This is a genomic window from Niallia taxi (assembly GCF_004005475.1).
Lineage (GTDB): Bacteria > Bacillota > Bacilli > Bacillales > Cytobacillaceae > Niallia > Niallia taxi.
Genome location: NZ_RZTZ01000004.1, coordinates 115,343 through 230,685, shown reverse-complemented (window position 1 = coordinate 230,685; position 115,343 = coordinate 115,343). Strand labels below are relative to the sequence as shown.

The following is a 115,343-nucleotide window of genomic DNA, read 5'->3' as shown; positions in this document are numbered from 1 at the left end:
ATTAAAAAGTTACCTAGTGAGTAGTATTTAATCATTAGTAAATATGAATCAACCCTATCCTTCTATCTTAAAAAGGAAGTTGAAACTCTTATACATTTTTCTTTTCGTTATAAAAATAACATCCAAGTCTTAACTGCAGTTGCTAATATTAATATCACCATTGTACTCTGTAATACTTTTGTGTTAACTCTTTTACCTATATGGACTCCTAAAGGTGAAGCAACCAAGCTTGCAACAACCATAATAAATGCAGGGAGAATTGGTATATGTCCTGTTACAAGTTTCCCTGATACTGACCCAATAGACGAAATAAGGGTAATGGCCAATGAAGATGCTATTGTCATTCTTGTTGGTATCTTTAATACAACAAGCATGATAGGAACCAACAGGAATGCCCCTCCTGCTCCTACAATACCAGCTCCAACACCGATCATAAAAGCTAATAATGAAGCAATCCATTTATTAAAATGGACTTTTTCAAAAGACATATCATCAATCTCTTTTTTAGGTACAAACATCACAATTACTGCAATAAGAGCTAATACTCCATAAATGATATTTATTCCATTTTCTTGCATGTGAGTAGAAAAAAATCCCCCAATAAAACTGCCAGTCAAAATGCTAATTCCCATATAAATTATTAACGTTTTATTTAAAAAACCGCCTTTACGGTAAGCTAAAACACCACCAAGTGTCGCAAATAACACTTGAATGGCTGTAATACCTGACACTTCATGTGCTGTAAAGTGCCCTGCCCCTAACATTCCTGGTAAATATAGCAACATTGGATAGTTGATTATAGCACCACCTATTCCTAACATTCCAGAAATAAATGAACCAATAAATCCAATGGTAAAAATAATAACTATAAAAGTAATATCCATACTGTTTCTCCTCTTTAGAAAAAGGAACCTATTAGGTTCCTTTTATTTTCAACCTTTTTTTATCCGAAATTTTATAACTTCATTTTCGTCTTCATGCTTTAATAATTTATGACCTCTTGGTTTAGCCCAGGCTGTTAAATCATTTTTTGCACCTTTATCAGTTGTATGGACTTCTAAGACTTGACCTGTTTCAATCTCTTCCATTGCTTTTTTTGTTTTTACAATCGGCATTGGACATGCCAATCCTTTAGCATCCAATACTTTAATTGACTTCATTTTTTCTTCCTCCATTTTATAATTAACGAACGGCACAGCGATTCGGCCCAATTTCCATTTCACGTTGTTTCTCTATATTCGGATTAATTTTCCCCATATTTGTTTCACGAATTTCTTGATATGCATTTGGTTGTGGCGGTAAATTCTCTGTTACTAATTTGCTAAACTCATTTTCATCATGGATATTTAGACCATGGTTTTTTGCAAACAATTCTCCTAGTTTTTTGGCAACACTACCATCCTCATTTAACTCGTCTATAATCATAAAATGTGCTGGCAGGACAATCAGATCTTCTGACAATTCCCTATAGCGTTTATACAAAGTAGTCCTTAAATCACCAACCCAGTCTTCAGACTTACCTGCAAGGTCTGGTCTCCCGATAGAATCGATGAATAAAATATCTCCTGAGAGCAAGTATTTATTGTCTACAATAAATGAAGTAGAACCAATTGTATGACCAGGTGAGTACAATGCTGCAATTTTTATACTCGTGTTACCGATTGTTACATCATTACCTTGTTCCAATGGTCGGTAATCAAAATTCACTTCCGTTGCATCCTTTGGTGGCAACCAGTAAGCAGCTCTATTTTTCTCAGCAATTATGCGTCCTCCTGAAATATGGTCTGCATGAAGATGTGTATCAAATACGTGCTTAATTTTTGTACCCATGCTCTCAGCAAAATCGAGATAGATATCCGTCATACGTGTTGAATCAATTACTGCTGCTTCTCCTTCAGATACCACCATGTATGAAAGACAGCCTTTCCCAATACGAACAAATTGATAAATTTCACCACCATCATTTAAATGACCTATTTTAATTGGTTCTAAATGTTCACTCCATGCTTTCATTCCACCCTTAAGATAGGACACATTTATCCCGGCCTCAGAAAGCATTTCTGCCACCATCACGGATGAGCCTTCCTTAGCACAAACAACTAATACTTCTTTGGTAGTGGGGATTTTCCTCACAATCTCTTTTACACCATCTAGTAATTCAAAATAAGGAACATTTAAATATTCAAAGTTTTCTCCTTCAATCTTCCAAATATTAAAGTCATTTTCATTACGAACGTCAAGAATAAATAACTCATCTTTATTAAAAACCTTTTTTGTTACATCACTAGAAGTTAATACACTAACATTCACCGGTATACCCCCTATAGTATTTATTTAATTAAAAAAATATATAAATTTAAAAGTTAATGGCACATTTCCATCCTTTCCAGTATCTAGAAATGTTACTGCACCCACTACTTCTATTCTATCAACTAAACTTCTATATCTCATTTCATCCATAGTCATTTAAGAACCTTACAAATTGGATGATCATTGGCTTAAATCCTCTGTAAAATACTTTACATTGAAAACTGTTTTTAGCTTCTTTGTGTATGATGTTTAACCCTACCGGCAGAAAAAATCGACTAAAATTGTCTATTTTCTTCACCTTTGAACCATTAATTGTGCAATAATTGCTACTTTCTTTAATTGCTTTCCCACACATTTTAATCACTTATGCTACTTGTCTTTCCAATCCATTGATTCATGCCTGGTTCAACATTAATTACGTTATTAAAACCATTTTGAGTTAATTTCTGTGCAGCAAGATCACTACGATTACTTGTTCGACAAACCACGTAAATTTCATCATCTTTGTTTAATGCATTCAATTTGTTATCCAATTCACCCAATGGGATGGAGATAGCGTTAGGAATATGGTTAAAAGCAAATTCTGCTGTTTCTCTAACATCAATAACTACTATGTTCTTATTTCCTTCTATCTTCTTCTCTAGCTCTTCATTGCTAATAACATTTGGGTGTTTTTTTTCATTTGCATCTTCATTAGAAGATTTACGCAAGTAATGCTTCAGTACTTCCCCTTCTTCAATCGTTCCTAAATATTGATGACCTAAGCTTTCCGCCCATGCTTTCATATCTGCTTTAGAGCCCTTATCTGTCGCTTGAACCTCAATTACTTGCCCTGCCTCAAGGACATTCATTACCTTTTTTGTTTTAACAATTGGCATTGGACATGCTAGTCCTTTTGCATCTAAAATCATGTTTGCTTTTAAATCCTCCATTTTACACCCTCCACTTTATACCCACCAGGGTATTTATATTTATAAAAAAATTTAATCTACAATACCTTCCCAAACAAGCATTCCACCAGTTAGGTTTATCACGTTAAATCCATTACCTTTAAGCAATTGTGTAGCACGACTACTTCTAGCACCAGAACGGCAAACTATGATATATTCTTTTGCTTTATCTAATTCATGCATGCGAAATTCAACTAATCTTAATGGAATATTAATGGTACTTGGTATTTTTCCTGCTGCAACCTCTTTCGCTTCTCGAACATCAATAATATTCAAGTTCTTTCCTTCATTTAATAAAGTCTCTACTTCTTTTGCAGTTATTCGTTTCATTAATTAATCCTCCTTCGATTAAAACCAAGCACGCATGCCGCCTTTTACGTTTTTTACATTTCTAAATCCTAATTCTGTTAGCATTTTACATGCTCGTTTACTTCTCATTCCACTTTGACAAATTACAATTACTTCTTTTTCCTTTGTAAGTTCTCTCTCTGCTTTTTGTGCCAGTTGATCAAGAGGTATATTTTTAAAACCTCTAATATGATTTCCTTTAAACTCTCCGGTTGTCCGTACATCAATAAACTGCTTATTCATTTTGGTTAAATCTCTTTTTAATTCAGTTGTGGTAATATTTTTTACATCTTTTATCGGTAAGAGCCTCTTTACAACGAAAAATAGTAAAAAAGCAAGAAGAAGATAATTTATATACGTCATTCTGGTACCTCCTATTTTATTAGGGGACTAAATTTATCCGTTTATATAAATAGATTAATATTCCCTTTCTCAGCATCAGCTAAATAAGCTGCAACTCCTGCATATTCAATGTTATCTAATAGCTCTTGCTCTTTTAGTCCTAACAAATCCATTGTCATCGTACAAGCCACAAGCTTAATGTCTTGTTCGAGTGCCATTTCGATTAATTGCGGTAGTGGTATAGCGTTATGTTTTTTCATAATATCCTTAATCATCTTAGGACCAAGTCCAGCAAAATTCATTTTAGAAAGCCCCATTTTATCAGCACCCCTAGGCATCATCTTGCCAAACACTCTTTCCATTATCCCTTTCTTGACCGTAATATTCTCATCCTTACGCAGGGCATTTAAACCCCAAAATGTGTGAAAAATGGTTACTTCATGATCATAAGCAGCTGCTCCATTTGCAATAATATAAGCAGCCATCGCTTTATCATAATCTCCACTAAATAAGACAATTGTTGTTTTTTTCTGTTCTTCCATGTTGTACCTCCCTATTTTTATTTTATCCGCATACCCCTACAGGTATATATATACTCAAAAAATTTTTAAACAAACTTAGTAATTCACTATCTTATATACCCCGTAGGGTATTATATTAGTCAAAATAAGAGAAGGTGTCAACCCTTTTCTTATCGACTTTTTACAAGTAGGTTTACAGCTTCTTTTACTATTTCTTCTGTGTTTTCCCCATTTTTATCAGCTTCCCGAACACATTCTATTAAGTTTGCACTAACAATCAAACCAATTGTTCGATCAAGGGCAGTTCTAGATGCAGATAGCTGAGTAATAACTTCTTTGCAGTCCTTATCTTCTTCCATCATTTTTAAGATTCCTCTTAGCTGCCCTTCAATCCGTTTAATTCTATTTTTCATTTGATCATTGTAATCCACCAATTTCTTTCCTCCTTTTGTATATGCTAACCAGTTAATTATTAATTACTGATATATTCTATCTTTCACGTACATGATTCATATTATACCCCTATAGGTATATAGTCAACGATAAATGTTTAATAACAATAAGACTGCAATTAGCATTGCAGTCTAAAATTTCAATAAGTAGAACAATTAGTGTTGCCCTCATATCAGCAAAAACATTTATATGCCTCTATCCCTTTATCCTTCATTCTTAATTAGGTTATTTACAACTAAGTGATCTAAAATCAAATCATATAGCCTCCTTCATATTTAAAAATTGGGCTATATATATCACCCCAACTTTTCAGTGTATCTTAAAGCTGTGGCTGTTTCTGTAAGATTATTTGTATTATTACTATCATGTCTACGGTGATTCATCAATCCAAGTAAATCGATAATATGGAATTATTTTCAGCAACATTCTCATATCCTCCACATATCTACCTTCATAGATATCATCCACAGGCCAACCACCCAATTCTTTTATAGTAGAAGTACGATAGCATCTTGGCCAAACAGAAGAATTTGCTAATAAAAAGTCATAAGGGTTGAAGTAATTTCTTCCCTTTCTTATAAGTGACCTAAGAACTTGTCCACTTTCATTTTCAAAGCATACATTAATATTACCACTTAATAAAGCAAAATCTTCTCCACTAACGCCCGCTGCTTCCATCAATTTTTCCAAAGTATTTGGATAAAACCAATCATCTGGGTCCAACTGAACGAAATAAGGTGTATCAATTATTTGGAGACCTGTTTTTTGACTTTTAGACATCCCTGATTATACGAATGTCTTAATAAAGTTATTCTAGGATCATCTAGATATGGCTGAAATTCTATACTGTTATCCGTAGAAGCATCATCTACTAATACCATTTTCCAATTAAAATAAGATTGAGAATAAATACTCCTACTTGCATCCAGAATATATTTCCCGGGGTTATAGAAAGGAATTAAAACTGTTACCGAATAGTTCAAAATTTCTTCCTCCTTTTTTCACATTACTGATTAAAATATGATATGCACCGTTAAATAACCTGATTGTTTTACTGTATAATTTACAAACCAAAATTAAAGCATGAGCAAACTAGCATAACATTGATAAACCAAACACTTTTATGTAAAAGGGTCAACCTAAAAAGGTTGACAAAAATCGTATTATGGAGAAAAAACAAAAGATCTTAATTACTGTAGAACACTATATATTATGCCTTTTACTCTATAAAGCGAGGGCATTTTTTCTAATGGAAAAAGATGTACCGTTGTACTGTCGGTTCATCTTTTTTTCTCAGGTGTATATACAAAGAATGGTGGGATAAATGCCTGATACATTTTATTCCCCTTGTTCACCTATGCTGGCCCTTTTGTTTCATAAGCTATTTTTTCATTTATTACAGAAATGCTATCTGTATTTATTATTTTGTTCACAAATCGCTTCATAACAGAAGCCCTTAAAGAAATTGTGAATTTATGTAAAATGAGACAGAGGAATGAACCTTCGCGTTTTGTTTTTATTACAGCATCCTTCAACTTTTTTCCTGCTTTAAATGTAGGTGCTTTGTTTACTGCTAGTTTAATTTTCTCACCAATTTAAGGATTACGTCCTTTTCTTGCAGCACGTTCATTAACAGAAAAAGATTCAATTCCTCTACTTTGCGAATAGAACTGAAATCCTTTAACGAATACTTATTAAAATGATTTCATTTAAGAAGAATTATGCGCAATTTTATCTGGGTATATTAGTTCACCTTATCCACATCTTTAGTTTTTCCTTCATTAGAGGTAAACTGATCTGATATTTAAAATTAAACTAGATTATTAAATTCGGATTTAAACACAGTACCTTCCTTTTTCCTTTTATTTAGATTCTTTTTATTTGAGAGGTAAAGTCTATGAGTTAATTATAGATTTCTGTTTTGTTTTGTAATGAAAAGAAGCAGTGGAACAATTCCATTGCTTCTTTTGTATTTTCAGATTTAAATAGAAGTAAAGCCACCATCTATAGATACTACTGTTCCGTTAATATAATTAGCTGTATCACCCAATAAGAAAGTAACTAGTTCTGCCACCTCTTCAGGATTCCCAAGACGTTTTTGCGGAATGGCTTCCACAACAGCTTGAACATTTCCAGGATTCTTTTCTCTGTATTCTTTTACCATAGGCGTTTCAATCGTACCAGGTGCAATAGCGTTACAGCGAATTCCTTGTTCCGCATATTCCGCAGCAATTGTTTTAGTAATACCCACAATACCGTGCTTTGTCGCAGAATAAGTTCCAACAGTAGCTTGCCCTACAATGCCCGCAGTAGACGAAGTATTAACAATCGAACCACCACCGTTTTCTAGCATCACTTCTGTTACATATTTAATACCGTATAATGCACCTAATAGGTTTATACCAACCACTTGTTGAATTTGTTCTATTGTATTATTCACGAATTTCACCCCTGGACCGGAAATACCTGCATTATTATAGAACATATCAATTGTGCCAAATTCTTCTACTGTTTTATCTACGTAATTTTTAACGTCCTCTGCCTTGCTGACATCCGCTTGAACAAAGATTGCTCTTGTTCCTTTTTCTTCTATTAATCTGACTGTTTCAGTCCCTGCCTTTTCAGAAATGTCTACAACCGTAATAGACACGCCTGAATCTGCTAATTTTAATGCTACCGCTTGACCTAACCCGCTACCTCCACCAGTTACAATAGCTGCTTTATTTTGACCCATAGAAGTTCCTCCTTAAAAAACGAGCTCTAAAATCCTGTTATTATTTACAGCACTTGACCATTCGAGTTGATTACTTCTTTATACCATTCAAAACTTTTCTTTTTTGTTCTTTTGAAGCTTCCATTACCGTGATCATCTATATCGACATAAATAAAACCATAACGTTTACTAACCTCAGAAGTTGAAACACTAATAATATCAATTGGTCCCCAACTAGTATAACCCATTAGTTCCACACCATCTGAGATAGCTTCTCTCATTTGCACAATATGCTCTCTTAGGTAGTTAATGCGATAATCATCCTGAATCATACCATTATCATCTGGTGTATCAATTGCACCTAGTCCATTCTCTACAACAAATAGTGGAACCTGGTATCTATCATACAGTTTATTTAAAGTAACACGAAGTCCTACAGCATCAATTTGCCATCCCCAGTCAGATGATTCAAGATATGGATTTTTTAAACCAGAAAATAAATTACCTGGAGCTCTTTCTCCATGTGGTCCGGCACTTTCCACTAAAGACATATAGTAACTGAAAGAAATATAATCTACTCTATTTTGTAATAAAGTGTCTTCATCTGTTTCTTCCATAATAATATTAATATTGTTTTCTCTAAAATATTCTTTAATAAAGTTAGGGTAATAACCACGAACTTGAACATCCGTATAAAAGAAATTCATCTGCTCCTGTTTTAGCGTTTTTAACACATCTAGTGGATTACATGTTTCTGGGTATGTTTCCAGTCTTGCAAGCATGCAGCCGACTTTCGCATTGGGGATAATCTCCCTACATAGCTTTACAGCCGTTGCACTAGCAATAAATTGGTGGTGTAGGGCTTGATAGATTGCTTGCTCTATATTTTCAAAACGGTCTGTTATTAATCCTCCACCATTATATGGAGCTAAAGCAATAGCGTTGATTTCATTGAATGTTAACCAATATTTCACTTTGTTACGATATCTCTTAAATACTGTTTCTGCGTATTTAGTAAACATATTAATTACTTTTCGATCTATCCATCCATTATATTTTTTAACAAGAGCAGCGGGCATTTCATAGTGTGATAGCGTTACTAGTGGCTCAATATTATATTTTGCTAATTCCTCAAAGATATTATCATAAAATTGTAGTCCCTCTTCATTCGGATGTAAGTCATCTCCGTTTGGAAAAATACGTGCCCAAGAGATAGATAAACGAAATGTTTTAAAACCCATCTCGCCAAACAAAGCAATATCTTCTTTATAATGGTGGTAGAAATCTACTCCCCATCTTTTTGGGTATAGCTTTTTAGAGTCTTCCTTAAATGCTTCCTCAAATTGCTCGGATGTAATATGTACTGCATTGTCTCCATCACGCTCATCTTTTGGAATAAATGGTATCATATCAGCTGTTGACAAGCCTTTTCCACCTAAGTTATAACCACCTTCTAGTTGATTGGCAGCTGTTGCTCCACCCCATAAAAATCCTTCTGGAAATCTTTTAGCCATTATAAACACTCCTTCTTATTTTTGGACATTGAATATTTGTTCTTCTGTCTTAATTACTTGATAATCTAAATCTAATTTCTCAACGGTACTAAATTGATCACTATTTGTCATTATTACTAAAGTAACCATATTGTATCCTTCGCTAATGATTGCTTCTCGGTCAAAGCTAATAAGATCTTGTCCCTTTTGAACTCGTTGACCTTGTTCTACTTTTACATCAAAAAACCTGCCTTCTAAATTTACCGTTTCAAGTCCGATGTGAATGAGTACTTCTAATCCATTTTCAGAACGCAAACCAATCGCATGCTTTGTCGGATAAATCATAGCAACTGTACCATCAAAGGGAGAAACTAATATATTCGCTGAAGGCTCAATAGCAATACTTTCCCCCAGAATTTCACCTGAAAAAGTCTTATCAGGCACATCCTGAAGAGGCAAAACTTTACCTGTTAACGGACTGCCTATTTCTTCCCCCTCATGAGATAAACTAGTTGTTTTATTTTCTTTTGTACTTTCTTCTTCATCTGCTGGAACATCTTCAAACCCTAAAATAAGTGTCATTACAAAAGCAATAATGAAGGCAACAATCATAGAGATGATGGTATATACTAAATTCATAGGACTAGCAGGATCAATATATACCGGAAAAGCCTCTAAACCTTGTAAGATAAAACCGAAACATTTTACTCCAAAATAAACAACCATTCCTCCGCTTATTGCACCGGCTATCATGGTTGCATATAACGGTCGTTTCAGTTTCAAATTTACTCCAAAGACAGCAGGTTCTGTAACACCTAATAATGCAGAAACACCAGTAGATACTGCTAAAGATTTTAACTTTTTATTTTTGGTTCTAAATGAAACTGCGAATGCAGCACCTGCTTGTGCTAAACTATTAACAATATTTAATGGTAAAATAGCATTATCATACCCATATTTACCCATATTTTGAAGAATAATAGGAGCAAAGCCATAATGCATGCCGGTAACAACAAACACAGGCATTAATCCACCAATTAGAATCCCAGCAAATACTCCTCCATGCTCATAAATCCATGCAACTGCAATCCCTACATAATCGCCAACAACAAATCCGATTGGACCAGCAACAATTAACGTGAAAGGAATCATTATAAGGAAAACAAGTGTTGGTGTTAATACCACTCTCACTGTACTAGGAACAATGCGATTTATTAATTTATAAACGTAGCTTAGAATCCATACAGCAATAATAATCGGAATGACAGTTGCGCTATAGCCAATAAAAGGCACAGACATACCTAAGAACTTCAATCCAGATTCTCCACTAGCAACGCCTGCTGTAATCGTTGGATACAGTAACGCACCGGCTAATGCTACCGCTAAATATTCACTTACTTTAAACCTTTTAGCAGCTGATATTGCTAATAAGAAAGGAAGGAAATAAAATGCTGCATCAGAAATAATGGTAAGAACTTGATACGCATCGCTTTCAACAGATATCCATCCTAATACTTGCAATAAGGCAAGTATCCCTTTCATCATCCCAGCTCCAGCAATTGCTGGAATGACAGGAGAGAAAACACCAGAAATCATGTCAAAGAACCTACTTAAAAGCTTTTTCTTGCTCGCACTTGATTCATCAACATCGCTTTTATTATTACTTCCAACTATTGATTCTACCTCTTTAAATACTTCCATCACTTTATTACCAATAATCACCTGGAACTGACCGTTTTGAAATTGCGCCCCCATTGCTCCAGTTAACTTTCTAATCCCATCGACATCAACTTTACTTTCATCTTTAACATGGAATCGAAGCCTTGTTACACAATGCCAAGCTCTGGTTATGTTTTCCTTGCCACCAATTTTATTTACAATATCTCTTGCTAATTTTTCCTGACTCATTCGTTTACTCCTATTCTTTTTTCTAGACAAAATAAAAAACCTAAATATAGTTCAAAACACCATTTTGTTCTGAAGTATATTTAGGTTATGCCTGATTTAACAGTAACACCCTAATTTTGTTTTTCATTTCTTGAAGTCATTCGATGTATATGAATGGCTAAATAAGCAAGTTCATCGTTGGAGAGAAGCCAGTTGTACTCTATGTTTAAATACTTTTCAATCTTCTTCACACAAGTATAAGCGTTTTGATATCTTTCTTTTATGATGTTATACAATGACGTTACTTCTTCCATTGTTTTTTCATCATGATTTAATTGTCTTAAAATAAAGTAACGTAAATGTGTCAGTAACCTTGAATAATTGATAGTGTCTTCTTGTATTTTCATTTGATAATGATAGCTAATAATTTCAAGAATTTTATTCGTGATTTCTGTTATTTGCAGAGTTACTTTCATTTCTTCACTCTTATGCTGTGCATTAACAAAATGCAAGGCTATAGAGGTCGCTTCATACTCCGGTAGAGAAATATTGGTGAATCTCTTTATAAGATTAAGGGCTTTCATTCCTATTTCATACTCGTCTTTATAAAGGTTCTTTACTTCCCAATGAAGCGGATTCTTTATTAATAGGTTATCTTGATGTCTTTCTAAGGCAAAGTTTAAATGATCTGCCAATGTTATAATAAATGCATCACTTAACTTCTTTTGCAGTATATCTTCTCCCAAACGAATAATTTGGTTTGTTAGAAAGATATAATCAGCTGGAATACTATTTAGAATACTTGTTAACTGATTGGATTCAGGGGAATCTAACGAATAAACTTTATCAACTAATTTAGGATCAATCTCTTCATAACTTTTCTTATTAAATCCAACCCCCTTTCCCATTACAATGATTTCGTTTCCACTATTATCTAAAGCTAGAGCAACATTGTTATTAAATGCCTGTTTTAATTTCATAATAATCCCTCTTACTTTTTGAATAAAATAAAAAAACCAATTATAATCGCATGAAAAACATAGGTCACCCTATTTCCATTACAATTATAATTGGTTATGCCTGATCGAATCAGTAACAATCCTAAATTTTGATATAAGCTTAACACAAATAAGAAAACGTTGTCAATAATCATAATTTTTTTTATCATATAATAAATTTTTGATAGTTAATAAACCCTCTTTAACTCCTTCATAGAACCTCTTCTAATATATTCATAATTAGAATAACCTGTAGGTACGTAGGTACTATCAATTTATATTGTGGAAAATCTGGATAGCAGTATTGAGCTAATTCAAGAACATCCATAATCCTCTCATGTTGATCCCTAATAGCCTACAACAGGAAATATTAATAGTTATAAGTTATATTACCGTTAATAGATAAGAGCTTATTATCATAAGAAACGTCGGCTAGACATAACAGATGTTTTCTATGCCGTTCTACTTGCAAAACAATCTTTAAATTGATTTCCTCTAATGATTCATAATACATATACATATTCATCTAGATAAATTGCACCTATTAACGTTAATTAAAGGGAGAATAGAAATGAAGATTAAAGCAGCAGTAACACCTGGACAAGGTAAAGATTTTATTATCGAAGAAATTGACTTGGCAGCCCCAAAGACAAATGAAGTACTTGTGAAGATCGTTGCTACGGGTGTTTGTCATACAGATGCAGTAGCAAGAGATGCAGACATTGCACCACTTCCTGCAGTATTAGGACATGAAGGGTCAGGAATTATAGAAGAAGTCGGAGAAGGTGTTACACGCCTGAAAAAAGGGGACCATGTTGTCTTATCATTCGCACATTGCGGGCATTGTGAAAACTATTTAACAGGTCACCCAACAGTATGTGAAACATTTAATGACCTGAATTTTTGGGGAATGAATGACGATTATTCACATCGATTATTAAAAGATGGTAAACCACTTTCTACATTTATTGGTCAATCTTCATTTGGTACATTTGCTGTTGCACATGAGCGTAATGTTGTTAAAGTGGATAAAGATGTAGATTTAGCATTGCTGGGGCCCTTTGGATGCGGAATACAAACGGGAGCTGGTACCGTTTTAAATAGTATCAAGCCAGAATTTGGTTCAACAATTGCTATTTATGGTGCAGGAGCAGTTGGCAGTTGGTTTAAGTACGATAATGGCAGCAAAAATAGTAGGCCGTAAAACAATGATTGCCGTCGATGTACATGATTCACGTTTGGAGCTAGCCAAAAGCCTCGGAGCCACCCATATACTTAATGGAACAAAAAAGATGTAGTTAAACAAATTAAGGAATTTACAAACGGAGTTACAAAGTACGCTGTTGATAATACTGGTGTCCCTCCCGTTGTACGTCAATGCTTACTTACGCCCACTCGGTAAAGCTGCAATAGTCGGTGTTACACCAGAAATGAATATCGATGTGCATAATGATATAATTGCTGAAAGTAAAAAATGATGGGTGTAATTGAAGGCGACTCAGTCCCAAATGTATTTATTCCACAATTAGTTGCTTACTATAAAAATGGCCAATTTCCATTTGATAAATTAGTCAAATTTTATGAGTTCAATCAAATTAATGAAGCATTTGAAGCATCAAAAATGGTGAGGCAATTAAACCTATTTTGAGACTTCAATAATTATTTTTTAGTAATTAAAGCCTTCTAATAAACATAGAAGGCTTTTCCTCTAAATGGGATGAAATCTAGTCATTGATTATTCATTCTTATATGGTGTCTAATTTATGATCCTATAAGTCTTGTGAGTCCAAATCTACTTATTCTCTTGTAGAATAACATGAAAAATGTAAAAATTTAACTTCTATCCTCTTTTAGGCATTTTTACTTTCTCCAATTGTTACTATAATCATTTCCTGCTGCCCAGATACATCATATAGTGAATTTTGAGATAGGGATGATAACTTTACATTTTCATGTAGCACTTGGATTATATGATAATAAAAACTCAATGGGTATTGTCGATTCTTTTTGGCTATATGGCATGGTCCTCTTATTCCAATCAAGCCCCCGTTAGTTCAATAACAAAAAGAGTTACCTATTTACCCCAAGATTTTTATAGTTCTACCTCTTTACCACTAAAAGCCCAAATAACATCATTTACTTGGGTTTCCATTCATATTGAATATCTGGTAAATTTTCTTCATTTTCATGTCCTCTATTTATGATTTCAAACCCTTGTTTTTCATAAAACCTTTGTGCTTTTTCATTTACTTCGAATGTGTACAATGTTAGTTTCCCACTTGATTGTGCTTTCGCTTTATCAAGTAATGTCCGACCTATACCGATACCCTGATACTCTAAATGTATATATAGTTGGCTTATTTCCCTATCGTTATAGGCAATCATTCCAACAACATCTTCATCAATTAATGCTAAATCTATTTGAAATTGTTCAGGTAATATGTGATTTAAAAAATAGACGTGATTTTCAAAGTCATGGATTTCTTTCTGACCAATAGCCTTTTCCTTACTAACTCGCCACATTTTCACTGTTTGTTCTGCGTATTTGGTGTTATAAGGAATAATACAGATATTATGTTGCTTCATGTTATACCACCTCAGAATTTTTTAGAATGCACTGATAAGCTAAAGCCCCCTAAAGGTTACGTAACTTCTTCACAAACTTCTTCCCTTTTGTTCAAATTATTACAGAAATGCTGCTCCTTAATGCATAAGTATCCAATTTAAGGATTAACACACCTCTAAGTGCAATTTTCACAACTTTATCGCTCTCCAGTCCAGCATCAAAATAATAAATAAGTGATATAGATAAATAATTATTACTAGTTTTAGGTTTACAGCGTTGTTTTAGTTGCAAATTTAAAGGTCATCTAAATGGATGGCTTTTCTAGCGTATATACTACAAACATTAAAATGATTACTCCGATCACGAGATGATGGTGTTCATGAAATGGTTTGTAGTATACGAATGATTTCTTTTTCAATACCGGAATCGTCAACAGTATCTAAATAATCCGGTCTAATGACTTGATATTGTTTCATTTTATAATATTCCATCACAGCTTGTTTCAAGGTAAGATCATACCACTGAATACTAAATGTCGGTTCCATAATGCGCCGTAGCGAAGCATCGTCTTGCACTAAAGACAGCGCAATGTGTATTCTGTTGAAAATATTTTCATCCATACCTGATTGAAAAAAAGATTGTAGATTTTTAATCCTATTTTGTTGGGCAACAAAAATATTCTCAAAAAGCTGTGGGTAATATTCCTTGAGATCTTGCAGGAACAAATCCGATAAATAAATAACACTTATTAACGATTCTGAAAAGATTTTTTGAAATCGCTCAATATAAGAAATTGAATCATCATTTGCAACGGTATCAGCATGATGCAAATACTGAATATAATACTCTACAACCTGTTCGATGATTTCATCTTTGGATGAGAAGTGCTTGTAAAGTGTCACTTTACTAATATCCATATTTTTTGCGATATCATCAATTTTCATTTGGCTAAACCTAGTTTTTCTAATTACAGGTTTTATTTTGTTAAGATATTGATCTACGCTCACAGGTTTTCTCACAGTTGAAGCCTCCTTTAAGCTCTTAAAATAATATTATAACAAATAACTGTATAGATGAACTGCATTAACAAAATTAAATAACTTTACTATTTTAACAAATTTAGTTTACTTATTTAATTAACCATTGTATAATCTCACTTGTAATGAATATACAATCGAATAAGGTATAGCTTTCTCAAGCGATACCCTTTTCTCGAAATCAACCAAAAAAGGAGAAAAAAACAATGAAAATTGCAGTTCTCGGCTCACTCGGCAATATCAATCGCAACTATCTCCCAAGACTAATCTCAGACGGCCACGATGTCACCGTCATCACAAGCTCAAAGGATCGTATCGATGACATCGAAGCACTAGGTGCTAAAGCAGCCGTTGGCTCAAATCGCGACGTAGAATTCCTCACTCAGACTTTCAAAGGTAGCGACGTAGTTTACCTTATGATTTCGGGTATCAATTACACTTCTGGCATCGATATGTGGCAGACCTCCATTGAACTTTCTGAAATTTATAGAATCGCTATACAGAATTCTAAAGTAATAAATGTTGTCAACCTCAGTTCAATAGGAGCAGACAATCCTAATGCCGGTATTCTCTACAGCTATCATTTTGCCGAAGACGCGTTAAATTCGCTTGAGGGGGTTAACATTGCCCATATACGCCCTGTTGGATTTTACAGCAACCTTTTTGCCGACATGCAAAGTCTCAAAACCCAGGAGACCATCTTCAGCCCAATTTCAGTTGACATTCCACAAGGCTGGGTTAGCCCTGTTGATATTGCTGAAGTAGTTTATGCTCTGATTTCCCGTACTCCAGCGGGTAAAAGCACAAAATTTGTAGTTAGCGATTGGGCAACAGGTAGTGATTGGCTTAAAGCTCTTGAAGATAATGGTATTGAAGCCAAATACCAACAAATCCCCATAGAAGCACTCACTGACCAGATGAAAAAGATTGGGTTTCATGAAAATACCGCTAACGGTTTTGCCCAAATGAACCGGGCTACTGAGAAATACGACGAATTATATGCCAGTCTCCATGCTAGTGATTACTACCTCGGTAAAGTCAAGATTAGAGACTTCGCAAAAGTTTTTGCAGATGTGTATAAAAAATCCGTTTAATTTGTCCAGGGTAGCTTATGTTCCTAATTCAGTGTTCAAACAGAATTATTTCTGACCTGGTTTTGATCAATAAAATACACCCATACTGAATATGAGTTATATTGAGGTTCCTTAAAGTATTATCATAAAAATAAAAGAAGCCCTGAAATTCCCCATCATAAAGGAATCTTAGGGCTTCACCTTTGTGAAGCAATGGAACTGTTTATACAAAAGTAGTGGAAGTATAATAGAATATCTTCAATCCTTTTTAAATTATGCGGTTAGTTTTAACTAGTTGGCAGGCAGAAGAAAGAGTATAAATCTTTCGCTACCTTTTGGAAAAACATCACAAGAGAAATACTGATGAAATACATGCAGAGGATAACAACATTTAGTTGAGACAGATGGTGACCTTTTTTGCACTTAATTTAACTTATACATTTAAATCTTCATTACCACCATAATGTTTAATTATATAAATTTATTTTATGCTTCAATAACATTAACACCCTGACGTACATAAACTGCACCGATTGTTATATAAGTAGAGCTACATAATGATTAATACCAATACAATAGAAAAAAACAGTTACAACTTAACAACTGTATCTATCAAATAACACTCATTTTATGGCATACCTTTTTGATTAATAGTTTTCTTGGATGTCTCCTTTAACCATTTTACTAGTTTCAGTATGATTACTTAGGCTTTCAATAAGTATATCCATGGACTTAGAAACTAAAAACAGAAAAGCCTCCAAATTATAGTTCATTAATATATCCAATATACACCAAAATACAAGTATTATATAAATTTTTCCTATAGTATAATTTAATTTGACCTAAACAGAAATAAAGTAGATTGATACGAATCTCTAGAATACTCACCTATTTGCATACTGCTTATTCCTTAGGACAAGAATCGGTAACTAGAATTGTATGAGAATCATATTGAGTACTACAGAAAAAGGCATGATTATCTCTAGTAATGAATCAATGCCTTCCCTTTTTTTGATTAATTTCACTCTTACTTTTAGTTAACATATAGCTTTGCTTTATCATTTCATAAATATCTTCCTGAGGAACAGTCCCGTCAAGAATTATAGAATTCCAATGGTCTTTATTAAGATGAAATGCCGGAACTACCGAATGGTAAATCTGACGATAATATTCCAAAAAACCGGGTTGACATTTCACATTAATCCAAATATTATCATCCTTTTCAAAGATCCACGCAAACACTCTTTTATTATCTATATGTCGCATTAATGTCCAATTCTTATCGCGAAATGGATAATCCTCGTATGTATCACCCATACACAAGCAGTACCTGATAGCTCCCTCTCTAGTTTTCACTGTTAACCCTCTTCTCTATACTCTTTACATAAATGGAATACTCATTAAAACATCTCAATGCTATAAGAAAAGTCTAATGACTTTTCAGTTGACTAGAGCAGAAGTTTTGCAAAATATGTGTATCGAACACTAAAACGGAAAAAGAAAGAACACTCACCTTATTAAGATAAGGGTTTTATATTTGATTTCCTCCCAATCCATTTTGACTGAGCAAATTATAAATTCGCTAATTTCTCTTTTTCTAGTTTAACCGAAATATCACTGTAGTCCTCTAACACTTTGCTGGACCAATCAATTGCTAATTGTAAAGCTTCTTCTCTACCTTCAAGAAATTGCCTAAATTGCACTCCTAATAGATATTAGAATCAGCACCATTCTCATTTTTCTTAAATTAGGATTATCAAGCTTAATACTATCATCAATCTTAAAATCATAACAAAACTACCATCATCAACAAGACTTTTCTGTTTTACTTCTGCAGCAAACCTTCCCTTATATCTAAAATTACAACTTACTAATTCTGGTATAAGTGTTAATGAATCCTAGTGTTAAGATTGAGTATATACCAATGGAGCTATTGAATTTCCTTGAATAATTAATATCTTATGAAAATAGCAATTAGGTATGCACTAATTTTACAATGGAAGTGAATCTCCAATTGTTAGACCTTCATCTAACAATTGGGGTGCACTTCACAATTAGGTAACTGTTTTCTGTTTTCTGTTCTCTATTGTAAAATACTGAAATAGTCTCACTCTGTTTTCATATGAGTTCCCATTTTCTATACAACAAGAAGTTAATTATTGCGGTTTTTTTCTCCCCATTCACATAATTGTTCTAAAACAGGTAATAGCGTTTCTCCTTTATGTGTGAGACTGTATTCCACTTTAGGAGGGATTTGAGGATATTCTTTTCGTCTAACCATCCCATCTGCTTCCAAATCTTTAAGTTGTGTACTCAATGTTTTAAAGGTTATAGTTCCTAACCTTCTTTTCATCTCATTAAAGCGAACGGGTTGATTTTCCGAAAGGAGATAGAGAATCAGCATTTTCCATTTCCCTCCTACAACTGACAATGTATATCCGAAAGGTGTCTCTTGGATATTACCCTTTTCTTTAAAATCAGCCATACTCATATTTGACACTATCCTTTCTGGTAGTAGCTATCTAAATAGTGCGTACTATTTATTTCTTTGTATTCATTTTATACTTACCTTACTTTGAAATAAAGGAGAGAAAAAAATGACTAATGTTAAAACCTACAATCACGACCTATGGGATCACGGCATTACCCAAGGATACAGCGTCAACGGTACTATCTACATTTCAGGTCAATTTTCGCACGATAAGGATGGTATGTTTGTTGGCAAGGAGAATATTGAAGCTCAGACTCGACAAACATTTGAGAACCTCGACCGAGTATTGGAGGAATTTGGTGTCACTAAGTCCAACCTCGCTTATGTGGAAGTCTTTCTAACAAGACCACAAGAGCATTCCGAGTCAGTCATCAGTCTGTTCAAGGAATACCTAGAACAACACAGACCATCCGGCAGCCTCATCGGCGTAACTTACCTAGCGTTCCCAGAGCAATTAATTGAAGTTAAGGCGGTGGCACACACTGATTAAGCAGGCTATATTTTAATAACAAAGTGATTATGTCAAACCTACTTAGGTATATTTAACAAATAAAGTGAATTTAAATTAAATAAAACCAAATATCATTACAGCTGCCCCGTTTCTTCATAAGCTAGTTTTTCATTTATTACAGGAATGCTACTCCATTAGTACCATAACCAATCAGGGGCATTATTCCTCTTGGATTAATGCCCCTGATTAAGTAATACAATTCACAATCTTGGTTATTTCATGGAGAATTTTTTAAAGGTATGTTACACCTTAAATAATAAAATAAGCTTTTATATACAACTTGTTTTTCGGAACAGGGAACAACTGCTAAATAAAATGCCATTTATTATTCTTTAGCATTTATTTGCTTATTTTGGATATACTTTTTTAAACCTTTCACACACAACTAACATATTTGGTGAAAATGCTATATCATACTCTTTTAACAATTCAGTAAAGAACTTCTCGTGTGCATTCCACCAGAATCGGTAATCACCCTCACCCTCAGCTAAAGCAAATTCCTCGGTGACCTCATTCATTGGAACAACTTGCACAGATTCAATTTCTATAACCGCAACTGGATTTTCCTTACCATTTAAAACAATATAATACTCACCAACCATAGGGGGTGCTTCCTTTTCCATTTCATAAAACACGAGACCAGAAGTTGTTGCTTTCTTCTTTCCAGTAACTACTAAGTCTGCTAACCAATCAGCAGAAGCTCCAAATTGGAAAGCATCTCTATATTGAATTCCCTCTTTTTGAGTTTCTTCACAAAATTCATTCCAAAATTCTTTAACCCTGTTATTCATTTGATACTTCCTTTAATAATATTTTCATTTCTTCGAAATCTTCAATCTATATACCTATTCTAGGTAAATTTGGATTATCCTTCTTGATACAGATAGGTAGGATGCTACAGGTGCGTTTGAAACCACTGAGCATTTAGGTAAATATTTATGATGCAGAGTCCATTCACAATCAGGAATTTGCGACTATCCTTACGAAAGATCAGATTTTGAGAGAATTAAGTCTTCTATAAAAATAACCCCATACTTAGTTATGGGATTTTTGTAATTCGAGAATCCTGAATAGAATTTTCATCCTCCCCAAGCTTTGCCATATAATCTATTAAGAAATGAAGAAGAACAAGGGGGATAATTGAATTAAGTCCCATAAATAAAACGGAGAAAATCAAGCCAACTATCGCTGTCCGCAATACGCCTGATAATAGCCCCTGATACGTATGAGCAAGTCCGAACAAAAGGGACGCAAAGATGACAACAAACCAAACGGACAGGTTTGGGAAAAAATAAGAAAAAGCAAAGATTAAAAAGCCTCTGTATATTATTTCCTCCGTAAGTCCTGCCGTAATAGAAACGTAATTCCATAACTTCTTTTCTCTTTTACTTACAGGCATTGCGAGGTACTCTGATTTTTCTTTTTCTCTGTTTTTTGCTTCGATGAGTTTTTTACGAATATTAATACTGACGTGGTATCCTATCATATAATATAGGATAGCAAGAATATAAATGCCAGTTAAGGCAAATACGGTGTAGGTAATGATAGGGCCAAATACATTTGTGTTAATGTAAGGTAAGGTAAACCCTATTTGATTAAAGGTAAGTTCTGTGAAAAGGACTAAGAGGATGATATAGAGAGTAGGAGCCCACAAGCCTACAATAGAATTAATATAATACTTCTCTCTGGCATGTGGATTTGTTGTGACATTTACCTTGAATTTCTGAAAATCATAATATCCGTAAATTGGCTCATATATTAACACAAATACAATCATTATCCAAAGGAAAATCTCCATGCAAACCTCCTTATTTTATGGTTTTATCTACCCATTTATATTTATTCAAGATAAACCGCGATACTCCTTCTTCATAATACAGCTGTATTATTTAAGTTATGGAAAATAAGGAAACTGTGCTGGATTACGCCGATTTTTTCGTATAAACATTAGCAATCAATTTAGTCCTGAATAAGTTAATAAAGTTTAAAATTCACTTATCCTTATTGAACTAACCTGCAGTTTGTGACTCACTTATAGAAACGTCGCTCTCATTGTTATATATATATTTATCTATAACAAACAATTATAGAGTAAATTCTAAAAATTAAAGAATAGATACAAGGTTTAATTGATTGTAACTTAAAATAAGAAATTCAATCATAAATAAGGATGCTAAAACAATTGCTTAGAAAATTTATATTAACCACTTTTTAATATTATTGATGGCTTGTAAATGTATCCCTTCGTGAAAGATGGTTCGAATCAACACTTGTTCAATAGTTCGCATTCCCATTTCAGTGGGTGGAAATATTTCTTCTAATCTGTACCCATAGTTTTCCTTCAATTTGCTAGGTTGTAATTCCAGCAATTTTTTTAGTTCTATATAAGAAGGAGTTTCAGGTGTAAAGTGATCTGGTGTTGTCCCATAACCAAACCAATTATTATAAATTACTGGAGCCTCTGTTTTCTCTTTCGTTAAAGTCTCAATCCATAAGTATTGATCCAAATAGATATGTCCCATATTCCATCTAATATTATTATTAAAATTTTTTGGGACTATCTCAGCTGCATCTGCACTTATACCGTTTAAACTATCTAAAACATCTTCTCTGTATGTTTGTAACTGTTTGAAAAGGTTCATATGCCGTTCTTTCATCCTAAATCTCCTTTCGAATAAAATAATTTAATTTTATCTTTCAGCAACTTCCATTTATCTCCTAGTACCAATTTCTCTACTTTTCTTTTTTACTTTTTTCTATTCCTGGAATGCTGCCATGTTAATTGAAAGGAAAAAATGCTGATCTAAATTGAATCTTCAACTAACAATCTTCCTCGTTATGGAAGACTGAATGGGCAATGGTTTATTAAAAGCATCGCCTCCAAATTTTATTTAACCATTGGAAATCAAATATTTTTCTCTGAAACTTGGACTAAGTTCGCTCCACACATCAAATTTATTACCATCCAAATCATAAAATACAAAATTTCTTCCCGAATGCCCTCTGTCCTCAATATACCCAACTCTAATTTCACTTTGCTGAAGTTCTTTATGTATCACTTCTAACGCTTTTAATCCATTAACTTCAAATGTTATCGAAAAACGCTCATTACCATAAATATCATAGAAATTAGAACTTTGATTTTCATTTGATTTAACAAGAAAAATACTTTGATTAGCAAAGTTAAGAATTGCTTTGTCTTGATCTTTGAAGCATAACTCTGCTCCTAGTTTATTTACATACCAATCAGAAGAAATATCTACATTAGTCACTGGTAAATATGTTGTGCCTATCCTTAATAATTGCTCACCCATTTTTTGTCTCTCCTTAAATCCCAAAATAATCTAATTTAAATCATTCAACAAAAAATTCATACTTCCTGCATTAAAGAAGTATTTTACACTGATTTATGCAACTGTTATACAACTAAACTCCCACGTTTCTCCCATAAGATATTCTTTTCATTTATTACAGGAATGCTCCTCAAAAAACATCCCTTAATCTCTTAAATACTTAGTTTCACGCAGAAAATGTGCGTTTATTCCTAAAACAAGCGTTAATCCTTCTTAGATTGAAAATATGTTATAATAAAAAAACGTCTAATCCCATATATACCAAGGGTTTAGACATTTTTATTTTGAAGATTATTAAGCGTTTATCTATATTTGGCGCAAACTTTCATTCTCACATCAGTTGATCATATATGGCTTTTCTTGCTTCATGATATAAGCGTGCATATAACTGTGTTTGATGTGGACCATTATACCCTAATAGAACTTGTATACATTCTAAGGGCATTCCTTTCATTGCTAGATGTGCAGCAAATGTATGTCGTAAGGTGTGTGGAGTCAAATGAATATTAAGCTTGTTGGAAATATTTAAATTTTTTTTGGATGGTACGTGTGCACATTGAACCTGTCTTGGAAGTATTAACAAAAACAAATGGTAATTCATCATCACGTTCATTTAAGTAAGATTTTAGATGCTCTGCACACTCTTGTGTGAATAATACGATACGTTCTTTTTTATGTTTCCCATTTGGAATAATAATCATGCGCTCCGGCCAATTAATATCTTCCCTTTTTATTTCAGTCAATTCCTTAATACGCACGCCACTAGCATATAGTACTTCAATAACTGCTCTTTCCTCTAATTTACCCTTTACCAATTGCCTCAATTGCAACAAATCCCCTTTTTGCAAATAAATTGGTGATTTATCTTCTACCTTTGGAAAAGGAATATTGATTGCAGGATTTTTTATAAGAAAACCGTCTTCCACGCAGTACTTAAAAAACAATTTAATACCAGCTAACTTTGTTTTTACAGTAACAGCTTTATATGCTTTGTTATCTAAGGAAGACATCCATCTTCTTATGTCTTTTGAATCAATTTCATATATTGACTTGTTACAAAAATCAATTAATTGTTCCATTGCAATGATATACCGAAGTAATGTACCATCTGTTAATCTAAAACTATATCTTCTTTAAATTGTTGCAAACATTTTTCAGAAGTAATCATTTAAACCCTCTCTTATCCCATAAATTTACGGTAGAGGGATATTATTTCCCTCTTTGGAAGCCTAGCATAGATTTGTGTAGTCCCAACATCACTATGTCCTAATTCATCCCCAATAAATGATAAATCAGCACCTTTCGTCAATAATTCTGTGGCAAAAGTATGACGTAGGCGGTGTGGGTACAAATTGGTTCTTACTTCAGCACCCTCGCCTATATCTTTAATGATTTGTTGTATAGTTCTTTTACTTAACCGTCTTCCTGTATAGGTTAAAAAAAGGGCTTTTTGCGAAGTATGATTCAAAGAAATATACTTTTCTAACAAAAATGCACAACTTTCAGTAAAATGTACATAGCGAAGCTTTTTGCCTTTACCGACAACACATGCAGTACGTTTCTCGATGTTGATATCTTCTACATTTAGCTCACTTACTTCTCCTACTCTACAACCTGTGGTAAGCATAAATTCAACTAACACCTGATTACGAAGTGACGTAATTTCACTATAGTGTCTAATTTTAGCAATATCTTCTTTTTCTAAATACTTTGGTAGTGATTGAGGAAGTCGCGGAAACCATCTGCTTTTTATTGGATTAATGTTCACATGCTCTTCTTGAATACAAAACTTGTAAAAGGATGAAATAATACTTAAACGGAGCTTGAAATATGCTTCACTTGAATGGACATCCTCTTTTTTAAACCAACCTAATACTTCATCAGAGGTTATAGTTGTACATGGCTGCTTCATTTCTCCAAAAAATATTTCTAAAAATCTTCGGTATGCAATAATCGTTCCTTTGCTTCTTTTTGCTACTTTTAAACTAAATAAAAATCCACTGACTATTTCCTGATTAATTTTATTGGGTAATTCCTTAGTCAACTCCCAATAATTATCCATTTATTCATCCCTCTATTGATATATATCATATTTATTTTTTCTTGCATATTCCATCAGACGCGTATAAATACGAGTACTATTAATATCAACATGACCAAGTAATTCCTGGATGTAACTCTGAGGCATATTTTTTTCTGCTAAGTGGGCAGCAAATGTATGATGTAAAGTATGTGGTGTTACTTTATAACCAAGTGATCTAGAGAAGCTACGGAAGTTTTTTTGTATAAATTCTCGGTGTAGAGGTTCCCCTCTTCGATTGGAAAATAAAAACAAACTGTACGTTTCTCGCATATCGAAATACTTCTTTAACCGTTCTGCGCAATCATGTGTAAATAAGACAAAACGCTCTTTATTTCCTTTCCCTTCTCGTATCCATATTTGCCTAGTTTCCCATCTAATACCTTCTAGTTGAATTTGTAATAGCTCACTGACCCTTACTCCTGTGGAGTATAACGTTTCTATTATTGGGCGGAATTGATAATCATTTTTAGTTAATTCTTGAAGTTGTGCTATTTGACGCCTGTTTAAGTAATACGGAAGGACATCCTCTTTTTTAGGGGTTTTTATTGTTTGAATTGGACTCTTTTTTAGAAGGTTCTCTTCCATACAATATTGATAAAATGACTTTACACCTGATAGTTTAATATGAATCGTACCTTTTTTAGATCTCGTTCCTCCATGGATGCAAGCCATGCTCTTATATCTTTGACTTTGACTTCATCATATTGTACCCCACAAAACGAAAAAAATTGATTAAGAGAAAGTCTATAACTTCGAATAGTTTCCTCACTAAATCTAGATTGATGATCATTGAAAAAAGTATCAAGTATATTTGCTTTCAACATTTTCTACCCCATTTTATTTTGATAGGCTGTAACTAAATCTTCTTTTAAAATTCGTGCATAGATTCGAGTTGTATTTAAATTTACATGACCTAGTTCATCAGCAATTAATTCAAGAGATGCTCCCCTAGCCAACATGTTAGTAGCAAATGTATGTCTACAACAATGTGGATGTAAAGACTTCGGTATATCAGCCTTTTCACCAATTTTTCTCGTAATATAATAGATAGCATTGGATTTGAGTCGTTGACCTGAGTTATTTAAAAATAAAGGATCTATACCGTCAGCATTTCACGTTTTTAAATACTCACTCAATATGACGGCACACTCCTCTGAAAAGTGTACTTTCCGCTCCCTATTTCCTTTTCCTAATACATCCGCACATCTATTTTCTAAGTTAACATCTCGAATCGCAAGATTAGACACTTCTGAACTCCTGCAACCTGAAGACAATAAAAATAAAATTAGTGATCGGTCACGTAGATTCATATTCTCTGCAGCAATTTTGACCCTAACAAACTCTAATTCATTTAAATACTTTGGCAAAGATTGCGGTATTTTGGGTCTCCATCTTTTTTTTATAACAATTTTTTCTATGTACTCTTCTGCAAGGCAAAATTGTAAAAACGAAGATAGGGCTGAAAGATACGCATCAACTGTCCTCTCTTTTTTTCCTTTGGTAAAATGATTTAAATACTCTCTTACTTCATCTGCTGTTAGCAAAGATAAAGGAACTGTACAGATACTAAAGAAGCGTTCTAAAAACCAACGATAGGTTCTTATTGTTCGTTCAGCTTTATTTTCCAGTTTTAAACCCAACAAATATTCGTTCATTATCCTTCTCATCGACTCATCTTTTAGATTGCTCTTTCAATAGTCCTTTAAAACCTGCATTATTTAAACTCCTTTCTCTTGTTCTATTATGGTGAACTATTATAATCTTTAACTAATAGTGATTCTTATATACCTATATAACTACAATAAAAAAACATCCTAACGGATGTCCGAATCATTCTATGCCTAATCTTTTTTTGAGTTCGATCTTAGCAAAATCCTTTATTATACCAAAGGAAAGTTGCCCTAACTCTAATCCTTTGGTCTTTATTCCATCTTTTACTTTGTTCCAAATGGAGTCGTTTTTAATAGAATCTAAGAAATCATGACCATTCCAGGTTAAACTGCTATATATCCACATTGGACTATTATCACCATATACTATCTAATTTTTTATAAATCCTGCTTGTTCCATAAGATTTAAATGGTAAACAGCAATTTCTCTGTTATACTTTTTCGGAAATATCTCTTCCAACCAAAATAAAGTGTTCTGGTGCTCCATGCTTCCCTAGTACCGGAGTACCAACACCTTCAAATAATATAGAATTCCCACTGGCTGTCAAAAAATGAGCTTCCATTTTTGCTGGTTTTTTAGTTTCTATTATTTCATTAAATCCATTAATTACATTTTGTTTGTCTTTAGGATTTATTAAATCAAATGAGCACTCACCTAAAAATGTTTTCAAAGGGTAACCTGTTAAATTTGCTAAGGATGGCGAGGAATATAATATATTACCATTGATGTCTAATAGCATTATTATGTCCGTCATATTTTCAGCGATAAGACGGTACTTAAACTCACTTTCCTTCAAAGCTTTTTCTACATTTTTACGTTCAGTTATATCAATACAGGAACCAATAACTTCAACTACTTCTCCCCCCTTTTTTATTGGGCGTAAAGTAGCTAAATAATAAATCCCACATAGTTCGTCCTCATAAGTAACAAATTCTTCACCTTCCCATGACCTATTGTAGAAGGAAGTTTTTTTGATAGCATTTTCGTGAGGTAGGAATTCCTCTAAACTTTTACCAATAACTTGAGAAGGAATAATTCCAAATTGATACAGTAATTCCCCATCACATAATGTATGAATGAATCGATCATTAATTTTTTTAAACTTGAACATCATACCTTGTTGTAATCGAACAGTATCATGTAACTCTCTCTTGGCTTTTTCTAATAACTCTTTCATCCAGATCTTTTCGTTTAGATTCCCAGGTATTCCATTTGCCTCAACAATTTGTTCAATTTCTATGCGTTTATGTTCTAAATCATTAGCTATTAACGGCTTACTTAAAAAGTATCCTTGCCCTTCGTCGCATAAATGATTCTGCAGAAAAACAAGTTGTGCATTTGTTTCTATTCCTTCCGCAACTACCTTCAAATTCAAATTATGAGCCAAAGAAATGATAGTTTTCACAATTGTTTCATCGTTAGGATTGTTATGTAGATTCCGAACGAATGATTGGTCAATCTTTAAGATATCTACAGGGAAATTTTTCAAATAGCTCAGCGAACTAAATCCAGTCCCAAAATCATCAATGCTTATACGAACACCAACCTTTTTGAGGCGCTGTAACATTAGTATTGAATTCTCAATATCAGCTGTCATGCTTTCAGTAATTTCAACTTCTAAATATTGAGGTTCAAGTCCCGTCTCCTGAAGAACTGTTTCTATTGTGTCAACTAGATTTGGTTGATTAAATTGAATGGCTGATAAATTGACAGAAACAACTGTTTTAAATCCTCTTTCTTGCCATATCTTATTTTGTTTACAAGCAACGTTCAAAGCCCATTCACCGATAGGAATTATTAATCCAGTTTCTTCAGCTATTGGAATAAATGTCCCAGGTGGAATCAATCCCCAGTCCGGATGTTCCCAACGAATTAAAGCTTCTACTCCTGTTATTCTCCCAGTAGTTAAATTTATTTTTGGTTGATATTGGAGAAAAAATTGATCTTGTTCTATTGCTTTATAAAGCTCTATCTCCAACTTAAGTGGATCAATATTCCCTTCCCCCTGATTAGTGGAGTAGAAGTTAAAATTACTTCCTCTCGTTTTTTTTGCTTTATTCATTGCAAATGCAGCATGCTTCATAAGCAATTCAACGCTATCTCCATCCATTGGAAACCGACTTATACCTATACTTAGTGAAGTCTTTAGTTCAAAGCCATTAATTAAAAATGGGATTGTAACAGATTCTCTTACTTGATTAATAATAGACGATATCTCTTCTTGATCCTGATATTCTAAAGTAATAAGAAACTCATCTTCAGAATAACGTCCAATGAAGCCTGTTCGATTTACAATCCTCTTTAAACGTTCTGCAGTTTGTTTTATTAACTGGTCTCCAGATTCATAACCAAACGTATTATTTACTTTCTGTATTTTGTTAATAGATATGAAGATAACTGCAATAGGGTTCTTAAGACCTTGTAATTTTTCTTTTAAGTAATTATTAAAAAAATATCGGTTTGGGAGATCTGTCAAAACATCATAATTAGCTAGATAGTTCATTTTTTCATACTCTTGCTTTTTGCTCGTAATATCTCTAAAAAATACCGACAGACCTTCCGCAGAAGGAAAGGCCCTTATTTCATACCATCTATTATTAAAATACTCTTTAAATTCTACTTTAGTTTGTTTTGACCAAGCATGTCTGAATCGCTTTACAATTTTTTGTATGTCGTTATGGGGTAATACTATATATATTTCTTGTCCAATTACATTTTCACGTTTAATTTGCAAGAGATTTTCAGCTACATTATTTATATATTCAAATTTTAAATCTTTACTTAGCGAATAAAACGCATCAGAAATTCTTTCCAAAATTATCTCAGTATTGATTGCCTTGCTCAAAAATATTAACCCCTTTCAATTAGTGTAGTGATTCGAAGTCTCCTGAAGAACTACAATTTCGGGCATTTGTGTTTATAAGATAGTTTCTTTCAAAAGCAAGTATAAAGGTTGAAGAAAAGACAACTTGAATTTTTTGAAATTTTTGACACCATAAAACTCTCTTTAGGAGATTATTTCATTTATTTCACTTTAAAACTGGCTATACTTCTTAAAGCTAATCCCACTCTATTTATTTAGAACGATACCTATTGATACGGAAATAATTATTTTAAATTCAATCGCTTATAAGCTAAATATAATTGGTTATTCTAAGTATATAATTGTCAAACAGTTAGGAGGAACATAAATGGATCGTTTACGTGATTTTGACAAGATTGTATACGGCAGAAAAGAGAATACAGACTCTTTGATTAATTATTGGATAGAATATTCCAACCCTTTAACGTGGCAATTTTGGGTTTTAGTTGCTATCCTTTTAGTCCCTTTGGCCATTCTTTATATCAAAATTGACAAAAGTAAAGTCTTTCTAATTGGTTTCTATGGATATAGCGTTCATGTATTTTTTACATTTATTGATGTATACGGTATTAATAGTGGGTATTGGCATTATCCTTATCAGGTTTTCCCTGCACTTCCAAGCATCTCACTAGACACCTCCATGGTACCTGTAGCCTTCATGCTTGTATACCAATGGACATTAAACAATCATAAAAATTATTACTTATACACTATAATCACTGCTGCAATATTTGCATTTATATTAAAGCCACTGTTGGTAAGTATTGATCTATTTAAAATGTACGGTAAAATCAACTATTTCCATTTATTTATCGGTTATATAGCTGTACTTTTAATAGCAAAAGTTATAACATGGTTATTTCTTAAATTATATAACCCTACCTTCTCTTCGAAGAATAGAAAAGAATAAAATACTTAATTTCATTACATTGTCAATCTTAAGGAAAAGGAAATTGAACAAAATTTCTAATTTTCACATCCCAGGTTTGTAGTGAGCTATTGAGCCTCCTTTTCCGATCTGAATTTATAATAATTATGTTTCCGAAGGACGTAATACAGGTAAAGAGGCTCCTCGAATGAGAAGCCTCCTTTTAAGTACGAGAAATCTTTCGCTCAAATCCCAGTAAGTAGGGACCTTCTGCCTTTCTCATTATTTTATAAACGCAGTTGTTTTTTCAAGATTTACCCATTGACCTTTTTCAGCAGATTCAAGAATTGCCTCTGCAATTAATTCAATCTGATAACCATCATTGAAGTTAGGTGAGAACTCAGTACCTTCACTAATCGCTTTAAAGAAGTCATATGTTTCAATTATCTTTGTTTCGCCGTAACCAATACCTAAAGCAGGAATAGGCCATAATGCTTCACCATAAGGAGTAGCAGGTCCTGAGTAAACTGTTCTAAAGCCTTTGGCATCACTTGGATCATCAGCGAAGCAAACTTGAAGCTCATCACGGCGCTCATAGTTAAAGTATAGAGAACCTTTTTCTCCATGAATTTCAAAAGTTAGAAAATTATTACGACCATGTGCATTACGTGTCGCTTCAATCGTTCCGATTGCACCATTATCAAACTTAACCATCGTAATAAATTCATCATCCACATCTACAGTTACTTTAGGTACATCTGTGCCACCAGCTTTTACTGTACCTAACTTGTCGATGCCTCCAGTTTGTATAGGTCTTTCAGGAATCCATGTTTTTGTGATTGCATTTACATCTGTGATTTCACCAACAAGGTAACGAGCATAATCAACTACATGTGTACCAATATCGCCTAGAGCACCTGACCCAGCTATTTTCTTTTGGAATCGCCATGATAATGGAGAGTTCGGATCAGCTGACCAGTCTTGTAAGTAAGTTCCACGGAAGCTAAGTACTTTACCAATTCTTCCTTCTTCAATATATTTTTTCGCAAGCGAAACTGCTGGTGTTCTCCTGTAGTTAAAAGCAACCGCATGTTTTACACCTGCCGCTTTTACTGCTTCTAACATTTCCTTCGCTTGTTCAGCACCTAATGCCAAAGGCTTTTCACAGATTATATGCTTTCCAGCCTTTGCAGCTGCAATAGCAATCTCTGCGTGAGTATTATTTGGAGTTACAATATCAATCACATCGATTTCTGGATTGTTAACAACTTCTCTCCAATCCGTAGCATAGTTGTCAAATCCTAATCTTGCTGCAGCATCTTTAGCCAGTCCTTCGTTAACATCAACTACTGTATGGCGATGTGGAATTGCTGGTGCTGGCCAGAAAAACATTGGCATTCCTGCATATGCAAGTGAATGCGCTTTACCCATAAATCCTCCACCTATCATACCTACGTTTAATTTTTTCATCTTAATATCCTCCTATTGTTATCTTCTTAACTTTAAGAAAATTTTATATTCTAATTGATAAAAATTTTATGCTTGATTTACTTTATCAAATTTATTTAAATAGCTACGACTGATTTTAGCCCCTTGTTTTGGGTCTGGATAGCTATCTAACTCAACTGTAATCCAGCCATCATAGTTTGCTTCTTCTAAAGCTTCAACCATTCCATCAAATTTTTGATGTCCTTCGCCTAGTGGTAAAAAATCTCCATTAGCATAATCCTTGAAATGTATATACTTGATACGATCCACATATTTTCTGATGACTACTACAGGATCTCCTCCACCAGCTTCGATATGTGCAGTGTCTGGGCAAAGGTTAATTCTTGTTAATGGCATTAATTTATCTAGTTGATTAGGAGTCTGTACATTAGTTCCTAAGTGGGGGTGATAACTCGCAACAATGTTATATTTTTCAGCAATTTCCATAACTTTATTAAGCGCATTACCAAGAGCAGTATAATCACTTTCAAGAATTCCATTTGCACGTATTGCTCCGCCGCCGATCACAAGATGCTCTGCACCTACTTCTGATGCGAATGCCGCTACACTTTCGATTTTTATTAATTCTTCTTCTAAAATATCAGGGAAAATAAAGTTCCCGCCTGTATAAACACCAACCAAAGTTAAAGAATACTCGTCCATCAATTTTAAAAACTCATCTTTTTTATCTTTGTATTCCATTAAGTTGCCATCAAAGATTTCAAAGCCATCAAAGCCAGCTTCGGAAATATCCTTTAATGCCTCTTCGGTTGATCCGTAAGCAAGGTAGTAAGAATCCTTAACTGAAGTAACACCTGCTGGATGACCAACTACGCCGCCCCAAGTATTTGTTTGATAACCTAATTTCATATGATTACCTCCATATGTGTTGGATTTAGTGTGCTATAATTCATCATAGAAAATCCGAAGCAAATTCACCTCTAGTATAGTAACCGATTACATTTTAACGAAAATATCTTTTCTAACTTTCAGATAAAACAGTGGTTTAAGTATCATTTACGATACTTAATTAATCAAACAAAATGTAATCCATTACATTTTTTCTTACAGATGAATTGCTTGTTTCTAAAAAAAATGATTCATTTCTCTTTATTTCTAGTAAAAGTATCACCTAACAAGAATTATAGACTGTGTATCGCTTACATGAATTATTGTAATCGATTACAATCTGAAATGCAACCTCTAAATTTATATTGTCACAAAATGTCACAGATTGTTCACTAAATCTATGGCTGATTGATCATATGGTCAAAAGGAAAAACTTTTCCTTATACTGTCCCCATGAATAGATCCGCCTAATTGATTCAATATGAAGATAATCTATATCTAAGGAAGTTAACTTAGAGGCTCGCAACAGAGCCACCATCAACTCGAAGGTTTACACCATTAATAAAAGAAGCCTTATTAGATGCAAGATAAACGACAGCAGAAGCGACTTCCTCGATCGTCCCCGGCCGTTTCACTTCGACATGTGGACGATTTTCCTTTAAAAATTCCTGAATTGCTTCCTCATAACTTATATTCAGCTTCGCTGCGTTATCTTTTAACAAGTTCGCCAGCATTGGTGTCATGATAAACGCTGGAGAAACCGTATTGACAAGGATTCCATCCGCAGCATACGCCTTAGATAGGCTTTTTGTAAAATTAATCAGTGCAGCTTTGGAAGCATTATAATGAGGCATGAACGCGTCCGGTTGAATACCTGATTCAGATGAAATATTAATAATACGGCCTAATCCTGTGTTTTTCATATAGGGAATCACAGCTTTTGTCACACGTACAGCTCCAAAAAGATTGACATCAAATAGATGTTGCCATTGGTCTATATCCAATGATTCAAAGTCATCAAATCCACTAGCGATTCCCGCATTGTTAACAAGAATATCGATGGTTTTATACCAGTCGACAGCAGTAGAAATAAGATAATCTACATCAGCTTGTTTCGTTAAGTCCGCTTGAACAGCAAGCACACTTCCACCCATTTTTTCAATCTCAGCGGATGTTTCATTCAAAGCCTCTTCACCACGTACACAAATAATAACGTTTGCTCCTTCCTCCACGAATGCCATCGCAATAGCCTTCCCAATACCTTTACTACCGCCGGTCACAAGTACAGTTTTATTTTTTAATTCTAGATTCATGTTTTATCCATTCCTTTCTAGGTAGTAAGACAGTCTAATCTATGTTTAAATCGTTGCTTAAAGTTATCAAATAAGGATTAACTCTAACCGATACTCGGTCGGTGGAGTTAATCCTTATTTTTGTCCAACTAATTAATTTTTCAATGAAGACTCAAATAATTCTGCATCGATCGGTTCAGAGACAATCGGTTCAACAGCCTTAATGAATCTTTTAAAATGAGGGGTCTCCTCATGCCGCCCGATCGCTTGTTCATCCTTCCATTTCTCTACAAAGATAAAGCTATTCGCATCTTCCGGATCCTCATAGTAATGGTAACTGATATTTCCAGACTCTGCTTGAGAAGGTTTCGCTACAAGTCTTGCCTCTTCTAGAAATATTTCGCGAAATCGCGTTTTCACCTTGATATTCGCATGGATAATAATCATCGTTTCATCCTCCTTGGTTATGTTTCGTTTTTAACTCTGCTTGTGTTTACTCGCATGTTTCTCTTGTAAAAATCTCTTTCATCCTGTTTCTCTTCAGACGGAAGCTTCATAAACTTCATTAAATAAGCACCAAGGAAATACATGCCTGCGAAAATCCACATAACGCCATGAACACCAATAAGTCCGATGAATGCTCCAACAATTGCCGGTGCTATAAAATAGGACATCCCTGCACCAAAACTTACTATCGCCATCGCAGACCCTTTATTCTCAGGAGCTAGCGATGCTACAAGAGCTGAAAGTGGGACGAAACCACAAAGAGTAATCCCCATTAGAATACCGACAATATTCAAGGCTAAGAAACTGCTGCCAAAAACCTGCGGCGTGTAAAGCATAACTAATAACATGACACCCATGCCGAAGCTGCCAAGCCATTGAATCGTTTTGCGCCAGCCTAACCATTTATCACTAATGTAAGGAATGATCAGGTTAAAGATGATATTCGCAAACCACATCGTTCCCCACATTTGCAAAAACTGTTCAGTCGTGAACCCATATTCAGAATGCAAATAAAGAGGGAAAAAGATTGGCAGTGAACCGATACCTGTGGAATTGATAATTCGGACCACACCGCCAATTGCCACTTTCGGTTGTTCGATACAAATGGTAAATCCACTCAATAAGCTTTTTAGTTTTTCCTTCGGATTTCCTTTTTGTTCTTTTCTCATATCATCTTTCACTACGATACAGCCAATAATTCCACCAACCAATACCCATGCCACCGCACTCCACAACAACCCATTATAACCGATTTTCGGAAGCATGTAGGCAGGGAAAAAGCTTCCTACAACATAGAGCCCGCCACTCCAAGCAGCCCAAAACAATCCAACAGCTGTCGCCAATATGCGATCAGGACTGCGATATGTAACCCACACTAAGAATGAATAGCAAAATAACGGATAACCCAAACCGCGAATTCCATAAGTTGGTAACATAATAGCGTAATTATTTAGCTTTAAACCATATTCAATGAATAGAACCTGACCAAGTAACCAAGTTACAAGTCCGATAATCATGACTTTCCTTGGTCCCCACATCTCAGTGAGTATACCTGAAAAGTAAGAGGCAATAGCCAATATCGCTCCATAAACAGCAAAAAGTGTAGCAGATTGTTGAACGGTCAGACCCCTTTCGATAAGATACGGAGACAACCATGCGTGTTCAAGACCGTCACCAGCCATAAAAATTAATGTTGCAACAAATCCCCAAATCACTCCCATCGGAAGACCACCAAGAGTACGTCCTTGACCTAAAACCGCTTTCATTTTCAACACCTCTATTTTATAATGCTGGGGGATTAAGAGGAAGATTAACTCCTACCTAAGCCCACCACATTTCCGATACTTTTTCTTTAAACAATGTTCCTTTTAACAGTGTGATGGCTTTCATTAAACCTTCATCGGTAGACGCAAGCATATCCTCATGTTCAATGGAAACAACGTAATCATATCCTACAGCCCGAAGTGTACTAATGATATCCTTCCACATTTTTTCATTATGGCCATATCCAACAGAGCGGAACGTCCAAGAGCGATCCAACACTTTACTGTAATGCTTGGTATCAAGAACACCATTCACCTTAATATTTGCCTGGTCTAAATACGTATCTTTCGCATGGAAATGGAAGATTGCATTTTCCCTGCCTAATTTTTTAATAGCTTCGACTGGGTCGATTCCTTGCCATACCAAATGGCTTGGATCGAAGTTGGCTCCAATGTTCACTCCTACTTGTTCTCTTAATTTTAGTAGTGTTTCCGGGTTATAGACAACAAACCCCGGATGCATTTCGAAAGCAATTTGATGAATCCCATGCATTTCAGCGAATTTCGCTTCTTCTTTCCAGTACGGAATAACGATTTCATTCCATTGCCATTCTAAAACTTCTACATATTCAGGAGGCCAAGAGCAGGTCACCCAATTGGGGAACTTGGCACCCGGATGATCCCCTGGACATCCAGCAAAACCATTGATAACTGGTAGCTCTAACTGTTCAGCCAGTAAAACGGTTTTTCTCCATACATCATGCGCCTCTTTGGCACGCTTGACATTAGGATGTAGAGGGTTGCCATGACAGCTTAGTCCGCTGATGGTTAGTCCCCTGCTTTCAATCGCCCGTCGGAACGATTTGATTTTATCTGGATTCCCTAACAATTCATCGGGATTACAATGACTATTCCCTGGATAGTTACCGGTTCCTAACTCAACGGCCTCTACTCCTATTTGGACTAATTTATCTAACATGGCTTCGAAAGGAAGATTTTGATATAGAACTGTAAACACACCTAGTTTCATACTAAAGCCTCCTTATTCGCATGAACCTTCACCCATTTTTGTTGTTCATGACTTTCCAGAATGGCATCCGTAATCGCCATTGAAGTATGACCGTCTTCAAATGTGGCGAAATTCGGTTTATCCTGGAGCGGATCTTTGCCTTCACGAATAAACGTATAAACATTGAACATCATATTTTTCAAAGCGTCCGGCCAGCCTTCATTATGTCCGCCAGGATGATGGATGGCTGATTTTGCTTCCGGTGAGAAGAGTGCTGGATCGGCAAGCAGGATTTCATTCGGCTTATCCCTGTGCCCCATCCATAATTTTTCAGGCTCTTCTTGGTTCCAATATACAGAACTCTTGCTGCCATTAATCTCAAAGCTTAGTCGATTTTTTCGGCCTGCACTTACTTGTGAAACAGTGAAGACTCCTCTTGATCCATCTTCAAAACGAACTAGTACGGATGCATAGTCTTCTGTATTGATTGAAATATCTTCATATTCTACATCTTCAGTACTTTGTGTGCTGAAAGTGGCCACACTTCCAATTGCTTTCTTTCTAACTGGAATGACCGTTGCTAAATCAGCAAATACTTCTACAATCTTTTTACCGGTAACAAATTGAACGGTGTCACACCAATGAGACCCGATATCTGATACTGCGCGAGATTTTCCGCCGACTTCCGGTGCTAAACGCCAGTTAAAATCCGTTTCATATAGTAACCAATCTTGCAAATAGCTTCCGTGAACCAAATTCACTTTCCCAAGGTCACCGTTAGCAATTTTAGCTCGAAGGTTTTGCACACTCGCATGCTGTCTGTAATTAAAGTTCACACCATGTACAACACCCTGTTGTTGAGCCAATGTCAACAATTCCGTTGATTCTTCACTATTCATCGCAAGTGGTTTCTCTGAGATCACATGTTTACCTGCTAAAATAATTTCTTTATTGATCGCAAAGTGCACATGGTTTGGGGTACAATTATGAACTACCTGAATTTCGCTGTCACGCAGTATTTCACGGTAATCTCCGTATGCTTTCGGAATTCCAAGATCAGCTGCCTTTCTTTCCGCTTGTTCTTGATTCGTCTCGGCTAATGCTACGACTTCCACGAATCCAATTCTTCTGATTGCTTCAATATGTGTCGGGCCAATGAAACCTGTCCCGATGATTCCTACTTTTATTTTTTCCATTTGTTTTCCGTCCTCCAATCGAACTTTTCGATTCACTCAAGAATGAGTAGAAGTCATTTGATGTAATCGATTACACTGCGTTGTAAAAAAATATGTGTTTAGTCCTAGTAAATAAATAATTTACTATCCTTCAAATTCTTATAAATGTAATGGATTACATTTTTGTCGAAAAAAATTTGAATTCATTTATACTTTTAAATTAAGAAATAACCTTTTAGAATAAAATACCTTTTCAATTATCACTAAAATATTTTAATCTTTTTTTCGACATCTTCATTGTAATCGATTACATTATAGAATTCAATATTTTTTTAAAACTTCCTCGATTCTTTTTTAATCAGAATGATAAAAACTGTTCTGGAACCAATAGAATCGCTGGTCCCCTAATAATGATATAAAGGGAGTGAACCATTATTAAGTTCACTCCCTTTATATCATTATTTTAATTTTAACAGGAATAGGCTAAACTACTCTTCTATGGTAAGTTCTTTGCATGATTCACGGACAATGAGTGTATCAGGAAGAATAAATTGGTATTTCTCTAATTCTTCATCTTTAATTAATTTTAACAGTAAACGCATCGTTTTTTGACCCATATCAAACGTTGGCTGTGCCACGGTTGTTAGAGCAGGTTCAAAAATTGATGCAAATTGAATATCATCAAAGCCTACAACAGATAAATCTTCTGGAACTCTTAAACCTTTAGATTTAGCGGCTTTAATGGCACCCATAGCCATTTCATCATTACCGGCAAAAAGGGCTGTAGGAGGACTCTCTAGTGACAAAAATTTCATCATTAAATTAAATCCACTTTCAAAAGAGAATTCGCCTTCCTGTACCAAACTTGGATCCACAGACAGGCCGTGTTGCGCCATTGCTTGATGAAACCCCCTACATCGATCTCGTCCAACGACAATATTCAAGGGTCCAGAAATATGTCCAATTCTCTTGTGGTTTAAGCTAATTAAATATTCAGTTGCCTTTCTTGCACTGCTAACATTATCAATAGAGACCGTAGGCAGCTTAGAACCCTCATAGTATTCACACGCCAATACTACAGGGTAATCCTCGGATAAATCTTCTAATATTTTTTGATTGGTCCTTGCCGTTAATAATATCAACCCATCTGCTTTTTTCTGACCTAATATTGTTAAAAAACTAGTTTCGCTTTCGACATCGTTTCGCGCATCTCCTAGAAGTACTTGATATCCGTTTTCGATCGCAACGGATTCAATTCCGCGAAGCACCGCAGAAAAGAAAGTATTAGTTATATCAGGAACCACCACAAGAATTGTTTTGGTTTCAGATCTTCTCAATTGTCTTGCCAGCATATTAGGCTGGTAATTTAATTTTTTTATGGCTTCTAAAACTTTTTCAGCTGTTTCTTTTTTTACAGTCCCTGCATTACTTATGACTCTGGATACTGTGGCCGTTGAAACATTTGCCATTTTTGCAACATCAGCGATTCTGACCATGTATTGCTTTCCCCTTCAATGTTCGTTTGCATTCATTGTAATCGATTACATAGATAAATACAATAGCTTTACATAAATGAAAAAATGGATATTGTACACAAACTGTCTCATTCTTAGAAAATTTAATAGCAAAAAAGCCTTTTAAAATAGGTTTGGGTAACATCAACATCTATGTTGTATAAAAAAATATGGATTAGAAAAGTTTACTAGAGGTGAGGCGTTTTTTATATAGGAATTCAAAAAAACATAAACCTCAATTATATCCAATTTATCGTTACAACAGACAACTTTTCAAAGCGGGAATACCATGAAAATTTTCGTACTCTTTTTCATCATTATTTTAATAAGTATTGCTTTTTCTTTTGTAATAGATTTTATGATGGCAATTAAGTTATCAATCGCTATGCAAAATTTAAAAAAACTGTTTCTTGTGATGACATACCCCAAATATCTTATTGGGTTTGCCTTTTTGCTGACCTTTGTCCTTCCACCAATTTATATTTATTAAAAAAAAAGAAAGTATACAAGAAAGGCATAAAAAAGGTTTACCTATCCAACTAATCAGCGGTGATATTAGTTCGAGATCGATTCATTTGTTTCCGAATAAGATCCATAACTAAGCGAATCCCAGGAATCACAACACAAAAAATAGGCAGGTATGTATTTGATAATAAATCTGCCTTCTTCAAAGGTCTTTCCAGTCCCCGTAAAGACCGTTACAGGCGCGACTTTCCACCTGTTTGTCACGATGCAATAGCTCCTGGATTAACAACCTGAAAAGCTACTTGATAATTATTGGTCTTTTCCATTTTATCAACCCCCATTGCCATAACAATCGCAAGCTCATTAAGCTCCCGTTCATTCCAGCATCCTGATAATAGAGCCAACATCTCGAACAACAGAACGATCCGGATTAGTCATTTCTTTTTCATTTTCGTCCCCCTTTTTTGATCAGGAGGTTCAGGATGGATCCCCGTATCCATTCTTGTCATATTTTCTTGATTCATCAATCTAGGTCGAGTGAAGCCATATAAAGGATGCCAAAAGAACACAAGCCGTACAAATGGGAGATAATCATGATATTAATGATGGCAATCCCATAAAAATCATAGGTTACCGCAAAAAACATTATCAAAAATTGGAACAAACGGACAGATATTGCGATATTGAAGGCTGGAGTCGCAAAACTAGCGATCCCTGTAATCGATACAACAATCACCATCGCTGAGGACACAATCCCAGCTTGCACCGCGGCCTGTCCCAAAACAAGTCCACCAACGATGGATACTGCTTGCCCAATCGCTCGGGGCATCCGAATCGAGCCTCTTTATTTTTACAGCTGATTGTTTATTTTACGGCACCTTGAATAGATTTTTGGTGATTTTAATTACCATGTATCTAATACATTTTCTTTCATTACTAATAACACAAGGACAGCTACTAAGAGTTAGGCACCTTTTATCTCGCTTGCATCGAAAAGTTGTACTTGGATTGGTTCACTTAATAGTCCAGGGACAATATTAATGAAGTTTTGAAAATGAGCGGTCGCTTCGTGAACACCAATCGCCGCTTGCTCCTTCCACTTTTCCACAAATACAAAGGTATTAGGCTGTTTTGGATTTTCAAAATATTCATAGCTAATATTACCTTCTTCTGCTGGAGATGGTTCCGCTACTAGGTTAGCCTGATCCAGGAATACTTGACGTTGTTGAGGTTCCACTTTAAAGTACGCATGAATTAATAATCATCTATAAATTCCACCTTTTATACTTAATATCTTTTATGATAGTGCTTCAACAATTTCCTTCATATGTTTAATAGATTGCTTTGTGAAGTCATCAAAAACATTAGCTTCCCCTTGAAGGCCTGAAGCCACATAAGGATTTGACACGGCAGGTAGGAACTCCATCGTAATATAACCCTTATAACCAAGTTCTTTAAGCAGGGAAATCACTGGTGCAAAATTCGTTTGTCCTAGTCCAGCAGCCTCCCTTGTGTTATCAGCGATGTGTACATGTGCAAGATAACGTGATATTTTCTTTATCGATCCCGTCATATCACGTTCTTCTATGCTCATGTGGAACAAATCCGCCATAATCCCTACACCTTCTACATTCACTTCCTCCACAAAACGTAAGGCTAAGGTGAGGTTATTAACTAAGTAAGTTTCATAACGATTTAATGCTTCAATGGTTATGGTGATTCCTTGTTCCTTTGCATACAGCCCCGCCTCTTTCACACTTTGAATGGCATTATTCCATTCTTCCTCAAGCGTCGTTTCTGGGCTAAGTTTACCAACACAAGTAGGAACGACAATTAGGGTTGATGCATTTAAAGTCTTCGCTAAATCAACCGATCTTTTCACATATTCGACTGCCTGTTTTCTAATTTCGTCGTTTGATGAGGAAAGATCCCTTTCAGGGGTAAAAATTCCACAAATAGAACTGCATTCAAGTTCATACTTTTTTAAGAGTTCTTTCGTTTCTTCAATATCAATGGTATACGGCTCGCCAGCGAGTTCGACTCCTTGATAACCATATTTTTTCAACCTTTTTAAGCTATCTTCTAAACTTTCATTTCCGTATATCCATTGCGTGGTACTATATTTGAACATTTGAATTCACCTCTTTAGATTATGAAAAAATCAGAGTTCTCAAACCAACCGTTGAGAACCCTGCTTACCTATAAATTAATCTGAGATTTTAACTACAGTTTTAAGGATATCCTTATTATGCTCTGCTGTTTCAATTCCTTCTTTAACATCCGCAAATTCAAAATGATTCGTAAGGATTGGAGTTGGATCGAAACGTTTGCTTGCGATTAAATCAATAGCTTTAGAGAATGTATCATATGTTCCTGCATAGGAGGAAACAATCGTTAATTCCCGGCTATAAATTTCAAATGGACTTACAGGAATCGAAACATCTGCAGGGGCGGCTCCATAAACAAGGATTTTCCCGCCTTTTCTTACCAATTTAAATGTTTGCGCGTACGTATAAGCAGATCCTACTGCTTCGATAACAACGTCAGCACCACGTCCGTCTGTTAATCTTTTAACAGCTTCAACAGGATCCTCTTCACCTGCATTGATGACATATTCCACACTGATATTTTTGGCTGATTCAATTCTGGCAGGATTTAGTTCTGAAAGGATTACCTTACTTGCACCCTTTAGTTGTGCAAGTAAGGCATGAGCGATACCCATAGGGCCGCCGCCAATAATAGCAACTGTGTCACCGTATTGAATATCGGCTTTATCCTGACCGCTGATTGCACATGCTAATGGCTCAATATAGGCTCCATGGATCCATGACATAGACTCAGGTAACTTATGAATATTGCTCTCAGGAACTCTTACGTATTCTGCAAATGCTCCGTTGACATGTACCCCTAATTGAGTAATTTTTTCACAATGTAATTTTTGGCCATGGCGGCAATAATAGCATGTGCCACAGCTAATATTGATATCTGCAGTCACGCGATCACCTGGCTGTACAAAACTAACTTGAGAACCAACCTTTACCACTTCACCAGAAAATTCATGACCTAAGATTAATGGAAGTTTTGCGGGAAAACGACCTTCATAAATATGTGGGTCAGTACCACAGATTGCAGTATACTTCACTTTTATCAGTACATCTGTGCCCCCAATTTCAGGAATCGGTACGTCTTCTAATCTTAAATCTCCTTTACCGTACAACACAGCAGCTTTCATTACTTTTTGATCAAAGTCTGCTTCTGGATTTTGATTATTTACTAGTATATCTTGTGCCATCTTATCTTTCCTCCTTAAATAACTTTTTTAGAAAAACGATTGACTCTTCTGTATATTGATCATAAAATTCTTCACATCTAGTGCCATTAAAAGGATCCGCAAACGGAGGTAGTAGCTCCATTGTTAAATAACCGCTATAGTTAATATCATGTAAAGCCTGAGCGATTGGCTCAAAATCAATATGACCGCGACCTGGTGCCGCTCGATTACTATCGGCGATGTGAAGGTGATATAATTTGTCTCCAACCATTCTGATCGTATCCGCAATATCGACTTCTTCAATATTCATATGATAGGTATCACCCATCACACCTACGCTTGGCAGATTCACACGATTGACCAGCTCAAGTGATTGGTCTAATCGATTGATTAAGTAGTTTTCATAGCGGTTCCATGCTTCTACTGTCAAACGAACCCCATGTTCCCCAGCATAAATACCAGCTTCTCGTATTCCTTCCTCAGCCCATTTCAATTCTGTTTCGTAATCTGCTTCTCCATAAATTTTCATACAAGCAGTTGGAGTCAGGGAGATTCCTTTTGCACCGATTTTGCTGGCAAAATCAACGCAGCTTTTTAAATACTCGACTGCATTTCTTCTAATATTTTCTTTACTAGAAACTAAATCTCTTTCAGCGTTATAAATGGCACAAATAGTGGAAGCTTCAATATTATATTTTTCCAATAAACCTTTAATGCGGTCTGCATCCAGTTGCTCTGGCTCGCCTACAAATTCCACACCGTTATAGCCATATTTAGCGAGTCTAGCAATACTAGTTTCAATATCTTCTCCTGCATATACTAGCGTGTTGTAAGAGTACTTAATCATTTGAACATCTCCTTATCACTATGTTGTCTGTGTACACTTCCTATGGGTTTTAAAGAGTGGCCGCATGTAAAAGCCGCCACTCTTTAACTTCTTTTCTAGGAAGTTTGTAATCTCTTTTCTGACTGGTTAAACGATCACTATTTTGCAGCCTTTTGAATAACTTCTGGGGCATCTTGACGATAAGCCATTTTCCAAACCTTTAAGACGTTTTCCTTTGTAACTTTCATCGATGGAACAACATAGTATGGATCTAATTGTTGGCCAAGTAATGAATATCCGGCAACAAGAGCCTGTGCAGCTCCGTTTTCATATGGTAACTGTGCTCCAAGACCTTTTACATTCCCTCCAGAAGCAATTTGAAGCGCTACGTTCGTTCCTAAATCAACTGTAGTGATAACTAAATCATTTTTCCCTGCTGTACGAGCTGCAGCAAGTGTTCCTTCCGCTGGTACATCCCAAATCGCAAAAATCCCATCTAAATCTTTGTATTTTGTTAACATACCTGAAGCTACTTTTTCAGCATCGTTAGGAGTGATAATTCCACTATGCGCCACAATTTTAATATTTGGATATTTTTCTTTAATGGTTTTCTCAAATGCTTCTTTACGTTGGTTATTTACAAAGAAATTAACATCGTGGAAAATAACACCGATTTTTCCTTTTCCTTTTAGTTTTTCACCCATAATTTCACCGGCAAAGATACCGTTTCCATAGTTATCTGATGAAACAACGCTGACAAAATCTTTTCCAGCTTTGAAGCCTTTTGGTACATTATCCATGAAGACTAGCTTTACACCGGCTTCCGCAGCCTTTTTAAAAGCGGGAGCAGTAGCAACTGGATCAACCGGCAAAGCTACGATAATATCTGGCTTTTTAGCCATGATGGTTTCGATATCTGAAATTTGTTTTTCAGGCTTAAATTGTGCATCCGTAACGGCCACAACTTTGATGCCCATTTTTTCAAAAGTGTCTTTTACACCATTGATGATGGCAGTTGAGAAGTCATTTCCTGCATAGTGCATGGAAATACCCGCTTTGAATTTACCTTCTTTAATTTTCTTTACATCCTCTTCAGACAATTGCAAAGTTGCTGCAGGTGTGGCTGTTTCTCCATTTGGACCTGTACTTAAAATTTTCTGATCGCTTGGTATTTCAGGGTTAATGGTAAGAGGATAAGTGACTTCTGCTGATGCTAATTTACCTTCTTTTTGCTGACCTGAAGTAGTTGAACTTTGTTTTCCACACCCCAGAAGAGCCAAACTGCTAATTAAGAGTATCGTAACGATTAGTGAAGTAAGTTTTTTCATAGTAGCCCCCAATAATAGATTTAGATAATAATAGTGTTTTATTATTTAGCTGCCCCTTGAATGGACTTAGGTGCCTCTTGGTGGTAAACAAGTTTCCATGCATCTAATACATTTTCTTTCGTTACATTTAAAGCAGGAACGGCTACATAAGCAGGTGCTTCTTTACCAAGTAAAGAATAACCTGTTAAAATAGCTTCTGAAATCCCCTGGTCATATGGCAGCTGGGCACCGAGACCTTTAATCAAACCATTTGATGCAATGTCTAAAGCTACGTTTGTCCCTAAATCAATGGTCGTAATGACAAAATCTTTCTTTCCTGCAGTACGGGCTGCTGCTAATGCACCTTCAGCTGGAACGTCCCAAACGACGAATATTCCATCAAGGTCACGATTTTTGGTAAGCATACCTGATACTACTTTTTCCCCATCGTTAGGGCCAATGATTCCACCGCGTTCAACGATTTTGATGCTCGGATATTTTTCTTTGATTGTTTTTTCAAAGGCTTCTGTACGCTGTTTGGTCACAAAGTAATCGGCATCATGATAGATTACGCCGATCTTCCCTTTTCCACCAAGCTGTTTTGCCATGATTTCAGCTGCTTGAACACCATTGCCATAGTTGTCTGCAGATACAACGCTCACATAATCCTTGCCGGCTTCTAATCCTTTTGGTTTATTATCCATGAATACGACTTTGACTCCTGCATCTGCCGCTTTCTTAAAAGCGGATGCAGTTGAAATAGGGTCTACTGGTATCCCCACGATAATATCCGGCTTTTTAGCTAAAACTGTTTCGATGTCGGATACTTGTTTTTCAGCCTTGAACTGGGCATCAGTTACAGCTACGACTTTAATTCCCATCTTTGCAAAAGTTGCTTTTAAGCCATTGATTTGTGCTGTTGCCCAGTCATTACCAGCATAATGCATGACAATGGCCGCTTTGTATTTGCCTTCTTTGATCTTTTGCACCTCTTCTTCAGTAAGCTGCAATGTTTTTGCTGAAACAGCGGATTCTCCACTAGGACCTTTACTTAAAATTTCCTGATCGGGTATATCTTGATTAATCGTTATTGGGCCTGAACTTGCGGTTGTTTCTTCTATTTTTGTGTTCTCTGTCTCTTTGCTTGCGCTGCTAGTTGTGCTATTCTTGCCACAGCCGACAAGTGCGACGCTAGTGATTAGTAGAATCATAGTAAAAACACTTAGTAACTTTTTCATGACTTGTCCCCTTTTCATCGTTGTAACTTTTAATCCATTGATAGAAATACTGAAGTATTTTTATTGTTTTTATGTTTCACATCCTCCTATATAATGTAATCGATTACAATTTTCCGATAATTAATTTTTCACTGCTTTTCTTGGTGATTATATAATCGATTAAATTTTGGTTTTAAATTCACTTATAAAGAGGGGTAAAACACTTATTCTTATTATTAGCCCTTTTAAATAGATTAACTAGGCGAATCAGTGGCATTTAAACGTACTGCATTCGCCCGGATAATGCTTTGTTCAATTAGATTATTACTTACATCCAATTCCTTTTAACTTTTCTGTCAAGTAATCAATGGATGTTTTTGCATACCAATCAGGATCTGCTTTTCTAGTACCAAATCCAATTTCCATTGAGAGGTAGCCCTTGTAATCGATTTCCTTTAATGCTTTTAATACGGAATCCCAATTTACCGTTCCTTGTCCAGGCGGTAAACGATCGTCATCCGAAATATGAACATGATGCAACTTATCTTTCATTTTATAAACATAATCACTCGGTACTTCATTACGATATAGGGCATGGAACGTATCAAACATCACTTTCACATTGGATTCAGCTGATTCTTCTGCCAACTGCAGGGCATCATCTGCCGATTCAATTAAATTACAATCAGCAGCTTGAGGTTCAACTACTAATGTGATTCCAAGGTCTTTCGCATATTTTGCCACATCTTGTAAACCTTCGCGGCTATACTTCCATGCTTCTTGTTTGTTCATCCCAAAACCAAACCAGCCGGCAAGCCACATCACAGTTGGGCATTCCCAATCATGCGCTAAACGAATGACTTCCTTATAATGATTGATCGTAAATTCACGCTCTTCTTTCAAAGCTGAACTTGGATTCACTCCAGGTCCTCCTCCAGGTGCGGGAAGCATAGCAGCTACATTAAGATTCTTTCTTTTTAAATGCTGAAGAATTTCCTTACGTCTTTGTGTGGATAGATAATCAGGCCATGCATGCGGACTCGCACAACCTATTTCAATTCCATCATATCCAAATGAAGCAATTCGACTAATCACTTCTTCTAATGGATAAAAGGGCAACATGGAGGGAAAGGAATTATAAACCCAAGTATTAAATGAAAGTTTCATTTTTTGATCCTCCTCAAAAATTAAGTCTTGTTATTCAATGTGATTATTCCCAAACAAACACAGCTTTTTCAGTCTTTCTTTCATCAAACATACGGAAAGCTGTTTCCGCTTCTTCCAATTTAAATTGGTGAGTAACCAACTTTTCTATAGGCAGATTCTTTCTAACAATAAACTCCGCAATTTCATCAAATTCTTGAATTGGGAAGTACCAAGAACCCATTACAGAAATCTGTTTTCGAATTAATTGCGCACTTGGTTTGATTGTTGTCTCTTTACTTTCCCCGATAAAAGCGACACGTCCATGTGCTCTCACGCAATCTAATGCATCATTCTCACCGTAAGGGCTTCCGGAACAATCAATCGCAGCATCTGCACCAAGACCCTTTGTAATACGCGCGATTTCTTCTTGAACATTCATTGTTTTACCATTGATCGTATAATCCGCACCCAATTCCTTTGCAAGCTCCAAGCGCTCATCCAGCATATCAACAGCAATAACGGTTGCTCCTAATCCTTTAGCGATCATCACACCAGCGCCGCCCATAGGTCCCATTCCAAAAATAACAAGATAGTCTCTTCCAGAAATTCCTAATCTCTTTTGGGCATGGTAAAGGGTTCCTACAGCGTCAGTTGAAACAGCTGCTGTTACAAAACTCATGCTATCTGGCAGTCTCATACAGTTTTCAGCTGGAACCACCATGTACTCTGCGTCACCGCCGTGAGAGTCAAAGCCGATACATTTAAATTCTTTGCAGAACATTTTGTAGCCACTCTTACAATGTGCACATTCACCACAGCCAAGAGCTAAGTAAACAGCAACTCGGTCACCCGCTTTGTAATTGGAAACGCCAGCTCCTACTTCCGTGATAACTCCTGCAGGTTCATGCCCTGGTACCGTGCATCCGCATTTTGTTCCTTCAAAAACGGAAGTTCCATAATATAAGCTCATATCGCTTCGGCAGATCGCTGATGCTTTTAACTGAATTAATACATCCCCTTGGCCAGGCGTTGGAATTTCAACCTGGCGAATCTCTACCTTTTTATCTCCTGGAAAAAATACTGCATTCATTGTTGTCATCTTACTGCCTCCAATCATTCATCATTAATTTTGAAAAACAATTATCCTATCATATTTCCTTGACATGAGCTGCCGGAGGGAACAGCCCCTCCTTTTGGAAGCAAGAGAACTGTCCCCATGCTTCCAAAAAATTAAGCCCACCACATCTCGGTAATTTTCTCCTTGAACATGGCCCTTTTTAAGAGAGTAATAGCTTTGCTTAGTCCCTCGTCGGTGGAAGCAAGCATATCTTCATGTTCGATGGAAATGACATAATCGTATCCAGCCGCTCGAAGGGCACTTACTATGTCTTTCCACATTTTTTCGTCCGAGCCGTATCCGACTGATCTAAATGTCCAAGAGCGGTCTACAATTTGGCTATAATGCTTTTTATCTAAAACACCATTAATCTTGATATTTGCTTAATCTAAATAAGTGTCCTTCGCATGAAAATGGAAAATCGCATTTTCTCTGCCAAGCTTTTTGAATGGCTTCGACCGGGTCAATTCCTTGCCAAACAAGGTGGCTGGGATTAAAGTTTGCACCAATGTTTTCGCCGGAATGCTCTCTTAACTTTAGTAGAGTTTCAGGATTATAAGCTACAAATCCTGGGTGCATCTCAAAAGCTATTTGATTAATGCCATGCAACTTCGCAAATTTTGTTTCCTCTTTCCAATAAGGAATAACGACTTCATTCCATTGCCAGTTCAGCACTTCTAAATATTCCGGAGGCCATGAGCATGTAACCCAGTTTGGATTTTTTGCACTTATATGATCACCCGGATAGCCAGAGAAACCATTGATAACAGGAACTTCCAAAAGTTCTGCAAGTAATATCGTTTTTCGCCAAACGTCACGTGACTCTTGAGCAATGTTTACATTTGGATGAAGTGGGTTACCGTGTCAGCTTAAGCCGCTGATCGTTATTCCCCTAGTTTCAAGCGCTCTCAGGAATGATTTTCTTTTTTCAGGAGATTCAAGCAATTCATCTGGATTACAGTGATGATTGCCGGGATAATTCCCTGTCCCCAATTCAACAGCCTCCACACCCATGGCTACCAGCTTATCCAACATTTCCTCAAAAGGCAGGTTCTGATACAAGGGGGTAAATACACCTAATTTCACGCAGGTAACTCCTTGCTAGCCTGAACCTTCACCCATTTCTGCTGCTGGTTACTTTCTAAGATTGCGTCTGTGATACACATCGAAAGGTGCCCATCTGCAAATGTTGCAAAATTAGGCTTGTCTGTTTTCAGACTTTTGCCGTCGCGAACAAATGTGTAAAAATTGAACATCATATTTTTTAATGCATCCGGCCAGCCTTCGTTATGCCCTCCAGGATGATGAATAGCAGACCTTGACTCCGGTAAAAACAATGCCGGATCCGCTAATAGAACTTCATTTGCTTTATCCCGGTGCCCGATCCATAGCTTCTCTGGTTCTTCCTGGTTCCAGAATATTGAAGCTTGACTTCCATTAATCTCAAAGCTTAGTCTATTTTTCCGTCCCGCACTGACTTGAGATACAGTAAGGACTCCTCTAGATCCATCCTCAAACCGGACAAGAACAGATGCATAATCTTCTGTATTAATTGGTACATCTTCATATTTCATATCTTCCTTCTTCTGTCCCCCAAAAGTAGCTACGTTTCCTGTCGGTTTTTTTCTTACTGGAACAACAGTTGCTAAATCAGCAAAAACCTCGACAATCCTTTTGCCTGTTACAAATTGGACGGTATCACACCAATGGGAACCAATGTCCGCTACTGCGCGTGACTTTCCTCCTACTTCCGGCGCCAAACGCCAGTTGTAGTCTGTTTCATATAATAACCAGTCCTGCAAGTAGCTTCCGTGAACCAAGTTCACTTTCCCAAGATCACCTTCAGTGATTTTCGCTTTTAAGTTTTGTACACTCGCATGCTGTCTGTAATTAAAGTTCACCGCATGGATGACGCCTTGTTTTTGTGCTAACTCCAACAATTTTGCTGATTCATCACTGTTCATAGCAAGTGGTTTCTCTGAGACAACATGCTTTCCAGCTAAAATAATCTCTTTATTAATGGCAAAATGAAGATGATTTGGTGTGCAATTGTGCACGACCTGGATTTCGCTGTCTTTCAGCATTTCTCGGTAATCACCAAAGGCCTTCGGAATTCCAAGCTCAGCTGCCTTTTTTTCAGCCATTTCTTGACTGGTTTCCGCCAAACCAGCTACTTCTACAAAACCAAGCCTTCTGATGGCTTCTATGTGAGTCGGCCCGATAAAACCAGTACCGATGATACCAACTTTAATCTTCTCCACCTTTCTTCCTCCTTTTCAAAAGTTGATCGTATTGTTTATGGATGCAAATTTATAGACCTTATAGGGTCATTCCGCTTTTTTTGAAAAGAATTCCGCCGGTTTTCTCATTAATTTCGTCAATTTCCAAGGGAATTCCGCAGAATTTTGCTTTTATTCCGTGGAAACCTCTATTAAAAATTACCTCTTCAACGCTTTCTTACCGAAGGCCACCGCCAAGATAATGATAATCCCTTTGATAATCATTTGCTGGCTGACATCCAGACCCATGATAATCAAACCATTATTGATCGTACCAATCATTAAGGAACCAACAATCGTTCCGATAATCGTGCCTACACCGCCAAACAAACTTGTTCCACCAAGAATAACCGCAGCGATGACAGAAAGCTCATCTCCTTCACCGAAGGAGAAACGTCCGGCATTCATACGGCCCGCATAGAGAAGGCCAGCTAAACCAGCCATTAAACCCGTTGCAAGGAAAACTATTAGCTTGATTTTCATTGTCTTTACACCAGAGAATCTAGCAGCATTTTCGTTACCGCCTGTTGCCAATACCTGGCGGCCAAATGATGTCTTACGAAGTAATATATGGGCAATCACTGTAAATACTAAAGTCCAAATAAGTAAAACTGGAATTGGACCAATGTCCCCTGAACCAAAGATGAAATTGAAATTTGCGTCTACAATCGGAACTGGAGCAGTATCTGTAACCCACATCGCAGCACCTTTAACGGCTCCCATCGTTCCCAGTGTTACCAAGAAGGAAGGAATCGCTACTTTTGTAACAAGCAAACCATTGATTAATCCAACCGCAAGTCCAGTACCTACACCGCCGATGAGTCCACCAATAATGCCATAACCCGCTTGGATGGCTAATGCACCGACGAGAGAAGAAAGGGCAGCAATGGAACCAACAGAAAGGTCAATCTCCCCTGTACTAATAACAAATGTCATTGCCAACGCCATTAAAGAAATGGTGGCTGTTTGTCTAACAATATTTAATAAGTTTCCTGATGTTAAAAATCCTTCATCGCTTAAGCTGATAGAAAAATAGATTAATACTCCTACGAAGGCAAAATAGACAATATAATTGCGCCACTCGAAGCCTTTCAAAGCAGGAACTGCTGTCTTTTGAATACTAGAAACCTTGGATTGCATATTGTAATTCCTCCTCTGATTTAATTTCCCTGCGGGTCATTTCCTTTTTAATTTTCCCATCATGCATAACGATGACACGATCACTTAAAGCAAGCAGTTCTGGAAGTTCGGAAGAGACCACAAGGATTGCCTTGCCGTTTTCGGCCATAGCTCTAATAATCTCCACAATTTCCGTTTTTGCACCAATATCCACACCAATCGTTGGTTCATCCAACATCAAGACAATAGGGTCGTTCGCCAGCCATTTAGCTAGAACGATTTTTTGCTGATTACCGCCCGATAACAACCCTGCCTTTTTAAAAATATTATCCGTTTTAATATTTAACTTCCTTACAAATTCATTACTAATCTCATTGGATTTCTTACTATCAATAAAAGCTCCTTTTTTCACCTTCGAAAGAATTGGAAGAATCATATTATCCTTGACACTATGTTCAAGGACCAATCCTTGCATCCGCCGGTCCTCCGGAATCAGTGCAAGTCCGGCTTCTATGGCATTCTTAGGATTCTTAATGGATTGTTTTTGACCATTGATGTAGATGTCTCCACCATCAATGGGATCAATCCCGAAGAGATTTCGAAGTAATTCTGTTCTTCCGCTTCCCATCAAGCCGGCTATTCCGACAATTTCACCCGGCTGAATTTTAAGATTAATATCCTGGACATTTTCGGCATTTAAGTTTCTTACTTCAAAAATGGGCGGCACGTCGGTTGCGTAGGAACGTTCTTTCCATTCAAAAGCTTGGTCAAATTGCATACCGACAATATGTGAAATTACAGTATCAAGATCAGTTTCACTGCATTTTTCTGTTGTGATATATCGGCCATCACGCATAATCGTGATTCGGTCGCATATTTTAAAGATTTCATCCATCCGGTGAGAAATATAGATAATGGAATAACCTTTTGCTTTCAACTTGTTAATAAAACTAAAGAGTACTTCCGTTTCGTTTTTTGTTAAGGACGAGGTTGGCTCATCCATAATGAGAATCTTTGCTTCTTGGGAAAGTGCTTTGGCAATTTCCGTCATCTGCCAATAGCCAACCCCCAAATTTTGAACTACATCATTTGATCTAATATCTACGCCTAATTCTTCTAGCAATTTTTCTGTTTTCTTCTCACAATCCTTATCATCGAGCATCCCTAATGACGTTTTCTTCTCACGAGTAAGATAGATGTTTTGGGCGACGGTAAGAGTAGGAATTAAACTAAACTCTTGGAAAATCATCGATATATTATTCTTTTGAGCATCATCATAACTTTTAATACTTACCGATTTTCCTTCAATTATAATCTCGCCGCTATCTGCAGAGTATACGCCTGTGAGGATTTTCATTAACGTCGATTTTCCGGCACCATTTCCCCCCATCAAGGCGTGAACTTCACCTTTTTTGACCGAAAAATGGACATCGTTTAAAACGGTAATCCCATTAAAAGCTTTATTAATACCTCTCATTTCGAGAATCGGTTGTTCCATCCAAGTTCACCCTCTATCTTTTTTTTTATTATTTCATCGCATTTTTTACTGTGTCAGGAGCCTCTGTTCCGTAGATTAACTTCCATTCATCTAATACATTCTCTTTCGTAACTTTGATTGATGGTGAAGCAACATACGCGGGTGCTTCTTTTCCTAATAGGGCATAGCCGGCAAGGATCGCTTGTGCTACACCTTGGTCATATGGCAGCTGTGCTCCAAGACCTTTAACAATTCCATCTTGTGCAATGGAGATTGCTACGTTTGTACCTAAGTCAACCGTTGTAACAACTAGGTCATCCCTGCCAGCCGTTCTTGCTGCAGCCATAACACCTTCAGCTGGTACATCCCATGGAGCGAAGATACCATCAATATCATGGTGTCTTGTCAACATAGCAGATGCTACTTCTTCTGCCTGATTTGGACCAGTAATCCCACTTTTTACGACAATCTCAATATTTGGATATTTTTCTTTGATTCTTTTTTCAAAAGCATCAGAACGGTTTTTGGTTACAAAGAAGTTTACATCGTGATACACAATGCCGACTTTACCCTTTCCGCCAAGTTTTTCAGCCATAACGTCAGCTGCTGTTGCTCCGTTACCCATGTTGTCACCAGACACAATACTGATGTAATCTTTACCTGCAACTAAACCTTGTGCGGCACCATCCATGAATACTAACTTTACGCCTTGAGCAACAGCCTTTTTATAAGCTGGTGCAGTAGATACGGCATCAACTGGAACAGAAATCATAATGTCCGGCTTTTTCGCTAAAACAGTTTCTATATCATTTACTTGCTTTTCCGCTTTAAACTGTGCATCTGTTACAGCAACGATCTTAACGCCCATCTTCTTAAATGTATCCTTCATCGCACCAACTGCGGCATTCATATAGTCAGTACCAGAGTAGTGCATAACAATCGCCGCTTTATAATTACCTTCTTTAATCTTCTTTAGCTCATCTTCCGTAAGCTGCAATGTCTTAGCTGAAACGGCCTGTTCTCCGTTCGGCCCTTTATCTTGTACCGCTACATCAGGAATCTTTGGATTGATTGTTAATGGTCCTGAAGCTGTTTCTGAGTAATTTTCATTCTTTTTCGTGCTCGTTTGTTCAGATGTAGGTTTGTTTCCGCCACACCCTGCAAGAAAAACACTTAAAATAAGTAATAGTAAAACTGTAATAGAAAAACTTTTTTTCATTTGCTTTCCCCCACTATAGTAGTTATTTAGTTGAAGCTCGCTATTTGTCGGCACCACCTTACAATCTATAAGTATGGCACCACCCCCTTTTCATAAATGTAAGCTTAATAGAATATTACTAGTAATGGATTCATTCATTTAAGTTATAAAACCAGACTTCTATGGACATCGAAAATGTAATGGATTACATTTTTTCTAAAAAATTTTCATATACTGCTGAAAAGACTGTCTTACAATCAGCTGGTCAGCTAAAAACATTTGCTCGTTTTTACTTTCCTCTTTGTTGATGAGCCTCATTAGTAATTCCGCCACTTTCTCACCAATTTCAAACGCGAGCTGGTCAATTGTTGTTAGATCTGGTTCGAATATGGACAAGAATTTCAAATTATCAAAACTGAGAACCGAAATATCCTCTTGCACCTGAAGTCTCTTAGATGTAATCGCTTTAATGACTTCCATTGCCATTTCATCATTGGCAGCAAAAATCGCAGATGGGGATTGACCAATGGCTAAAACTTCATCATAAGGTTAAAATTGACTTCAAAAGAGAAATCACCTTCCTGGACTAACACAGGATTCACGATAAGGTTGTTGCTTGATTGCTTGATAAAATCCTTTGAGACGGTTTAGGTTCAAGACACTATTGAGAGGTCCAACAATGCAGCTAATTCTTTCGTGTCCCGAATCGATTAAATACTCCGTTGCATTTCTGGCGCCGCTTATATTATCAATCGAAACAGTTGTGATGTTGGAACATTACTTACACGCAAGGACCAACGGAAATCTTTGGGCTGCCTTTTTAATGGTTGCTGCATCCGCTTCGACAGTTAATAAAACCATTCCATCTGCTTTTTTGATGCAAAAGGTTTAAAAACCACTTTTCTCGTTCCAGATCATTGCCTGTATCGCCGAGTATAACTTGATATCCATTTGTAACCGCTACTGCTTCAATCCCCCTAAACACCTTTGAAAAAAACGGATTTGTAAAATCAGGCACAACCACTAGAATGGTTTTAGTAGAAACAATTTCCTTCTTTGCTACATCTACAATCCCTACCATCTTTGTTATTTGTCCTTTCTTGTTTCTATATTTCGATTGTAATCGATTACAAAAATGTCGTCTAATTATTTTCCGACTAGGTTTTTTTAAAATTGAAATCGTTTTCAATTCTTTCGGGCGCAATAATCGTTCATTCGGACAATAAAATCATAAATTTTAAAAAAAAACAAAAAAATTGAGATCCGGTAAAATCGGACCTCACAAAGATTTATTTTTTTGTAATTCTGCTAACTTATTTCTGGAAACCTTTGCTGTCTCCTCATAATTTTTAAAATATGCTTTGTACGTTTGCCCTGCCGTTTCAATCCTCTTTAAATATTGCAAATTAATAATATAGGAACGATGGGAGGCAGCAAAGCGAGAATCTAGGATTTCTTCAAGGTTCGTTAATGCCTCATTTAACTCTATTTTTTGATCCACCGTATGGATAACAGCCTTTCGATCTGCTCGTTCAATAAATATAATGTCATCTAACGGTATAAAAGAAAACTGATTCGAATGTTTAACCATTAAATCTTTCTTAATAGATGGATACTCATTCCCAGCTGCCGGCACAGAAAAAGCCTCTGCTCGGCCGAGAGCTGCATAAAGACGGTCACGATCAATAGGTTTAATTATGTAATCGATTGCATTTACGTCAAAAGCTTCTAAGGCAAAATTATCATGGCCGGTAATAAAGATGACTTGAATAGACGAGACCATCTTTTTACAAGATTTCACCGCCTCCATCCCGTTCAGCAATGGCATATTGATATCAACTAAAATGATGTCAGGTTTTTTTTTCATTACCATGCAAATTAAGTCCTCCCCATTCTCGGCTTCTCCGACAATTTGAAAGTTTTGCAATGGTTTAATGAGATGCTTCAATAATTTCCTAGATGGTGCATGGTCCTCTGCAATTAGAACCCTCATAAGATCACCTCATGTTAAAAGCTTTTATTTTATTGAAATATTAATATAGATAAATGGAAAATTCTTTTTTTGAAACCGTTAACAAATTATTCACTTTCAGTATAAGGCAGTTTAAGCTGTAAAGGAAGTAATTTAATATAATTTGCTGATAGTGTTTTTTTGCAGTTTTCTGTGGACTATACTAACACTAAAGCTTCAGAAAAATTCACGACTATTCTTTCAAAGGCAGGATAAGAAAATGAAACTCACCCCTAACGAAAATTTATATAAAGAAGTTTTACAAACCATGTCTGAATACGTCATTATTCAGGAAAAGTCAGGTAAAACAATTGCACTTAATGAAAACGCGGAAACAGTGCTCGGTGTTAAATCAGAATTTTTTACAGACTCAAGCTTTCAGCAACTTGAATATATAAAAGAAGACGGCACACCACTGCCCTATTCCCAATTGCCAGGAATGATCACACTCGAGAAAGGGATCCCTTTTTATAACTATGTCGTGGGAGTGATTGATCCTGAATCCGGCACCAAATGGCTTACAATAAATTCAAAACTTCTCAACATGCGTAAAGATGGTGAACAGGCTGCCCTTATTACCATTTCGGATATCACCGAACGAAAAAAAATGGAACAAACCATTATTTATGCTAAGGAAGAGGCAGAAAAGGCAAACCTGGCAAAATCAGACTTTCTCTCAAAAATGAGCCATGAACTCCGGACACCCCTGAATGGAATACTTGGCTTTGCCCAGCTGTTAGAACTAGATGATTCCTTAAATGATGAGCAGCGTGACTTTGTCCAGGAGATACTAGGCGGAGGAAGACATTTATTAAGCTTAATTAATGATATTTTAGATCTATCAAGAATAGATACCGGCCAATTAAAAGTTTCAATCAAAGAGGTAGATCTTCAAACCATTATTACTGAATGTATCAATATCGTGCAGCCGCTTGCCAAGAAGAAAAGAATTCACATACATAACCAACTGGATCAATCACAAACCATGGCGGTTCTGGCTGATCCCATTCGCCTGAAACAAATCCTTCTGAATTTGCTGGATAATGCCATTAAATATAACCAAGAAGACGGAAAAGTTATGATTTTTTCTTATTTAAAAAGAAATGATGCTGTTATCCATATTGCTGATACTGGGATCGGGCTTTCACTTGAGGAGTATCAAAGAGTGTTTGTTCCATTTTACAGAATTAAAGGAACACAAGAAGAAGGTACTGGGATAGGATTGTCATTAGTGAAACAGCTTGTCCAGCTAATGGGAGGAAAAATAAGTGTCACAAGCCAGAAAGGAATAGGCAGCGACTTTTACTTTAGTCTCCCTCTTCCCTATGATTTAAAGGCCGCGATGCACTGGGAGGAAGAAGTGATCGGCCTTCAAACAAAGAAAGGTAAATCAGAGCACTATTGCTTACTGTATATTGAAGATAATCCATCCAATTTAAACTTGGTAAAGAACATCCTGAAATCGCAGTCCTCCTATACGATTTTAACTGCTCAATCTGGAAAAGAAGGATTAGAACTCGCTAGGACAAAAAAAGTCGATTTAATCCTGCTGGATTTGAACCTTCCGGATATCCATGGCTTCGAAGTGTTTAAGCTTTTAAAAACAAATGAAAAAACGAGAGACATTGCTGTTATCGCTGTAAGTGCCAATGCCATGCCTCAGGACATCCAGCAGACATTAGGCAAGGGGTTTGATAATTATGTGACGAAACCTGTTAATGTAAAGGAGTTCTTAGCAACTATATACGAAACTTTAAATAGTACAATTAATCAAAATATACCCGAACATAAAATTTTAAGTACCGGACCAAATGGAGAGGAAGCTGTATCTGCCAAAACACTGCATTTGTCTTTGAAAGATTTGAAAAAGCTCAGAGAAAAGAACTATACAGCTGCTATTGCCATGCACTATACCGGGAATAATTGGGCAAGAGCACAAATCGAAGGATTGAAGACAACTTTTAATAAAATGGGGATTAGGGTCGTAGCTGTAACTGATGCCGAATTTAACTGGGAAAAGCAAGTTGCAGACATTCAAAAGATATTAGCAAAAAAACCAGATATTATTGTTAGTCTTCCCATCGATCCGTTATCAACCGCGGGTGCCTTTCAAACCGCAGCTCAATCAGGTGTTATGCTGGTTTTTATGGACAATACACCATACGGGTTAGAAGCGGGTGAGGATTATGTAAGCGTCGTTTCTGCCGACAATTATGGAAACGGGGCCTATGCCGCCGACATCATGGCAGAGAAAATAGGTTTTAAAGGCAAGATTGGAGTTATATACTACGATGCTGATTTTTTTGTAATGAAACAAAGATTAACGGCTTTTGAAAAGACGATTAGAGAAAGTTATCCTGACATTCAGATCATAGTCCGCAGCGGTTTTATTAGTCCGAATGATGGGAAAGAGCTTGCCGACGCTATGATTTCTCAACACTCGGATTTGAAGGGAATCTTTGTTGTATGGGATTTGGTTGCGGAAGGTGCTATGGCCTCCGCCCGTGCCGTAGGAAAACATGATTTAGTTATTACGACAATGGATTTGGGTACCAATGCTGCTGTAGAAATCGCAAAGGATGGACTTATCAAGGGCTCAGGTTCACAGATGCCCTACCATCAAGGAGTGGCCGAGGCAATCCTGGCTGGTTATGCACTGCTCGGCAAACCAGCACCGGCTTATGTAGCTGTACCAGCTCTAAAAGTAACGAAAGAAAATCTCCTTGAAGCATGGAAACTTATGTATAACCGAGATCTCTCAGAATTAATAGGTACATAAATCTTCTTAAATAAACCCATGAAGCAGCCAAAGAAAAAACCAACTTTCATTTATAACTAGAATTAGGTTGGTTTTTTCTTTATATTTGTTACTGGATGAAGCTTCCCAATCCTGTGCTCTAGCTACGTGATGATGTTTGGCAATATCATCAATACCAATCACTAAAGTTTTAGGTGTAATTTGAGCTATTTTATGATTTTGGTTATAATTCATGGTGAGAGCTCTGAATAGATATTTTGTCCCTTTTAGCTGCCCAGTTAGTACCATAACAATAGAGCAATTAAGTTTTCTGAACCCAACAGAAAAAAAAGCTAATGGTAAGGTAACTTTTTTAGAAAAATTTATTAAAATGTCTTTCGGTTAATAAAAATTGCCCTACTCTAATGAGTAGGACTAAGAAAGTTTTAAGCTGTAAAAGAAGTATGTATCCATCCTCTTTATTTTATGCAATCACCTAAGTAATTGTTGCTGGCCACCCCCGAGATGCCCCCGCCTAGCTATTATCTTACCGAAAAAGATTTTGACAGCTACTGTGAAGCCTTTTATAAATCTGCTCGGATAAGCATGTCACGACCCAGGAATCCTTTTCTTACATGTTGTCATGTGATTCATTAAACTAATAAGAAACCTGTTCATGTTTATATACAAAAAAGTTGTTAAATTTATAGATTTGAGCGAAAAGAACATAATTAATCAGTTTACAAGGAAAATAAGCGTTAATCCTTCTTAGATGGATTAAATCGCAAATATAAAACATCTAATCCCATTTAGTCTCAGTGGTTTTGACGGATTTTATTAAGCATTAATAGTTTTTTATGTTGTATCTTCTCTATTCTTGGAACTTTTCCTTCTATATTTGTATATGATTTATCGGTGCGATAATCGCCCTGGCATTTAATGGGTAGTGTATATACTCATATACATATTTGTGAATGTGAATGTGCTGCATAGCATATGCAAATAAATGATTTTATATGGTGTCGCATCAAGTGTGTACAATGTTAAATCAAAGAAGGAAGCATTTAATATAAGAGGTTGCTTACGCTAAGGGTATAATATGTGTAATAGTATATGATATAACATAATAATGGTATATTCATCGAATATTTGTTTACAGGAAAATAAAACACCCATAGTTATAACAGTGAACCAATTAAATATCAATTAGCGTCAATTCATCTGCCTATGGGTGTTTATCTTTATATCTTAAATCGCTGAATTAATGATTGTAACTCTGTTGCTAGATTTGCTAGGATAGTGGCGGATGCGGATATTTCCTCCATTGATGCCACTTGTTCTTCTGTTGCTGCTGAAATATTACCTGTTTTAGAGGCAGCATCTCCAGCCATGTGACTTACTTCCTGAACAGAGTCATTAATCATGTTAGTATTTTCTTTTAATTGTTGCAAGGAGCCAAATACTTCTTCAATTAAAAGAACTAACTTCCTTACTGAATGTTCAACATATTTAAAGGATTCACCCGCTTCATTCACGATAGATAACCCTGTTTGTACGTCTATTGTTGCTGTATCCATGGAAGCAGAAGTGGTTTTTGTATCTTCTTGTATTTGAGCAATAAGTGATGAGATTTGTTCCGCAGATTGAGAAGATTGTTCTGCTAATTTTCTCACTTCCTCTGCTACTACTGCAAACCCTTTTCCTTGCTCACCAGCTCTTGCAGCTTCGATGGCTGCATTTAAAGCTAATAGATTGGTTTGAGAAGAGATATCCGTAATAACTTTCGTAATATCTCCGATCTCATTCGTACGTGATTCTAAGGAACTTACAGATTTCGCTAGATTAATAACATTTAAATTAATAGAGTTCATTTGTTTAGTAGCTTCGATCATGCTTTCTGCACCTTTCGCAGATATCCTAGATGCTTCCTCGGCTGTTACGACTACTTTCTCTGCATGTTGTGTAATAGTGGTTGTGCTATCAGATATATTGTTGACACCTTTGGAGCTAGAATCAATTTGCTGCATTTGATTCTCAGAACCAGTTGCTAGTTCTTGAATGGTTTCATTCTTCTGAAGAAGCCGCTAATTGTTGTGATGATTCATTAATCGTTTTGACTACTTCTCGTATACCTTCTGACATTCCGTTGAAACTGATTGCCAACGAGCCAATTTCATCCTTAGCATTGTAAGTAGACAGTTCGGTGAAATCGCCATTTTTTCCTTTTTCCATTAATACTTCTAATGTTTTTAGTGGTTTAGTAATCATTCTAGAAATATAAATACCTATAAAGACAGTCACTGCAATAGCTATTATCATAATAATAACAAACGTAATCATAGCACTTTGTGCTTCTTTTTTGTTCTCTTTAGCAATTTTCTCTGCTGTGTCTAAGTTTATTTTTTGTAAGGTATTTAGTTTTTCATCAATTTCTTGCTTTTTAGCTTTTACCTCCGTGTTATAGAGTCTAAAGGCTTCTTCATTTTTATTCTGCATTCCTAATTCCATCGCTGACAATCTCAATTCCCTAAAATCAGGTAACATTTCATTGTACGCATTAAAAGCAGAACGTTCCTCATTAGACAAATCTAACTTATCTATTTTCTCCTTATACATGTCTATTTCTTCTGTGGATGCTTTAAAAGCATCCATAATATTATTATTTTCTTCCTCGCTCTTTGTATTAAATAGTTCAAGAACATAAGCATCATTCTGCGTGTTGTTTAATTGCATTTTAGCTATCCAAGTATTAGGGATAAGTCTATCTTTATACATAGCATTTGTATTCTTTGACATTTGTTGCAACCCATTAATCCCATAAATGCCTACAAACAAAAGAAAGATACTACTAAGAATAATTAGTACGAATATTTTTTGCGATACTTTCCTGTTTTTCATAAAATTCATTTCACTATCTCCTTTAATATATAACTTAGGTCATATGGCAGAAATCTCTGTTTCATACTGTTACTTGCTGCTTGGGGCATGTGCCAGCATGACCTAAGCTGTCGGGGGAGTATGTCCTTAGAAATGAACCATAACCTTTCTATTTGATTTATCGGTAGTTTTCCCTTGAGAAATAAATGGTAATATTACGTATGAAAGGATTTAAATAGGGGGTGATTTTCTACCTGTTTCTGATATAGCACAAAAATCTCATTATCTGCTAACTCAACATCTTCCCTGCTCTGAACTTTATTTCCACACTTTTTACTTTGGTAGCAGTTCCCTTGTCTTTGCTAATTGTCTCTTCACTACTACAGCTTGTTAAGCAAACCAAAATAGAAAGTAGTATATTCCCAGTACTCTGTTCATTTACGTCTCTCCTTGTTGTTAGGTATAAAAGTAAAAAAAGAAAGACGAAATAGAATATCGTCTTCCTTCTCCTGTGATTTTTACTGTTTAGTAACTCTAATAGTAGTTTACTACTTGATGCTTTCGCCTTTTAAAATGAAAAGTAAGAACTGTTTTTAATGGAATAAGTAAGTAATTTGTATTTTTTGTACTGATAAGTTCGTTTACACCTAATGTACCATCTAAGGAAGATTTGAATTCTTGTCTTTTTGTTGTCCCATCTTTAGATGTTATATCGTATACGTCATTTGTATCAACAACATAGCCATCATCTGGCTTTTCATAATCTGTCACTTCAACAGAGACAACTTCTTCCGTAATACCTTTTTCGTATATGTATTTTACATAGTCTTTAGACTCAGTATACGCTTTGCCGTTTGGATCAAGGTACGAGCTCACATGAGAGAATTCCCCTGCATTTATAGCAGAAACACTAAGCATAGTAATGGTCTTCTATGAATGAATTTAAGCCTATTCCGTTTCTTCTGGTATCAATTTAATTTTTCGTATTCGTAACTTTTTGGGCAGCTGTTTTCATCGTGCCATCCTTCGTTTCATACTCTGCATGCAGGTTAAGGTTAATAGAACCATCTATAGGAAACGGAACGAAATCATATATATCTGCTACTTTTTTGCTTGTGCTCTTTCCATTTACAAATAGTATACTTGTATTAAAAATAGAATAGATTTCTCCGTACTCGCCTTTAAAGTTAAGCTGTGTATCTAAACAATTTGCATATGCATCATCAAAGTCAGGTGTTCTGTATCTGTTAAGAGGCATAATCTCCTTTATAGCTATCCTCAAGTTCAGCGTCCCCCGGCAAAACATCCTTAATCGTCGAGTCTTAGGATAGTAACTGGACCAAAGTTACTTCCGTTAACTGGTTCTATGTTACTAAGACTTGTAATCTTACATGGATGGACAATCATCTCCCGGGTGTTTATACGTACTCCGTTTTAGGGATAGTAGTAACTGTACAACCCGCAACCCACCTCGAATTTAATGATACGTGAATAAGATACTCTCTCGTTGGCCGCGACGCTGTTACCCCGACAAATGTACTCCCTTCGACGATATGTAATTCCTATATAATGAAATAATATATCTGAACGAACAAACGTATACGTTTACTTTTTCACCCCTTTTATGTTAACCCACTTTCTCAGCATAAAATGGCAAACTACTTTGTTGTATAGACCAAATACGTTCTTTCTTTGTAGCCTCGAGTTTAAGTTGGACTATTTTCGATGCAAATAATTACTTTCCCTTTTGCCTGACCTTCTCCTAGATAATTTATCGCCTCCGAAACTTGGCTTAAGGAGTATCGCTTATCTATAATTGGTACCAGTTTTCCAGCTACATACAGGTCTCTTAAAAAATCTTGGTCTTCCTTGCTTGGTTTATGAATGAGGAGGCCCATCTTCTTATTTTCCTTTTTATGTATTAGACGACCCATTAACAATAAATGTAGGATTAAGGACGTGTAACCACCAATCATGACATACTTTCCATCAGGATTTATTATTTGTTTCCATTTAAATATAGACCGATTCCCTACGACATCAAGAACCAAATCGTATTTCTTGCTTTTTTTTACGAAATCCTCCTCTGCATAATCGATTACATGGTCCGCACCAATGGACTGCAGCATTTCTAATTTATCTTTTCTATCCACACAAGTAACTTCTGCTCCGAATAATTTGGAAATTTGTAAGGCAAAGGTTCCCACGCCTCCGCCAGAACCATTAATCAAGACTTTTCTCGTTTCATGCACCTTTCCTATATCACGAAGTCCTTGAAGAGCCAATACACCAGCCTGTGGTATCGCGGCAGCCTCTTCAAATGACATATTGGCAGGTTTCATACTCAATGCATTGGCATGAACTTTCACATATTCCGCAAACCCTCCCCAACCACACCAAGAAATGTCCCCGAATACCTCATCTCCTACTGAAAGATGTTTGACGCCTGGACCGATTGCCTCCACTATCCCAGCTATATCCGCTCCAAGAATGTTATATTTAGGCTTACGAAGGCCTCCAATTCGATTCATGAATGGTTTCCCCCTAAGAAGATCCCAATCCCATGAGTTCACTGATGCGGCATGTACTTTTACCAGCACATCATTTTGATTTAAATCAGGTATCTTTACTTCTTTTAGATGAAGAACATCCGTTGTTCCGTATTCCTCGTAAACCATTGCTTTCATGTAAAGTTCTCCTTTACCTTTTTGTATTGATGAATTTCCATATTAGGTTTTTCTTTATCAAATTTATAAGATATATCTATTACTGGGAACATTCCTTTATGTATGAATGTTAATACGAACAATAAAAGTTAAAGTTTCAAGTCAAATATGGAAAGTTAAACGATTCTTTAAAATATATGTTTTTTTGTTAGGAAAACCTAAAAAGACTTATTCTACGGAGGTCGAGAAGACAATTGAGTGAAACAAATCTTTTAGTGCTTCTGAAATAAGAGCCTTATGGCAAACCTTCAAGAAAAAATGCTCTTTTTAGAATATTTTATAGAAAAACGGATGATGACCAATAAAGAAATATTATGGTTGGTTTGTAGCAGAATTTAATTTTTTTGTTCAGCAATTGAAAGGTATTCTTATGGAATATGAATGGTAACATCCATTGGATTTACATCGGAAGACGTTTATTTGAAGGACACTGAATTATTTGATAACAGGTTTGATATCATGTTTGTAGGTGCCATAAAAGAGGTTAGTATGGGTTTGTATACCTAAAGCATGAATTTACTTCCTTAAATCCACTGCAATTACCTATGAAAAGAAAGAGCTCCACTTAAAGAGAATTCTTTAACTTTTTTATTTAAATTTAGGCAAAAATAAAGGGTAAAGCCTTAATCTACTGGTAGAATGTTAGTTATTTACTATTTCCGCTACTCTGTGCTATTCTCTCCTGATTCTCTTATACTATAAGTATGATACATACAGCGCACAGCTTTATTTTGCTATAATATCCTTAACCATAATCCTAAAAAAAGGAGGACAAATCATTGCTAAACAGTGACAGTTCTGTTCCACTTTACTTGCAGTTAAAGCAAGCCATTTCAGAGAACATTAATCGAGGAGTGTATATACAAGGAGAAAGACTTCCGACAGAGACAGAGTTGTGCGAGGCTTATAATGTAAGCAGAATCACTGTGCGCAAGGCGGTACTCGATCTGGTGGAGGAGGGCCTTCTAGTGAGGCAGCAGGGTAAAGGAACTTTTGTAAAACGTCCAAAACTGACAAGAGAGCTCGTTTCTGTTAATGGTTATTCGGAGTACATGGTATCGTCTGGAAACACACCTCATTATAAATTGCTATCCTATACAATTAAAGAGGCAACAAAAGACACTTCCGAAAAACTCAACATTCCGATAGGCTGTAATGTGCTGGAACTTAGAAGAATTCTGTATCGTGACAAAGAGCCCTTGTCTTACGAGATTACTACCTATTCGCTGGATTTGTTTCCTGAATTGGATAAGCATATCTCAGAGGATGTTTCCATGCATTGGATATTAAATGAAATGTATGATGCCATTCCTGCGCGTAACAACAAAATTCTGAATGTGGTCTTTGCAAGTTCAGAAGAAGCTGAGGCTTTAAGTTGTGGGATAAGTGATCCTTTATACGAGCTGGAGAAAATAGCATATAATGATGAACAGGTCGCAATATACATGTCCATTCTTTATTACCACACGAACCATGTTAGCTTCACGATTTCAAGCCCTTTTGAACAGAAATAAAGCTGGCATCCTTAAGATGCCAGCTACCTATTAATATTCTAATTTCCACATATATCTTCTTTTTGTCAAAGGATGATTCCGAACGATGGCTAATTGTTCTGCGTATACGCGGATCACTCCAGATATCAACATAGGATTGAAGTAGTCGACTACTTCGCTTGAAATGGCAGAGCCAAGCCCAAAGTCTTTCGCATCCACAACTGTTGTTTTTGCATCAAAGCGTTGCAGGAATTCCAATGCTCTTGCGTCCATACCTCTTGTTTTACCGTCATTCATCAGCAGTAGGAACGGAACGTCTTTATCTACTATTTCGAATGGACCGTGGAAGAACTCCCCATCATGGAATGTGCCTGAGTTAATCCACTGCATTTCCATCAGTAAGCAAATAGAGAAGGAATAGGCTACTTCATGTGTTGCGCCACTGCTCATGACATAAATAACTTCATCATCTTTATAAGCATCAGCAAATGCTTTAGCTTGTGGAACTACAGAAGAGACTGCGTTTTCAATTAGCCCATAAATTTTATCAAAACCATCAAGCATTTTTTCATAATGTTGATAGCCTTCAAATTGATTTAAGATTTCTGTAGCAAGCCCTAATACTTTGGTCATTTTCTCCATTTTTGCTGCGTAACTTTCATGGAAGCCATGGTATACAACGTATTCAGCATCTGTTGTAATGGCTGAATCCTCCACATGTGTAACAGCGATGACATGAGCCCCTTTTTCCTTCGCTAGTGTAGTAGCCTCAACCGTTTCTGGAGTTGCACCACCAAGTGAACATGTGATAACAATACTTGTGTCGTCGACAGAAACAGGTGTCGCATAATTGAATTCATTTGCTGTATAAAGACTTGTTCTAAGATGCTTCGCATTTCCTTCTAAAAAGTATTTCGCAGGATATAATTCCGCTTTGGATGCCCCACACCCTACAAAAAATACACTTTTAATTTCTGACTGTTTTTCCTTGATAGCAGAGATAATTCTATTCAATTCCATTTTTTCATTCCTCCAAGTTATATATATATTTACAGGCAGCATTGCTGCCAATTCCCCACTTTTTAGTTACTAAAATAAGGTGAAAATGCCTTTATGTTACGCTTGTCATGTTCAGCAGGATTTAAGAAATATCTCGAGTCGGTAATTTCCTGACCTAAATATCCGGTATATTCATTTTGCTTTAAGGTAGAGAGAAACTCTCCTAGGTTATGGTGACCATCACCCCAAACCAAGTGACCGTAAGGATTGCCATCAACAAAGTGAGTGTGGATAATCTTTTCACCAAACACATCGAACCAATCCTGCAAGGTTTCTCCTGCTACTCCCATTGCTGTAGTATCGACTAAAACTTTTAGATTAGGATGATTAATTTCGTCTATCATCCTTTTCGCATCCTTCACAGTTATCACAAGATTTGATTCTTCTGGTCTTAAGCTTTCAAGAGCCAACTTAACACCCTCCCTTTTGGCTGTTTCTGCAAGTCTACCCAGCATTTCTCGCGATCGCTTCCATGCTTCTTCCCGATCCTCATCAAGATAGCCCCAGCCAGAATTGCACTGCATAATCTCGCAGCCAAGCTCAGCAGTAGCCTTAATACCGTTAGAGAAGTATTCAAAGCTTTTTTCGAAAATTTCCGGCTTTGAAGCAGCAAATTGGTATTGATACATACAATTTTCAGGAGTAAAACAAACCAGTTCTAAATTTCTCTCCACGAGCTTTTTCTTAAGAACCTTACAATCTGAATAGACAGTCGGGTCTAAGTAATAGTGGGGAACCCCCGTCCAGAATTCAATCGAGTGAATTCCTGCTTCCACTTGTGCATTTAGAAAAGTTTCAAGCGAATAACGCATATAATGAATGTTCATTCCCGCAATTTGTTCTCTTTTTATCAAGGACATTTTATAACCCTCCTTAAATCATCAAATAGTTCCATAGATTTTTCCAAAACCAAAGGATCCATCTACGAGACACTGGCTTGAAGAAAATTCAGATGCTATTTTCAAACTTTCTTTTATGACTGTCTCCTTGCCCCCAATACCCTTTTTATTCCTGCTCATATATTCAATAATGAACGAGGTAATGAAGGAATCTCCAGCACCCATCGTATCAACTGCTTTCACAAGCTTAGGTTCTTGCATGTAAAATTTCTCTCCATCAAACAGCAATGCTCCCTTTTCTCCTAATGTGCATATTACGAGCTTACATCCTAAACCAATGGATTTTTTCATTAAATTTAAAGTGTCATCTAATTTCAAATGGCTACAAGAATAGTAAGCAAAGTCAATTCTTGGAGCAATTTGGTTGACCTGTTCTTGGGTGAAATCAGATGAGAAATCAAAGCCTATCGGCACTCCAAGTGTTTTAATTCTCAACAATTCCTCTTCTGCAAATCCATAAAGTCCTGTATGAACTAAGTCGAATGTGCGGATATAACTGTAATCCTCTTCAGTCAAATTCAACCCATATTCTCGAAGTACCCCACAGCGATTGCTTCCGAGGAACACCCGGTCCCCATCGACGAGAGTTACTCGAGCACAGCCATTTTCTCCTTCGTATACCTTACTTCTTGAAACATCGAGCCCAATTTCCTTAATGCTTGATTGGACATGCTTTGCTTCTGCGTCTGTTCCAAATGCCCCTAGAAAGGCTGCCTCTGCTCCTAGGCGATTCGCATACACTGCGAAGTTTAACGCGTTACCCCCAGGATACATCGTTTGGGTATGTTCATATTTATCGACGACATTATCGCCTATTCCGATTACTTTTAACATAGGCTTACCTCCTTTAAAGAACTTTTGATAGAAAGTCAATTGTTCTTGGATGCTGTGGATTCTCAAAAAAATCTTTTGGATTGTTTTCCTCCATGATTTTTCCTTGATCGATAAATAAGATCCGGTCCCCTACCTCTTTGGCGAAGCCCATTTCATGTGTCACAACTACCATTGTCATCCCTTCCTTAGCAAGGTCCTTCATGACAGCAAGTACCTCTCCGACCATTTCTGGGTCTAAAGCAGATGTCGGTTCGTCAAACAACATTACTTCTGGCTGCATAGCCAATGCTCTGGCAATGGCAATCCGTTGCTGCTGACCGCCTGAAAGTGAGGAGGGATAAACATCTATCTTTTCCAGCAGCCCCACCTTTTTTAACAATCCGCTTGCCAATTCCTTAGCCTCCACTGCCTTCATGCCCTTTACTCGGATTGGTGCGTGGCAAATGTTCTGGCAGACAGTCTTATGGGGGAAAAGGTTGAACTGTTGAAAAACCATCCCCATCTTTTCCCTTATCTTGTCAATGTTGACATCCTTACTGGTAATGTCTTGTTCGTTTACAAAGATGTGGCCGCCAGTTGGTATTTCAAGCAAATTCAAACATCGTAAAAAGGTGCTTTTTCCAGAACCAGAAGGACCAATAATAACAACGACCTCCCCCTTCTTAATCGTGACATCAATACCCTTAAGCACTTCACTTTCCCCGTAGCTTTTACGCAAGTCTTTAACGCCTATCACTTGTTTTCAGCCTCCTTTCAACTACTGCCAGTATTCTTGACAATGTAAAAGTCATAACTAAATAACCTGCAGAAGCAATGATAATCGGTTCCAATCCTAAGGCTGTATTTCCTCTGACAATGGTTGTCTTATACATTAATTCTGCGACACCTATAATAGACACTATAGAGGAATCTTTAATACTACCGATAAATTGATTTCCAAGTGCTGGTAAGATATTTTTAAATGCTTGCGGAAGTATAATGTCAAACATCGCCTGCCTTTGATTCATGCCTAGACTTCTTGCTGCTTCCATCTGACCTGAGCTCACTGCATCTATCCCAGATCGAATTGTCTCCGAAATATATGCAGCTGCATTCATAGACAGTGCAATGGCACCTACCGCCAGATCTGGTATATCAAAGCCGACAAACAAAAGTGGCACTCCTATGTAGATGATGTAAATTTGCGCAAGTAGTGGTGTCCCCCTGATAAACTCCACGTATATATCTCCGACCCACTTTAAGATTAGAAATCTTGAACGCCTTAACAAGGTCAGGCCTACTCCTAAAATGCTGCCCAATAATACTGCAATGATGGCAAGGAAGATTGTGATATATGCACCTGTCAAAAAGAACTGATAGTAATCTCCGAAAAATGAAAAGTTCATTTTATTCCCCCTTATCACGAAACACGGTCTGCATGTATTATGATAAAGGCAGCTAACAGCCGGATAAGCAGAAGCTGCCTTTATCCATTTGGATTAAACAGAAACAATTAATCTTCCAGCTCTACACCGTCCATTGCATTTTTCAACCATTCTTCATAATCTGGTTTAATTCTCTTAATTGTTCCATTGATAGTTTCCATTATTTCTTCGTTTGTACCGTTCGGCATGGCAATGGCTGCACCAGCAGAAGGATCTTCATAGTAGATATCACTCGCAACAATACTGCTGTTTGCCTTAGCAAGCAGTGTAGCTGTAGGGATGTCGACTAACACAGCATCCACCTTTTTATTAGCTAAATCGAGGGACAGTTCTGTTGATTTTCCTAAAAGCTTAAGAGTTGCTTTTGGGAGTTCGCTTTCTAAGATTGTTTGTTGAACAGATGTTTTAATAGCACCTATCTTCTTATCTGCTAGACTCTCAGCTGTCTTGTACTTGTCTACATCTTCTTTTCTAATCATCATGACATTACGCCCTTTATAGTAAACATCTGTAAAATCCGCATTCTTTTCCCTTTCCTCTGTCGGACTCATTGCAGATATAATCATGTCAATCTTTCCGCTTTGCAGGGCAACAAGTAACCCGTCAAAGTCCATATCCTTAATCTCATAATCGACCCCTAAATCCTTCGCGACCTCATCCAGCAGTTTAATATCTGAGCCGACAATTTTGTCTTCTCCATTTTCTACGAGATGATATTCATAAGGGGGAGTTGCTGCCATGGTACCGACTACAATCTTTCCTCGTTTTTGTAAGTCATCCAGACTGTCGGCTGGTCCATCCGAGCTTGTCGTTGATGAAGATCCACATGCTGCTAAAGCCAGTATTGTTGTACCTGCCAATACTAATGTTGTCATTTTTTTAAGAAGCTTCTTCATAATTTCTCCCCCATTTAAATAATAGTTTTATATCCTTTTCTAATAAGATTAAATATTCAAATAATTAAAAAGAAAAATATAAGGATTATTCTCCTGCATTTTTTCCAGCCATCCTCTAACTGATCATTATCTTATTCATAAGCTTCTTATAAAATAAACGAGTAAACCTGCCATCTCCAATGGATTTTTCTTTTTGTTTTTTATATAACGTTATATAACGTTATAATAATACCTTGCGCTTTTCCTGTCAATTAAATTCTGAAAATTTATACTAAACTGTAAATATTCCCTACTTTTCTACCAAAATAAAAAAAAGACAGAGCATAATACTCTATCTTTTCTACAAAACCAACTGAAATTTAGGATATATGTCTTTTTAGAACATTTTAGACTTTGAAAACAATTACAGCTTCACTTCTAAATAGTTTTTAGCTATTTTAAATCTTAACTTTGCTAATTTATTTTGTAGATTTTCTGCTAATGTAGCTAGAGAAATATATTATTCCTTTTACTCTTTAAAGGGAAGGCATTTAACTAATAAAAAGAGATGTACCGTTGTACTAACGGTCATCCTTTTTTATTAGGTGATTTACAAAGAATGGTGAACTCAATGCCTAAATATCTTTTATTCCCCTTGTACTTTTTTAATCTTGGTTTCACATTTTCGGTGAAAAGCAAATGGCTATTCAGCTTATTATAATTGCCATTACATCTTTCCGATCTTAATTCATCTTTTGCTCTTTATTTCATTAACTTTTCTCTGTCAGCTGCATGGGGAGGTCTTTCCAGCCAAGCATGCTTAATTTGGAGATTTATACCGTCCTCTGCATAGAGTCCAATCTCACCTAGTAGTCGAACATAAACAGCACCAATATCACGTCTTGGACTGGCAGAAATTGCAGCTCCGTAGTTTCCCATACCTGCAGCATTCATCAAGGAAATGATATATAGCATTATTTTATCGGAAAAAGGAGATTCCGTTATGTCCTGTACTTGTGCATCCCAAGTTACAGGTGCAGGAAGGTCATTTTCATGTAGGTATTTACTAAAGACCTCAATTTGTTTCTTTGATATTTCTTTCCCCCTTATGAAATAATTTTGGACATCTTTTGCTTTTACAACTTGAGCAAACCCAGTTATTACGGCTGAACCCATATGGTTTGTTTGTATATTAGAGAAGAGGTGAGTGATCTCTGCGGCAATCAGTGGCCTTTGTTTACCCCACCAACCAGCTAAAAAGTGCTGTTTTTCAACCATATCCACTTCCTGAAGATAGGGAATATAAGGAGACCTTACTTCTATTCCCTTTGAAAGAAGTACGTTCGTAGTATCATTTAACAATTCCATTGCAGAAGAGATACAAGACATAAAATGTTCCCGAATGTCATTACGAAAGGTATGAGGCAACATAGCTCCGTATGTCACTAAGGCCCCTTTAGTCATTTGTTTAGTAAAGAATAAAAAGAACGCATCGGAAAAAAGCCTTGGAGCCTTCACATTCACATCGTTTTCAGTAAAACCAAGAGGGATAGCATGACCTTCTTCTTTAAATATTTTTGTAACAACCTGCACATGCTGTTGAGCTAAATCTAAGGCATGCTCTAACACTTTCTTGATTTCCGAATCTTCGACCTTCGCTAAATAATATTGATAAACACATACAAACATAGAATCCGCCATATAGTTTGCCCATAAACTACCTACTTCAGATGAAGTTAAACGAATATGATGAGTTTCCATAATAATACCTCCAGTTTTATAACTGTTGATATTATCCCCCTTAAAAAAATATTTATAAAAATATGTTTCATTTTTTTCCAATGGGCATTCTATAGAAATTAAGAAATAGTGAGTTGCTGTAATTTAAAAACATAAACTATGTTTAGAAAGAAGAAAATATTATTTACCTTTTAGTATCGCTCAATTACAGCCTTTATCTCTTCAAATTCTTTACTACAAGTATGACACTCTTTATAGTTGCTGAAGAAATTTACGAAAAAAAGCATTCAGCCTTATTAGAGAATACTCGTTGTTTTGCATATAATTAGTTATCATTTTACTTTTGCTTCTCCTAGAGCAAAGTGATGAAACAAAATATTCTCCACTAGCTCTCCTTGAGATTCATCACAGTCAACTATAACAATTAATTCAGAATGAAATCCTTTAAGCAGTCTTCTTCTCTTTTTTAAAATTACTCCGTAAAAAGGCGAATGGCAAAACCTATCAATATCCAGCAACCGCTCCTAACAGCCCCCAATAAATAGGTCCCCACGCCAACTTAATCCAATACTAGCACATACCACTTAAATTGCAGTCGCAAGTGCTGCTCCTATATTAATCAACGAAGTCCCATCTGAAAGATGTAAACTAGCAAAAACTTTATGCTTCTCTTCCCTATTATCAAGAGGAATTACAAATATCTTTTCTTTACTAATACCGATGCGTTAATAACCATTTTTATTATTTATTTTCAAATAACAAGTCTCGAATTGGAGATTCCTTCTAACATATAGTACTATTAAATTAATATTGTTTTTCAAAAATTTGTAATGTTGCTACTAAGTAGCTCGTTTGTTGGTAGAAACTTATCATACAGATTTGTAAAAAATCGATTAAGAATGAATTAAGAATATTTCAATATTATGGCCATGGAACTATTAGAAGGAGGATATTATAAGCGAAAAAATTAAAACTTATGATTCTGAAGATATCATAATATATTGGAAACCCAATAATTGCAAACATGCAGCAGAATGTGTAAAGGGATTGCCAAGTGTATTCAATACTCAGAAAAGACCTTGGGTATCACCACAGAATGCAACAGATGAAAAAATCATGGAAGTGATTGATCTTTGCCCAAGCAGAGCACTTACTTACGAGCAAAAATAAAACAAAACTAGAAAGTTAGGAGAATGAGGAAATGGCTGAGATTAAAATGAACAAGAATGAATTCTATATTGAGGAATCTAATGAAGTTATTGCAAGAATTCAATTTATACCAAGTGGAAAAGATGTAGATGGAAGGAATTTAATTATTGTAAACCATACAGTTGTATACGACGGACATAATGGTCGTGGATTAGGCAAAGAATTAGTAAATAAGCTAGCTGAATATGCAAGAGAGGAAAACTTATATATTATTCCTGTATGTCCTTACGCAAAAAGTGTTCTTGAAAGTAAAGAAGAGTATCAAGATGTACTAGCAAAATGATGCCATTTAATTATATGTGTTGAAGGAGCTACACTTAACTGGACAAAAAAATAAGGTCCAGTCGGCATATTACTAAATCAGGGCATACTGCTAATCGGTATAAAGATCCTACTAGCAATATTACTAGGAGAAGCTGCTATACAAGCTTGCCCTAGCCCTAGCTAGCAAACCAGAGATCTTTGTTATCTTTGTCATCTGGTTTGCTGGTTGGCAAAGCATGGACCTTGAGGCCCATTAGTAGCGATGTTTACCACTAAATTCGGAAGTCTATTATATATTACTCGGTTATAAGGCATACTAATATGACCAGGACTAGAAGAAAATTTCTCACTGAATTTAAAGCTCTAATGTTACTCTTCCCAATATTCATAATGAGTCCTTTATTTTGCTTGGTTTTCAATTATATCATCATAAAAATACTTAATATCTGGATGGTTTTCATTTTTGAATATATCCAATACTAAACTAATTACTTTATTTTCTTTGATATTACCACTACTTATGGAACGCCATAAACATTCAGCAGCAGCTAAGCGTATATCCTCATTAGAATGCTGGATAAATTTCAAAAGTTTTTCTATAAATACATAATCTTCTTGTATAAAACCTGCAGTTGCACCAACGTACATATGAATACCTTCTACTATGTCATCATTATCCATGCTTTCCATTAGTTCAATGGATTTTTTTTTAGAATTCTGTAGGTGTTTTCTTAGTTCTTCTATTTCTTCTATGTCTTCCTGGTTCTCTAAATCTTCTTCTTCATATAAACTATTCACCATTGTTGAAAAATCTTCATAGATTTTAGTTATCTGATTTTCAGTCGTATCAATGTACACGATTGTAGGTTTCTCTTCATTAGTTCTATAATCAAGGGCTATAAAGAAATGACCATCCCCACTGATTATAATAAGATTTTTTTCTTTAACTCCCCACTCTTTGAGTAAGTAATTTGATTCCATGATACCTTTGTCTTTCTTAATTCCTAATAAATAATCAAAAAGTATATGGTTATCTGCCCAATTTTTAAAATTTACTGGTAAATAAGTATTTTTTAAACAGCCGCCATTTTGTTCTATTAGTAGATCAATGTAAGCCTGAGGTAATTTGATATGGAAAGCTTTTTCAGCTAGTTCTATATCTTTTTTATTAATGTTTTGTAATTTATATGGGTCGTCTTTTAATTTATAATTCCAAAATTCCAATAGAATCCCTACCAATACTTTTTAATTTAAATTTTATTACAATTTGCAGCAAACTTTTATTTATTACAGGTAGGCTACCAAGATTGTTACATAAGAAAAGAGCCAACTGTTATTTAAGAAAGCCCATAACCCTCAAATAGAGTTTATAATTTCTTCTATTTCTTCAAGAAAATATTGAATGGTAGGATCTTTATCATTTTTAAGTTCAACAATAACTTTCTGAATTAAAGATTTATCTATTGGGTATTGTGCAGTTACTACTCTCCATACCGCTTCTGCTGCATAATCTTTTAAATGTTCATTTCCACTTTTTATAAAATTCAATACATAACCAAAATATTCCTCATGGATAATTTTATCATATATAAACGAATTAAATACATCAAAACCCTCTATAATATCATCCTCTTCTGTACTATTAATTAACTTTCTAGCGTCCTCAATTGTTGGAAGTGGAGTTGTTCTCAAGCCTTCATCTTCATCATGCTCATGTACGTATAAGTGGTTGATGAATTCTTGAAAAGTATCATATATTTGTGTGATTCTTTCTGTATCTGTTTCAATATATATAATCTTTGGTTCTTCGCCATGATTGTAGTCTAGGGCAAACCAACTATGACCATTCCCACTGATTAGAATAATATTTCTTTTACTAATCCCCCATTCCTGTTTGAAATATCCTGTTTCCATAATCCCTTTATCTCTTTTTATTCCACGAAGATTATCTATTTCTACATAGTCATCTCCATCCCATCTTTTAAAAGCTATTGGGAGTGCATTATATATAAGTGTTCCACCGTTTTGTATTTTTAATAATTTAATATAGTCATCAGGTAATTTAACGCCAAAATAAGCTTCTGCCAATTGTATATCTTCTTCTAACAAATCATCCAATCTGTATTGTCTTGATTCGACGTCCCAAATCTCCATTATATTCACCCTTTCAATAACTAAACTAAAGGCCTTAACCTTCTCCACCCCCCCACCTAGATAGAAAAGCAACCACCTTTAATATAATAACAGTTACTTCCTATTTATTGGATATAATTCCTTTTTAAAGAAGTATCCAGCGTTATCTTAAGTATATTTCGCAAGGGAATTTCTTCATTTAGAAAAACACCTTATAATTAAGTTAAGAAACTGTTGAAGCATTGACTTATTAATCATTAAAGAAAGGAATGACGATGATGACGAAATTATATTATAGTTGTGTCAAATATGAGGAAAGTAATGTTGAAGTAAAATTACTGGTGGATATACAAAATGATTGGTTTGAGATAACGCATACCAAGGAAGTGTCTCAAGTAATGAATAAAACAACAGGTGAATATATCACAGTAAATCGAAACTCCTTGAAATTTGAGGTTGCTTCATAATACAAAATATAAGAGAAATTAAATTTAAAGTTATAGCCGTAACGAATATCTAAAATCGTTACGGCTATTTTTGTAAATTTCATAGGCAAATTCGCAAGCCAATATTTCAGTGCAAAAAGGTGTCTGAATTGATGTATCAAAATGCATTCAAAAACCACTAAAAAATTGTTTGTACCTCAAACTGAACTACTTACTTTAGAAAATTAAATCTTTTTTATCGCCTTATTTGCATACCAATCTCACGACCTGTTGATTTTCCTTAAAAGGAATTAGAATATCTCTAAAAATTAAATCCAACCCTCTTTTAATTAAATTTCAATTTATTCAGAAAATTAACTCGTGTTTTTTGTTGGTGTTTATTATCATATATCTAAATGATATACATCTTTTAGATAGGTGTTGAAAAATTTTTGAAAAGTTATAACGCTACTACATATGCAATATTAGGAATATTAACTACTGAATGTAAATCTGGTTATGCTATTAAACAGCTAATTGACGAGAGCTTAAATCATTTTTGGAAAATTAGTTATGGGAAAATTTATCCATCTCTAAAGTTAATTGCCCAAGATGAATTAGCAGAGGTGTGTACTTCATCTGGTCATGGAAAACCTGATAGTAATGAGTATTATTTGACATCAAAGGGATTAGAGGTATTAAAGGATTGGTTGGAGAAGCCAATTGAACAATTACCAACTGAACGAAATGAAGTTTTGCTTAAATTATTTTTTGGCCGCTATCAGGATCGAGAAAAAAAGGTGTTGCATCTAGAGAATGATAAGCAAGAACTTGAAGAACGCTATCAAACTTATATATCTATTGAACAGGCTATTATTAATCACAAAGATAATGATGAAGATTCATTATATTGGCTGTGTACATTGGATTATGGAAAAAGAACTACCAAGGCAGCGATAGACTGGTGCGATTTTACTCTTAATAAATTTTTATAGGGGGAAATTAGTTATGACCAACCACATTTATACAGGTCGTTATACGATTGATAATTCAGAGGATATTGTCGTTTTTATCATTGGAATGAGAGTTAACAAGCGACTAGCCATGCATAAGTGGTTACCAGTATTTACAGCCATGCCAGGAATGATTAAGGAGCTTTATACAAACAAAGAGGAGCTAGGGTTTTTATCGATGGAAAGTTATTTCGGAATGAAAACAACTGCCATGATCCAATATTGGCGTTCTGTCGAAGACCTGCTTGCATATGCCCATAATGAAAAGCATTTGACTGCTTGGAAATCTTTCAATCAAAAAGTAGGTAACAATGATGCAGTAGGAATTTATCATGAAACGTATCAAATAAGGAAGGGAAATTATGAAGCTATTTATGCAAATATGCCTCACTATGGTTTAGGAAAAGTATTAGATCATATTCCCATTACGGCAGATCGCAATTCTGCGCATAAACGACTTCATAAACAATAAATTAGTTCTTTATAAAGCACATTATCTTAAAATAATAAGGTGCTCTTTGTAAATTCTAGTCTGTCTCAGTATATTTAATGAATGTAAAAATGAAATTCTATGATATTCCACTGGTTTAAGTGGTCCATAAAAATAAGGAGCTGTTTTTTTATGTTTTCATTCACCCAAATACAATATATTCCATATTAGTAATTTCTTTTTTACTGCTCTATGGGGGGGGTGTTCTTTTAATTAGTATTGATTGTCTTATATAATACTGTGGATAAAATGCAAGATTGCTTGGTTACTGGCTTTAGATTGCTCCAGGTTAACAGCATGGCCAGCTTTCTCTACAATGTTATACTCTCCGTTGCTGCACAATTTTGCAGAGGCTTCAGCATGGCTGGCAGGCCACATAGGACTATGTGCACCTGCAAGGAAAAGTATCGGTATTGTCAGCTTTTCCGAGGTTTGGCGCCAGTCTGAATGTATATGATCAAGGAATAGCGGTTTTGTTGATACAAAGTCAAATTTAGACAGCTTTCGGTTTATCATTAGCATACGAACAAGGACATTAAGCGGAACTCTTTTATAAAATGGTGAAGGATGCTTTTGATTCAGATAATTTTCAAAGTCAATCTTCTCTGAGTTATACATACCGTGCTTCCAATTATCATCATTAAGTATTTTTGGGGTTTGATCAACATCAATTACCCCGCTGACATTTTCTTCCCCATACTGTTGTAGAAACGAAAAAACAGTGGATGCTCCCATCGACTGTCCCACTAATATTGGCTTTACAAGCCCAAGGTGCTGGATGAGCTGATACAGGTCTTGTCCATGTCGCTGCATGTTTTGCCCAAAGGCAGGATTCTCGGAATTTCCATGGCTGCGTCTGTCAAAGACAATAGCTTTAAATCCCGCTTTAACACAGGCTTGAACCTGGGAAAACCAAAGCTCACCAGGCGCACCATATCCTGCCAAAAATACAATAGGAATACCTGTACCTTGCACAGAATAGGCTAATTTAACTTGATCATCTGTTGTAAAAAAATGAAAATCCATAGTCGCTCCCCTTAAAAAATATGGCTGTAAAGTCAGCTCAACTTTCTATTGTTTAAGACTCATACCTTTTTTATTTCTTACTACAATCAATTAGGGGTCAGCTAATTCCCTATTAAACATGCTTCATTGTTCCTCTTAACCTATAATTCCCTGTTAAATGAATGTTTAATCCACAATAGTCATGTATTAATATCTATAAACACTTTTACGTCAGCTGATAAGGATACATTATATCTGCCAAATTATAGTCATAAAGATGTTGGACATTTTTTAGTATTTTGTTCATTACTATACATCTTGCTACTTTTTGACAATTGAAAGATTCACATATAAATTTATACTAGTAATGAAAACGAAAAAAATTTGGAAAGTGAGGAATTGCAATGGAATATACTAAGCTTGGTAACACTGGATTAGATGTATCTAGACTTTGTCTTGGTTGTATGGGTTTTGGAGTTAAGGAACGTTGGATGCATCCTTGGGTAATTGACGAAGAGAGCAGTCGTACAGTTATAAAAAAAGCTCTTGAGTTAGGTATCAATTTTTTTGATACTGCTAATGTTTACTCAGATGGTACGAGTGAAGAATTTCTTGGACGTGCCCTTAAAGACTTTTCAAATCGGGATGAAGTTGTCATTGCAACAAAGGTTTACTTTCCGTTAGGCAAGGATTTAACCAGCAATGTTCCCAACAGCAAGGGATTATCGCGAAAGCATATTATGAGTGAAATTGATAAAAGTCTTAAACGCCTTGGAACGGATTATATTGATTTGTACCAAATACATCGTTGGGATTACAACACACCAATTGAAGAAACAATGGAAGCACTTCATGATGTAGTAAAGGCTGGTAAGGTAAGATACATAGGCGCTTCAGCCATGTATGCATGGCAGTTTTTGAAGGCAAACCATACAGCTGAGAAAAATGGATGGACAAAATTTGTATCCATGCAAAATCATCTTAACCTAATATATAGGGAAGAGGAACGTGAAATGCTGCCATTATGTAAGGAAGAAAAAATTGGTGTGATTCCTTACAGTCCGTTAGCTTCAGGCATATTAACCCGTGATTGGTCAGAGGATACTCTCCGTTCTGAAACAGATGCAACGCAAAAATCTAAATACGGTTCAACAGAACAGCATGACCGTTTAGTTGTAGAACGAGTTGCAGAGCTAGCAGAAAAGCATGATGTTGCTAGATCCCAAATTGCACTCTCCTGGCTGCTGCAAAAAGAGCCAGTAACAGCTCCTATAATTGGTGCTACGAAAGTGTCTCATCTGGAGGATTCTGTTGGTGCTTTAGCTGTGAAGTTAACCACAGAGGAAGTCTCCTACTTGGAGGAGCCTTATGTTCCACATAATGTGGTTGGAGCATTAACTACAAAGTAATAAATCGTTGCTGATTAAAGCCTGGAATCAAGATTTGGTACTGAATTTAATGTTAATAACCGAATATGCAAAAGCCGATTTTCTAAAGGAATATCGGCTTTTGCTATAATAACTATTTGTCAATTAAGTAGGTTATCTCACTAGTCCTGTCAAAAACTCAACTGTTTCCGGATCAGCATGAGAGAAAAACAGACTTTTTTCTTGGTCTAGCTTTTCAATCTTATTCATGTCCTCATTTGTTAATGCAAAATCAAAGACTTCAAAGTTTTGAATCATTCTGTCTTTTGATACCGTTTTCGGGATAACAACAACATTACGTTGGATAAGGTAGCGCAAAGCCACTTGCGCAACAGATTTACCATATTGCTCTCCAATCGCTTTAAGTGTTTCATTGTTAAAGAAGTCATTTTTACCTTCTGCAAAAGGTCCCCAAGATTCAATTTGTGTCCCATACTTTTCCATAATTTGTTGAGCTTGTTTTTGTTGGTTAAATACATGTGTTTCAACTTGATTCACCATTGGCTTTATTTCACTAAACTGAGCGATATCAATGAAACGGTCAGGATAAAAATTACTTACGCCAATTGCTTTGATTTTACCTGCTTTATAATACTCTTCCATCGCACGATATGTACCGTAGTAATCATTGAATGGTTGATGTATTAACATTAAATCGATATATTCTGTTTGCAGTAAACGCAAAGATTCTTCAATGGATGCTTTAGCCTTCTCATAGCCTGCGTTTGAAATCCATACTTTTGTCGTAATGAAGAATTCTTCACGGGGTATACCACTTTTACGAACTGCATTTCCAACAGCTTCTTCATTCCTATAGGCTTGGGCAGTATCGATTGATCTATAGCCAACTTCAATTGCTTCACCTACGACACGTTCACATTCTGCCAAATCACTAATTTGATAAACCCCAAAGCCTAAAATAGGCATTTTTCTTCCATTAGCTAAAGTTACTGTTTCCATTTTGGTATTCCTCCTATATGTTTATATCTTGCACCACATATATTACTATCTTCGTGTTACTCTAAGTCAACTATAAAGTTCCTACAGCCGATACGTAAGTAAAGTTATTAAAAATGTGTTTCATTCACATCAATTTTTGCTAGTGCATTGTTTAGGCTAGCTAACTCTTCTTTAGTTAATTCGATGTCTGCTCCGCCTAGGTTTTCTTCTAATCTGGTTAATTTAGTTGTGCCTGGTATAGGAATAATAAATGGTTTTTGGGCAAGCTCCCATGCTAATACAACTTGGGCGGATGTAGCATTTTTACTTTCTGCTACTCTAGCAATTAAAGCTAATAACTGCTGATTATGATCAATCACTTCCGGTTTAAATCTTCCCATTAAGCTTCTAAAGTCACCTTCTTCATATGTTGTATCCTTTGTATATTTCCCGCTTAAAAATCCATTTCCTAATGGACTGTAAGCAACAAATGCAACATCTAGCTCTTCACATATATCAAATAATTCTTTTTCCGGTTCACGCCACATCATGGAGTATTGATTTTCAATCGCAGCAATCGGACATACAGCATGTGCACGCTTCATATAGTCAATTGGTGCATTTGATAAGCCCCATGCTTTAACTTTCCCTTCAGCAATCAAGTCCTTCATCGTTTCTGCGACTGCTTCTGGTTCTATATTTGGATCAATACGATGTTGATAATATAAGTCAATAGAATCCACTTTTAATCGTTTTAATGAGCCTTCTAATTGTTCTCTAATAGATTGCGGTGAACTATTTAAGATATTTTGAGGGCGATCATTTATGATTTCTTGACCCGTAATCCCAAATTTAGTTGCGATTACAACCTGATTTCGGACTGGAGCAAGTGCTTCACCTAATAATTCTTCATTAGCCTCGCCATAAACAACTGCAGTATCGAAGAAATTACACCCAAGTTCAACAGCTTTACGAATTAATTTAATCATTTCTTCTCGATTAGCCGGTTTTCCATAAGCATGGTCCATCCCCATACATCCTAAGCCAATTGCCGATACCTCTAACCCGCTTTGTCCTAATTTTCGTTTCTTCATAATTTCCCCTCCTTCAAAAATTGTTCCGTTCTCTTACCACCTTTAGAATACCCGATATTTCATACAATTCCTTTACCAATAACTATCAAAAGTTTGCCTAATCCTCTTATAATTATCCTGTCTACTTCATTTAAGTCCAATCACTCGTTGGGAGCTGAACTATTAATAGAATAAAAACACGGCTAATCCCATATTTTCCTTTGGTTTAAACGTGTTTATTCTATATTCCATACTACATAATTTGTTAATCAATAACAAAACCCATGCCAAATATACTGGCATGGGTCCAACTAATATTTTTATTTTGTGAGTGAATGATTCGGCTGTTCTAAGCCTAAGTTTCCACGCAAAGTATCACTTTCATACTCCGTACGGTAAATCCCTCTTGCTTGCAGCTCAGGAATAACATAGGTAACAAAGTCTGTTAGAGAATCTGGCAGAAGTGCAGGCATGATATTAAAGCCATCTGCCGCACCTTCTCTGACCCATTCCTCCATCTTGTCAGCTATTTGAGTTGGAGTTCCGATTGCTATATGATGTCCACGTGAACCTGCAACCCATTGATAAGTCTGACGCAATGTCCAGTTTTCTTCCTTCGCTTTCTTTAAAATCATTTCATGTTTGCTTTGAATAGCATTTACAGTCTCAGGAAGTTTAATCTCTGTAAACGGTGTGTCCAATGAAATACCTGCAAAGTCTATGTCGCCAAAGTATCTGCCCAAAATGGCAAGCCCAGCTTTAGGTATGATTAACTCCTGCAATGCCTCATATTTTTCTTGTGCTTCTGCTTCTGTCGCACCGACAATAGGCATAAATCCAGGCATGATACTTAAACTGCTTTTCTTGCGATTATATTGTTCCATTTGACCTTTTAGTTCCTTGTAAAAGGTAATTGCATCGTCCTTGTTTGCTTGGGCAGTAAAGACTATTTCTGCATATTTAGCGGCAAATCGCTGTCCGTCACCTGATGACCCTGCTTGGACAATGACTGGTTGCCCTTGTGGTGATCTTGACACATTCAGCGGTCCTCTTACAGAGAAGAATTCACCTTGATGGTTAATTTGATGGAACTTGCTTTTATCAATAAACTGCCCGGATTCTTTATCAATCACTAATGTGTCTTCTTCCCAAGAATTCCATAACTTTTTTGCTACTTCTATAAATTCTGTTGCTCTTCGATAGCGGGCACTATGTTCCAAATGCTCCGTCTTATTAAAGTTTTCTGCCGTAGAAGCAAGCGAGGTTGTGACAACATTCCACCCTGCTCGACCTGCACTAATATGATCCAATGAAGCAAACTTCCTGGCAACATGGAATGGTTCTTCATATGTAGTGGATGCAGTTGCTACTAACCCGATATGATTTGTCGCAGACGCAATATACGATAGCAGCGTCATTGGCTCAAATCTAGTTAGAATATTAGGATGTGAATTTCCATCAACTGACAGGCTATCTGCCAAGAATAATAAGTCAAATAAACCCTTTTCCGCCGTTTGTGCTATTTCTTTAAAATATGTCAGATTCATGGAGGCATTCTCTATAGCATGTGGATGTCTCCATGACGCAACATGATGGCCCGTTCCAGCTAGGAACAAGCCTAATTTCACCTTTTTTGGTTGATCGTTCATTTTGAATTTCCTCCTTTGCTTTTTAACCCTCATTAACAAAACAAAAAATAAAATCTTCCTTCTGTTAACAGAAGAAAGATCAAATCAGCAATAATACATTAAAAATAATCATGCTTCGCAAGCGTAAAATGATCTTTTACGCTTGCAAACCAGTTATGACATATATTATTTACTCAATACATTAACTGCCAGTTGAGCAAAATATTCAGATGCAACTTTAATTGCTTCCTCATTCAAATCATATTCGGGATGATGCCACTCCTGAGGTCCATTAACCCCCATCCATACAAAAAAGCCTGGGATGTACGTTTGATAAAAGGCAAAATCTTCTCCACCTGCACTTGGCACGCCATCGACAACATTATAGCCAGCATCTGCCGCAGTTTTGCGTACGATTTCCTCCAAGTTAGCATCATTATTTACGACAGGTAAATAATCATCCCAGATAAATTCAACGGAGCCTCCATTTCCTTGCGCAATGGATTCAGCTAAGTTCTTCATTAAATCAGGAATTGCTGCTCTTGCGTCAGGCTGGAACGTTCGAACCGTGCCTTCAAGTTCAACAGAGTCAGGAATGACATTCCATGTGTTTCCACCATGGATGCTTGTAATACTTATTACAGCATTATCAAACAAGTTTAATCTTCTAGCAATGATTGTTTGTACAGATGTTACATATTGACTAGCAATCACAATCGGATCAATTGCATTATGTGGTATGCCCGCATGTCCGCCAACACCATTGAATTTAATTTTAAATTTATCGACACTTGCCATTAATCCACCAGATTTTACACCAATCGTACCCACTGGCAAATCAGGCTTATTATGCATGCCAAAGATGGATGAAACACCTTCTAATGCACCTTTTTCAACTGCTATCTTCGCTCCTTGAGCAATTTCCTCTGCAGCTTGGAAAATAAATCTTACACTTCCGTGTAATTTATCCTTTTGGTCATTTAGAAGAATTGCCGCACCTAATATGGAAACAGTGTGGAAATCATGACCGCATGCATGCATTTTCCCGTCTGTTTTCGATTTAAACGGTACCTGTGTTTCTTCTTTTATCGGTAAAGCATCAATATCTGAACGGATTGCAATAGTAGGTCCTGCAAACGCACCCTTGATTTCTGCAACTACACCTGTTTCTAAATCAAGTGGTAGTATCGTTATATTGTGTGCTTCTAACCACTTTTTAATATGAGCAGTTGTATTGAATTCCTCAAAAGCAAGCTCTGGATTCTCATGTAAATATCTTCTTTTCCCAATTAAATCCTCTAATAGTTCATTAGACATTTTCATGATTGTTATTCATCTCTTTCCAGTGTTTTTAAAAATTGTTTCGTTCTTGGATTTTGTGGATGATGGAATAATTCCTTTGGATCGTTTTCCTCAACAATATTTCCATCTGCCATGAAAATAACACGATTTGCTACTTCCTCAGCAAATTTCATTTCATGTGTAACGATAATCATCGTCGTATTTTGCTTTGCAATATCCTTGATAACCTGAAGTACTTCAGAAACCCATTCCGGGTCAAGTGCAGATGTCGGTTCATCAAATAGAATTGCATTTGGGTTTACAGCAAGCGCACGAGCAATCCCTACACGCTGCTGCTGTCCACCAGATAAAGTAGACGGATATTGATGAAATTTATCCTCAAGCCCAACCTTAATTAACAGCTCTTTTCCAATCTTTTCTGCTTCCTGCTTACTCATTTTCTTTGCAACAATTAAAGCTTCCGTTACATTTTGCAAAGCTGTTTTATTTTTAAACAGATTATAGTTTTGGAAAACCATTGCTGTTTCTTGGCGTAAATTATGAACTTCTTTTCTTCCCATTTTAGCTACGTCTACATTTGTTTCGCCAATATGGATAGTGCCTTCTTCAGGCACTTCTAATAAATTCAGGCAGCGCAGTAATGTTGATTTCCCTGATCCTGATGGTCCTATAATTGCCAAGACATCGCCACGGTCGACGTGTAAATCAACACCATTTAAAACGGTATTTTTACCAAAACTCTTTTTCAAGTTTTTTACAGATATCATGGTAATACTCCTTTAACTGATGTACGGTTTTTCCATTCGCTTTTCAACCACTTGTTGGATTAACGTAACTAAAATAATCATAACCCAATAAAGCAATGCCAACGCTAAGTATGTTTCAAAGAATTTCAAGGAGCTAGCCGCTAAGATTTTTCCTTGTGCAAATAATTCTACGATACCTAGTGTAAAAGCTAGGGAAGTCTCTTTAATTAGACCAATAAAAACGTTGCTGCTTGCTGGAATCGCATTACGAGTTGCTTGTGGTAATACGACCCTGCGCAAAGCTTGTGTTTTTGTCATCCCAACAGATAAACAAGCCTCTACTTGCCCTTTATCGACAGAGTTCAGTGCTGCTCGGAAAATTTCCGCTAAAAATGCCGATTGCTTTAAGCTGAGTCCCAAAATAGCTGCCGTAACTGCAGTCATTCCAGTTAAACCTGGAAAAATTTGCGGTAATCCGTAATAGATTAAAAACAACTGTACTAATGTTGGGATTGCCCGGAAAAACGAAATGTAAATCGTTGCAAGCTGCTTTAAAACAGGTATATTCGACCTAGTAATTAATGCTAAAATTAAACCGCCAATAACGGAAAAGAACATTGATATAACAGCAAGAAATAAGGTGAATGGTATTAATTTCAATAATGCCGGAAAAATTTCTATAAAGTAACCAAAATCGAGTTCAAGATTCATTTTGTTCCTCCAAATTATTCCTTAACTGTGATGTCTTCACCGGCAAAATATTTCTTAGATAGATCTGCTAACGTTCCATCCTCACGTAGCTTTTTGATTTCCGTGTTAAATGCTTCCGCTAATTTCTCACCATCTTCCGTTTTTGCAAATGGGAATGAAACATCTTCATACACGAATGGGTCACCAACAAATTTTAATGGCAAATCGCCTTTTTCAATCTCAGCAATTAAAGATGATTTTGAGTTAACATAGCCATCGACACGGTTGTTGATTGCGTCATTCATTGCACCATCACGTGTTTCATATGTTTTTGCGATAATTTCAGGATCGAAGTTTTCTAAATTCTTAACATTGTTTGACCCTAATACGCCAGAAACTGTTTTACCTTTTAAATCATCTAAACTATCGAAATCATTGTCTTTATTTGTAACAATTGTAGCCCCTGCATATGCATATGGCTCAGAGAAATTGTATTTTGCTTTTCTTTCATCTGTTACAGCAACAAAGTTTGCTACAGTATCAATTTTTCCTGTTTCTAATTGACCCATTAAACCAGCAAAGTCAGTTTTAACCCACTCTACATCATAGCCTAAATCAGAAGCGATCTTTTCAAACACCTCTACGTCAAATCCAACTAATTTTCCATCTTCTTCATAACCGTTCGGATAACTTTGTGCAGTTGAACCTGCACGAAGAACTTTCTTTTTGCTATCCCCTGATTCTTCATTTCCACTTCCGCAAGCTGCTAATAAAAGCATAACTGCCATAGTAATAAGTACGAGTAATTTCTTTTTCATGATGTCTTCCTACCTTTTCTTATAAGTTTTTGCTAATAATAGTTTTTCTAAATAGATGGTTACATGCCCTTTGCCTAAATCAGACTCGCCAACCTTCTCATAACCACGCTTTACATACATATCTGCAAGCCAAGGGTGCTCCTTTGCTGTTCCCAATGAAACAGAAGGACAATGAAGCGTGTCTTTCAAGTAATCATTTTCAATGAAATCTAATAGTTTAGAAGCATAACCCTTTCGCTTGTATTCAGGAGCTACAGCAACCCACCAAATATGCGGTATCTCATAAGGGCCATGATGGCTGCTCCATGGCATCCGGATGGAAGCAGTTGCTACCATTTCATCGCCATCCTTCATATAAAAACAAATGTTTTCATTGATATTTTTATCTACTAGCTGCTCATCCGCAGTTGCCGCTGCAAAATTTATGCCAAGCTCACGTATTGTTGCATATCCGCGTAGGGATAAATCTAGTAACGCTTGTATGTCCTTATTAGTAGCTTGATGGAAGGTTATATTACTCACCTAATAATCCACCACCTTTAATGGATTGAATGACCTCATCAACCTTTTGGCTTGCAAGGCCTGTATACTGACTAGGATCTAGTAATTCATTAATCTGTTCATTAGACAGCACCGAACCTACTTTTTCATTTGTTGCCAGCAGCTCTTTAAATGGAACTTTCTGTTCAACTGACGCCATCGCAAGTTCATAAACAAGATGATGTGCTGTTTGTTTCCCTACTTTCTCCGATAAGGCAAACATAACTCGTTCAGACAGGATAAGACCACCTTGCATTTCCAGGTTTCTCATCATATTTTCAGGTTTTACTACTAGTCCTTGTAAAACATTAATTGTGCTTTTCAATTGCGAAGAAAGATATAAGCAGATTTCTGGCAAAGCAATCCATTCACTTCTCCAGCTCATTGCATCACGCTCATGCTCCATCACTAATGATTCATGAAGCAGTGCCACACTGTGCAAAATAGGCTTAGTTAAGCTTGCAATTCCTTCAAAAATAGCCGGGTTGCGTTTATGTGGCATCGTTGTTGAGCCAACATTCCCTGTTTTAAATGGCTCCTCCACCTCATCTATCTCTGTGCGCATCAAATTATAGAATTCATTCCCTAACTTCCCGAGTGAACCACTGATTAAACCAAGCACAGAACCATATTCAGAAACCCGATCACGAGATGAATGCCAACAAATATCCGGAGTATCCAATTCAAGAAGCTCTAACGCTCTTGCTTCTACTATAGGACCACTATTGCCTAATGCTGCATATGTGCCAACGCCACCTGCTAGCACTCCAGTAAAAACTCTTGTTTCAACAGCAAGTAATCTTTCTAAATGACGATGAAATTCACTTAATACGACTGCCATCTTAAAGCCAAATGTTGTTGGTAATCCTTGCATTCCATGTGTTCTTCCAGGCATTGGCGTATCTTTATAAGTAGAGGCTAGTCCGATTAAAAGCTCCGCAACCTTCTTAACATCACGCTTAAGTATGGTATTTGCTTCTTTCAATTGAAGAATCATCCCTGTATCCGTTACATCCTGTGTAGTTACTCCAAAATGAACAAATTCACCATACTCTCCAGAAAGTGATTGTAAATGATTAACGGTTGCCATTAATGAATGCTTTAATTTCGCTGCCTCTGCTGCAATTTTGTCAATTTCAAAGTTTTCTATTTTGGCAGCAGCTTTAATTACATTCCCAGCTTTTTCGGGAATTACTCCGAGTTCACTTTCTGCCAATGCTAATGCAGCTTCCACATCAAGAATCTTCTGTAATCTATTCTCATCATTCCAGACAGCGCGCATTTCCTCTGTACTAAAATTATTTTGTAACATTCGTAAGTCTAAAACATGTGAACCCATTATGTTAACACTCCTAAGTTGATATCCTGAATATAAAAACTAGCGAAACTTTTCTAATAATTAATCTATACAATTCCTACTTTTATAGTGTGAATTATAACATAGAGATTTCAACTTGCAACAATTATTTTAAAATTAAAAATGCACACATAACTTAGATTGGTTAAAATATATTGGTAAATAGACATTGCGGAAAAAATAAAAAAACTGAGTTTGATGGAATATCAAACTCAGCATACAAAGGTATTTTTTTCAAGGTTTTACATATATTCCAATTAACGCTAGTTGCTCCGTTTTCTGCATTTGTTCATCTCACTTCCAGCCCAATGATTGCCAATCCGGTGTTCTTCGTTACCGGAAGGAATTTACTCATGCATTCAAAAATACATCTTACTTTATGGAAGCAAGCTATTGTGGTAAGTTCTTTAAACCCACATTATATTTAATAATTTTCCAATTGTAATAAAGATAAAGCACCACACTAATGCACCTATTCCTCCATACAACATATATGTTCTTAATCTCATATGCGCGATGCCACAAAAATAAAAGGTTAAATGCCGAACTCCAGGGATAAAATAAGCGATTAAAAGGGAGAAAGGTCCAAATCTTTTTATCCATGCCTCTACTTTTAATATTCTACTTTCTTTTATTCTAAGCCATTTTCCAAGTTTATTTATTAGCGGTCTTCCAGCTTTTTTTCCGATGATATAGCTAATTACCATGCCAAGAAGGGCTCCAAGCGTGGCGATGAAAATGGTTAGTCCATAATTGAGCGTTCCTATATGAGTAAAGTAGCCCAATAACGTCATGAGTGCTTCATCTGGAATTGGCAATCCAAAAATCCCTAATGTCAGCAAAATAAAGATGGCAAAGTAACCATATTGACTAATTAGCTGGTTAGCTATTTCCATCCGTTTATTTCCACTTTTTCACTGTTTTGCTTCTTAAAGTTAGGAATTTCCAGTTTACTGACCATTAACAATGATAGGATACACATTCCTACAGCCACTATAAACGGGCTATGTACAGAAATAAGCACTAACAAACAAAGGGCCGCACAAGGTGCTGGTAAACCAATAAATACGGACAAGTTGCTTTGTTCAGCATTAAAACGCGCTAATCTAAGCAATCCGCATATGCTGAAAATAAGTGTACATATCAATCCAGCATGAGCTAGTTCGTGTAAAACAACACTGTATGCTAATATGGACGGTGCAATACAAAAAGTTACTAAATCAGAAAATGAATCAAGCTCCTTGCCAATCTCTGATACAGTGTTAAATCTTCTAGCTACCCTGCCATCAAAAAGATCAAAAATCATTCCTAAGCAAATAAATACCATCGCAGCAAATGTATTATTTGATACACAGGAATAGATAGATAATACACCACAAATAAAGTTACATATGGTAATTATATTAGCTAAATAACTCAAAATATTACCGACCTCCAATATAGTGATTAACTTATTCATTCTCTAAAGTATATTCTCTCCAATATACTATCTTTTCAATGGTTAATTTGTATTAACTACTTTTTAAGCAGTAAATGAAAATGAAAAAGTTTTTCCAGTCAAATCTTCCAACCCTTTTAATGTAAAAGCTCTCTTATTATTCTTTAATATTATAAAAATTAGATGTGTATTCTATGTGTTTTCCTTAAGAAATAGATTTTAATTAAATTATTTTATAATAAAAATAAAACAGTAAGTCTTTATATTTGCTGACTTCCTTTCTGATTTTTTCCTTTTGTCATACATGTATTAGTCTCTGACAAAGTGCGAATCACCAAATCTTTCTCAAAACCGTATAAGTTTTACTAATCTAATGAAATAAATAATTCAGTTGACGTTTCGTCAACTTATAATTGTAAAATATCATCATTATATAGTGCACTAAAAAATGACAATTCGACTATCTGCTATTTACAGGGAATCCAATAATAGGATGAAGACATCATTTTGTATTTACCAACAAAAAAAGGTTCCTATTAGTAAGGAAACCCTCTTTCGTTTAAGAACAGTACTATAACAATAAATCCGCAGCTTTACAGCTACTTCATCCTCTGCGCAATTGGGGGGAGCTTCATTTAGTTGCAGCAAGTCCCGTAAATTCCCGTATAAATCCTTAAAGACGGCAACTATCCTATAGATTTCAAGGAATATCAATCTTCACTTCAACTCCAAAGTGATCGGAAACAACCGGTTTATTTATATTATTAAAGATGACTTTAGAATACGCTACCTGAACTGGTTTATTCGTCAGTATTAAGTCTATTCGTTTGCGCAAGATATTCCCCTCCCAACCCGCAATTTCGCCTTTAACAGTCACGCCATCATCTTTCTTTTTGGCAAGATAATAGGTGTCGATCAGTCCATTGCTTATTAAATATTCATATCCCTCGTTGTTAATAAAGGCGTCATTATTAAAGTCACCCATAAAAAAAGAGGTTTTATCCAGATTAATATTTTTAAAAAGCTTTTCTGCCTGGGCCTTAAATGGTTCTTCCTTGTCATGCCACCATCCCATATGACAGGAGTAACAGGTAAATTGTTGAGCACCATATTGGATGGTTGCTCCAACTATTTTTCTTGTCTTCCAATTATTGAAGTCTCTTATTGTTGAGACATAGAAGGAATGTTTTTCTACTACTGGATGTTTTGTAATAATAGCTACCCCCTCCTCAAAGCTTTCGTACAAATGACAAAAATCCCACAATAGAGAATAACCATCTTCTCCCCGTTTCTTTAGTTCCTCTAGTATTGCTATTGCAAAGTTATTGCTTTTAATCTTAACCTTTCCATTATTTGTTCTCTCTTTAAATACTTGATTCACTTCCTGCAAAGCAATAACATCATATGAATTTTCCTTTATAGCTTCTACTATATGTACTATCTTTTCCTCTTGATTTTGTTCCTGCCAAGAGTGACAGTTAAGTGTTAAAAGTTTCATATATATACTCCTTTATTGAATGATAACCTTCTATATAAAGTTCTTGCTCATTAATAACTAGTGGTTTGCAAAATTTGCTCATACTTTTTCAATTTCGAATACCGAATAAATTCCTATTCCACTCCTGGTTACCCTGTTTTCCATTGAATTTCCACACACTAAGTTTTTCTAACCGTTAATCTAAAAACTCACTAACTTTATGTTCATTACTTAAGTTCTGTTGGACAAGATTTCTCAGCTCTTTTGCGGTTTGAATATTACTGAAATCTTTTCCGTACCACTTTTGTAAGTCTTCCTTCGTAACTGTATATTCTTTGCGTTCTGACTTAACCGTTATCCAATCAACATTTTTAACTAGTGTAAATAAGAAGGTTGTATTGTATATTACTAATTCTTTATATTGATTTTCAGATTTTTCCCAGCCATAATTTAAGATTATGCCGTACGGCTCTTCTTTTGTTTTAAGCTCTATACCCGACAATTGTTGTGCACCTGGTAACTTATATACAATATTTCCAACCGCACTGTTGTCACCAACATATGAATCCTTATATTGAAAAATATCTTTATTTGTTTCCTTTGTATTACACCCACTTAATAGAAGCAATATTGTCAATGAAGCAAACAAGTACATTTTGAGATTTTGCATTATTATCCTCCCTTTATGCATGAATAAATAACATTTCCCCATTACATGCATTGAACCTATAATAAATCCACATTGCCAACATTTAGTTCTTATTATTACCTACGTTCGAAAGTTAATAATGGCTTCAAATCATTTTTTTTGCATCTCAATGCCTTTATCAAAATAATTAATGATAAAATCAAATATTTTAAATAAAATTAATTTAACTCTTATATTTTTTAATTTACATATTCATTTTTTAAATAAATTGATGTATTATTTAATTATAAATAACGAAGGAGGGAATTATGGCATATCCTCTTATTTCAGAGTGCCCTGTTTGCAGTAAACAATTAAAAATCACAAAGCTGCAGTGCACTCATTGTCATACAACTATTGAGAATGAATTTGAGCTTTCTAATTTCGCAAGCCTAAACAGTGAACAGCTTAGTTTTATTGAAACATTCCTAAAGTGTCGCGGAAACATTAAAGAAGTAGAAAAGGATCTTGGAATATCCTATCCTACCGTACGCGGGAAGTTAGATGATATTATTTCTTCACTAGGATATTCGACTGCTAAGAAGGTTGAAAAAATTGATCGTAAAAAGATAATACTAATGCTTGAACAAGGCGAAATAACAGCCGAGGAAGCTATTGGGATATTAAATGGGGAGGAAGCATAAATGAGTGATGAAATTTCAAGAGTATTAACGATGCTTGAAGACGGAAAGTTAGATAAAGAGAAGGCTGCTGAATTGATTGATGTTCTGCAAGGTAAAGGAAAGCAGGTTAATTTAAGTAAACCAAACTCTAATTCCTATTTAAACAAAATGCTTAAAATCCGTGTTATCTCTGAAGAAGGTGATAATGTAAATGTTAATCTTCCAATAAAACTTATAAAAGCTGTTTTAAATGTTGGAACAAGTATCGCAGAAAGAATCCCCCAATCTGAAAAATATGTAAAGGATATCGATATCGAATTGTTAATTGATGCGATTGACAATGAATTGGACGGACAAATCGTTGATGTTAGCGCAGCAAATGGTGACAAAGTGCTGGTTACAATTGAGTAACATGATCAAGGTCAAAATCAAAGTAAACTCTAGACGGTTTACTATCCCAGTCCCATATGCCTTTTTACATCTATTCATTAGAATCATTACTTCAGAAAGAATTCTAATGCTTGCAAATCGTATCATTGAAGAAAAAGCAAAGCAGAAGTTTCAAATTCCGTATATAAAAAAGGCTGATTTAGAGCCATTGCTAAAGGAACTTGCCATGCAAAAAGGGCTGCTTCTGGTTGAAACAAGCTTAAAAGACGGAACAGAGGTATCTGTTAGATTGTAAAGCACCATTCCAACGTTTTTGGAATGGTGCTTTTTTTTGTGATGTTATTCAAGAGGAAAGCTTATTATCCAAACTTAGTCATTATGTACAATGTGCATAGTTATACGACTGGAAATTAAAGCTCCAAATATAAACTCAAGTGTACATAAGCAATTAAAGCTATCAAGGCTATTTAATAGTTGCTAGCATGTATTTCTCTTTCAGTTTAATAATCAAGAATAAGTTACATCATTGTACAAAGTAGAATAATGTATGTTATGTTTAAATGACTTTAAAATAATATTATTTGCAGTCATACGAATACGTCCTTTTTTTGTATCTACAAGTATTATTTTTCTGAATAATATTTATTTAGGATGATGCCATATTGAATTTGGTCAGAAAGTAATATATCAGGGTAAAATTCATCGTATCTTCTTTAACTATGAAAATGGACTGTTAGAAATTCAAAACACTGCTACTAACGCGATAATACTTGCCAAATATGAAGAAATCATTCTTAGAATAAAGTAAAAAACGCCATGCATTGATGGTGTTTTTTTTGAGATTATCCCTTCTCCCCAATCCGCCCGGAAACCCGCTAATAGAAATCTTCGTCACACTAGTTTTGCTACTTACTGCTCTTACTCTAGAGCTTACTTTCTTTAACATATTTCGTAATGGTTTTATGAAATAACATTAACATTATATATAAAACAGGATAAGTTAAAACAGAGTAAATATGCTTCCAGCCGTTTAAATAAAAGGTTCCACTCAAAATAAACAGTTTTTCATAGAGCATTGCTAATGCGCTCCAAAGTAATATATATAATGCCTGTTTATTTAGTTGTTTTCTATATGGATAATAATTCAAAAAAATTACGTTGATTGCAGGATAAATACCTAAAATATATATAAATGCAGCCCAATCTGGACCTTTAGAGAAGTATCCATATAAGTCATATTTTAAATCTAAAATAACATCCGTATTAACCTGCAGGTAGGAAGCAAACAAACTGGTAGCTAGAATTTCAATCTTACTAATCCTCTTTGGAATAAAATAGGCTATTACATTTAGCATTATGACTGTAAAAATTAGAAAAAGCATAAAATACTCCGTCCGATCTGTGACCTTATATACTTCTATATTTTTTCCAAAGTTATTTATTAAATACATTAGCTAGCTTTGGGGAGAATGTTTTGTCATTCTAATGTTTGTTCCTTAAATGTATGTAAAAGGGGCAACCTCTAAGACAATAAATCGTATTCTCGAATTAAAAGAATTACCCCAATTAAAAAAATATTCTATTTATTATTCCTTTGATTAACTATGTGTGAGCATTTGGATAAAATGCAAAAACCTTTAAATAAATACGAAACACCATTACACAGAAACCTTATTTTCCAGGCCATATTTTATGTTGTCATATTATTGAACTCCTACCTGATGTTTATTTTTCTTCCATTTCCCAGGGTTCATATCATCAGGAATATCAAGATTCATGATTCCTTCATAATGTTTTGCCTTCGCCTCCATTTGTTTCGCTATAGCAGTTGCTTCCTCTAGCCTAGCTAGTGCAATGGCTTGTTGTTCCATGATAATTTTATAACGTTCCGGAATGGTAGAGTCACCTTGTAAGCACAATTCAATATAATTTTTAATTGATGCAACAGACATACCCGCTTGTTTCAAAAATTTTGCTCCTTTAAGCCAATTAATGGATTCCTCATCAAAAAGACGATTATTATTCTTATCACGCTTCAAGCTTGGAACTAACCCCTTATCCGTGTAGTAGCGAACAGTATGTTCTGTTAAATCAAGCAAATTAGCAACCTCTTTCACAGTTAACATAATAAAACCCCTCTTAATAATTTAAATTTCCGATGTAAAAACCCTTGACTTCGTGTCACACGAAGGCGTTAGGCTAATATTAGATGAAGTTACTTCAGATGTAAACAGCGAAACTTAGACTGACTAAGAAAAATAAGGAAAACCTGCCTGTAAAACATCTGAAGCTGGTCTTAGCAGTTAAGTTAGACAGTTATAGAAAATAATAATGAAAGACGGTGTGTTATGCCTACACGAAACAATTTGTATATCTTTATTTTAGCTCTTGGAGTTTTTGGCATCTTAACTACTGAAATGGGTGTCGTTGGCATATTGCCGTTAATTGCAGATTATTATCAAATCAGTGTAGCGAAAGCCTCACTTCTAGTTAGTCTGTTTGCCCTGACAGTGGCAATATCAGGGCCTATAATGCCACTATTATTTTCTGGTATCAATCGAAAAAAAGTAATGATACTAGTACTCAGTCTTTTCCTTTTGGGGAACATCGTTTCAATATTCGCTTCAAACTTTACTGTTCTTTTACTAGCACGGGTCATTCCTGCGTTTTTTCATCCTGTCTATTGTTCATTAGCTTTAACAGCAGCTGCCTCTTCCGTTCGTAAAGAGGATGCACCAAAGGCAGTTTCTAAAGTAATGATGGGAGTGAATGCAGGCATGATACTCGGTGTTCCGATTACTAACTTTATTGCTAATGGAACTTCCTTAGAGATGGCGATGTTATTCTTTGCTATCCTTAACGCCCTTGCCTTACTCGCGACATTATTATTTGTCCCTTCCCTTCCAGTTAAAGAAGGTCTTTCTTACGGGACTCAATTAAATGTGTTAAAAAAGCCAATTGTTTGGACAGCAATCGCAACTGTCATATTTATAAGCAGTGCAACATCTGGTGTTAATAGTTTTATTGCAGAATATCTCGAAAGCGTCACCAATATATCAGGTACCTTTTTAAGTATTATGTTATTTATTTTTGGCTTAGCAAGCCTATTAGGTAATATTATCGGCGGTAATCTGTTAAGCAAAAATCCAATAAAAACGACAACATTATTTCCTTTTGTATTAGGAATAGTCTTCCTATTGTCGTTTGTTACAGGAAAAACTCCCAGTACCATGATTATAACTATTTTTTTATGGGGTGTTTTATTTTCTGTAGGTAGTATGATTAATCAATATTCCATGACCCTTACTGCCCCTGAAGCTCCAGATTTCGCTAATGGTTTGTTCCTATCTGGAGGTAATCTAGGGATAACGATCGGTACTGGAATTGGAGGACTTTTCATATCTGGGTTAGGAGCACAATATATTGTTATTGGAGGTATCCTATTCTTAATTTTAAGCCTTGGTTCTATCTTACTTACTAATTACATGATAAGACCCGGCAAACAATTAACCGGAATTAATTAGTACAAATAGGTTCAGCACTATTAATATGGTAAATGTTTTTTAATACTATCAAGGAATTAAACCTAAGGAGAGATGCTTATGGAACGCCTCTGGACGAAGTCATATATTTTCATGATAACTGGCATGTTTTTTCTTTTTACTGCCTTCTATATGCTTTACCCCACTCTCCCTTTGTTCATTAAGGAAAATGGGGGCACAGAGTCGCAGGTAGGTCTGGCAATGGGGGCGTTTATGCTTTCGTCTGTAATATTCCGTCCTTTTGTCGGTGGACTGCTGGACCGGTTTGGCAGGAGGCCATTTATTATTTGGGGACTGCTGCTTTTTGCTGCAACAATGTTTATGTACAATTGGGTTAGCGGACTTGCTGTCTTAATGGTAATTAGAATTTTACACGGATTTACCTGGGCTGTTTCCACAACCTCCATCAGCACGGCAGTTACTGATTTAATTCCAACTACACGCCGAGGAGAAGGCATGGGCTGGTCAGGAATGGCGATGACTGTTGCTATGGCAATCGGTCCCATGCTTGGTCTGGCAATCGCTAATAATTCCTCGTACGAATCACTTTTTGGTTTCGCCGTTTTACTCTCTGTTGCAGCACTAGCTTTAACCTTTGGCGCAAAAATAAAGGTCACACCTATAGCTAATTCAAGGAAAATAGAACTCTTTGACAAGTCAGTATTTCCTATCACACTATCCGTTTTCTTACTGTTTATTGCCTATGGTGGTATTACTACATACATACCTCTGTTTGCTGATTCCATCAAAGTAAATTCAGGCACTTTCTTTCTTGTCTATGCAGCAACCCTTGTATTAACTCGTCCAATTGCAGGAAAGCTCTCTGACCGGCACGGTGAGGCCTTTGTTATTATTCCGGCTCAAGTAATTACAATTTCGGCTTTGATTATTTTAAGCTTTTCAACTAATTTATTAGGAATAATCATATCAGCGATTATGTACGGAATTGGCTTTGGTTCTGCACAGCCGGCACTTCAAGCTGCAACAATCCGTCTAGTAAGTCCAGACCGCACAGGCGTTGCCAACGCATCATTTGCCACCGGTGCAGACCTTGGCATCGGGCTTGGTGCCATGATGCTAGGCTGGATTTCTCAGTATATGAGTTATCAGGCATTGTTTACAGTTAGTGCTGTTGCAGTTGTATTTTCCCTACTGGTGTTTATCTTTTTAGTAAAGCGTTTATTATATAATGACTCTATCCCTCATAATAATAAAGCAGCTAAAAGAGCTTTATAAAAAAAACCGATTCTCCCTTTTCTAGGAGAGAATCGGTTTTTTTAATCAAAATTTCTATCTAATAAAATTCCTACTTGTGCTGCCACGGCCTGAGTAGACTCAGATAATTCATTGGTAAACCATGCTTCTACTATTTCTACTATTGCTGCAGCAAAAAATTTAAGGATTAAATCCTTACTTAACCCCTGATTCTGACCATTATCTACATCCACTTCAGCTTCTAGCTCTTCCATCACAAACTTTATGAATTGACTGCGAAAAACCGGTGCCCCTTTACTTGCAAACATAGCCGAAAAAAAGGAGGAATGACGTTCAAAGTATTCAAACCACATAAGATTTCCTTCTGCAAAGCTCAATTCTGATGCTGATTCGCATAGTTTTCTTAATTCGCCGATATGCCCTTCAATCAGCTTTTCGAGTAAATCATATTTATCTAAATAATGCAGATAAACTGTTCTCCTGCCAACATTTGCTTTATCGGCAATATCTTGGATCGTAATTTCATCAATAGCTTTTTCAGTCATCAATGCAATAAAAGCATTTTTGATAGCTTCCTGTGATTTGATTATCCTTCTATCAACCTTGTTCTCCTTCATATACATATCACCAATCTTTCTATAAAAATGCACAATTCACCATAATCTGTGCATTAAAACACAAATCTATGGTAATTGGTCATTGTAGGTATTCTAATATCGATTATAATTATACACAAATGTGCGTTAATGCACCAAGATGTATTTTATTCAATCAATAACTAACTGGGCAGTTGTTAATATGTAAATTTAATACCATTAGGAGGGGAAGATATGGACCGTATTGAGCAAGGCATGGAAAAATACGAACAACTTTTTGGCAAGGGAGAACCTGCCTCCTATTCTACAGATCCTGAGTTTCAAAACATCTTAAGCAGGTTTATTTTTGGCGAGGTGTTTTTTCAAGGGAAGCTTGATGATAAAATGCGTGAACTGATCACTATAGTTGTTTTAACTACTAATCAGACACTTCCCCAGCTTAAAGCACATGTTAATGCTGCATTAAATATTGGCCTAACACCTGTTGAAATCAAAGAGGCTGTTTACCAATGTGCACCGTATATTGGATTTCCAAAAACATTGAATGCTATCAATGAAGTGAACGAGGTATTTAACGCTCATAATATTGCCTTACCAATTGAAAGGCAGAAAACTGTAGATGAAGATACGCAACTTTCAAAAGGGCTTGCTATCCAAGTAGAGATTTTTGGTGATGTAATTACAAAAATGCGCGAAAATGCTCCAGCAAATCAAAGACATATTCAAGACTATCTCTCCGCTTTTTGTTTTGGGGATTTCTACACACGCAATGGACTTGATTTAAAAACAAGAGAGTTATTAACCCTCTGTATTGTCAGTTCCTTAGGTGGGGCGGAAGGCCAAGTGAAGGCACATGTGCAAGGAAACTTGAATGTGGGCAACGAAAAGGAAACGCTAATTACCGCGATTACTCACTGTTTACCATATATGGGGTTTCCACGAACATTGAATACATTAGCTTGTATTAATGAAATTAACCCTTGAAACTAGAATATGGCTTTTATTTATTTTCATCTTTTACCTTACGCACGGAATCATCAAAAAAGAAGTTACTTGTACAAGCAGGTAAAGCTTCAATGAACTCTGTAGAGTATAGCATTCTATGTTTTTAAAGAAAGCTTTAATGAAAAATGAGATACCAAATTATAAAAGAAAAGTACTCTAAAAAATAACAAAGCAAAGGAGACAAAATCATGTTTAATGAAATTTACAAATTAGCAAATGGGATAGAAATCCCAAAATTAGGTCTTGGCACATGGCTGCTTGACGATGCACAATCAGCACAGGCAGTCGTTGACGCGATAGCTATTGGATATCGTCATATTGATACTGCTCAAGCTTATATGAATGAGGCTGGCGTAGGAGAAGGCATCCGTTCTTGCTGTGTTGCAAGAGAAGAACTTTTCATCACAACAAAGGTTGCAGCAGAAGCCAAAAGCTATGATGCAGTTGTGCAGTCTATTGATGAGTCACTGACAAAGATGGGACTGGATTACATTGACCTTGTGATTATCCACAGTCCACAGCCTTGGAAGGAGTTCCGCGAGGAGAGCCGTTACTTTGAGGAAAACAAGCAAGTATGGGCTGCTTTGGAGGATGCTTATAAGAAAGGCAAGGTAAAGGCAATAGGGCTTTCTAACTTCCTGCAGGATGATATTGAAAATATTCTTGCAAGCTGTGAGATTAAGCCTATGGTAAATCAAATATTAGTGCATGTTAGCAATACTCCTTTGGAGTTGATTGAATTCTGCCAGAAGAATGACATCCTCGTAGAGGCATATTCACCAATCGCACACGGTGAAGTTCTTGAGAATGCTGAGGTTAAAGTCATAGCTGATAAATATGGCGTATCTGTTGCTCAGCTATGCCTCCGTTATGATATCCAGCTTGGTCTTGTAGTAATTCCAAAAACGGCTAATCCTGATCACATGAGTATAAATGCAAGGCTTGATTTTATTATCAGCGACGCAGATATGGAGCTTTTGAAGAATGCAGAGCCTATTCAAAATTATGGGGAGCATAGTTTTTTCCCAGTATTCGGTGGAAAGCTAAAATAATCAAGTAGTCACTGAATTGGAAAATAATGTTGAACAACCAATAAATTGGTTGCAACAAATTAAATAATGTATTTAGGAGGAATATTAATGATAAAGCATGAAAACGTTAAAAATGGCGTGATTTTCCCAGCGGGTGAAAAAAATGAAGCATTCTCCCAATTTTTCGTTGGACAAAGTTACCTTAAGACATTAATTGCTGACCCTAAAGTGAGTGTTGGTGTCGGAAATGTAACTTTTGAACCTGGTTGCAGAAACAACTGGCATGTTCACCGTAATGGTTTTCAGCTATTGCTAGTAACTGGCGGTGAAGGCTGGTATCAGGAAGAAGGAAAACCAGCTCAATTCTTACAGGCTGGTGATGTTATTATCACACATGACGGAGTGAAACACTGGCATGGCGCTGCAAAGGACAGTTGGTTTGAGCATATTGCAATCACTGCAGGTACACCTGAATGGCTTGAACCAGTGACAGATGAGGAATATCAAAAGCTAACATAATTAGTGGGAGAAAACTTAACTAGTCGAAAAATCAATAAAAGTGTAGCTGGTTCATTAATTTCTTTCTAAACAAAAGGTGTCCAGCTAGAATTCGATCTGGTGATCACCACCTTAGACACACTTAACAGTCACTATAGTTAATTCATAGCTCTTGAGACTGAATGAAATCAGTTAAGTTATTACTAGGTAACAACCTCAATTAACGTAGTCTACAAGCGATTTGGATGAACAGACACTATATAAGCCCACTATTATTAGTGGGCTTATATAGTGTCTATACTTGTCTTACCGGATAAAAAGTGCTGACTCAGAGTTGATGATTGATTACTTACTCTCTGATTAATTTTTATAATCAGCCATTCATCATTTTCGTCACGATAACCCAATGGTTTCACTCATCCCACTTATTAAATAAAAGTCTGGCGGTATATAACTAATTGTTGGTTATCATACATTCTTAGTAATTAATCAAATGTTACTTCTTTTTAAGGATTATGGAGGTTCAATAAATAAATATAGTCCTTCAATGACCATCGCGAAGGCTTCGACAACTTGGTCAACTGGTCCTTGCATAGGATTAGTGGAAGAAGTATTCTCGTAGTTGGTCTATATAGGAGACAGACTCTCCTGGAATACTATGTCCTTGAACTAATTGATAAGCCTTCTGGCATAAGTCGTTAGAAGGTTCAATAATTCCAATAAATCCTTACAACAGAATAAAACAAAGGAAGTAATACTTCCTTTGTTTTAACCTACCATCTCAAATAAATAATTTACTATGTAGCGGATAGATAAATATAGAGACAATACCCCGATTATTGAAATGAAGATGGCAGGAATTTTTGGGTGAACTCTCCAATTACTCAAGTACTCTCACCACCTCATTAGTCCGTTTAGGTGTCTGTATATTTTTATAGTGCCATAATTGTGTTTGTGAAAAGGAGGTATTCTGAAAATCTTTCGGGATGACATCATTCTGCATAGCAGCTGTGCTTAAATATAAAACATTCATTTTTTCGACTTCTTGTTTTATCCTATTAGTAGAAATTAAAGTTTCTAAATAGGATAACTTATCAAGTGTTACTACACTTCCCTCTTCCGCTATTTTAAATATAAAATCCATCTTCTTATTGCTTAGATGGTCAATCACACTATAATGACTATCCGCATAAAACTCCTCTGATACATCGTTGGAGTAATATACACTGGCATCTCTTGGTTCCATTGTGTAATCAATATCATCATTTAATTGTACAGAAAGGATAGCTAATTCTATCTCACTCTCTTTATGACTTTGCTTAATTGGATAGATGCCTTTTAGGATATTGCTAGCAATACTTGAGGCTCTGTAAGCGGAGCAAACATAAAAGTGTAAGTTTTCTAACCGGTGTGCGAGTTTGTTAATAATAAGTTCTTTGATATTTAGAACCCGAGTTTCTCGAGTAGAGGCATACTCAGTCGTGTATATTTCAGATCTATTATCAGCAACAACGAATAATACAAAATGATTTTCTGCTGGTCTGACTTTTGCTAATTCCATGTAGTTATCTACCTTTGCATGAATTCTAGTTAAATTTTGAGATCCTGTATCGAACTCGATATTAAGAATTCTTCCCTCGGCTGTTTCTATCTTCCAATCAGGAATAATAATAGTTTCTTCTTTATTTAATTTAGTTCCATATGACAAATAAGTTCTGTAGTTAGGATGGGTAGAACTTACTGTAGATAGTTTGTCTTTCATTTCAATTAAAGTATCTATTACAACATCTTGAATACCAAAATAGTGACTTGGTTGTTTAATATTTTTTATATTTACTTCTACTAACTCTTCATCTTCAATTATCTTTTCATTACGCAGAATATGAAATCCATTTTTCCCAATTTTATAACAAGATACGGCGGGTTTCCCTAAAGTACGTAAATAATCAATAGATACAATATTGTTAGATAACCATCTTTTTAATTTTGATTTAATCGTAGATTCTGGAGAGTTAAAAATGTATCGTCCATATCGCTTTATTTGTTTAAGTGTTAAGATTCGATTTGTATATAGTAGTTGTAACAGTTCTAAATCTTTCGTATTGATCCAGGCCCCTTTTCTTGTGTATTTCATCGAATACCAAACTTTTTGATCTTTATCCATTTTTCCCCACTCCTTATTTTTAACAAAAAAAGACCCTATCAAATAAGAAGCAGTAATACTACCTCTTCAATGATAGGGTCTTTCCCTTTGGATAAATTAAACTGAAATTAGTATAACATTGCAGATAAGGGGACACAAGAGTGTATATATTCAGTGTATAAATATAATACTTATACAGATTTTTTAGAAATGAATAAACATATTCATTGTATATTGCGGTGTTTGAATTTTAGGGTACCAATCTATAAAAATTTAATTATTTTGAAGATGAAAAAAAGGTATTAAGTCTGGATTACCAAGGATGGTTTAGACCTTGGTATCATTGGTTTTCTACCAACTCTATAGAATCCGCGGATCATAGATGTACTTAGAATGATACTTAGGGTGGCACCTGTGGTCTTGAGCTAAATAGATCTTTGGGAAAAATCGGAACAAAGCTTATCATGAATAAAATTCTATGAGTAGAACTTATTATGAGTTCAGCAAGTATTATTAAGAATATGAAATAGTTCACAACATCATCTTTGAGACTGCTATTATTCCGGTCCTCCCTTACTAAATCCTCCCCTAATAAAAGAAGTTGTTTTCACATGAAAAAATAGTAGTTTCCCTACGACTTATATAATTCCTTCCCTTAATTATTGACTTAATATATTACTTAAAAAGCATCTATTCTTCGCAGATAATTGCCGTTGCACATATTCGAATGCTCCATTTTGTAAGAATTTTCAAAATCAAAGTTATATCACGCCATAAATGAAATAAACTATTAAGATTATCAGAAATGAAACACATACACTACCACAAAGAAAGCCTATTATCACCGTTTTTCTTTCCTCTTGCTTGCAGCGATTTATTTCCTTAAACCATCACACCTAAAAAACAAGCTAATCAATCAAAAATTATCCTATACCCCTCAAAAATAGTAATTATGGTCTAATCACCAAAAATAAATGCAGTAGCTTTTCCATTTTTCATCTTTCATTCCCCCATCTCAACCTTCTACCATTATTTTCATTTATATACACGGACAGATAAGAAAGGAGGTTCCAATATAAAATAAATATATCACGGTAGTCAGATAAGTTGCAGAACTTAATATGGATTAGTTTTTTTGAATAATTAGCACAACTAGAAAAAGGCAGTCCAGTACATGTTAGCCGCTAAAAACATTAAATTCATTAAAGCGCCTCGTTACATTAACAAGGCGCTTTTTTTACATATAATAAATAAATTCTGTTTACCACTGCCACTCTTCTTCTATTGAGTAACATCTCGACTTTTTTCTTGTTCTTCTTTCAATTTTTCTGGTGTAACATCATTTCCCAATGGGTCAATAATGGTTGTATTTAACAGGATGCTATCCATGGAGCCACGAAACTCTTTGATATATCTATTAAAAAGGAGTTCGCGTTCGTCTATTTCTTCTTGTGTTAAGTTTCTTATTTTAGAAATTCTAGCTAATTCGTTTATTCTATTCAATTTCTCTCTCATAATTGTTACCTCCATACTTGTTATATTTTGTCTTCTTAGCAACTTATCTCGAATTCGAGATAAGTTTTATTTATAAAACTCCTCATATAATTAAGGAGTTGCAAAGAAAGACTGAATTAAATTATCTTTAATTCAAGATAATTTTACAATACAATACAGTATCTGTCAATAACTACCTTTCAACTAAAATTTGTTACTGGAACCGTCAAAAAAACTTTCCTCTGCTTAAAGGAAAGTCCTTTTACTATGCTTTTATTCTATACCAGTATTGATAAACTTCCTTAAAACCTAGTTTTGAGTATAGCTTTAATGCTGGAGGATTATTTAACATGACTTGAAGGTAAGCCAATCTGGCTCCATTTTCCTTACCCCATTGTAAAATGCTTTGAATGAGTTTAAAACCATACCCTCTGTTTCTTTGCTTTTCAGATGTCACGATATCAAACAACCCAATACAGTTATTTTCCAATACACACATCCCACAAGCAACAATTTCATTGCTCTCATCCGTTAATTGAAAATAGCGAGTTTCAGCGATTATATTATTTAGCATGTTGTTCATTGTTATTCGGTCTTGTTCCTTAACAGAGTTTAGCTTACAAAAGTTGCGGAACCAATCAGCTTGTAAATCGTTATACACAATTGCATGATGTTTTAATTCTATTTGTACATCCTGTAAGGACAAAGTTTGAACACTAGTCAAACTATCCTGAATATATCTGCTTTCTTCCAAAATAAAATCTAAGTTTTCAGGTGACACTTGCTTGGTCATTTTATAAACTACCTTTAAATTCTTTTTGCGATACATTTGTTCAACAGTTTCTATTTTGTCATGTACATCCTCTTTTGAAAAATAAATCGGATTAATCGAATTTGCTCTTTTTGTATATCCATCAGCAAATCGTACTACCCAGCCATCATAAAGCTGTGTTTGCAGTGCAGGTAAAGCATTCATTGATAATTCCTCTATTTTTCGGATTATTTTCTTGCTTGTCATTGTCTTACCCCCCTCTTCTAATTGTATAAAAATAAATATAATTTAATAATTATACAAAAATATCTTAATTCCTTCTTTCCATAAAAAAAGGTGCTTCCACTAAAAAGGAAGCACCTAAAGAACCCTTATTGGATTAAACAGTCTTTATCAGGATTCATTTTCAGCGGCTTCCATTTTCCACCACCATCATTACGAAATGAAGCAATTTCCACGTCTGTTCCATTTGTCAAAATGATGAAAATGAAAAAGTAGCTTGCACCATCATTGCCGTAAAAATATATATATTTAATATAACCACTAATTACAGCAGGATATCTTTTCTTAATTAATTTACACCAATCTCCGTATTTTACATCAATTACTGATTCTGCATCATGCTGCCAAAGATGATATGGTGCACATAGAAAGTCTTCACGCTCTTGTTCAATCTTATTAATACGATACCCGTCATTCTCATGAATAAGGTCTATAAATCCATATGAATAACCAAAGTACTCCTCATTCGGTTCTATTAAGCTGATAATTTTTTCAATTTCATAAAAGTACCGAATTCCTTGTGTTCCATCAGGTATCTTACAAAGCTTTATTAAATTAATATGTCCTACTCCTGCAAATGAGTTTAAATAGGCTTTATAATCCATCGTTTTTTGATAGGCTTTCGATAAAAAGTTATAAGCGATTGGATAAGGAATATTACCGTTTCCAACCGAACCACAATACCTAATCGCAAGATTTGCAGCTTCACGCAAAATGCTAAAGTAATTGATAACAGTATCTTCAGGGGTTTTAGTTAACTGTGCAGGCAGATGTATTTGATCGTATGATTTGTCATAATATTCATCAAAAAATGTCCAATCGCTAAATCTTAAATTTAACGCAAGTAAAGAAGACGGCCGAAAGTATTTCTGGTTCCGTGCGGCTTCTTCCTTTTCCTTTCGAAACACCACATGAATCACCCCCTGTTATTCTATGGGTGATTCACTTATAGGTGATAAAAAGGAATGGATTTACTTTGTTGTTGGGTGGTTCTTAAAATAGGCTCGGAACACCCTTTGACTAATGATATTTGCTGCACTGTGCGGCTGTGTGAAGCCGTCAAGATAAGCATTTGGAACGATAACTGCTATAGCGATTTGCGGATCATTATATGGGGCATAGCCTGCGAATGAGAGATTCCAAGTCTTTACACCATTTTTATAGGATTCAGAGGTCCCTGTTTTTCCTGCTGCATCATACGGTTCATTGGCGAAATAGCTCCTTGCTGTACCTTGGGAACCGTGAGTTACAAGCCGTAGCCCTTGTTGAACCCGCTCAATCATTTCATTATTCATGTCAACTTTATTCAATACAACTGGTTCCATTTCATCTACAATCTTTCCCAGTCCTTTTTCATCGGTATTCGATTCACGGATTTCCTTTACAAGCTGTGGCTTCATGCGGTACCCGCCATTAGCGATCGTTGTCATATATTGAGCAATTTGCATTGGTGTATATGTATCTAATTGTCCGATACCAATTTGAAAATAAGTGCTGACATTGTCTCCTTTAATTCCAGCTGTTTCATTATCAAAACCAATGCCTGTCGGAGCGCCTAAGCCAAACTGGTTAAAATAATAGCGAATTGTTTCGATTCTTTTGGGATCTATATTTAATGTGCCATTAGGAATATACTTACCGTCCATCATTTCAATCGCTGTTTTCCACATATATATGTTGGATGATCGTTCAATTGCTTCTAAATCATCAACTATCCCCATCGTCTGGTAAGAAGAAAAGGTTCCAGAGCCTTTAAATCTCATAACTTCATCACGCTCTGTTTCGCCTATATTTCTCACACCTGACTGAAAACCAGCTAAAACTGTTGCTCCCTTAACAACAGAGCCTTGTTCAAACGCATAAGTAAAGGTTCCCGGCGTGAAATCGCTAAATTCCTTAAACTTCCGATTATACACTTGTCCTGACATAGCAAGTATCCTGCCAGTTTTTGGCTCCATCGCTACGACAAAGGCAGTGTCCAGCAAATTTGTATGAGGCTTTTGAATAGCAGCGACAAGCTCCTCCTGCATTATTTTTTCGACTTCCTCTTGGAAGTCCATATCAATTGTTAAAACAATATCATTACCGTTTTTCCCCTCGGTGATTACGTCTGTGTCCACTATGTCTCCATTTCTGTCTGTACTTACGTTTACAACTTCATTTTGACCCTGTAGCACACTATCATAAAGCTCTTCTATATAGCTTTTTCCAACCCGGTCATTAAGCTTGTACCCTTTGGAAGTGTAGTAATCTAATTTTTCTTCTGGCAGACCTTCTTCTGTAGTCGTTACTTTACCAAGCATGTTGTTAAAAGTGCTTCCGAATTTCTGCGCTCTTTTCCAATCTGTCGTTACATCAATCCCCGGCAGATTTTCGAGCGTTTCAGCGGCAATTGCATATTCTTGATTTGTCACATCTTCATTTTTTATGACTGTTTTGGTAAATGCTGTTGCAGTCGATATCTTACGGTATATAGCCGCCATATTTTTATTTATAGACTTTAAATCCTTCTCTGTAATACGATTTAATTTTAAATTATATATTTCCTTATCATCCAATTTATCGTCTTTCGCTAATTTTTCTTCCTTGTCTGTCAGTAGCCTCGATCCATTGTCATTTTCCAGCAGCCAAATATCCTTTAAATCCCTGATAGTCACTTTTTTTATGTCCTTTTTATTCATTGCGACAAAGTCAGCCAACTTTTTGGCCAAGCTTAGCATATCTTCTGGCTGTGGATGTAATGGCGGTGTATACACAATTGCCTTAGCTGGAATATTGTAGACTACTAATCTATTATTTGCATCATAAATTTTCCCACGCGGAACAGAGGTACTAACTGGAGTAACTACTTTATTTTTTACTTGTGCAGAGTACTCTTCCCCACTTACAATTTGAATTAATCCTAAGCGTATAATCAGAACCGAAAACAACATAAAGACGGCAAAAAAGATACCCGTGATTCTTATTCGGTATTGATTATTTGCTTTTGATGGTTTTTTACTTTTTTGCTTCATAGTAATTTCCCCTTTCCATATGTGACATCGAAATAAATACTACAATTGTAGTATTTAGTTGCAGAATGAAGCCAAAAAGAACGCTGAACTCTTTTCGGCCGTAATTTTAATATATATTTTTATCCTTTAGAATTTGCTTGGCTATCTCCATAGCCTTACTTCCACTGGCTTCTGTTCCCTGGTTTTGAATATTGATCGCAAAATAATAGCTATGCTCTCCTTTTTTCACAAAGCCAACAAACCAGCCATTTATATTCTTTCCATTTATCGTTCCTGTTCCAGTTTTTCCATATAATCGCTTATCCTTTTGGTCATCAATTAACATTGCTTCTTTTATTGCTTCCACATTTTCTGTTTTAAAGCCAAACTTATTTTCTGATAGCTCATGTAATAAAATCACTTGTTCAATTGGTGATATTTTCAGAGAAGATTCCATCCAATAGGTATCCAAACCTCCTGACATGTCCTTATTTCCATAGTTCACTTTATTGAAATAAGCTTGCAGGTGTTTATCTCCAACCTCTTGATCCAGATTTTGAAAATACCAGTTTACTGAATTCCTCATGGCAGAAGTTAAGTTATGGTCTTTATCCCACTCTTTAAAAGGATTACTTTTCCCATTCCACTTCTGTTCAGAGTTATTTATTGATACAATATTTGATTCTAATGCAAATAACCCAGAATAAATTTTATATGTGCTATCTGGTGAAACCCTTTGTTCACTTAATTTACGATTGTATATTTGAAAATGATTATTGGCTGCATCGTATAAAATAAAGCTTCCTTTATAGCCTTTAAAATACGTATCTAAATCTTCATAGGTTGTATTCTTCCCATCAAAATGAAACACAGCATTTGAAGCAGCTATTACAGTCGTAAGTGGTGTAATAACGAGTACAAGTATTCCCAAAAGCATACAGATAATCTTACTCTTCCATTTCAATAAAGAAGATGCTTTAGAAAAGTTAGCAATACTTTGGATTCTTTGTTTAATTTGTTGTTTAGTTCCGCCAATTCCCGAGGCAAATAATTCAAATGGCTTCTCCTGTTTTTTATGGGCAAATCGAATAATAGTATGGCCATATTCGATATAGCCGCTCTCATCTAAAAGATTTAGAACCGAATCATCACAAGCCAATTCGCGGTCTATTCGTATCCTTTTTAAGGAATACCACAATAATGGATTGAACCAATATACAATTTGAAGAATCCACATCACATAATTGACAAGCATATCTTTATTTTTATGATGTGTTAGCTCATGCAGTAATACATATTTAATTTCTTTTAAAGTAAATACTGCTTGTATGTTTGATGGTACTAGTATATAGGGCTTGAAAATACCAAACGTAATTGGCGTGGTAATAAGAGGTGTTTCTTTCAGGATAATATTTCTTTTCATCCCAACAACCTCTTTACACTCTTCTAATAATACATTTATTTTATTGTTCTTAATGGTAACAGCAGACTTTTTCAGTTTGTTAAGTTGATAGTTTGAATAAATCAGTATGACAAGACAAAGCACCATGCCAATTATCCAAACAGCAAATACTAGCTGGGAAACATATTCTGGTGTTGAGTTGTGTACAGAAACGGAAAAATCACGGATTAAATCAGTATTTGTATTATTAGACTCTGTTAGACCACCACTTTTGTACGCACTCTGAGGTGAAGTATTACCAGTATACGTCAGCAAGTTTTTAATATATTGTATTCCTTCACCTAAACCTAAATAATTCCATGGAAAAATGGAAACAAAAAGAGGAACAAATAGAAAAAACCAAATTTTATAATGTGTTTTTACTGACATATGGTTAGTTAATGCCTTTTTCAACAAGAGAATAATAAAAACCAGGAGGGATAACGCTATTGTATTAAGCAAAAGCTGTTGTACAACGATATCCATTATTTTTGCCCTCCCTCTTTCTCCCTCTGTGATAATATTTTCTGTAATTCAGAAATATCTTCATTAGACAACTTATCGTTTTCAATGAAATTTAATACCATTGAATTTAATGTGCCGTCGAAAAATTGCTTAAGGAAGGTTTTACTTTTTTGCTCTATATAATCGTGCTTTTCGACTAGTGATGTATAAATAAACACTCTGCCATTTTTTTTTGCGTGGAGTGCCTTTTTCTTTACAAGACGTGCAAGCATCGTATGAATTGTATTCGGCTTCCAGTCAAACTCTGCAGATGACAGCTTATCGACTACCTCAGGTGTGGAGATGGGCTCATATTTCCACACAACGTTCATCACTTCATATTCTGCTTCTGATATTTGGGGACTATTAGTCATATTTTGAAACCTCCTACTTTTACAATTGTAGTATTTATTATAGCATGAAGGTTTCATTGCTTAAAGTATGCATCTATTCCCAATTACTGCATTCCAAAATATACATACAGCTTTTCAATAAATGATTTATTTAACTGAGTTGCTGAGCTTCCTTTTGAATAACCTTCAACAAGTGAAAGCAAAAGAAAATTATCTTGTTCTGTATCAAAGGCAAGTAAGAAACTATTTTCATTCCCCTTTTCACCTTGTTTCAATTTCAATTCTGCTGTTCCCGTCTTTCCAGCTAGCTGATATCGCTTGTTATATAGGAGATGGGCTGTTCCATTTGGATTACTGACAACCTCTATTAAGCTTTTTTCCATTTCATTCGCTGTTGTACTTGTGATAGCTGATTTAGTTTTAGGGCTTTCTTTGCTTTTAACCAATGTCGGATAAACTATTTTCCCTTCATTCTGAAAAACAGTATACATCACAGCCTGCTGAATAGGATTTATCAATAACTCGCCTTGACCGTAGGCTGTATCTGCTAGCAGAATTTCTGAGTTAAATGTATTTTCCTTTGAGATTTGCGCTGGATTCATAGCAATTGGTAAATCCAATTCCTCCCCAAAGATAAACTTCTTTAAGCCATCTCTAAAGGCGTCTTCCCCTAATTCAAGTACCTCTTGGGCAAAATAAATATTATCTGAATAGATTAATGCTTTTCTCATATCGACATTTTGTACATCTGAAACACGCGTAACCGAATAACCGCCCCAGCTCCCATCCTTTTTCCAGCTCCGTCCATTTATGGTTCTTAGCTTGTCTGGATACGTCACATTAGCATCAAGCCCAATGCTGGCTGTTATCGTTTTAAAGGTAGAACCAGGCGCATATCCAACAGCAAACCTCGAAATAAATGGTTTTTTTTCGTCATTTGCAAATTGATCATAGTCCTGTTGAGAGATCCCTTGAACCATTTTATTAGGATCATAGGAAGGGGAGCTAACTAAAGCAAAAAGCCCGCCTTCTTTAGGGTTCATTACTACCGTCGAACCAGCATTTCCTTTCAGATGTTCAAATGCTTCTGATTGAATGTAGGAATCTATTGTCAGCTGTATATCTTCGCCATCCGCTTTTTCCACTGTTTGAATTTCCTGCTTATTTTCGCCATTTTCATCAACAATCCATATTTCTCCGCCATCCTTACCGCGCAGTCTCTTATCAAACGCCTTTTCCAAGCCAGCTTTTCCAATGATATCGCCATCAACTAAATTTGGATGTTTTTCATTATCCTCTTTTGTTACCTTTCCGATATAACCAATTAAATTAGCTGCTGCTTCCTTTAATGGATAATATCGCAGTTTGATATTCTGATAGGAAACTCCCGGTAGTTCTACTGCTTTATTTGACTCGATTGTTTTTAAAGGGACAAATAGTTCATCTGTGACCCAGCTTTGATTTAGTTTTTTATTTATCTCCTCCATCGATAGATCAAATTGTTGGCTGATTTTTTGGAGCTTTGCCTCTTTTTCATTTCCCTCTCCTAATTCTTTAGCAACAACTCCCATCGACTTAAAGGTTTCATTTATTGCCAAGCCATTGCCTAAATGATCTTGAATTTCTCCCCGTTCTGCTTTCAAATATTGGTACGAAATTTTATCTTTACCTTCCATACCAGGGAAAATTAACGCAGGTTCCCAATTCACTAAATATTTATCATCTTTCTTCGTCATTTCTGTTTTATATTCCAGCTTTTCTAATGCTCCTAACGGCGTAGTAAAGCTTAATTGATAACTTAATTCATAAAGATTGTTGTTCACCTTTTCTAATGAAACATGAGAAGCATGGATATCCGTTATATTAATCCCATTGAATATACGATCATACTTTTCTTCAACTTCCTCCAATGTATAATTTAACGACTTATATGAATGCTCATCCAACGCCTTGCCTAATTTTTTATAATCCTTATTTTCTAAAATTCGAATAAAATTAGCAGCTGCCTCTTCAAATAATGCTTTATCATTCTTTTTGATTATTAAGTAGGAAGCCGTGGCTCCGAAAACAATTAC

110 protein-coding genes and 8 pseudogenes (1 of these 118 cut by a window edge) are annotated in these 115,343 nt (G+C 35.7%); 20 read left to right on the top strand and 98 right to left on the bottom strand.

From position 1 onward, the window contains the following. Positions 1 to 107: 107 nt before the first annotated feature. From EM808_RS12640 to licT, 14 genes and pseudogenes are all read right to left on the bottom strand, one after another. The gene (locus EM808_RS12640; RefSeq protein WP_127738570.1) at positions 108 to 884 is read right to left on the bottom strand and encodes a sulfite exporter TauE/SafE family protein; all 777 of its coding nucleotides are present in this window, start codon (positions 882 to 884) and stop codon (positions 108 to 110) included. A 48-nt stretch (positions 885 to 932) separates the two neighbouring features. Continuing rightward, positions 933 to 1,160, bottom strand: a complete 228-nt coding sequence (locus EM808_RS12635; protein WP_127738569.1) for a sulfurtransferase TusA family protein — start codon at positions 1,158 to 1,160, stop codon at positions 933 to 935. Between the two features lie 22 nt (positions 1,161 to 1,182). Further along, a complete protein-coding gene (locus EM808_RS12630; RefSeq protein WP_127738568.1) occupies positions 1,183 to 2,310 on the bottom strand; it encodes an MBL fold metallo-hydrolase in 1,128 nt (375 codons plus the stop codon). A gap of 356 nt (positions 2,311 to 2,666) precedes the next feature. Continuing rightward, positions 2,667 to 3,242, bottom strand: a complete 576-nt coding sequence (locus EM808_RS12625; RefSeq protein ID WP_127738567.1) for a sulfurtransferase TusA family protein — start codon at positions 3,240 to 3,242, stop codon at positions 2,667 to 2,669. Between the two features lie 51 nt (positions 3,243 to 3,293). Further along, entirely contained in the window at positions 3,294 to 3,590 is a 297-nt protein-coding gene (locus EM808_RS12620; RefSeq protein ID WP_127738566.1) for a rhodanese-like domain-containing protein, read from the bottom strand. Positions 3,591 to 3,608: 18 nt separating this feature from the next. After that, on the bottom strand, positions 3,609 to 3,971 hold the full coding sequence (locus tag EM808_RS12615) for a rhodanese-like domain-containing protein (RefSeq protein WP_127738565.1): 363 nt from the start codon (positions 3,969 to 3,971) through the stop codon (positions 3,609 to 3,611). A gap of 41 nt (positions 3,972 to 4,012) precedes the next feature. Next, positions 4,013 to 4,492, bottom strand: coding sequence for a DsrE/DsrF/DrsH-like family protein (locus EM808_RS12610; RefSeq protein ID WP_127738564.1), 480 nt, complete (start codon positions 4,490 to 4,492; stop codon positions 4,013 to 4,015). Positions 4,493 to 4,641: 149 nt separating this feature from the next. Next, on the bottom strand, positions 4,642 to 4,902 hold the full coding sequence (locus EM808_RS12605; RefSeq protein ID WP_127738770.1) for a metal-sensitive transcriptional regulator: 261 nt from the start codon (positions 4,900 to 4,902) through the stop codon (positions 4,642 to 4,644). A 391-nt stretch (positions 4,903 to 5,293) separates the two neighbouring features. Then, positions 5,294 to 5,907 (bottom strand): annotated as a pseudogene (locus EM808_RS12600) (glycosyltransferase family 2 protein). 372 nt (positions 5,908 to 6,279) lie between these two features. Further along, entirely contained in the window at positions 6,280 to 6,459 is a 180-nt protein-coding gene (locus tag EM808_RS28915; RefSeq protein ID WP_205685849.1) for a hypothetical protein, read from the bottom strand. A gap of 446 nt (positions 6,460 to 6,905) precedes the next feature. Further along, positions 6,906 to 7,658, bottom strand: coding sequence for an SDR family NAD(P)-dependent oxidoreductase (locus EM808_RS12585; protein WP_127738562.1), 753 nt, complete (start codon positions 7,656 to 7,658; stop codon positions 6,906 to 6,908). Between the two features lie 44 nt (positions 7,659 to 7,702). Continuing rightward, positions 7,703 to 9,151, bottom strand: a complete 1,449-nt coding sequence (locus EM808_RS12580) for a glycoside hydrolase family 1 protein (RefSeq protein ID WP_127738561.1) — start codon at positions 9,149 to 9,151, stop codon at positions 7,703 to 7,705. Between the two features lie 15 nt (positions 9,152 to 9,166). Next, positions 9,167 to 11,038 carry a beta-glucoside-specific PTS transporter subunit IIABC gene (locus tag EM808_RS12575; RefSeq protein ID WP_127738560.1) on the bottom strand — a complete coding sequence of 624 codons (1,872 nt, stop codon included), beginning with the start codon at positions 11,036 to 11,038 and terminating at the stop codon, positions 9,167 to 9,169. A gap of 110 nt (positions 11,039 to 11,148) precedes the next feature. Next, entirely contained in the window at positions 11,149 to 11,997 is an 849-nt protein-coding gene (gene licT / locus EM808_RS12570; RefSeq protein WP_127738559.1) for a BglG family transcription antiterminator LicT, read from the bottom strand. 589 nt (positions 11,998 to 12,586) lie between these two features. Here licT and EM808_RS12565 point away from each other — a divergent pair. Continuing rightward, a pseudogene (locus tag EM808_RS12565) lies at positions 12,587 to 13,674 on the top strand (NAD(P)-dependent alcohol dehydrogenase). Between the two features lie 477 nt (positions 13,675 to 14,151). Here the strand turns inward: EM808_RS12565 and EM808_RS12560 are convergent. Continuing rightward, a complete protein-coding gene (locus EM808_RS12560; RefSeq protein ID WP_127738558.1) occupies positions 14,152 to 14,601 on the bottom strand; it encodes a GNAT family N-acetyltransferase in 450 nt (149 codons plus the stop codon). 357 nt (positions 14,602 to 14,958) lie between these two features. After that, positions 14,959 to 15,600, bottom strand: coding sequence for a TetR/AcrR family transcriptional regulator (locus tag EM808_RS12555; RefSeq protein ID WP_127738557.1), 642 nt, complete (start codon positions 15,598 to 15,600; stop codon positions 14,959 to 14,961). Between the two features lie 224 nt (positions 15,601 to 15,824). Here EM808_RS12555 and EM808_RS12550 point away from each other — a divergent pair, with 224 nt between their 5' ends. After that, positions 15,825 to 16,712, top strand: a complete 888-nt coding sequence (locus EM808_RS12550) for an NmrA family NAD(P)-binding protein (RefSeq protein ID WP_127738556.1) — start codon at positions 15,825 to 15,827, stop codon at positions 16,710 to 16,712. Between the two features lie 972 nt (positions 16,713 to 17,684). On the opposite strand, the gene EM808_RS12545 is transcribed toward EM808_RS12550, so the two are convergent. After that, positions 17,685 to 18,047: an MmcQ/YjbR family DNA-binding protein gene (locus tag EM808_RS12545; RefSeq protein ID WP_127738555.1), complete on the bottom strand. Its 363-nt coding sequence runs from the start codon at positions 18,045 to 18,047 to the stop codon at positions 17,685 to 17,687. A gap of 796 nt (positions 18,048 to 18,843) precedes the next feature. Then, a complete protein-coding gene (locus EM808_RS12540; protein WP_127738554.1) occupies positions 18,844 to 19,182 on the bottom strand; it encodes a winged helix-turn-helix transcriptional regulator in 339 nt (112 codons plus the stop codon). Between the two features lie 106 nt (positions 19,183 to 19,288). On the opposite strand from EM808_RS12540, the gene EM808_RS12535 reads away from it, so the two are divergent. Next, positions 19,289 to 19,672 (top strand): RidA family protein, encoded by a 384-nt coding sequence (locus EM808_RS12535; protein WP_127738553.1) that lies wholly within the window; start codon positions 19,289 to 19,291, stop codon positions 19,670 to 19,672. A gap of 368 nt (positions 19,673 to 20,040) precedes the next feature. Here EM808_RS12535 and EM808_RS12530 read toward each other — a convergent pair whose 3' ends face one another. From EM808_RS12530 to EM808_RS12480, 11 genes and pseudogenes are all read right to left on the bottom strand, one after another. Continuing rightward, on the bottom strand, positions 20,041 to 20,484 hold the full coding sequence (locus tag EM808_RS12530; protein WP_127738552.1) for an ASCH domain-containing protein: 444 nt from the start codon (positions 20,482 to 20,484) through the stop codon (positions 20,041 to 20,043). Between the two features lie 248 nt (positions 20,485 to 20,732). After that, positions 20,733 to 21,491: a CPBP family intramembrane glutamic endopeptidase gene (locus EM808_RS12525; protein ID WP_127738551.1), complete on the bottom strand. Its 759-nt coding sequence runs from the start codon at positions 21,489 to 21,491 to the stop codon at positions 20,733 to 20,735. Between the two features lie 397 nt (positions 21,492 to 21,888). After that, positions 21,889 to 22,350: a DinB family protein gene (locus EM808_RS12520; RefSeq protein ID WP_127738550.1), complete on the bottom strand. Its 462-nt coding sequence runs from the start codon at positions 22,348 to 22,350 to the stop codon at positions 21,889 to 21,891. 234 nt (positions 22,351 to 22,584) lie between these two features. Next, positions 22,585 to 23,007 (bottom strand): VOC family protein, encoded by a 423-nt coding sequence (locus EM808_RS12515; RefSeq protein WP_127738549.1) that lies wholly within the window; start codon positions 23,005 to 23,007, stop codon positions 22,585 to 22,587. A gap of 370 nt (positions 23,008 to 23,377) precedes the next feature. Continuing rightward, positions 23,378 to 24,125, bottom strand: a pseudogene (locus tag EM808_RS12505) (tyrosine-type recombinase/integrase). A 101-nt stretch (positions 24,126 to 24,226) separates the two neighbouring features. After that, positions 24,227 to 25,108, bottom strand: coding sequence for a tyrosine-type recombinase/integrase (locus tag EM808_RS12500; protein WP_127738546.1), 882 nt, complete (start codon positions 25,106 to 25,108; stop codon positions 24,227 to 24,229). 12 nt (positions 25,109 to 25,120) lie between these two features. Then, positions 25,121 to 25,801 (bottom strand): tyrosine-type recombinase/integrase, encoded by a 681-nt coding sequence (locus EM808_RS12495; RefSeq protein WP_225314835.1) that lies wholly within the window; start codon positions 25,799 to 25,801, stop codon positions 25,121 to 25,123. Next, the gene (locus EM808_RS29110; RefSeq protein WP_225314836.1) at positions 25,735 to 25,953 is read right to left on the bottom strand and encodes a site-specific integrase; all 219 of its coding nucleotides are present in this window, start codon (positions 25,951 to 25,953) and stop codon (positions 25,735 to 25,737) included. Before EM808_RS29110 ends, EM808_RS12495 begins: the two co-directional genes overlap by 67 nt. 3 nt (positions 25,954 to 25,956) lie before the next feature. Next, positions 25,957 to 26,784 (bottom strand): annotated as a pseudogene (locus EM808_RS12490) (tyrosine-type recombinase/integrase). Between the two features lie 175 nt (positions 26,785 to 26,959). Continuing rightward, entirely contained in the window at positions 26,960 to 27,145 is a 186-nt protein-coding gene (locus EM808_RS29785) for a DUF2513 domain-containing protein (protein ID WP_127738545.1), read from the bottom strand. Positions 27,146 to 27,230: 85 nt separating this feature from the next. Then, positions 27,231 to 29,645: an EAL domain-containing protein gene (locus EM808_RS12480; RefSeq protein WP_127738544.1), complete on the bottom strand. Its 2,415-nt coding sequence runs from the start codon at positions 29,643 to 29,645 to the stop codon at positions 27,231 to 27,233. Positions 29,646 to 29,991: 346 nt separating this feature from the next. Between EM808_RS12480 and EM808_RS12475 the strand changes: the two genes are divergently transcribed. Then, positions 29,992 to 30,573 carry a CBO0543 family protein gene (locus tag EM808_RS12475; RefSeq protein ID WP_127738543.1) on the top strand — a complete coding sequence of 194 codons (582 nt, stop codon included), beginning with the start codon at positions 29,992 to 29,994 and terminating at the stop codon, positions 30,571 to 30,573. Between the two features lie 240 nt (positions 30,574 to 30,813). Here EM808_RS12475 and EM808_RS12470 read toward each other — a convergent pair whose 3' ends face one another. From EM808_RS12470 to EM808_RS12345, 26 genes and pseudogenes are all read right to left on the bottom strand, one after another. After that, a complete protein-coding gene (locus tag EM808_RS12470; protein WP_127738542.1) occupies positions 30,814 to 32,001 on the bottom strand; it encodes a levoglucosan dehydrogenase in 1,188 nt (395 codons plus the stop codon). A gap of 66 nt (positions 32,002 to 32,067) precedes the next feature. Continuing rightward, positions 32,068 to 32,889 (bottom strand): sugar phosphate isomerase/epimerase family protein, encoded by an 822-nt coding sequence (locus tag EM808_RS12465; RefSeq protein ID WP_127738541.1) that lies wholly within the window; start codon positions 32,887 to 32,889, stop codon positions 32,068 to 32,070. Positions 32,890 to 33,380: 491 nt separating this feature from the next. After that, entirely contained in the window at positions 33,381 to 34,181 is an 801-nt protein-coding gene (locus EM808_RS12460; RefSeq protein WP_127738540.1) for an SDR family NAD(P)-dependent oxidoreductase, read from the bottom strand. A 132-nt stretch (positions 34,182 to 34,313) separates the two neighbouring features. Then, the gene (locus EM808_RS12455; RefSeq protein ID WP_127738539.1) at positions 34,314 to 34,607 is read right to left on the bottom strand and encodes a putative quinol monooxygenase; all 294 of its coding nucleotides are present in this window, start codon (positions 34,605 to 34,607) and stop codon (positions 34,314 to 34,316) included. Between the two features lie 17 nt (positions 34,608 to 34,624). Further along, positions 34,625 to 35,932 carry an MFS transporter gene (locus EM808_RS12450; protein ID WP_127738538.1) on the bottom strand — a complete coding sequence of 436 codons (1,308 nt, stop codon included), beginning with the start codon at positions 35,930 to 35,932 and terminating at the stop codon, positions 34,625 to 34,627. 55 nt (positions 35,933 to 35,987) lie between these two features. Then, complete coding sequence (locus EM808_RS12445) at positions 35,988 to 36,959, bottom strand: sugar phosphate isomerase/epimerase family protein (protein WP_127738537.1); 972 nt, start codon at positions 36,957 to 36,959, stop codon at positions 35,988 to 35,990. Continuing rightward, on the bottom strand, positions 36,956 to 38,134 hold the full coding sequence (locus EM808_RS12440) for a Gfo/Idh/MocA family protein (RefSeq protein ID WP_127738536.1): 1,179 nt from the start codon (positions 38,132 to 38,134) through the stop codon (positions 36,956 to 36,958). Before EM808_RS12440 ends, EM808_RS12445 begins: the two co-directional genes overlap by 4 nt. A 467-nt stretch (positions 38,135 to 38,601) precedes the next feature. Beyond that, on the bottom strand, positions 38,602 to 39,609 hold the full coding sequence (locus EM808_RS12435; RefSeq protein ID WP_127738535.1) for a LacI family DNA-binding transcriptional regulator: 1,008 nt from the start codon (positions 39,607 to 39,609) through the stop codon (positions 38,602 to 38,604). A 743-nt stretch (positions 39,610 to 40,352) separates the two neighbouring features. Continuing rightward, positions 40,353 to 40,499, bottom strand: a complete 147-nt coding sequence (locus EM808_RS28570; protein WP_438825729.1) for a Ger(x)C family spore germination protein — start codon at positions 40,497 to 40,499, stop codon at positions 40,353 to 40,355. 116 nt (positions 40,500 to 40,615) lie between these two features. Next, positions 40,616 to 40,921: a spore germination protein gene (locus EM808_RS12430; RefSeq protein ID WP_127738534.1), complete on the bottom strand. Its 306-nt coding sequence runs from the start codon at positions 40,919 to 40,921 to the stop codon at positions 40,616 to 40,618. Between the two features lie 135 nt (positions 40,922 to 41,056). Beyond that, positions 41,057 to 41,347, bottom strand: a complete 291-nt coding sequence (locus EM808_RS12425) for a putative quinol monooxygenase (protein ID WP_127738533.1) — start codon at positions 41,345 to 41,347, stop codon at positions 41,057 to 41,059. 42 nt (positions 41,348 to 41,389) lie between these two features. Then, a complete protein-coding gene (locus EM808_RS12420; protein WP_127738532.1) occupies positions 41,390 to 42,223 on the bottom strand; it encodes a sugar phosphate isomerase/epimerase family protein in 834 nt (277 codons plus the stop codon). Between the two features lie 75 nt (positions 42,224 to 42,298). Then, a complete protein-coding gene (locus EM808_RS12415) occupies positions 42,299 to 43,384 on the bottom strand; it encodes a zinc-dependent alcohol dehydrogenase (protein ID WP_127738531.1) in 1,086 nt (361 codons plus the stop codon). Between the two features lies 1 nt (position 43,385). Next, positions 43,386 to 44,210, bottom strand: a complete 825-nt coding sequence (locus tag EM808_RS12410; protein ID WP_127738530.1) for a sugar phosphate isomerase/epimerase family protein — start codon at positions 44,208 to 44,210, stop codon at positions 43,386 to 43,388. Between the two features lie 137 nt (positions 44,211 to 44,347). After that, positions 44,348 to 45,517, bottom strand: a complete 1,170-nt coding sequence (locus EM808_RS12405; protein WP_127738529.1) for a substrate-binding domain-containing protein — start codon at positions 45,515 to 45,517, stop codon at positions 44,348 to 44,350. 41 nt (positions 45,518 to 45,558) lie between these two features. Beyond that, on the bottom strand, positions 45,559 to 46,734 hold the full coding sequence (locus EM808_RS12400; protein ID WP_127738528.1) for a substrate-binding domain-containing protein: 1,176 nt from the start codon (positions 46,732 to 46,734) through the stop codon (positions 45,559 to 45,561). A 303-nt stretch (positions 46,735 to 47,037) separates the two neighbouring features. Continuing rightward, the gene (locus EM808_RS12395; protein ID WP_127738527.1) at positions 47,038 to 47,880 is read right to left on the bottom strand and encodes a sugar phosphate isomerase/epimerase family protein; all 843 of its coding nucleotides are present in this window, start codon (positions 47,878 to 47,880) and stop codon (positions 47,038 to 47,040) included. Positions 47,881 to 47,923: 43 nt separating this feature from the next. After that, on the bottom strand, positions 47,924 to 48,958 hold the full coding sequence (locus tag EM808_RS12390; RefSeq protein ID WP_225314837.1) for a zinc-dependent alcohol dehydrogenase family protein: 1,035 nt from the start codon (positions 48,956 to 48,958) through the stop codon (positions 47,924 to 47,926). A 131-nt stretch (positions 48,959 to 49,089) separates the two neighbouring features. Continuing rightward, a pseudogene (locus EM808_RS12385) lies at positions 49,090 to 50,062 on the bottom strand (sugar phosphate isomerase/epimerase family protein). After that, positions 50,059 to 51,237: a Gfo/Idh/MocA family protein gene (locus EM808_RS12380; protein ID WP_127738526.1), complete on the bottom strand. Its 1,179-nt coding sequence runs from the start codon at positions 51,235 to 51,237 to the stop codon at positions 50,059 to 50,061. The pseudogene EM808_RS12385 and the gene EM808_RS12380 overlap by 4 nt, the downstream one beginning before the upstream one ends. 177 nt (positions 51,238 to 51,414) lie before the next feature. Further along, a complete protein-coding gene (locus EM808_RS12375) occupies positions 51,415 to 52,395 on the bottom strand; it encodes an ABC transporter permease (RefSeq protein WP_127738525.1) in 981 nt (326 codons plus the stop codon). Further along, complete coding sequence (locus EM808_RS12370) at positions 52,376 to 53,872, bottom strand: sugar ABC transporter ATP-binding protein (protein ID WP_127738524.1); 1,497 nt, start codon at positions 53,870 to 53,872, stop codon at positions 52,376 to 52,378. The genes EM808_RS12375 and EM808_RS12370 overlap by 20 nt, the downstream gene beginning before the upstream one ends. Before the next feature lie 28 nt (positions 53,873 to 53,900). Beyond that, positions 53,901 to 55,070 carry a substrate-binding domain-containing protein gene (locus EM808_RS12365; RefSeq protein WP_127738523.1) on the bottom strand — a complete coding sequence of 390 codons (1,170 nt, stop codon included), beginning with the start codon at positions 55,068 to 55,070 and terminating at the stop codon, positions 53,901 to 53,903. 195 nt (positions 55,071 to 55,265) lie between these two features. Beyond that, a pseudogene (locus EM808_RS29105) lies at positions 55,266 to 55,760 on the bottom strand (substrate-binding domain-containing protein). 109 nt (positions 55,761 to 55,869) lie between these two features. Then, entirely contained in the window at positions 55,870 to 56,130 is a 261-nt protein-coding gene (locus EM808_RS12350; protein WP_127738521.1) for a hypothetical protein, read from the bottom strand. A 198-nt stretch (positions 56,131 to 56,328) separates the two neighbouring features. Next, on the bottom strand, positions 56,329 to 57,042 hold the full coding sequence (locus EM808_RS12345) for a LytR/AlgR family response regulator transcription factor (RefSeq protein WP_127738520.1): 714 nt from the start codon (positions 57,040 to 57,042) through the stop codon (positions 56,329 to 56,331). Between the two features lie 238 nt (positions 57,043 to 57,280). On the opposite strand from EM808_RS12345, the gene EM808_RS12340 reads away from it, so the two are divergent. Further along, a complete protein-coding gene (locus tag EM808_RS12340; RefSeq protein ID WP_127738519.1) occupies positions 57,281 to 59,839 on the top strand; it encodes a substrate-binding domain-containing protein in 2,559 nt (852 codons plus the stop codon). A 6-nt stretch (positions 59,840 to 59,845) separates the two neighbouring features. Here the strand turns inward: EM808_RS12340 and EM808_RS12335 are convergent, their stop codons facing one another. The 6 genes from EM808_RS12335 to EM808_RS12310 all read right to left on the bottom strand — a co-directional run bounded on the left by EM808_RS12335 (position 59,846) and on the right by EM808_RS12310 (position 65,361). Further along, a complete protein-coding gene (locus EM808_RS12335) occupies positions 59,846 to 60,052 on the bottom strand; it encodes a hypothetical protein (RefSeq protein WP_127738518.1) in 207 nt (68 codons plus the stop codon). A 986-nt stretch (positions 60,053 to 61,038) separates the two neighbouring features. Next, the gene (locus EM808_RS12330) at positions 61,039 to 61,824 is read right to left on the bottom strand and encodes a methyl-accepting chemotaxis protein (RefSeq protein ID WP_127738517.1); all 786 of its coding nucleotides are present in this window, start codon (positions 61,822 to 61,824) and stop codon (positions 61,039 to 61,041) included. A gap of 37 nt (positions 61,825 to 61,861) precedes the next feature. Beyond that, entirely contained in the window at positions 61,862 to 62,704 is an 843-nt protein-coding gene (locus EM808_RS12325) for an MCP four helix bundle domain-containing protein (protein WP_127738516.1), read from the bottom strand. 504 nt (positions 62,705 to 63,208) lie between these two features. Beyond that, positions 63,209 to 63,592, bottom strand: a complete 384-nt coding sequence (locus EM808_RS12320; RefSeq protein ID WP_127738515.1) for a TcaA NTF2-like domain-containing protein — start codon at positions 63,590 to 63,592, stop codon at positions 63,209 to 63,211. A gap of 55 nt (positions 63,593 to 63,647) precedes the next feature. Next, positions 63,648 to 63,956 (bottom strand): TcaA 3rd/4th domain-containing protein, encoded by a 309-nt coding sequence (locus tag EM808_RS12315; RefSeq protein ID WP_127738514.1) that lies wholly within the window; start codon positions 63,954 to 63,956, stop codon positions 63,648 to 63,650. 424 nt (positions 63,957 to 64,380) lie between these two features. Continuing rightward, on the bottom strand, positions 64,381 to 65,361 hold the full coding sequence (locus EM808_RS12310; protein WP_127738513.1) for an NAD(P)-dependent alcohol dehydrogenase: 981 nt from the start codon (positions 65,359 to 65,361) through the stop codon (positions 64,381 to 64,383). An 818-nt stretch (positions 65,362 to 66,179) separates the two neighbouring features. Between EM808_RS12310 and EM808_RS12305 the strand changes: the two genes are divergently transcribed. Continuing rightward, entirely contained in the window at positions 66,180 to 66,914 is a 735-nt protein-coding gene (locus tag EM808_RS12305) for a GntR family transcriptional regulator (protein ID WP_127738512.1), read from the top strand. A gap of 30 nt (positions 66,915 to 66,944) precedes the next feature. Here EM808_RS12305 and EM808_RS12300 read toward each other — a convergent pair whose 3' ends face one another. From EM808_RS12300 to EM808_RS28910, 8 genes are all read right to left on the bottom strand, one after another. Then, positions 66,945 to 67,913, bottom strand: a complete 969-nt coding sequence (locus EM808_RS12300) for an SIS domain-containing protein (RefSeq protein ID WP_127738511.1) — start codon at positions 67,911 to 67,913, stop codon at positions 66,945 to 66,947. Positions 67,914 to 67,975: 62 nt separating this feature from the next. Beyond that, positions 67,976 to 68,812 (bottom strand): sugar phosphate isomerase/epimerase family protein, encoded by an 837-nt coding sequence (locus EM808_RS12295; RefSeq protein ID WP_127738510.1) that lies wholly within the window; start codon positions 68,810 to 68,812, stop codon positions 67,976 to 67,978. 21 nt (positions 68,813 to 68,833) lie between these two features. Further along, a complete protein-coding gene (locus EM808_RS12290) occupies positions 68,834 to 69,685 on the bottom strand; it encodes a PfkB family carbohydrate kinase (RefSeq protein ID WP_127738509.1) in 852 nt (283 codons plus the stop codon). 13 nt (positions 69,686 to 69,698) lie between these two features. After that, positions 69,699 to 70,421, bottom strand: a complete 723-nt coding sequence (locus EM808_RS12285) for an amino acid ABC transporter ATP-binding protein (protein WP_127738508.1) — start codon at positions 70,419 to 70,421, stop codon at positions 69,699 to 69,701. Continuing rightward, positions 70,408 to 71,070 (bottom strand): amino acid ABC transporter permease, encoded by a 663-nt coding sequence (locus EM808_RS12280; protein ID WP_127738507.1) that lies wholly within the window; start codon positions 71,068 to 71,070, stop codon positions 70,408 to 70,410. Before EM808_RS12280 ends, EM808_RS12285 begins: the two co-directional genes overlap by 14 nt. 107 nt (positions 71,071 to 71,177) lie before the next feature. Then, the gene (locus EM808_RS12275; RefSeq protein ID WP_225314838.1) at positions 71,178 to 72,005 is read right to left on the bottom strand and encodes a transporter substrate-binding domain-containing protein; all 828 of its coding nucleotides are present in this window, start codon (positions 72,003 to 72,005) and stop codon (positions 71,178 to 71,180) included. A gap of 741 nt (positions 72,006 to 72,746) precedes the next feature. Continuing rightward, complete coding sequence (locus EM808_RS12270; RefSeq protein WP_127738505.1) at positions 72,747 to 73,745, bottom strand: DUF3231 family protein; 999 nt, start codon at positions 73,743 to 73,745, stop codon at positions 72,747 to 72,749. Positions 73,746 to 74,056: 311 nt separating this feature from the next. Next, the gene (locus EM808_RS28910; RefSeq protein WP_205685848.1) at positions 74,057 to 74,242 is read right to left on the bottom strand and encodes a hypothetical protein; all 186 of its coding nucleotides are present in this window, start codon (positions 74,240 to 74,242) and stop codon (positions 74,057 to 74,059) included. Positions 74,243 to 74,675: 433 nt separating this feature from the next. Here EM808_RS28910 and EM808_RS12260 point away from each other — a divergent pair, with 433 nt between their 5' ends. Continuing rightward, a complete protein-coding gene (locus EM808_RS12260) occupies positions 74,676 to 74,894 on the top strand; it encodes a (4Fe-4S)-binding protein (protein ID WP_328590383.1) in 219 nt (72 codons plus the stop codon). Between the two features lie 31 nt (positions 74,895 to 74,925). After that, entirely contained in the window at positions 74,926 to 75,216 is a 291-nt protein-coding gene (locus EM808_RS12255) for a GNAT family N-acetyltransferase (RefSeq protein ID WP_127738504.1), read from the top strand. A 380-nt stretch (positions 75,217 to 75,596) separates the two neighbouring features. Here the strand turns inward: EM808_RS12255 and EM808_RS12250 are convergent, their stop codons facing one another. Together EM808_RS12250 and EM808_RS12245 are read right to left on the bottom strand one after the other, a co-directional pair. Continuing rightward, entirely contained in the window at positions 75,597 to 76,421 is an 825-nt protein-coding gene (locus EM808_RS12250) for an SMI1/KNR4 family protein (protein WP_164849649.1), read from the bottom strand. 132 nt (positions 76,422 to 76,553) lie between these two features. After that, positions 76,554 to 77,399 (bottom strand): SMI1/KNR4 family protein, encoded by an 846-nt coding sequence (locus tag EM808_RS12245; RefSeq protein WP_127738502.1) that lies wholly within the window; start codon positions 77,397 to 77,399, stop codon positions 76,554 to 76,556. A 209-nt stretch (positions 77,400 to 77,608) separates the two neighbouring features. On the opposite strand from EM808_RS12245, the gene EM808_RS12240 reads away from it, so the two are divergent. From EM808_RS12240 to EM808_RS12230, 3 genes are all read left to right on the top strand, one after another. Next, a complete protein-coding gene (locus tag EM808_RS12240; RefSeq protein WP_127738765.1) occupies positions 77,609 to 77,797 on the top strand; it encodes a hypothetical protein in 189 nt (62 codons plus the stop codon). 410 nt (positions 77,798 to 78,207) lie between these two features. Continuing rightward, positions 78,208 to 78,750 carry a PadR family transcriptional regulator gene (locus EM808_RS12235; protein ID WP_127738501.1) on the top strand — a complete coding sequence of 181 codons (543 nt, stop codon included), beginning with the start codon at positions 78,208 to 78,210 and terminating at the stop codon, positions 78,748 to 78,750. 13 nt (positions 78,751 to 78,763) lie between these two features. Beyond that, positions 78,764 to 79,240, top strand: a complete 477-nt coding sequence (locus EM808_RS12230; protein WP_127738500.1) for a DUF4188 domain-containing protein — start codon at positions 78,764 to 78,766, stop codon at positions 79,238 to 79,240. A 246-nt stretch (positions 79,241 to 79,486) separates the two neighbouring features. On the opposite strand, the gene EM808_RS12225 is transcribed toward EM808_RS12230, so the two are convergent. After that, on the bottom strand, positions 79,487 to 80,284 hold the full coding sequence (locus EM808_RS12225) for an alpha/beta fold hydrolase (RefSeq protein WP_127738499.1): 798 nt from the start codon (positions 80,282 to 80,284) through the stop codon (positions 79,487 to 79,489). A 383-nt stretch (positions 80,285 to 80,667) separates the two neighbouring features. On the opposite strand from EM808_RS12225, the gene EM808_RS12220 reads away from it, so the two are divergent. Further along, entirely contained in the window at positions 80,668 to 81,672 is a 1,005-nt protein-coding gene (locus tag EM808_RS12220; RefSeq protein WP_127738498.1) for an aldo/keto reductase, read from the top strand. A 132-nt stretch (positions 81,673 to 81,804) separates the two neighbouring features. Here EM808_RS12220 and EM808_RS12215 read toward each other — a convergent pair whose 3' ends face one another. From EM808_RS12215 to EM808_RS12155, 14 genes and pseudogenes are all read right to left on the bottom strand, one after another. Continuing rightward, entirely contained in the window at positions 81,805 to 82,650 is an 846-nt protein-coding gene (locus EM808_RS12215; RefSeq protein WP_127738497.1) for an aldo/keto reductase, read from the bottom strand. 107 nt (positions 82,651 to 82,757) lie between these two features. Then, positions 82,758 to 83,723 (bottom strand): aldo/keto reductase, encoded by a 966-nt coding sequence (locus EM808_RS12210; protein WP_127738496.1) that lies wholly within the window; start codon positions 83,721 to 83,723, stop codon positions 82,758 to 82,760. Between the two features lie 299 nt (positions 83,724 to 84,022). Next, a complete protein-coding gene (locus EM808_RS12205; protein ID WP_127738495.1) occupies positions 84,023 to 85,351 on the bottom strand; it encodes an LLM class flavin-dependent oxidoreductase in 1,329 nt (442 codons plus the stop codon). A 165-nt stretch (positions 85,352 to 85,516) separates the two neighbouring features. Further along, positions 85,517 to 86,647 carry an amidohydrolase gene (locus EM808_RS12200; protein ID WP_127738764.1) on the bottom strand — a complete coding sequence of 377 codons (1,131 nt, stop codon included), beginning with the start codon at positions 86,645 to 86,647 and terminating at the stop codon, positions 85,517 to 85,519. Between the two features lie 11 nt (positions 86,648 to 86,658). After that, positions 86,659 to 87,399 (bottom strand): amino acid ABC transporter ATP-binding protein, encoded by a 741-nt coding sequence (locus tag EM808_RS12195; protein ID WP_127738494.1) that lies wholly within the window; start codon positions 87,397 to 87,399, stop codon positions 86,659 to 86,661. Positions 87,400 to 87,411: 12 nt separating this feature from the next. Next, positions 87,412 to 88,089 carry an amino acid ABC transporter permease gene (locus EM808_RS12190; protein ID WP_127738493.1) on the bottom strand — a complete coding sequence of 226 codons (678 nt, stop codon included), beginning with the start codon at positions 88,087 to 88,089 and terminating at the stop codon, positions 87,412 to 87,414. A 14-nt stretch (positions 88,090 to 88,103) separates the two neighbouring features. Then, positions 88,104 to 88,886 carry a transporter substrate-binding domain-containing protein gene (locus tag EM808_RS12185; protein WP_182103229.1) on the bottom strand — a complete coding sequence of 261 codons (783 nt, stop codon included), beginning with the start codon at positions 88,884 to 88,886 and terminating at the stop codon, positions 88,104 to 88,106. Positions 88,887 to 88,895: 9 nt separating this feature from the next. Beyond that, positions 88,896 to 89,408, bottom strand: a complete 513-nt coding sequence (locus EM808_RS12180; RefSeq protein ID WP_328590381.1) for a GNAT family N-acetyltransferase — start codon at positions 89,406 to 89,408, stop codon at positions 88,896 to 88,898. After that, positions 89,401 to 90,765 (bottom strand): adenylosuccinate lyase, encoded by a 1,365-nt coding sequence (purB, locus tag EM808_RS12175; RefSeq protein WP_127738491.1) that lies wholly within the window; start codon positions 90,763 to 90,765, stop codon positions 89,401 to 89,403. Before purB ends, EM808_RS12180 begins: the two co-directional genes overlap by 8 nt. 425 nt (positions 90,766 to 91,190) lie before the next feature. Continuing rightward, entirely contained in the window at positions 91,191 to 91,679 is a 489-nt protein-coding gene (locus EM808_RS12170; protein ID WP_127738490.1) for a DedA family protein, read from the bottom strand. Further along, entirely contained in the window at positions 91,670 to 92,203 is a 534-nt protein-coding gene (gene pssA / locus EM808_RS12165; protein ID WP_225314840.1) for a CDP-diacylglycerol--serine O-phosphatidyltransferase, read from the bottom strand. Before pssA ends, EM808_RS12170 begins: the two co-directional genes overlap by 10 nt. 617 nt (positions 92,204 to 92,820) lie before the next feature. Next, positions 92,821 to 92,917: pseudogene (locus tag EM808_RS29780) on the bottom strand (VOC family protein); the annotation flags it as partial. 4 nt (positions 92,918 to 92,921) lie between these two features. After that, positions 92,922 to 93,719 carry an endonuclease/exonuclease/phosphatase family protein gene (locus tag EM808_RS12160; RefSeq protein WP_127738488.1) on the bottom strand — a complete coding sequence of 266 codons (798 nt, stop codon included), beginning with the start codon at positions 93,717 to 93,719 and terminating at the stop codon, positions 92,922 to 92,924. A 175-nt stretch (positions 93,720 to 93,894) separates the two neighbouring features. Next, positions 93,895 to 94,368 (bottom strand): DUF4825 domain-containing protein, encoded by a 474-nt coding sequence (locus EM808_RS12155; protein ID WP_127738487.1) that lies wholly within the window; start codon positions 94,366 to 94,368, stop codon positions 93,895 to 93,897. 287 nt (positions 94,369 to 94,655) lie between these two features. On the opposite strand from EM808_RS12155, the gene EM808_RS12150 reads away from it, so the two are divergent. Genes EM808_RS12150 through EM808_RS12140 form a run of 3 tightly spaced genes read left to right on the top strand, consistent with a single transcriptional unit; the run spans position 94,656 to position 95,694 of the window. Beyond that, complete coding sequence (locus EM808_RS12150; protein WP_127738486.1) at positions 94,656 to 95,030, top strand: DUF2089 domain-containing protein; 375 nt, start codon at positions 94,656 to 94,658, stop codon at positions 95,028 to 95,030. Beyond that, a complete protein-coding gene (locus EM808_RS12145; protein ID WP_127738485.1) occupies positions 95,031 to 95,420 on the top strand; it encodes an SHOCT-like domain-containing protein in 390 nt (129 codons plus the stop codon). It abuts the gene before it with no gap. A gap of 1 nt (position 95,421) precedes the next feature. After that, on the top strand, positions 95,422 to 95,694 hold the full coding sequence (locus tag EM808_RS12140; protein ID WP_127738762.1) for a hypothetical protein: 273 nt from the start codon (positions 95,422 to 95,424) through the stop codon (positions 95,692 to 95,694). Between the two features lie 628 nt (positions 95,695 to 96,322). Here EM808_RS12140 and EM808_RS12135 read toward each other — a convergent pair. Then, on the bottom strand, positions 96,323 to 96,781 hold the full coding sequence (locus tag EM808_RS12135; protein ID WP_127738484.1) for a CBO0543 family protein: 459 nt from the start codon (positions 96,779 to 96,781) through the stop codon (positions 96,323 to 96,325). A 321-nt stretch (positions 96,782 to 97,102) separates the two neighbouring features. Beyond that, positions 97,103 to 97,525, bottom strand: a complete 423-nt coding sequence (locus EM808_RS12130; protein WP_127738483.1) for a MerR family transcriptional regulator — start codon at positions 97,523 to 97,525, stop codon at positions 97,103 to 97,105. Positions 97,526 to 97,747: 222 nt separating this feature from the next. Here EM808_RS12130 and EM808_RS12125 point away from each other — a divergent pair, with 222 nt between their 5' ends. Further along, entirely contained in the window at positions 97,748 to 98,923 is a 1,176-nt protein-coding gene (locus EM808_RS12125; RefSeq protein WP_127738482.1) for an MFS transporter, read from the top strand. A 78-nt stretch (positions 98,924 to 99,001) separates the two neighbouring features. Next, the gene (locus EM808_RS12120) at positions 99,002 to 100,177 is read left to right on the top strand and encodes an MFS transporter (RefSeq protein WP_127738481.1); all 1,176 of its coding nucleotides are present in this window, start codon (positions 99,002 to 99,004) and stop codon (positions 100,175 to 100,177) included. Between the two features lie 41 nt (positions 100,178 to 100,218). On the opposite strand, the gene EM808_RS12115 is transcribed toward EM808_RS12120, so the two are convergent. Continuing rightward, on the bottom strand, positions 100,219 to 100,773 hold the full coding sequence (locus tag EM808_RS12115) for a TetR/AcrR family transcriptional regulator (RefSeq protein ID WP_127738480.1): 555 nt from the start codon (positions 100,771 to 100,773) through the stop codon (positions 100,219 to 100,221). 213 nt (positions 100,774 to 100,986) lie between these two features. Here EM808_RS12115 and EM808_RS12110 point away from each other — a divergent pair, with 213 nt between their 5' ends. The 3 genes from EM808_RS12110 to EM808_RS12100 all read left to right on the top strand — a co-directional run bounded on the left by EM808_RS12110 (position 100,987) and on the right by EM808_RS12100 (position 103,307). After that, positions 100,987 to 101,736: a carboxymuconolactone decarboxylase family protein gene (locus EM808_RS12110; protein ID WP_127738479.1), complete on the top strand. Its 750-nt coding sequence runs from the start codon at positions 100,987 to 100,989 to the stop codon at positions 101,734 to 101,736. 209 nt (positions 101,737 to 101,945) lie between these two features. Beyond that, the gene (locus tag EM808_RS12105; RefSeq protein WP_127738478.1) at positions 101,946 to 102,809 is read left to right on the top strand and encodes an aldo/keto reductase; all 864 of its coding nucleotides are present in this window, start codon (positions 101,946 to 101,948) and stop codon (positions 102,807 to 102,809) included. An 87-nt stretch (positions 102,810 to 102,896) separates the two neighbouring features. Continuing rightward, positions 102,897 to 103,307, top strand: coding sequence for a cupin domain-containing protein (locus tag EM808_RS12100; protein WP_127738477.1), 411 nt, complete (start codon positions 102,897 to 102,899; stop codon positions 103,305 to 103,307). A gap of 488 nt (positions 103,308 to 103,795) precedes the next feature. On the opposite strand, the pseudogene EM808_RS29775 reads toward EM808_RS12100, so the two are convergent. The 9 genes and pseudogenes from EM808_RS29775 to pbp4 all read right to left on the bottom strand — a co-directional run. Further along, positions 103,796 to 104,007: pseudogene (locus EM808_RS29775) on the bottom strand (conjugal transfer protein TraG); the annotation flags it as partial. Positions 104,008 to 104,166: 159 nt separating this feature from the next. Then, positions 104,167 to 105,450, bottom strand: coding sequence for a replication-relaxation family protein (locus tag EM808_RS12090; protein ID WP_127738476.1), 1,284 nt, complete (start codon positions 105,448 to 105,450; stop codon positions 104,167 to 104,169). A gap of 1,260 nt (positions 105,451 to 106,710) precedes the next feature. Next, positions 106,711 to 106,944: a DUF896 domain-containing protein gene (locus tag EM808_RS12085; RefSeq protein ID WP_127738475.1), complete on the bottom strand. Its 234-nt coding sequence runs from the start codon at positions 106,942 to 106,944 to the stop codon at positions 106,711 to 106,713. Between the two features lie 244 nt (positions 106,945 to 107,188). Further along, complete coding sequence (locus EM808_RS12080; protein WP_127738474.1) at positions 107,189 to 107,941, bottom strand: GNAT family N-acetyltransferase; 753 nt, start codon at positions 107,939 to 107,941, stop codon at positions 107,189 to 107,191. A gap of 125 nt (positions 107,942 to 108,066) precedes the next feature. Continuing rightward, entirely contained in the window at positions 108,067 to 108,888 is an 822-nt protein-coding gene (locus tag EM808_RS12075) for a hypothetical protein (RefSeq protein WP_127738473.1), read from the bottom strand. 60 nt (positions 108,889 to 108,948) lie between these two features. After that, positions 108,949 to 110,991 carry a peptidoglycan D,D-transpeptidase FtsI family protein gene (locus EM808_RS12070; protein WP_127738472.1) on the bottom strand — a complete coding sequence of 681 codons (2,043 nt, stop codon included), beginning with the start codon at positions 110,989 to 110,991 and terminating at the stop codon, positions 108,949 to 108,951. A 106-nt stretch (positions 110,992 to 111,097) separates the two neighbouring features. Next, positions 111,098 to 112,897, bottom strand: a complete 1,800-nt coding sequence (locus EM808_RS12065; protein ID WP_127738471.1) for a BlaR1 family beta-lactam sensor/signal transducer — start codon at positions 112,895 to 112,897, stop codon at positions 111,098 to 111,100. Then, positions 112,897 to 113,289, bottom strand: coding sequence for a BlaI/MecI/CopY family transcriptional regulator (locus EM808_RS12060; protein WP_127738470.1), 393 nt, complete (start codon positions 113,287 to 113,289; stop codon positions 112,897 to 112,899). Before EM808_RS12060 ends, EM808_RS12065 begins: the two co-directional genes overlap by 1 nt. Positions 113,290 to 113,372: 83 nt before the next feature. Further along, positions 113,373 to 115,343, bottom strand: partial view of a penicillin-binding protein PBP4(5) gene (gene pbp4 / locus EM808_RS12055; protein ID WP_127738469.1) — the 3' portion only. Its footprint extends 66 nt past the window's final position; the window shows 1,971 of its 2,037 coding nt (coding positions 67-2,037); its start codon lies beyond the right edge, outside the window; it ends in the stop codon at positions 113,373 to 113,375.

Coding starts and splice junctions, on each gene's coding strand:
- EM808_RS12640 (WP_127738570.1), bottom strand. CDS start 884: ATGGATATTACTTTTATAGTTATTATTTTTACCATTGGATTTATTGGT.
- EM808_RS12635 (WP_127738569.1), bottom strand. CDS start 1,160: ATGAAGTCAATTAAAGTATTGGATGCTAAAGGATTGGCATGTCCAATG.
- EM808_RS12625 (WP_127738567.1), bottom strand. CDS start 3,242: ATGGAGGATTTAAAAGCAAACATGATTTTAGATGCAAAAGGACTAGCA.
- EM808_RS12620 (WP_127738566.1), bottom strand. CDS start 3,590: ATGAAACGAATAACTGCAAAAGAAGTAGAGACTTTATTAAATGAAGGA.
- EM808_RS12615 (WP_127738565.1), bottom strand. CDS start 3,971: ATGACGTATATAAATTATCTTCTTCTTGCTTTTTTACTATTTTTCGTT.
- EM808_RS12610 (WP_127738564.1), bottom strand. CDS start 4,492: ATGGAAGAACAGAAAAAAACAACAATTGTCTTATTTAGTGGAGATTAT.
- EM808_RS12585 (WP_127738562.1), bottom strand. CDS start 7,658: ATGGGTCAAAATAAAGCAGCTATTGTAACTGGTGGAGGTAGCGGGTTA.
- EM808_RS12580 (WP_127738561.1), bottom strand. CDS start 9,151: ATGGCTAAAAGATTTCCAGAAGGATTTTTATGGGGTGGAGCAACAGCT.
- EM808_RS12575 (WP_127738560.1), bottom strand. CDS start 11,038: ATGAGTCAGGAAAAATTAGCAAGAGATATTGTAAATAAAATTGGTGGC.
- licT (WP_127738559.1), bottom strand. CDS start 11,997: ATGAAATTAAAACAGGCATTTAATAACAATGTTGCTCTAGCTTTAGAT.
- EM808_RS12560 (WP_127738558.1), bottom strand. CDS start 14,601: ATGAAGCAACATAATATCTGTATTATTCCTTATAACACCAAATACGCA.
- EM808_RS12550 (WP_127738556.1), top strand. CDS start 15,825: ATGAAAATTGCAGTTCTCGGCTCACTCGGCAATATCAATCGCAACTAT.
- EM808_RS12540 (WP_127738554.1), bottom strand. CDS start 19,182: ATGAGTATGGCTGATTTTAAAGAAAAGGGTAATATCCAAGAGACACCT.
- EM808_RS12535 (WP_127738553.1), top strand. CDS start 19,289: ATGACTAATGTTAAAACCTACAATCACGACCTATGGGATCACGGCATT.
- EM808_RS12530 (WP_127738552.1), bottom strand. CDS start 20,484: ATGAATAACAGGGTTAAAGAATTTTGGAATGAATTTTGTGAAGAAACT.
- EM808_RS12525 (WP_127738551.1), bottom strand. CDS start 21,491: ATGGAGATTTTCCTTTGGATAATGATTGTATTTGTGTTAATATATGAG.
- EM808_RS12520 (WP_127738550.1), bottom strand. CDS start 22,350: ATGAAAGAACGGCATATGAACCTTTTCAAACAGTTACAAACATACAGA.
- EM808_RS12515 (WP_127738549.1), bottom strand. CDS start 23,007: ATGGGTGAGCAATTATTAAGGATAGGCACAACATATTTACCAGTGACT.
- EM808_RS12500 (WP_127738546.1), bottom strand. CDS start 25,108: ATGGATAATTATTGGGAGTTGACTAAGGAATTACCCAATAAAATTAAT.
- EM808_RS12495 (WP_225314835.1), bottom strand. CDS start 25,801: ATGGCTTGCATCCATGGAGGAACGAGATCTAAAAAAGGTACGATTCAT.
- EM808_RS29110 (WP_225314836.1), bottom strand. CDS start 25,953: ATGTTGAAAGCAAATATACTTGATACTTTTTTCAATGATCATCAATCT.
- EM808_RS29785 (WP_127738545.1), bottom strand. CDS start 27,145: ATGTGGATATATAGCAGTTTAACCTGGAATGGTCATGATTTCTTAGAT.
- EM808_RS12475 (WP_127738543.1), top strand. CDS start 29,992: ATGGATCGTTTACGTGATTTTGACAAGATTGTATACGGCAGAAAAGAG.
- EM808_RS12470 (WP_127738542.1), bottom strand. CDS start 32,001: ATGAAAAAATTAAACGTAGGTATGATAGGTGGAGGATTTATGGGTAAA.
- EM808_RS12465 (WP_127738541.1), bottom strand. CDS start 32,889: ATGAAATTAGGTTATCAAACAAATACTTGGGGCGGCGTAGTTGGTCAT.
- EM808_RS12460 (WP_127738540.1), bottom strand. CDS start 34,181: ATGAATCTAGAATTAAAAAATAAAACTGTACTTGTGACCGGCGGTAGT.
- EM808_RS12455 (WP_127738539.1), bottom strand. CDS start 34,607: ATGATTATTATCCATGCGAATATCAAGGTGAAAACGCGATTTCGCGAA.
- EM808_RS12450 (WP_127738538.1), bottom strand. CDS start 35,932: ATGAAAGCGGTTTTAGGTCAAGGACGTACTCTTGGTGGTCTTCCGATG.
- EM808_RS12445 (WP_127738537.1), bottom strand. CDS start 36,959: ATGAAACTAGGTGTGTTTACAGTTCTATATCAAAATCTTCCTTTCGAA.
- EM808_RS12440 (WP_127738536.1), bottom strand. CDS start 38,134: ATGGAAAAAATAAAAGTAGGAATCATCGGGACAGGTTTCATTGGCCCG.
- EM808_RS12435 (WP_127738535.1), bottom strand. CDS start 39,609: ATGGTCAGAATCGCTGATGTTGCAAAAATGGCAAATGTTTCAACGGCC.
- EM808_RS28570 (WP_438825729.1), bottom strand. CDS start 40,499: ATGTTGGCTCTATTATCAGGATGCTGGAATGAACGGGAGCTTAATGAG.
- EM808_RS12430 (WP_127738534.1), bottom strand. CDS start 40,921: ATGCCCCGAGCGATTGGGCAAGCAGTATCCATCGTTGGTGGACTTGTT.
- EM808_RS12420 (WP_127738532.1), bottom strand. CDS start 42,223: ATGTTCAAATATAGTACCACGCAATGGATATACGGAAATGAAAGTTTA.
- EM808_RS12415 (WP_127738531.1), bottom strand. CDS start 43,384: ATGGCACAAGATATACTAGTAAATAATCAAAATCCAGAAGCAGACTTT.
- EM808_RS12410 (WP_127738530.1), bottom strand. CDS start 44,210: ATGATTAAGTACTCTTACAACACGCTAGTATATGCAGGAGAAGATATT.
- EM808_RS12405 (WP_127738529.1), bottom strand. CDS start 45,517: ATGAAAAAACTTACTTCACTAATCGTTACGATACTCTTAATTAGCAGT.
- EM808_RS12400 (WP_127738528.1), bottom strand. CDS start 46,734: ATGAAAAAGTTACTAAGTGTTTTTACTATGATTCTACTAATCACTAGC.
- EM808_RS12395 (WP_127738527.1), bottom strand. CDS start 47,880: ATGAAACTTTCATTTAATACTTGGGTTTATAATTCCTTTCCCTCCATG.
- EM808_RS12390 (WP_225314837.1), bottom strand. CDS start 48,958: ATGACAACAATGAATGCAGTATTTTTTCCAGGAGATAAAAAGGTAGAG.
- EM808_RS12375 (WP_127738525.1), bottom strand. CDS start 52,395: ATGCAATCCAAGGTTTCTAGTATTCAAAAGACAGCAGTTCCTGCTTTG.
- EM808_RS12370 (WP_127738524.1), bottom strand. CDS start 53,872: ATGGAACAACCGATTCTCGAAATGAGAGGTATTAATAAAGCTTTTAAT.
- EM808_RS12365 (WP_127738523.1), bottom strand. CDS start 55,070: ATGAAAAAAAGTTTTTCTATTACAGTTTTACTATTACTTATTTTAAGT.
- EM808_RS12350 (WP_127738521.1), bottom strand. CDS start 56,130: ATGGTAGGGATTGTAGATGTAGCAAAGAAGGAAATTGTTTCTACTAAA.
- EM808_RS12345 (WP_127738520.1), bottom strand. CDS start 57,042: ATGAGGGTTCTAATTGCAGAGGACCATGCACCATCTAGGAAATTATTG.
- EM808_RS12340 (WP_127738519.1), top strand. CDS start 57,281: ATGAAACTCACCCCTAACGAAAATTTATATAAAGAAGTTTTACAAACC.
- EM808_RS12335 (WP_127738518.1), bottom strand. CDS start 60,052: ATGAATTATAACCAAAATCATAAAATAGCTCAAATTACACCTAAAACT.
- EM808_RS12330 (WP_127738517.1), bottom strand. CDS start 61,824: ATGCAGCAAATTGATTCTAGCTCCAAAGGTGTCAACAATATATCTGAT.
- EM808_RS12325 (WP_127738516.1), bottom strand. CDS start 62,704: ATGAATTTTATGAAAAACAGGAAAGTATCGCAAAAAATATTCGTACTA.
- EM808_RS12320 (WP_127738515.1), bottom strand. CDS start 63,592: ATGCTTAGTGTTTCTGCTATAAATGCAGGGGAATTCTCTCATGTGAGC.
- EM808_RS12310 (WP_127738513.1), bottom strand. CDS start 65,361: ATGAAAGCAATGGTTTACGAGGAATACGGAACAACGGATGTTCTTCAT.
- EM808_RS12300 (WP_127738511.1), bottom strand. CDS start 67,913: ATGGAATTGAATAGAATTATCTCTGCTATCAAGGAAAAACAGTCAGAA.
- EM808_RS12295 (WP_127738510.1), bottom strand. CDS start 68,812: ATGTCCTTGATAAAAAGAGAACAAATTGCGGGAATGAACATTCATTAT.
- EM808_RS12290 (WP_127738509.1), bottom strand. CDS start 69,685: ATGTTAAAAGTAATCGGAATAGGCGATAATGTCGTCGATAAATATGAA.
- EM808_RS12280 (WP_127738507.1), bottom strand. CDS start 71,070: ATGAACTTTTCATTTTTCGGAGATTACTATCAGTTCTTTTTGACAGGT.
- EM808_RS12275 (WP_225314838.1), bottom strand. CDS start 72,005: ATGAAGAAGCTTCTTAAAAAAATGACAACATTAGTATTGGCAGGTACA.
- EM808_RS12270 (WP_127738505.1), bottom strand. CDS start 73,745: ATGGAAACTCATCATATTCGTTTAACTTCATCTGAAGTAGGTAGTTTA.
- EM808_RS12255 (WP_127738504.1), top strand. CDS start 74,926: ATGGCTGAGATTAAAATGAACAAGAATGAATTCTATATTGAGGAATCT.
- EM808_RS12240 (WP_127738765.1), top strand. CDS start 77,609: ATGACGAAATTATATTATAGTTGTGTCAAATATGAGGAAAGTAATGTT.
- EM808_RS12230 (WP_127738500.1), top strand. CDS start 78,764: ATGACCAACCACATTTATACAGGTCGTTATACGATTGATAATTCAGAG.
- EM808_RS12225 (WP_127738499.1), bottom strand. CDS start 80,284: ATGGATTTTCATTTTTTTACAACAGATGATCAAGTTAAATTAGCCTAT.
- EM808_RS12220 (WP_127738498.1), top strand. CDS start 80,668: ATGGAATATACTAAGCTTGGTAACACTGGATTAGATGTATCTAGACTT.
- EM808_RS12215 (WP_127738497.1), bottom strand. CDS start 82,650: ATGGAAACAGTAACTTTAGCTAATGGAAGAAAAATGCCTATTTTAGGC.
- EM808_RS12210 (WP_127738496.1), bottom strand. CDS start 83,723: ATGAAGAAACGAAAATTAGGACAAAGCGGGTTAGAGGTATCGGCAATT.
- EM808_RS12205 (WP_127738495.1), bottom strand. CDS start 85,351: ATGAACGATCAACCAAAAAAGGTGAAATTAGGCTTGTTCCTAGCTGGA.
- EM808_RS12200 (WP_127738764.1), bottom strand. CDS start 86,647: ATGTCTAATGAACTATTAGAGGATTTAATTGGGAAAAGAAGATATTTA.
- EM808_RS12195 (WP_127738494.1), bottom strand. CDS start 87,399: ATGATATCTGTAAAAAACTTGAAAAAGAGTTTTGGTAAAAATACCGTT.
- EM808_RS12190 (WP_127738493.1), bottom strand. CDS start 88,089: ATGAATCTTGAACTCGATTTTGGTTACTTTATAGAAATTTTTCCGGCA.
- EM808_RS12185 (WP_182103229.1), bottom strand. CDS start 88,886: ATGAAAAAGAAATTACTCGTACTTATTACTATGGCAGTTATGCTTTTA.
- purB (WP_127738491.1), bottom strand. CDS start 90,765: ATGGGTTCACATGTTTTAGACTTACGAATGTTACAAAATAATTTTAGT.
- EM808_RS12170 (WP_127738490.1), bottom strand. CDS start 91,679: ATGGAAATAGCTAACCAGCTAATTAGTCAATATGGTTACTTTGCCATC.
- EM808_RS12160 (WP_127738488.1), bottom strand. CDS start 93,719: ATGAAACTTTTAACACTTAACTGTCACTCTTGGCAGGAACAAAATCAA.
- EM808_RS12155 (WP_127738487.1), bottom strand. CDS start 94,368: ATGCAAAATCTCAAAATGTACTTGTTTGCTTCATTGACAATATTGCTT.
- EM808_RS12150 (WP_127738486.1), top strand. CDS start 94,656: ATGGCATATCCTCTTATTTCAGAGTGCCCTGTTTGCAGTAAACAATTA.
- EM808_RS12145 (WP_127738485.1), top strand. CDS start 95,031: ATGAGTGATGAAATTTCAAGAGTATTAACGATGCTTGAAGACGGAAAG.
- EM808_RS12140 (WP_127738762.1), top strand. CDS start 95,422: ATGATCAAGGTCAAAATCAAAGTAAACTCTAGACGGTTTACTATCCCA.
- EM808_RS12135 (WP_127738484.1), bottom strand. CDS start 96,781: ATGCTTTTTCTAATTTTTACAGTCATAATGCTAAATGTAATAGCCTAT.
- EM808_RS12130 (WP_127738483.1), bottom strand. CDS start 97,525: ATGTTAACTGTGAAAGAGGTTGCTAATTTGCTTGATTTAACAGAACAT.
- EM808_RS12125 (WP_127738482.1), top strand. CDS start 97,748: ATGCCTACACGAAACAATTTGTATATCTTTATTTTAGCTCTTGGAGTT.
- EM808_RS12120 (WP_127738481.1), top strand. CDS start 99,002: ATGGAACGCCTCTGGACGAAGTCATATATTTTCATGATAACTGGCATG.
- EM808_RS12115 (WP_127738480.1), bottom strand. CDS start 100,773: ATGAAGGAGAACAAGGTTGATAGAAGGATAATCAAATCACAGGAAGCT.
- EM808_RS12110 (WP_127738479.1), top strand. CDS start 100,987: ATGGACCGTATTGAGCAAGGCATGGAAAAATACGAACAACTTTTTGGC.
- EM808_RS12105 (WP_127738478.1), top strand. CDS start 101,946: ATGTTTAATGAAATTTACAAATTAGCAAATGGGATAGAAATCCCAAAA.
- EM808_RS12100 (WP_127738477.1), top strand. CDS start 102,897: ATGATAAAGCATGAAAACGTTAAAAATGGCGTGATTTTCCCAGCGGGT.
- EM808_RS12090 (WP_127738476.1), bottom strand. CDS start 105,450: ATGGATAAAGATCAAAAAGTTTGGTATTCGATGAAATACACAAGAAAA.
- EM808_RS12085 (WP_127738475.1), bottom strand. CDS start 106,944: ATGAGAGAGAAATTGAATAGAATAAACGAATTAGCTAGAATTTCTAAA.
- EM808_RS12080 (WP_127738474.1), bottom strand. CDS start 107,941: ATGACAAGCAAGAAAATAATCCGAAAAATAGAGGAATTATCAATGAAT.
- EM808_RS12070 (WP_127738472.1), bottom strand. CDS start 110,991: ATGAAGCAAAAAAGTAAAAAACCATCAAAAGCAAATAATCAATACCGA.
- EM808_RS12065 (WP_127738471.1), bottom strand. CDS start 112,897: ATGGATATCGTTGTACAACAGCTTTTGCTTAATACAATAGCGTTATCC.
- EM808_RS12060 (WP_127738470.1), bottom strand. CDS start 113,289: ATGACTAATAGTCCCCAAATATCAGAAGCAGAATATGAAGTGATGAAC.